The sequence below is a fragment of the Pedobacter hiemivivus genome, assembly GCF_005144565.1.
GTDB classification, from domain to species: domain Bacteria; phylum Bacteroidota; class Bacteroidia; order Sphingobacteriales; family Sphingobacteriaceae; genus Pedobacter; species Pedobacter hiemivivus.
This window is the reverse complement of the sequence record NZ_SWDX01000003.1, coordinates 634,387-737,182: the sequence shown is the minus strand read 5'-3', so window position 1 is coordinate 737,182 and position 102,796 is coordinate 634,387. Positions and strand designations below refer to the sequence as shown.

The 102,796-nt window shown below is 38.8% G+C and carries 87 protein-coding genes and 1 tRNA gene (1 of these 88 cut by a window edge); 51 read left to right on the top strand and 37 right to left on the bottom strand.

Going from position 1 to position 102,796, the window contains the following annotated elements; all coding sequences use genetic code 11:
- The coding region (locus FBD94_RS26115; protein ID WP_205945321.1) for a hypothetical protein at positions 1-193 on the top strand (193 nt) is incomplete at its 5' end.
- Positions 194-336: 143 nt separating this feature from the next.
- Here FBD94_RS26115 and FBD94_RS10335 read toward each other — a convergent pair.
- Complete coding sequence (locus FBD94_RS10335; protein ID WP_131611203.1) at positions 337-666, bottom strand: DUF3276 family protein; 330 nt, start codon at positions 664-666, stop codon at positions 337-339.
- Between the two features lie 68 nt (positions 667-734).
- Complete coding sequence (locus tag FBD94_RS10330; protein WP_136880139.1) at positions 735-2,525, bottom strand: ABC transporter ATP-binding protein; 1,791 nt, start codon at positions 2,523-2,525, stop codon at positions 735-737.
- A gap of 112 nt (positions 2,526-2,637) precedes the next feature.
- On the opposite strand from FBD94_RS10330, the gene FBD94_RS10325 reads away from it, so the two are divergent.
- The 8 genes from FBD94_RS10325 (at position 2,638) to FBD94_RS25930 (ending at position 8,275) form a co-directional block, all read left to right on the top strand.
- Positions 2,638-3,726: a Glu/Leu/Phe/Val family dehydrogenase gene (locus tag FBD94_RS10325; protein ID WP_131611201.1), complete on the top strand. Its 1,089-nt coding sequence runs from the start codon at positions 2,638-2,640 to the stop codon at positions 3,724-3,726.
- Positions 3,727-3,816: 90 nt separating this feature from the next.
- Positions 3,817-4,710: a transcription antitermination factor NusB gene (nusB, locus tag FBD94_RS10320; RefSeq protein ID WP_225874805.1), complete on the top strand. Its 894-nt coding sequence runs from the start codon at positions 3,817-3,819 to the stop codon at positions 4,708-4,710.
- A 6-nt stretch (positions 4,711-4,716) separates the two neighbouring features.
- Positions 4,717-5,184, top strand: a complete 468-nt coding sequence (locus FBD94_RS10315; RefSeq protein ID WP_131611199.1) for a DUF1573 domain-containing protein — start codon at positions 4,717-4,719, stop codon at positions 5,182-5,184.
- 21 nt (positions 5,185-5,205) lie between these two features.
- A complete protein-coding gene (gene yajC / locus FBD94_RS10310) occupies positions 5,206-5,532 on the top strand; it encodes a preprotein translocase subunit YajC (protein WP_131611198.1) in 327 nt (108 codons plus the stop codon).
- Between the two features lie 103 nt (positions 5,533-5,635).
- Positions 5,636-6,583, top strand: a complete 948-nt coding sequence (locus FBD94_RS10305; RefSeq protein WP_136880138.1) for a CdaR family protein — start codon at positions 5,636-5,638, stop codon at positions 6,581-6,583.
- Entirely contained in the window at positions 6,583-7,179 is a 597-nt protein-coding gene (coaE, locus tag FBD94_RS10300) for a dephospho-CoA kinase (protein WP_136880137.1), read from the top strand. Before FBD94_RS10305 ends, coaE begins: the two co-directional genes overlap by 1 nt.
- A complete protein-coding gene (locus tag FBD94_RS10295) occupies positions 7,176-8,117 on the top strand; it encodes an MBL fold metallo-hydrolase (protein WP_131611195.1) in 942 nt (313 codons plus the stop codon). Before coaE ends, FBD94_RS10295 begins: the two co-directional genes overlap by 4 nt.
- Positions 8,117-8,275: a DUF5522 domain-containing protein gene (locus FBD94_RS25930; protein WP_165503683.1), complete on the top strand. Its 159-nt coding sequence runs from the start codon at positions 8,117-8,119 to the stop codon at positions 8,273-8,275. Before FBD94_RS10295 ends, FBD94_RS25930 begins: the two co-directional genes overlap by 1 nt.
- Before the next feature lie 39 nt (positions 8,276-8,314).
- On the opposite strand, the gene FBD94_RS10290 is transcribed toward FBD94_RS25930, so the two are convergent.
- From FBD94_RS10290 to FBD94_RS10280, 3 genes are read right to left on the bottom strand one after another with little or no spacing between them, the layout of a single operon-like run.
- Complete coding sequence (locus FBD94_RS10290; protein WP_131611194.1) at positions 8,315-9,052, bottom strand: ZIP family metal transporter; 738 nt, start codon at positions 9,050-9,052, stop codon at positions 8,315-8,317.
- Positions 9,052-9,615, bottom strand: coding sequence for a phosphatase PAP2 family protein (locus FBD94_RS10285; protein ID WP_131611193.1), 564 nt, complete (start codon positions 9,613-9,615; stop codon positions 9,052-9,054). The genes FBD94_RS10290 and FBD94_RS10285 overlap by 1 nt, the downstream gene beginning before the upstream one ends.
- Positions 9,612-10,343 carry a class I SAM-dependent methyltransferase gene (locus FBD94_RS10280; RefSeq protein ID WP_131611192.1) on the bottom strand — a complete coding sequence of 244 codons (732 nt, stop codon included), beginning with the start codon at positions 10,341-10,343 and terminating at the stop codon, positions 9,612-9,614. The genes FBD94_RS10285 and FBD94_RS10280 overlap by 4 nt, the downstream gene beginning before the upstream one ends.
- A gap of 170 nt (positions 10,344-10,513) precedes the next feature.
- Here FBD94_RS10280 and glmM point away from each other — a divergent pair, with 170 nt between their 5' ends.
- The 3 genes from glmM to FBD94_RS10265 all read left to right on the top strand — a co-directional run bounded on the left by glmM (position 10,514) and on the right by FBD94_RS10265 (position 13,373).
- Positions 10,514-11,902, top strand: a complete 1,389-nt coding sequence (gene glmM / locus FBD94_RS10275) for a phosphoglucosamine mutase (RefSeq protein ID WP_131611191.1) — start codon at positions 10,514-10,516, stop codon at positions 11,900-11,902.
- Between the two features lie 6 nt (positions 11,903-11,908).
- The gene (locus FBD94_RS10270) at positions 11,909-13,057 is read left to right on the top strand and encodes a cysteine desulfurase family protein (RefSeq protein ID WP_131611190.1); all 1,149 of its coding nucleotides are present in this window, start codon (positions 11,909-11,911) and stop codon (positions 13,055-13,057) included.
- 73 nt (positions 13,058-13,130) lie between these two features.
- The gene (locus FBD94_RS10265) at positions 13,131-13,373 is read left to right on the top strand and encodes a hypothetical protein (protein WP_225874804.1); all 243 of its coding nucleotides are present in this window, start codon (positions 13,131-13,133) and stop codon (positions 13,371-13,373) included.
- A gap of 65 nt (positions 13,374-13,438) precedes the next feature.
- Here the strand turns inward: FBD94_RS10265 and accD are convergent, their stop codons facing one another.
- Positions 13,439-14,284, bottom strand: a complete 846-nt coding sequence (gene accD, locus FBD94_RS10260) for an acetyl-CoA carboxylase, carboxyltransferase subunit beta (RefSeq protein WP_131611189.1) — start codon at positions 14,282-14,284, stop codon at positions 13,439-13,441.
- A gap of 178 nt (positions 14,285-14,462) precedes the next feature.
- On the opposite strand from accD, the gene fbaA reads away from it, so the two are divergent.
- The 3 genes from fbaA to FBD94_RS10245 all read left to right on the top strand — a co-directional run bounded on the left by fbaA (position 14,463) and on the right by FBD94_RS10245 (position 16,541).
- Positions 14,463-15,542: a class II fructose-bisphosphate aldolase gene (fbaA, locus tag FBD94_RS10255; protein ID WP_131611188.1), complete on the top strand. Its 1,080-nt coding sequence runs from the start codon at positions 14,463-14,465 to the stop codon at positions 15,540-15,542.
- 107 nt (positions 15,543-15,649) lie between these two features.
- A complete protein-coding gene (locus tag FBD94_RS10250) occupies positions 15,650-16,147 on the top strand; it encodes a low affinity iron permease family protein (RefSeq protein ID WP_131611187.1) in 498 nt (165 codons plus the stop codon).
- Positions 16,113-16,541 (top strand): GNAT family N-acetyltransferase, encoded by a 429-nt coding sequence (locus tag FBD94_RS10245; protein ID WP_131611186.1) that lies wholly within the window; start codon positions 16,113-16,115, stop codon positions 16,539-16,541. The genes FBD94_RS10250 and FBD94_RS10245 overlap by 35 nt, the downstream gene beginning before the upstream one ends.
- On the opposite strand, the gene FBD94_RS10240 is transcribed toward FBD94_RS10245, so the two are convergent.
- The 5 genes from FBD94_RS10240 to FBD94_RS10220 all read right to left on the bottom strand — a co-directional run bounded on the left by FBD94_RS10240 (position 16,536) and on the right by FBD94_RS10220 (position 23,187).
- Entirely contained in the window at positions 16,536-17,417 is an 882-nt protein-coding gene (locus FBD94_RS10240; protein ID WP_131611185.1) for a hydroxymethylglutaryl-CoA lyase, read from the bottom strand. The two genes, FBD94_RS10245 and FBD94_RS10240, sit on opposite strands and share 6 nt — an antisense overlap.
- Positions 17,395-18,720, bottom strand: a complete 1,326-nt coding sequence (locus tag FBD94_RS10235) for an NAD(P)/FAD-dependent oxidoreductase (protein WP_131611184.1) — start codon at positions 18,718-18,720, stop codon at positions 17,395-17,397. Before FBD94_RS10235 ends, FBD94_RS10240 begins: the two co-directional genes overlap by 23 nt.
- 107 nt (positions 18,721-18,827) lie before the next feature.
- Positions 18,828-21,797 (bottom strand): protein translocase subunit SecDF, encoded by a 2,970-nt coding sequence (gene secDF / locus FBD94_RS10230; protein ID WP_131611183.1) that lies wholly within the window; start codon positions 21,795-21,797, stop codon positions 18,828-18,830.
- Between the two features lie 113 nt (positions 21,798-21,910).
- Positions 21,911-22,396, bottom strand: a complete 486-nt coding sequence (locus tag FBD94_RS10225; protein ID WP_136880136.1) for a dihydrofolate reductase — start codon at positions 22,394-22,396, stop codon at positions 21,911-21,913.
- On the bottom strand, positions 22,393-23,187 hold the full coding sequence (locus FBD94_RS10220) for a thymidylate synthase (RefSeq protein WP_131611181.1): 795 nt from the start codon (positions 23,185-23,187) through the stop codon (positions 22,393-22,395). Before FBD94_RS10220 ends, FBD94_RS10225 begins: the two co-directional genes overlap by 4 nt.
- A 191-nt stretch (positions 23,188-23,378) precedes the next feature.
- Here FBD94_RS10220 and FBD94_RS10215 point away from each other — a divergent pair, with 191 nt between their 5' ends.
- Genes FBD94_RS10215 through FBD94_RS10195 form a run of 5 tightly spaced genes read left to right on the top strand, consistent with a single transcriptional unit; the run spans position 23,379 to position 27,171 of the window.
- Positions 23,379-24,029 (top strand): Uma2 family endonuclease, encoded by a 651-nt coding sequence (locus tag FBD94_RS10215; RefSeq protein ID WP_136880135.1) that lies wholly within the window; start codon positions 23,379-23,381, stop codon positions 24,027-24,029.
- Positions 24,030-24,063: 34 nt separating this feature from the next.
- Positions 24,064-24,723: a Uma2 family endonuclease gene (locus tag FBD94_RS10210; protein ID WP_131611179.1), complete on the top strand. Its 660-nt coding sequence runs from the start codon at positions 24,064-24,066 to the stop codon at positions 24,721-24,723.
- 47 nt (positions 24,724-24,770) lie between these two features.
- Positions 24,771-25,574, top strand: coding sequence for a 4-(cytidine 5'-diphospho)-2-C-methyl-D-erythritol kinase (ispE, locus tag FBD94_RS10205; RefSeq protein WP_136880134.1), 804 nt, complete (start codon positions 24,771-24,773; stop codon positions 25,572-25,574).
- 8 nt (positions 25,575-25,582) lie between these two features.
- Positions 25,583-25,999, top strand: coding sequence for an OsmC family protein (locus tag FBD94_RS10200; protein ID WP_131611177.1), 417 nt, complete (start codon positions 25,583-25,585; stop codon positions 25,997-25,999).
- Between the two features lie 5 nt (positions 26,000-26,004).
- A complete protein-coding gene (locus tag FBD94_RS10195; protein ID WP_131611176.1) occupies positions 26,005-27,171 on the top strand; it encodes an O-succinylhomoserine sulfhydrylase in 1,167 nt (388 codons plus the stop codon).
- 115 nt (positions 27,172-27,286) lie between these two features.
- Here the strand turns inward: FBD94_RS10195 and FBD94_RS10190 are convergent, their stop codons facing one another.
- From FBD94_RS10190 to tgt, 5 genes are all read right to left on the bottom strand, one after another.
- On the bottom strand, positions 27,287-27,469 hold the full coding sequence (locus FBD94_RS10190; protein ID WP_225874803.1) for a hypothetical protein: 183 nt from the start codon (positions 27,467-27,469) through the stop codon (positions 27,287-27,289).
- Positions 27,470-27,568: 99 nt separating this feature from the next.
- The gene (locus FBD94_RS10185; protein ID WP_235884435.1) at positions 27,569-30,205 is read right to left on the bottom strand and encodes a hypothetical protein; all 2,637 of its coding nucleotides are present in this window, start codon (positions 30,203-30,205) and stop codon (positions 27,569-27,571) included.
- A gap of 642 nt (positions 30,206-30,847) precedes the next feature.
- Entirely contained in the window at positions 30,848-31,738 is an 891-nt protein-coding gene (locus FBD94_RS10180; protein ID WP_131611173.1) for a DMT family transporter, read from the bottom strand.
- On the bottom strand, positions 31,738-32,841 hold the full coding sequence (locus tag FBD94_RS10175) for an LptF/LptG family permease (protein ID WP_131611172.1): 1,104 nt from the start codon (positions 32,839-32,841) through the stop codon (positions 31,738-31,740). Before FBD94_RS10175 ends, FBD94_RS10180 begins: the two co-directional genes overlap by 1 nt.
- The gene (gene tgt, locus FBD94_RS10170; RefSeq protein ID WP_131611171.1) at positions 32,842-33,972 is read right to left on the bottom strand and encodes a tRNA guanosine(34) transglycosylase Tgt; all 1,131 of its coding nucleotides are present in this window, start codon (positions 33,970-33,972) and stop codon (positions 32,842-32,844) included.
- Between the two features lie 176 nt (positions 33,973-34,148).
- Between tgt and FBD94_RS10165 the strand changes: the two genes are divergently transcribed.
- From FBD94_RS10165 to FBD94_RS10150, 4 genes are all read left to right on the top strand, one after another.
- The gene (locus tag FBD94_RS10165; protein WP_235884434.1) at positions 34,149-35,294 is read left to right on the top strand and encodes a glycosyltransferase; all 1,146 of its coding nucleotides are present in this window, start codon (positions 34,149-34,151) and stop codon (positions 35,292-35,294) included.
- Positions 35,291-35,917 carry a 16S rRNA (guanine(527)-N(7))-methyltransferase RsmG gene (gene rsmG / locus FBD94_RS10160; RefSeq protein ID WP_136880132.1) on the top strand — a complete coding sequence of 209 codons (627 nt, stop codon included), beginning with the start codon at positions 35,291-35,293 and terminating at the stop codon, positions 35,915-35,917. The genes FBD94_RS10165 and rsmG overlap by 4 nt, the downstream gene beginning before the upstream one ends.
- Before the next feature lie 98 nt (positions 35,918-36,015).
- Positions 36,016-37,107 (top strand): DNA-processing protein DprA, encoded by a 1,092-nt coding sequence (gene dprA, locus FBD94_RS10155; RefSeq protein WP_136880131.1) that lies wholly within the window; start codon positions 36,016-36,018, stop codon positions 37,105-37,107.
- Between the two features lie 152 nt (positions 37,108-37,259).
- A complete protein-coding gene (locus FBD94_RS10150; protein WP_131611168.1) occupies positions 37,260-38,621 on the top strand; it encodes a pyridoxal-phosphate dependent enzyme in 1,362 nt (453 codons plus the stop codon).
- Between the two features lie 133 nt (positions 38,622-38,754).
- Here FBD94_RS10150 and murA read toward each other — a convergent pair whose 3' ends face one another.
- From murA to FBD94_RS10135, 3 genes are all read right to left on the bottom strand, one after another.
- Positions 38,755-40,080 (bottom strand): UDP-N-acetylglucosamine 1-carboxyvinyltransferase, encoded by a 1,326-nt coding sequence (gene murA / locus FBD94_RS10145; protein WP_136880130.1) that lies wholly within the window; start codon positions 40,078-40,080, stop codon positions 38,755-38,757.
- 36 nt (positions 40,081-40,116) lie between these two features.
- A complete protein-coding gene (locus tag FBD94_RS10140; RefSeq protein WP_136880129.1) occupies positions 40,117-40,797 on the bottom strand; it encodes a DUF4290 domain-containing protein in 681 nt (226 codons plus the stop codon).
- A 210-nt stretch (positions 40,798-41,007) separates the two neighbouring features.
- Entirely contained in the window at positions 41,008-43,320 is a 2,313-nt protein-coding gene (locus FBD94_RS10135; protein ID WP_131611165.1) for an ATP-dependent helicase, read from the bottom strand.
- A 386-nt stretch (positions 43,321-43,706) separates the two neighbouring features.
- On the opposite strand from FBD94_RS10135, the gene FBD94_RS10130 reads away from it, so the two are divergent.
- From FBD94_RS10130 to FBD94_RS10120, 3 genes are all read left to right on the top strand, one after another.
- Complete coding sequence (locus FBD94_RS10130; RefSeq protein ID WP_136880128.1) at positions 43,707-45,440, top strand: DUF4091 domain-containing protein; 1,734 nt, start codon at positions 43,707-43,709, stop codon at positions 45,438-45,440.
- Positions 45,441-45,470: 30 nt separating this feature from the next.
- Positions 45,471-46,841 (top strand): dipeptidase, encoded by a 1,371-nt coding sequence (locus tag FBD94_RS10125; RefSeq protein ID WP_136880127.1) that lies wholly within the window; start codon positions 45,471-45,473, stop codon positions 46,839-46,841.
- Positions 46,842-47,000: 159 nt separating this feature from the next.
- Positions 47,001-47,918 carry a glycoside hydrolase family 25 protein gene (locus FBD94_RS10120; protein WP_136880126.1) on the top strand — a complete coding sequence of 306 codons (918 nt, stop codon included), beginning with the start codon at positions 47,001-47,003 and terminating at the stop codon, positions 47,916-47,918.
- Between the two features lie 28 nt (positions 47,919-47,946).
- Here the strand turns inward: FBD94_RS10120 and cls are convergent, their stop codons facing one another.
- Complete coding sequence (gene cls / locus FBD94_RS10115; RefSeq protein WP_136880125.1) at positions 47,947-49,401, bottom strand: cardiolipin synthase; 1,455 nt, start codon at positions 49,399-49,401, stop codon at positions 47,947-47,949.
- Positions 49,402-49,559: 158 nt separating this feature from the next.
- Between cls and FBD94_RS10110 the strand changes: the two genes are divergently transcribed.
- From FBD94_RS10110 to FBD94_RS10090, 5 genes are all read left to right on the top strand, one after another.
- A tRNA-Leu gene (locus FBD94_RS10110) sits at positions 49,560-49,646 on the top strand.
- 207 nt (positions 49,647-49,853) lie between these two features.
- Positions 49,854-50,438 carry an RNA polymerase sigma factor gene (locus FBD94_RS10105; RefSeq protein WP_136880124.1) on the top strand — a complete coding sequence of 195 codons (585 nt, stop codon included), beginning with the start codon at positions 49,854-49,856 and terminating at the stop codon, positions 50,436-50,438.
- Positions 50,439-50,547: 109 nt separating this feature from the next.
- Positions 50,548-51,552 (top strand): FecR family protein, encoded by a 1,005-nt coding sequence (locus FBD94_RS10100; RefSeq protein ID WP_136880123.1) that lies wholly within the window; start codon positions 50,548-50,550, stop codon positions 51,550-51,552.
- Positions 51,553-51,827: 275 nt separating this feature from the next.
- Positions 51,828-54,992, top strand: coding sequence for a TonB-dependent receptor (locus tag FBD94_RS10095; RefSeq protein WP_205945867.1), 3,165 nt, complete (start codon positions 51,828-51,830; stop codon positions 54,990-54,992).
- Between the two features lie 10 nt (positions 54,993-55,002).
- Entirely contained in the window at positions 55,003-56,064 is a 1,062-nt protein-coding gene (locus FBD94_RS10090) for a hypothetical protein (protein WP_136880121.1), read from the top strand.
- A 99-nt stretch (positions 56,065-56,163) separates the two neighbouring features.
- Here the strand turns inward: FBD94_RS10090 and FBD94_RS10085 are convergent, their stop codons facing one another.
- The 6 genes from FBD94_RS10085 to FBD94_RS10060 all read right to left on the bottom strand — a co-directional run bounded on the left by FBD94_RS10085 (position 56,164) and on the right by FBD94_RS10060 (position 65,884).
- Positions 56,164-57,483, bottom strand: a complete 1,320-nt coding sequence (locus FBD94_RS10085) for a DUF4302 domain-containing protein (RefSeq protein WP_136880120.1) — start codon at positions 57,481-57,483, stop codon at positions 56,164-56,166.
- Positions 57,484-57,488: 5 nt separating this feature from the next.
- Positions 57,489-58,817 (bottom strand): zinc-binding metallopeptidase, encoded by a 1,329-nt coding sequence (locus FBD94_RS10080; RefSeq protein WP_131611155.1) that lies wholly within the window; start codon positions 58,815-58,817, stop codon positions 57,489-57,491.
- A 43-nt stretch (positions 58,818-58,860) separates the two neighbouring features.
- Entirely contained in the window at positions 58,861-60,336 is a 1,476-nt protein-coding gene (locus FBD94_RS10075; protein ID WP_136880119.1) for a RagB/SusD family nutrient uptake outer membrane protein, read from the bottom strand.
- Between the two features lie 12 nt (positions 60,337-60,348).
- Positions 60,349-63,951, bottom strand: coding sequence for a SusC/RagA family TonB-linked outer membrane protein (locus FBD94_RS10070; protein WP_136880118.1), 3,603 nt, complete (start codon positions 63,949-63,951; stop codon positions 60,349-60,351).
- 92 nt (positions 63,952-64,043) lie between these two features.
- Positions 64,044-65,192 carry a FecR family protein gene (locus tag FBD94_RS10065; protein WP_136880117.1) on the bottom strand — a complete coding sequence of 383 codons (1,149 nt, stop codon included), beginning with the start codon at positions 65,190-65,192 and terminating at the stop codon, positions 64,044-64,046.
- Positions 65,193-65,296: 104 nt separating this feature from the next.
- Complete coding sequence (locus FBD94_RS10060) at positions 65,297-65,884, bottom strand: RNA polymerase sigma-70 factor (protein ID WP_131611151.1); 588 nt, start codon at positions 65,882-65,884, stop codon at positions 65,297-65,299.
- Positions 65,885-66,009: 125 nt separating this feature from the next.
- On the opposite strand from FBD94_RS10060, the gene FBD94_RS10055 reads away from it, so the two are divergent.
- From FBD94_RS10055 to FBD94_RS10025, 7 genes are all read left to right on the top strand, one after another.
- Complete coding sequence (locus FBD94_RS10055; protein ID WP_090780399.1) at positions 66,010-66,192, top strand: hypothetical protein; 183 nt, start codon at positions 66,010-66,012, stop codon at positions 66,190-66,192.
- 91 nt (positions 66,193-66,283) lie between these two features.
- The gene (locus FBD94_RS10050) at positions 66,284-66,892 is read left to right on the top strand and encodes an RNA polymerase sigma factor (protein WP_136880116.1); all 609 of its coding nucleotides are present in this window, start codon (positions 66,284-66,286) and stop codon (positions 66,890-66,892) included.
- Between the two features lie 58 nt (positions 66,893-66,950).
- Entirely contained in the window at positions 66,951-68,147 is a 1,197-nt protein-coding gene (locus FBD94_RS10045; RefSeq protein WP_136880115.1) for a FecR family protein, read from the top strand.
- Positions 68,148-68,455: 308 nt separating this feature from the next.
- Positions 68,456-71,887, top strand: coding sequence for a TonB-dependent receptor (locus FBD94_RS10040; RefSeq protein WP_205945866.1), 3,432 nt, complete (start codon positions 68,456-68,458; stop codon positions 71,885-71,887).
- A 17-nt stretch (positions 71,888-71,904) separates the two neighbouring features.
- Entirely contained in the window at positions 71,905-73,317 is a 1,413-nt protein-coding gene (locus tag FBD94_RS10035; RefSeq protein ID WP_131611147.1) for a RagB/SusD family nutrient uptake outer membrane protein, read from the top strand.
- A gap of 11 nt (positions 73,318-73,328) precedes the next feature.
- Positions 73,329-74,144 carry a DUF4465 domain-containing protein gene (locus tag FBD94_RS10030; RefSeq protein WP_205945865.1) on the top strand — a complete coding sequence of 272 codons (816 nt, stop codon included), beginning with the start codon at positions 73,329-73,331 and terminating at the stop codon, positions 74,142-74,144.
- Between the two features lie 20 nt (positions 74,145-74,164).
- Positions 74,165-75,298, top strand: coding sequence for a TlpA disulfide reductase family protein (locus FBD94_RS10025; RefSeq protein ID WP_131611145.1), 1,134 nt, complete (start codon positions 74,165-74,167; stop codon positions 75,296-75,298).
- Positions 75,299-75,364: 66 nt separating this feature from the next.
- Here FBD94_RS10025 and FBD94_RS10020 read toward each other — a convergent pair whose 3' ends face one another.
- The gene (locus FBD94_RS10020) at positions 75,365-76,462 is read right to left on the bottom strand and encodes a mandelate racemase/muconate lactonizing enzyme family protein (RefSeq protein WP_131611144.1); all 1,098 of its coding nucleotides are present in this window, start codon (positions 76,460-76,462) and stop codon (positions 75,365-75,367) included.
- A gap of 82 nt (positions 76,463-76,544) precedes the next feature.
- Between FBD94_RS10020 and FBD94_RS10015 the strand changes: the two genes are divergently transcribed.
- Both FBD94_RS10015 and FBD94_RS10010 read left to right on the top strand, forming a co-directional pair.
- Positions 76,545-78,566: a thioredoxin domain-containing protein gene (locus FBD94_RS10015; protein ID WP_136880113.1), complete on the top strand. Its 2,022-nt coding sequence runs from the start codon at positions 76,545-76,547 to the stop codon at positions 78,564-78,566.
- A gap of 11 nt (positions 78,567-78,577) precedes the next feature.
- Positions 78,578-79,078, top strand: a complete 501-nt coding sequence (locus FBD94_RS10010) for an FKBP-type peptidyl-prolyl cis-trans isomerase (protein ID WP_131611142.1) — start codon at positions 78,578-78,580, stop codon at positions 79,076-79,078.
- Here the strand turns inward: FBD94_RS10010 and FBD94_RS10005 are convergent.
- The 6 genes from FBD94_RS10005 to FBD94_RS09980 all read right to left on the bottom strand — a co-directional run bounded on the left by FBD94_RS10005 (position 79,075) and on the right by FBD94_RS09980 (position 83,768).
- Positions 79,075-79,494 (bottom strand): Fur family transcriptional regulator, encoded by a 420-nt coding sequence (locus FBD94_RS10005; RefSeq protein ID WP_090780106.1) that lies wholly within the window; start codon positions 79,492-79,494, stop codon positions 79,075-79,077. The two genes, FBD94_RS10010 and FBD94_RS10005, sit on opposite strands and share 4 nt — an antisense overlap.
- 2 nt (positions 79,495-79,496) lie before the next feature.
- Entirely contained in the window at positions 79,497-79,940 is a 444-nt protein-coding gene (locus FBD94_RS10000) for a hypothetical protein (protein WP_136880112.1), read from the bottom strand.
- Between the two features lie 23 nt (positions 79,941-79,963).
- The gene (locus FBD94_RS09995; protein ID WP_136880111.1) at positions 79,964-81,229 is read right to left on the bottom strand and encodes an ABC transporter permease; all 1,266 of its coding nucleotides are present in this window, start codon (positions 81,227-81,229) and stop codon (positions 79,964-79,966) included.
- On the bottom strand, positions 81,226-81,855 hold the full coding sequence (locus FBD94_RS09990; protein ID WP_131611139.1) for an ABC transporter ATP-binding protein: 630 nt from the start codon (positions 81,853-81,855) through the stop codon (positions 81,226-81,228). Before FBD94_RS09990 ends, FBD94_RS09995 begins: the two co-directional genes overlap by 4 nt.
- Before the next feature lie 233 nt (positions 81,856-82,088).
- Positions 82,089-83,105 carry an NAD-dependent epimerase/dehydratase family protein gene (locus FBD94_RS09985; RefSeq protein ID WP_136880110.1) on the bottom strand — a complete coding sequence of 339 codons (1,017 nt, stop codon included), beginning with the start codon at positions 83,103-83,105 and terminating at the stop codon, positions 82,089-82,091.
- 84 nt (positions 83,106-83,189) lie between these two features.
- Positions 83,190-83,768 (bottom strand): Crp/Fnr family transcriptional regulator, encoded by a 579-nt coding sequence (locus tag FBD94_RS09980; RefSeq protein ID WP_225874800.1) that lies wholly within the window; start codon positions 83,766-83,768, stop codon positions 83,190-83,192.
- A gap of 199 nt (positions 83,769-83,967) precedes the next feature.
- Here FBD94_RS09980 and FBD94_RS09975 point away from each other — a divergent pair, with 199 nt between their 5' ends.
- Positions 83,968-84,921 carry an RpnC/YadD family protein gene (locus FBD94_RS09975; protein WP_235884433.1) on the top strand — a complete coding sequence of 318 codons (954 nt, stop codon included), beginning with the start codon at positions 83,968-83,970 and terminating at the stop codon, positions 84,919-84,921.
- A gap of 182 nt (positions 84,922-85,103) precedes the next feature.
- Here FBD94_RS09975 and FBD94_RS09970 read toward each other — a convergent pair whose 3' ends face one another.
- Positions 85,104-86,729, bottom strand: coding sequence for an ABC-F family ATP-binding cassette domain-containing protein (locus FBD94_RS09970; protein ID WP_136880109.1), 1,626 nt, complete (start codon positions 86,727-86,729; stop codon positions 85,104-85,106).
- Between the two features lie 91 nt (positions 86,730-86,820).
- On the opposite strand from FBD94_RS09970, the gene FBD94_RS09965 reads away from it, so the two are divergent.
- Genes FBD94_RS09965 through FBD94_RS09955 form a run of 3 tightly spaced genes read left to right on the top strand, consistent with a single transcriptional unit; the run spans position 86,821 to position 88,467 of the window.
- Entirely contained in the window at positions 86,821-87,387 is a 567-nt protein-coding gene (locus tag FBD94_RS09965; RefSeq protein ID WP_136880108.1) for a hypothetical protein, read from the top strand.
- Between the two features lie 51 nt (positions 87,388-87,438).
- Entirely contained in the window at positions 87,439-88,017 is a 579-nt protein-coding gene (locus tag FBD94_RS09960; RefSeq protein WP_136880107.1) for a nitroreductase family protein, read from the top strand.
- Between the two features lie 3 nt (positions 88,018-88,020).
- Positions 88,021-88,467, top strand: coding sequence for a 3-oxoacyl-ACP synthase (locus FBD94_RS09955; RefSeq protein ID WP_136880106.1), 447 nt, complete (start codon positions 88,021-88,023; stop codon positions 88,465-88,467).
- Positions 88,468-88,528: 61 nt separating this feature from the next.
- Here FBD94_RS09955 and FBD94_RS09950 read toward each other — a convergent pair whose 3' ends face one another.
- Positions 88,529-89,434 (bottom strand): polysaccharide deacetylase family protein, encoded by a 906-nt coding sequence (locus FBD94_RS09950; protein WP_205945360.1) that lies wholly within the window; start codon positions 89,432-89,434, stop codon positions 88,529-88,531.
- A 127-nt stretch (positions 89,435-89,561) separates the two neighbouring features.
- On the opposite strand from FBD94_RS09950, the gene FBD94_RS09945 reads away from it, so the two are divergent.
- The gene (locus tag FBD94_RS09945) at positions 89,562-92,075 is read left to right on the top strand and encodes a S9 family peptidase (RefSeq protein WP_136880105.1); all 2,514 of its coding nucleotides are present in this window, start codon (positions 89,562-89,564) and stop codon (positions 92,073-92,075) included.
- A 69-nt stretch (positions 92,076-92,144) separates the two neighbouring features.
- Here the strand turns inward: FBD94_RS09945 and FBD94_RS09940 are convergent, their stop codons facing one another.
- Positions 92,145-92,747 (bottom strand): outer membrane beta-barrel protein, encoded by a 603-nt coding sequence (locus FBD94_RS09940; RefSeq protein WP_136880104.1) that lies wholly within the window; start codon positions 92,745-92,747, stop codon positions 92,145-92,147.
- A 378-nt stretch (positions 92,748-93,125) separates the two neighbouring features.
- On the opposite strand from FBD94_RS09940, the gene FBD94_RS09935 reads away from it, so the two are divergent.
- Positions 93,126-94,643 (top strand): glycoside hydrolase family 130 protein, encoded by a 1,518-nt coding sequence (locus tag FBD94_RS09935; RefSeq protein WP_136880103.1) that lies wholly within the window; start codon positions 93,126-93,128, stop codon positions 94,641-94,643.
- On the opposite strand, the gene FBD94_RS09930 is transcribed toward FBD94_RS09935, so the two are convergent.
- Entirely contained in the window at positions 94,640-96,919 is a 2,280-nt protein-coding gene (locus FBD94_RS09930; protein ID WP_136880102.1) for a glycosyltransferase family 4 protein, read from the bottom strand. The two genes, FBD94_RS09935 and FBD94_RS09930, sit on opposite strands and share 4 nt — an antisense overlap.
- Before the next feature lie 670 nt (positions 96,920-97,589).
- Here FBD94_RS09930 and FBD94_RS09925 point away from each other — a divergent pair.
- The 4 genes from FBD94_RS09925 to FBD94_RS09910 form a co-directional block, all read left to right on the top strand.
- Positions 97,590-98,150: an RNA polymerase sigma-70 factor gene (locus FBD94_RS09925; protein ID WP_136880101.1), complete on the top strand. Its 561-nt coding sequence runs from the start codon at positions 97,590-97,592 to the stop codon at positions 98,148-98,150.
- A gap of 37 nt (positions 98,151-98,187) precedes the next feature.
- A complete protein-coding gene (locus tag FBD94_RS09920; RefSeq protein WP_136880100.1) occupies positions 98,188-98,763 on the top strand; it encodes an RNA polymerase sigma factor in 576 nt (191 codons plus the stop codon).
- A gap of 93 nt (positions 98,764-98,856) precedes the next feature.
- Positions 98,857-99,981, top strand: a complete 1,125-nt coding sequence (locus tag FBD94_RS09915; protein WP_136880099.1) for a FecR family protein — start codon at positions 98,857-98,859, stop codon at positions 99,979-99,981.
- Between the two features lie 218 nt (positions 99,982-100,199).
- Positions 100,200-102,796 carry the 5' portion of a SusC/RagA family TonB-linked outer membrane protein gene (locus FBD94_RS09910; RefSeq protein ID WP_169472271.1) on the top strand. Its footprint extends 688 nt past the window's final position, so only the first 2,597 of its 3,285 coding nucleotides appear in the window; it begins with the start codon at positions 100,200-100,202; the stop codon falls past the right edge of the window.

The window sequence follows — 102,796 nt, the reverse complement described above, 5'->3', positions numbered from 1 at the left end:
GACGTGCGACTTCCTATGGAATACAGAATATGGAAATGCAGGGGGCTATGGCAATTTTTACCGTAAACTTAAAAAGAATCCTAAAACTGATCTAATATTCAATAAATCTGAGTTAAATCCAGTCAATTGCAACCAAAATGCTTATTTATCCTTCGAAAAAGACAGGTATATATTGATCAAAAAATCAGTATAACGAAATCTCAACTTTGTTCAATAAAAAAAACGATCAAGTAAAAAACATGTTCTACTTGATCGTTCCTTAAGCTGGCTCATAAATGAGGAACTTTTTCAGTGCCCTCGATTTATTCAGCAGGGCTTTTTTAATAGGTTTATATTTTAGAATGAGAAATCGTCGTTTTGACTTTTGCTGCCCACTCCTTCATGATTTTCAGAATATTCATAACGCTTTTCAACTACATCCTGATGGTTCTTGATGTACTCAACAGTTTCGGTTAATCCTTCTGTAAACTTCTCGAAATCTTCTTTGTATAAAAAGATCTTATGTTTTACAAAAACTCCGTCTTCCAGTCTTTTCTTACTTTCTGTTAACGTTAGGTAATAATCACCTGATCTAGTAGCTTTAACGTCGAAAAAATAAGTTCTTTTACCTGCCCTTACTTTCTTCGAAAAAACCTCTTCTCTCTCTTTGTTGTCAAATTCTCCCATGTTTGGTATTGATCTTGGTTTTGGTTCGGGTAAATATAAACTAATAATTATTAAAGTTCAAAATGAAATTAAATAGTTTGACGCTCTTCCTCTAGTAATTGGTTCCTGTACATTTCTGCATAAGCACCATCATGGCGTAATAACTGCGTATGGCTACCTTGTTCAATGATTTTGCCATGATCCAATACGATGATTTTATCAGCATTTTTTATTGTCGAGATCCTATGGGCTATCAAAATACTAGTTTTACCCTTCATAATTCTGCCTAGATTGCCCAAAATTTGTTCTTCCGTTCGGGTGTCAACGGCAGAAAGACAATCGTCGAAAATAAGTAAACGAGGTTCTTTAATTAAAGCCCTTGCAATAGAAACCCGCTGTTTCTGCCCGCCAGAAAGCGTAATGCCTCGTTCACCAAGCATCGTCTCAAACTTCTGATCAAAATCAATAATGTTATGATATACAGCCGCATTTTTAGCTGCGGTATCAATTTCTTCATCGGTAACCTGGTCTAAGCCGAAAGCAATATTGTTTTTAATGGTATCAGAGAACAGAAAAACCTCTTGTGGTACGAAGCCGATCTGCTTGCGGTAATTGTTTAAGTTAAGGCTGTCTATTTTCGTTCCATCTACACTGATTTGTCCATCATTTATATCGTACATGCGCATAATTAAATTGGCCAGCGTAGATTTTCCAGAGCCCGTACGACCAATAATCGCGACAAATTGTCCCTGTTCAATTTCAAAACTTACATCCTTTAAAGCTTGTATCCCAGTGTCAGGATAGGTGAAGTTGACGTTCTCAAACTTAATGTTACCATTAAGTATTGGAGTGGCAGGATTTGTTGAAGTAATATCTGGCTTTAACTGCAGAAACTCATTGATACGTTTTTGAGAGGCGGAAGCACGTTGAATTAAGGTGGTTACCCAACCCAACATAGAAACCGGGAAGGTCAACTGGTTTACATACACGATAAACTCTGCGATGTTGCCTGGTGTAATAGATCCATCGATGACCTGTATGCCGCCTATATAAATGGTAAGGATGGTACTTAAACCAACCAACAAAAGCATCGTGGGATAAAAGAGTGCCTGCACCTTAACCAAACCCATGGCATTGTCTTTATAGCCTTGACTTTCGGCAGCGAAAACTTTTTGAGTATAATCCTCTCTCACATAAGATTTGATCACCCTGATGCCGGAGAACCTTTCCTGTACAAAGCTGGATAGTTTAGACAGCTGCTCCTGTATCTGTTCGCTCTTTTGATTGATGAGTGTATTTACAAAATAAATGATCAGCACAAGGATAGGCAAGGGGAGTAAACACCAGATGGCTAGCGTTGCATTTACCGAGAACATCGCGGAAATAACCAGCAAAAATAACACGACTGTATTAATCGTATACATAATGGCTGGGCCAACGTACATTCTTACCCGGTTAACATCTTCCGTAGCCCGGTTCATCAAATCGCCAGTATTGTTGCGTCTGTAAAAACCAAGGCTGAGTTTTTGGTAATGCGCATAAATCTCATTCTTCATGTCAAACTCAATATGTCTCGACATTAAAATGATGGTCTGTCGCATAAAAAACAAGAATAATCCCCGTAATAAGTACAGTACCAGTACCAATACCCCAAAATAGAAAAGACTGGTACTAAAGATATCATATATAACCGCTGCACGGTCAAAGCCATCAAACAAACGGTAGATCTGTATGTTTTCGGTAATGAGATTAAAGGCATGGCCGATAACCTGTGCAGGAATCACACCAAAAATATTGGAGATGACCACAAAGAAAATCCCTGGGATAATCCACCATTTATATTTATAGAAGTATTTGTTTAAAAAACGCAGGTGTTTCATTATGGTGTAAAGTTATCCAAATGAACCTGTTTTTTTTAAACTCTTTGGTTAAAACAATGTAAATAATGTTTTTTTATGCTAGTTTTGCGACATATCTGATAAACGAAATTATATGTCTGGTAATAGTTCTATTGTGAATTCAGTTTTAGATCAGTTAAGTGCATCGGGGCACAAGAAGGTCATATATTGCAACGATCCCGATACCGGATTAAAAGCAATTATTGCCATTCACGATACAACTTTAGGCCCTGCATTAGGCGGAACTCGTATGTGGAGTTACGCTACCGAAGCCGAAGCATTGCAAGATGTTTTGAGGTTATCGAGTGCAATGACCTATAAAGCTTCTATTACAGGTTTAAATTTAGGTGGTGGTAAAGCTGTAATTATCGGCGATTCCTACAAAGGAAAATCTGAAGCTTTAATGCGTAGCTATGGTCGGTTTATTAAAAACCTAAATGGCGAATTTATTACCGCAGAAGACTTAGGAACTACCACCAAGGATATGGAGTATATTCGCATGGAAACCAGCCATGTAACAGGTGTACCCGAATCATTAGGCGGAACAGGTAATCCGGCACCAACCACAGCAAAAGGCGTTTATCTAGGTATTAAAGCTTGTGTTAAAGAGGTGTTTGGAACGGATATGCTTGCCGGGCGCTCTGTAGTGGTACAGGGGATCGGTAATGTAGGTGAGCATTTGGTAGCTTTATTGAGAGCTGAAAATGTTGAAGTTTACATCAGCGATATCAACGAAGAACGTTTACAACATGTAGCACGTACTTATAAAGCAAAACCGATCAGTGCTGATAAGATCTTCGGACTGGATGCTGATATCTATGCACCATGTGCATTAGGGGCTACAGTTAATGATACAACTATCAATAAAATGAAGTTTGCCATCATTGCAGGATCTGCTAATAACCAGCTTGCGGATGAAAACGTACATGGAAAACTATTGCTAGATAAAGGCATATTATTTGCACCGGATTACTTAATCAATGCCGGAGGTTTGATCAGCTGTTATTCTGAACTGACTGGCTTCGGTAAAAAACGTACGATGCAGCTAACAGAGAATATTTACAATGCTACCAGAGACGTTATTAAAATGTCGAAGGCAGATAATATACCCACAATATGGGCAGCTAACCGTATTGCAGAAAAAAGGATAGTCGATATCAAAAAAATAAAATCATCATTTTAATCACCAGGTAATTTACCACTCGTTCTTACATTCATGTTAAACAGAAGGCACTTAAGAATTAAAGCTCTGCAAAATATTTTTGCATGGCAAATGTCAGACAAAAAAGATCTGGCATCCTCAAAGAAGGCATTAATGCAAAGTATTGATGACGTATATGAAATGTACGTTGGCATGCTGTCGTTGTTAGTAGAAACTACGGAGTATACAGGAGTAGACGCTATTGAGCGCTCTAACAAACACCTGCCTACAGCGGATGACCTTAACCCGAATTTAAAGTTGTTAAACAACACATTTGCGGTTACCCTAAAACAAAATCCAGATTATTTAGCAGCAATCCACAAGTACAGGATTAACTGGATGTCTGATCCGGAATTTGTAAAAGCTATTTTTAATACTTTAAAAGTTACTCCTGAGTACGCTGCATACCTGGCTGACGGGGATAATAGCTTAGAGGGATCAAAAACAATCATCAAATTCATCTTCAGGAAAATTATCCTTAAAAGCCACAACATCATTCAGGCATTTGAAGATAAATTTATCAATTGGTCTGTTGATAAAGAGGTAATGCAAGGAATGGTTGCTAAAACAATCAAAAACTTTACTTCGGAAGATCCGTTTAAAAACAAACTGACGCCAATTAGTCAGGATTGGGAAGAGGATAGTAAATTTGTACAGGATCTATTTGTATATACCCTTAAAAACAACAAGGAATACCAGGAGCTGATTGCCGAAAGAACTAAAAACTGGGAGTCAGAGCGTATCGCATTAATGGATACTATCCTAATGAAAATGGCAATTTGTGAGCTGTTAAATTTCCCTTCAATACCTGTTAAAGTAACTATAAACGAGTACCTTGATCTATCAAAAGATTACAGTACGCCGAAAAGTAATTCATTTATTAACGGTATATTGGACAAAATTTTAGGCGATCTGAAAAGAACAGATAGCATACATAAAATTGGTCGTGGACTAATAGAAGAATAAAGGAATATGAAAAAAATCTTTGTACTGGCATTGGCGGTTATATCATTCGCATCATGCCAAAATGCAGCAAAAACCAATGAAGCAACAGGTACTGGTATCGAATCTGCTGCAGTCACTGGAGCAACTACCGATACAGTCGTTCCGGAAGGAGAAGCTGCTGTAATGGACTTCGAAAAAGGAAATTACGATTTCGGTAAAATTACTCAAGGCGAAAAAGTTTCTTACAGTTACAAATTTAAAAATTCAGGTAAAAGCCCTTTAATTATTCTGAATGCTACTGCTACATGTGGTTGTACTGTACCAGTAGTACCTAAAGATCCGATTAAACCAGGTGAAGAGGGCGAAATCAAAGTAGTATTTGATAGCAATGGTAAATCAGGTATGCAGGATAAAGTAATTACAGTTACTTCTAATGCTCAGCCTCACATTGCCAGCTTGCATTTGACAGGCGAAGTTAAAGAACAATCTAATTAACATACATTTATACAATAGAATATGATATCAACAGTAATTTTGCAAGCCCAGGGTGGTGGCATGTTAAGCACATTAATTCCTATGGTTTTAATCATGGTTGTTTTTTACTTCTTCATGATCAGACCTCAGGTTAAAAAAGCAAAAGACCTTAAGAAAATGGTTGCAGCTTTAAAAAAGGGAGATAAAATAGTTACTACAGCTGGTATTCATGGCCGTATAGCTGATATGAACGAGACAACTTTCTTAATCGAAGTAGAAGGTGGTACGAAAATTCGTTTTGATAAATCTGCAGTATCTTTAGATGCAACTAATGCTGTTGCCCCTAAAACAGAGGAAACAAAAGCGTAATTTTCTTTAAATTTATTTGTAAAGGCCTGTATCATTTCTATGGTACAGGCTTTTGCTTTTATGCATTTCACCAGAGTAGCATATTATTTGTATTTTTACAGCAATGCCGTTTATAAAACTGACTAAAATAGAACGAAAACGAATCCTCGTTTTGCTCACCTGCCTGCTTCTCGCAATTGCAGCCTGGCTATTTATGGCTTTAAATAATAAATATCCTTACACGGTTAAAACGGTTTTAAAGTACAATAGTATCCCTCAAAAGAAAGCTTTTCATCCTTTACAATCTGATACCGTTGATCTGGAGGTTGAAGGAACCGGCTGGCAGTTGCTCTTTTCGCGCTTGCGGATCCAGCCCCAAGCCATTGCCATTAGTCTGGAAAAACTAAATAACAGAAATTTTATACTTTTTTCAGAACAATTAATCAATGTAAATAACCAGCTGGAAACTTCTCAGAGAATTATTTCTGTGAAACCAGATACACTGTACTTTGATTTTTCACAAAAAACAGTAAAAAGAGTTCCTATTAAACTAGTATCTGATATTCGCTTTGCAAGGCAATATGGTGTTTCGAATCCTATTGAGATTAACCCCAACTACGTGACTATTTCCGGGCCTGAGCAGGAATTAGAAAAGATAAAGGAATGGAAAACAGATTCGCTAAAGTTTGAAGATGTTCGGTCTACCGTTAAAAGTGTGGTAGCGATGAACCAAAGTAAAATGAAAAACGTTAGTATTTTCCCCTCAAGTGTAGAAGTTAAGGTGCCTGTGGATGAGTTTACGGAAAAAGTATTGGAAATTCCTTTAAAGATTGTTAACAATAGAGAGTACTATAACGTTAAACTCTACCCAAAGAAGGTGAAAATTACTTTTTTAGTCGCCCTCTCAAAATACCATCAGGTGGATGAAGAGTTTATGGAGGCAGTGGTAGATATGAATGAATGGAAAGATCGTAAGCACAATAAGCTAAGAGTTAAGATAGTGCGTTTCCCTGATTTTTGTAAAATACTTCATGTTGTACCGGGAAAAGTTGACTTTATTATTGAAAAGTAATGTTGAAAATAGGGATTACAGGTGGAATAGGTAGTGGTAAGACCACAATCTGTAAAGTATTTGAAACACTGGGCATACCCGTGTTTTATGCAGATACTGTAGCCAAACAGATTATGGTGAGTGATGAAATCCTGGTAAAAGGGGTAAAGGCCGCTTTTGGCGAAGAAAGCTACACCATTGATGGCGTATTAAACAATAAACACATTGCAGGTATTGTTTTTAACAATGCTGCTGAGCTGGCTAAATTAAACGAATTGGTGCATCCGGCAGTATTTAGAGCATTTGACAATTGGGTAAAGGATATCCCAGCATCAACACCTTATATCCTCAAAGAAGCTGCTTTACTTTTTGAAAGTGAATCGTACAAAATGTGCGATCAAAATATTCTGGTTATCGCCCCCGAGGAAATCAGGTTGCAGCGTGTAATGCAACGCGATGGGGTAACGGCAGCACAGGTTAAGGCGCGTATGGATAAACAATTGTCCGACCAAGAAAAGGCCAAACTGTCCGACTATATTATTAATAACAACGAAACAGAATCATTGATCATTCAAGTTACTCACTTACATCAACTGTTTTTAAATATTCCTGAATGATACTTGATGATTTTATTGTACTGACCAAAACTGGCTTGTTTTGTAGTTATGGGGATTTCTATTTAGACCCCAAAGAAATAGTGAAAAATGCGGTCATCTCTCATGCGCATGGCGATCATGCTATTGGAGGTAACCTAAATGTATATTGTACCGAAGCTACTGCGCTGTTTATGAAACATCGTTATAGAAAGTTTGCAGGTGGAGAATTTCATCTAAAAGCTTACTACCAGGAATTTGACCTCAATGGCGTCAGGATTAGCTTTATACCTGCGGGACACATCTTAGGGTCTGCACAAGTTTTAATGGAGTACAAAGGCGTAAAATACCTTTATACGGGTGATTATAAGCTGCAACCTGATAAGACGTGTGAGCCTATTGAATTTGTAACTGCTGATGTACTGATTACTGAAACTACTTTTGCTGATCCGGGTACCCAACATCCGGTGGCGGAAGGGGAGATATTGAAGTTGAATAGTACTCAGAGCAACATCATGTTGGGCGCTTACGCTTTAGGTAAATGCCAGCGATTGATTAGTTTAATGAATGATCATTGTTCTGAAAAAAGGATATTGGTGCATCACAGTATGTTGCCTTTTGTAAAGATCTACGAACAAATGGGCGTAAACCTTGGTAAATACGAACCTTACGATCGTAAGGTGATGAAAAATAACCTAACCAATATGGTGTATTTGGTGCCACCAATGGTGTTTAAGAGTTATTTTAAGGCTATTAATGTGATTAGGGTATTTGCTTCAGGTTGGAAACATTTACAAAACAGCCACGAAATTCAGTTGTTCATCTCTGATCATGTGGATTGGAACGATATTTTACAGACGATAGAGGAGGTAAAGCCGACGCAAATCTGGACAAATCATGGAAGCGGTACAAAATTAAAGGATCATTTTGCGACCAGTTTAGTTGTTAAATCATTGGACTAATGAAAGAAGGGGAGGACTATTATTTTAACGATGATGGTTTAATGGTGTTTACAGCAGCATACCACCTTAAACGTGGCTATTGTTGTAAAAATAAATGTAAACACTGTCCCTGGGGTTTCGGTAAGAAAAGAGCTAAAAAAACAGAGCGGGACACCTAATGGGTATCCTGCTTGATAAAAGGTCAATAATTGATGGGTTTAGTGTACGTGACCGTGCCCACCACCTGAAGTGTAAAAACCTATCAGGGCTATTCCTACACCGCATAATACAGCGATCATTTTACGTTTACTTACCTTATGGTCAACGCTTGATTCGAATAGGATAGTTGTAGAGATATGTAAAAATATACCAATTACTATACCCATAATTTTATTGAAATAGTCCTCGATACCACCAATACTACCAGTGCTCAGTCCATAACTTACATAAAAACCAAGTGGGGCCATGATGGCAAAGATGCTGATGTAAATGATTATACTCTTTCTGTTGAAATGACTCTGTAGAAGGATACTGGCCAATGCAAAAGCCGCAGGAATATGATGTAGGGCAATGCCATAAATCAGTGCATTGTGCTGATCTTTAGCCACAGGCATTCCTTCAAGGAAAGCATGTAGACATAAGCTGATCATAATGCCATAAGGGAATACCTTATTCTCATTGTGCTTGTGAATGTGACCATGCTCAACACCTTCCGAAAATTGTTCCAGCACGATCTGCAATAAAAAGCCTATTAAGATAAATATGCCTATGTCTGCATGATCCGGACCGCTATAAGCGTCTGGTATTAAATGTAAAACGGTGATAGCAAATAGATATGCACCACTAAAGGAGAGAATTAATTTTAGCAGTTGAGATTTGTCGCTTTTTACTAAAAAGATGGCTGTGCCTCCTAAAAAAGCACTGAAAAATAAAACGACTAGCTTCCAGATTTCCATTATGATTTTGGTTGTATTTTTCTATAAATTGTTGCGGTAAATATGCCGATTGTAGTGCCCAGGACAGCTCCCACCATGGTGTCGATGGGATAATGTACGCCTACATAGATTTGGGAAAAAGAAATGATAAAGGCCCAAAACAAACCTATTGGCAGAATAGGTCTCCATTTGTCGTAAAACACAAAAATAAGAAAGACGGCGATGGCAAAATGATTGGTAGCATGAGCGGATGGAAAACTATATCCACTTCCACAACCTACCCTGTGGATAATTTCGTCGGCAAGACTAGGTTCGTTGCATGGTCTGAGTCGTGCAACAAAGGGTTTAATTAGTCGCGAGGCAACCAAATCGCCAAGGGCAAAAGTAGCCAGTAGCATCCCAACAATATAAGCCCCTTTTTTTTTGTATTCAATAAAACAAAAAATCAGGATAAATAAGTAAAGTGGAGCCCAGAAATACCTGTTGCGCATCAAAGGCAGTAACCAATCAAAGAATGGATTGGCCATTCCTCTATGGATCTTTAAAAATAGCTCAACATCAAATTGTTGTAAGCTTTCTATCATGCCTTTTTGCAGATTAATATCAAACGATCTGATTTGTTTTCATCAAATGCTTCCAGGCCATAGCTGCCAAACTTAGCCGCGATCTGTAAACCGCTCTTCTCAAACATTCTTTCAAAATCTGCTAATTCAAAAGCCTGTACACGTTCTTCAAAAGCATAAGGCTTATCGCGGTGCTCGAAATTGATGTGCTTAATGATCTTACCGTTGGCAACAAACTTATTGAGATGAAATTCAATCCCGTCGACGGTCTTGGTTTCCTGCTGTGTAAGGTTTTTAATAATCTTTAAAGTATTAAAATAATCTATCACCAATGTCCCATCAGCCTTTAATCCTTTTCTGAAAGATTTTAAAGCATTTACATGGTCTTTTTCAGTATCAAAATACCCAAAGCTGGTAAAAAGGTTCATCGCAATGTCGAAGTAATTGATGAAACACAACTTCCGCATGTCATGAACATAAAAATGAAGGCGTTTTTGTTCAAACTGCTGCGCATATTTTATGCTTTGTTCCGAAAGATCTATACCAGTTACATCATAGCCTTTTTTGTTCAGATAAATGGAATGGCGACCGCGACCACAGGCAATATCCAGGATTCTGGAGTCCGCTGCAGGTTTTAAATAAGCCGATAAATTATCAATCAGAAATTCAGCCTCAGCATCATTCCGTTGACTGTAAAGAATGTGATAATAAGGAGAGTTGAACCAATATTGAAACCATTTACGCTGCATATAGCTTTGCTTTTTGATGTTTAGAAAAAGACAAATATAGTGTTTTGCTCTGCAACCGATAGGATTTTTTGTGTAGTAAATGCAATTTAACTGCATTTAGCATAATAATGACCAAAGTTAGATAAGTGGTTACCTGATTTTTTCTTATTTTTGAAGAAAACTGAACAGAATTGACACTAATAAAATCTATCTCCGGCATAAGGGGCACAATTGGCGGCGTGGCCGGCAATGGTTTGACCCCCATTGATATTGTAAAATTTACTGCAGCTTATGGCTCGTGGGTAATTAACAAAACCAACATTAAAAGGATTGTTCTTGGTCGTGATGCCAGGATATCAGGCGAAATGGTCAATAACCTTGTTATAGGAACCTTGCAAGGATTGGGTATTGAAGTCATAGATCTTGGTTTATCAACAACACCCACAGTAGAAATTGCCGTTCCTATGGAAAAGGCAGGTGGTGGGATCATTTTGACCGCAAGTCATAACCCTAAACAATGGAATGCCCTTAAATTGTTAAACGAAAAAGGCGAGTTTATTAGTGATGCAGATGGGAAAGAAGTGTTGGATATCGCTGAAAAATCCGAATTTGAATTCGCTGACGTAGATAGCCTTGGTCAGGTAATTGCCAATGATACTTATTTGCAAAAACATATAGACATTATCCTGGCTTTGCCATTGGTTGATGTTGCCGCGATCAAGAAAGCTAATTTTAAAATAGCTATTGATTGTGTGAATTCTACGGGGGGGATATTTGTTCCAGCCTTATTAAGAGCTTTAGGTGTAGAGACCATTTACGAGTTATATTGTGAACCAAATGGTCATTTCCCACATAATCCTGAGCCATTGCCGGAGAATTTGACTGAAATTGCTAAGGTTGTACAGAGCAAACAGGCTGATTTAGGTATTGTAGTAGATCCGGATGTAGATCGTTTGTGCTTTGTTTGTGAAGATGGAGAGATGTTTGGCGAAGAATATACACTGGTAGCAGTGGCCGATTATATTCTTCAAAATACACCAGGCAATGCAGTCTCTAACCTGTCCTCGACCAGGGCATTACGTGATGTTGCTGAAAAGGCAGGTGGCGAATACCATGCATCAGCAGTAGGTGAGGTGAATGTTGTGAATCAAATGAAAGCAACAAATGCAGTGATTGGTGGTGAGGGTAATGGTGGTATCATTTATCCGGAATTGCATTATGGTCGCGACGCTTTAGTGGGCATTGCATTGTTCTTAACACACCTTGCAAAATTTGGAAAGTCTATTTCCCTAATGCGTAAAAGCTATCCTGAATACTATATTTCTAAAAATAAGATCACTTTAACTCCAGAGATGGATATTGATGCCTTATTGGTAAAAGTACAGGAGAAATATAAAAATCAGCCAAATTCAACGATCGATGGATTGAAGATTGAATTTGATAAGGAATGGGTACACTTGCGTCGCTCTAACACAGAACCAATTATCCGAATTTATAGCGAAGCTGGAACGGAAACTGTAGCGGAAAACCTGGCCACAAAGATCATATCCGATATCAAAGAAATATTAAAACTGAACTAAGGGGAAATGGAAAGGATTTATTTAGATAATGCAGCAACCACTCCTTTAGATAAAGAAGTGATGGCCGAAATGCTGAATGTAATGAGCAATTATTACGGTAACCCTTCTTCTATCCATGCTCAGGGCCGCGAAGTACGTACCTTGATTGAAAAAGCAAGGAAAACGGTGTCTGGATTGTTAAATGCAACACCTGCCGAGGTATTTTTTACTTCGGGTGGTACAGAAGCTGATAATACGGCCATTCGCTGTGGTATAGCTGCTTTTAATATTAAGCATGCTATTACGACTAAAATAGAACATCATGCGGTTGAGCATACCTTAGAAAGCCTTTTAAAGCAAGGGGTGATTGATAAGTTGAGTTTTGTAGATATTGATGAAAAAGGCAATGTAGACTATAATCATCTGGAAGAGTTACTTAAAAACAACGAACGTTCTTTCGTTTCCTTAATGCATGCCAATAATGAATTAGGGACTTTAACGGATATAGAAAAGGTAGGAGACCTTTGCGAAACTTACAATGCCATTTATCATTGCGATACGGTACAAACCATGGGACATTATGTTCATGATGTGAGAAAGCTGAAAGCGCATTTTATTGTTTGTGCAGCTCATAAATTGCATGGACCTAAAGGTGTAGGTTTCTTGTTTGTAAACCATAATGTTAAAATTAGTCCGATGATTTTTGGTGGTGCACAAGAGCGTAACATGCGTGGTGGTACCGAAAACGTATATGGAATTGTTGGATTGGCCAAAGCATTGGAAATTGCCTATGCAGAAATGGAACAACACCAAAACCACATTCAGGAGCTGAAAAGCTATATGAAAGATAAATTGCTTGCAGAAATACCAGGTATTGCCTTTAATGGGGAAACTGATCCTGACAAGAGTTTGTATACCGTATTAAATGTTTCTTTCCCGGAAATGGATATGGCTGATATGTTGTTGTTTAACCTGGATATTAATGGCGTTTCCGCTTCAGGTGGCAGTGCATGTTCATCAGGGTCAAACATTGGCTCTCATGTGCTTACAGGCATTCATGCTGATCCGAACAGACCGTCAGTGCGGTTCTCCTTCAGTAAATACAATACCAAAGCAGAGCTCGATTTTGTAGTAGAGAAAGTTAAGGAGATTGTGGATAAAAACATTACTGTTTAATTAAAACAGAAGAAGCGTCAGAATTGTTTATGGCATAGGAAACAGGATTTTCTTATCATAAATACTTTTGCATATGAAAACTACAAAAAAAGGTGAGGACGAAAAAGTAGTGCCAGAAGAGGATACGCATACAAAACATGCGCATAGAAAAACTGTTTATAAAGAGACAGGAGATCCGATCACTGAGCGGGAGGCAACGAGTGGAGAAACCTCTTCTATAGCGGGAAGGGCCGATTTCATCATAAGACCAAAAAGAAAGACTAGACCACTTGGACCTGGGCATGAACCTGGAACTACACCAGGAAGAGATATATAATCAGATTAAAAAAGAAGGGTTTGTGTATGCACACAAACCCTTCTTTTTTATATGAATTAAAACCCTTAGTGCTTCATCATTTTAAGGAATGTCGCCAGCTTTGCTTTCATTTCCCTACGATCAACGATAAAATCTAAAAAGCCATGTTCCAAAACAAACTCAGCAGTTTGGAAACCCTTAGGCAAATCTTTTTTAATCGTTTCTTTAATTACCCTTGGACCGGCAAAACCGATCAATGAGCCTGGTTCAGCAATATTAATATCGCCAAGCATAGCATATGATGCAGTAACACCACCTGTAGTTGGGTCGGTTAATAAAGAGATGTATGGAACTTTAGCCTGACTTAATAAAGCCAGTTTAGCTGAAGTCTTAGCCATTTGCATTAATGAAAATGCAGCTTCCATCATCCTTGCACCACCTGATTTTGAAATCATCAGGAAAGGGATTTTGTGTTTAATGCTGTAATCAATAGAACGGGCAATCTTTTCGCCGACTACCGATCCCATAGATCCACCAATGAAATTAAAGTCCATACAGGCAACCATCAGGTCTTCACCTTCGACTTTACCGTGAGCAGCCCTAATCGCGTCTTTTAAGCCGGTTTTAGCCATGCTTTCTACCAAACGATCTTTATATGGTTTACTGTCCGTGAACTCCAATGGATCCCCTGATGTCAGGTCTGCAAATAGTTCTGTAAATTGATTATTATCAAATAATACTTCAAAATATTCTTTAGAACCAACCCGCAAATGATAGCTGCAGTATTGGCAAACATATTTATTTTCTACAAGGTCTGCACTGTGTAACGCTTTCTTGCAATTTGGGCACTTGTTCCATAAACCATCTGGTGCCTCTTTCTTTTCTTCCGTTAATGTACTGATACCTTTTTTTTCTCTCTTAAACCAAGCCATGTTATTTGTTGAAAAATGCGAGTACAAAGAAACAAAAAAAAATTAGAACAGTTTAAGGTAGTTTTCATAAGAAGAATTTGTGATTGGTGGTGTAGTATGGTTTAGTTAAAAAATAATAAGGATAAACTTGGCCTCTTTGATATTTTTCATAACTTCGGCATATCTAAAATTAAAAATAATGAGTTTAAAAGGCTATAAAGGCGTAATTTACGGAGATGCTGTTCAGGAATTATTTGAGCAGGCTAAGAAACATCAGTTTGCTTTACCGGCAGTTAACGTGACAGGAACCAACACCATTAATGCGGTAATGGAAACAGCGAAAGCAGTTAATTCACCTGTTATGATCCAGTTGTCTAATGGTGGAGCGCAGTTTTATGCAGGAAAAACATTAAATAATGACAATTTGAACGCATGTGTATTAGGTGCAGTATCTGCAGCTAAGCATGTTCATTTATTGGCAGAACATTATGGAGTAGCAGTAGTATTACATACAGATCATGCTGCTAAGAAGTTATTACCATGGATTGATGGATTGTTAGACCACGGCGAGAAATTCTTCGCTGAGCATGGTAAACCACTATTCTCATCACATATGTTAGATCTTTCGGAGGAATCAATCGAAGAAAACATGGAGATCTCTGCTAAATATTTAGCGCGTATGGCTAAAATGGGCATGACCATCGAAATCGAACTAGGAGTTACTGGTGGCGAGGAAGACGGTGTAGACAACAGTGATGTAGATAGTTCTAAATTATATACACAACCTTCTGAAGTAGCTTATGCTTACGAAGAGTTGAGTAAAGTAAGTGACAAATTTACGGTTGCAGCAGCATTTGGTAATGTTCACGGTGTGTACAAACCAGGTAATGTTAAGTTACAACCAGTAATTCTTAAAAATTCTCAAGATTTCATCAAAGAGAAATTCAATCTTACTGCTGAAAAACCAATCAACTTTGTATTCCATGGTGGATCAGGTTCTTCACAAGAAGAAATTAGAGAAGCAATTTCTTATGGAGCCATTAAAATGAATATCGATACTGATATGCAATGGGCAATGTGGGAAGGTATTTTGGACTATTATAAAGCTAATGAGGCTTATCTTCAAGCACAAATCGGTAACCCGGATGGCGAAGATAAACCAAATAAGAAATATTATGATCCACGTGTTTGGTTGCGTAAAGGCGAAGAGCAATTTGTTAAACGCTTAACACAGGCATTCGAAGATTTAAACTGCAGAAACGCTAGCGATAAATTATAATATCACCATATAAAATATAAAAGCGCTGCAAGATCAATCTTGTGGCGCTTTTTTTGTGTTAGTATATTTGGTTAATAGGATTAATCTAATCGTATTTATTCTCTTAGATGAAAAAAAGTAACAATAGCTTGTTCGAGCGTTTTGCGAATGCTGCAACTAACTTTACAGGTAGTTCAGCTGCTTTTATTTCCGCTACCGCTATAGTGGTGATATGGGCACTAACCGGACCTGTATTTAATTATTCAGAAACCTGGCAGTTGGTCATCAATACAGGAACGACCATTATTACCTTTCTGATGGTTTTTTTAATTCAAAAAGCGCAGAATAAGGATGGAAAGGCGATTCAGCTAAAATTGAATGAATTAATCGCCGCTCATGAACGTGCTAGCAACAGGATGGTTGATATTGAAGACCTGACAGAACGAGAGTTGGATCAGTTGCATAAATTTTATGTAACCTTGGCGGAACTGGCTAAAGAGGAAAGTGATATCCATAGCTCACACTCCATAGATGCGGCAGAAGAACTCCACGAAATAAAAAGTGAAATAATAAAGATATCAAGAAAACGCCATGGAAGCACTGCTCGTAAACAAGATAAAAAATAAGGAAGAATTAGAAAAGGCTTTTGCCATTAGGAAAAAAGTATTTGTTGAAGAACAGAACTGTCCGCCTGAATTGGAATGGGAAAATGAGGATGTGTCAACCCATTTTCTTGCCGAGATAAACGGTATACCCTGTGGTGCCTGTCGCTGGCGTAAAACCGATGCCGGTTATAAATTGGAACGGTTTGCTGTGCTTAAAGAATTTAGAGGTAAAAGGATAGGACAGGCCTTGGTTGCAGCAGCACTTGCTGATTTGCCAGAAAGTGCCCGGTACATTTACCTGAATGCCCAGCTGGATGCCGTGCGTTTATACTCCCGTTTTGGTTTTGTGGCCGAAGGTGAACAGTTTGAAGAAGCCGGAATCCAGCACTTTAAAATGGTAAAGAAAGTGCTATAAAAATACCTTGCCAGAGAAGCGCAAAGCTTCCTGCCATTTATCCATATTCAAGTTTAATAGCTCCCCTTTACTGTTTAGGTAACTGATCAGATCTTCTGTAGCCATATTGCCAGTTAAATCGTCTGTAGCCATTGGACAGCCGCCAAAACCTTTTAAAGCGCTGTCAAAACGCTTACAGCCACTTTCATAAGCAGCCTGTATTTTTTCAAAGCGGGTATAAGGGGTACTGTGTAAATGGAGGCCTATTTCAATATTTTTAGCTGGGTCAGTATGCTCAAAACGCTTAACCAATGAAGGGAGGATTTCTTTTATCTTTTCAGGAGTTGATACTCCGGTGGTATCAGATAAGGCCAGTATCTTTGCTCCATTTTGCACCAGTTCATCCGCCCATCTTTCTACAATTTCCACATTCCATTCATCCCCATAAGGATTTCCAAAGCCCATAGACAAATAGATCACAGCTGTTTTATCACGTTTGCTGCACAATTCTAACAGCTGCTTTACCGTTTCCAGCGATTGAGCAATGCTGGAATTCGTATTGCGTTGTTGGAACGTTTCAGAGATCGAAAAAGGAAAACCGAGGTAGCTGATCTCCGGATGTGCAGCAGCCTCTTCAGCGCCTCTTAAATTAGCTATAATGGCCAGTAGCTTTGATGAAGTGTTTCCTAAATCCAGTTTCGACAGTACTTCAGCAGTATCCCGCAACTGTGGAATGGCCTTTGGCGAAACAAAACTCCCAAAATCTATGGTGTCAAATCCTACCTGTAGCAGTAAATTAATATAAGCAGCTTTTAGATCGGTATCTATAAAATCGTGAATGCCCTGCATCGCATCACGCGGACATTCAATTAGTTTAATGGTTTGTTGTTGAGTCATGAGGGGTAGATATTTCTTCTAAGTCTTTGGGGCGGATAAATGGGCGAATAATCAATCTTGTACCTCTGTCGTAGCTAAAATAGCTCCATACCCAGTTTACAAATACCACCAGTTTATTTCTAAACCCTACTAACGTCATCAAATGTACGAACATCCAGGTAAACCAGGCAAATACCCCCTGGAATCTGATTTTATGTAGGTCCACCACTGCTCTGTTCCTTCCAACAGTGGCCATTGTGCCTTTGTCGATATATTCAAAAGGCTCTAGCGGTCTTTTCTGAATGATGTTTAATAGGTTTTTAGCCAGTAATTTGCCTTGTTGTATGGCAGCAGGGGCTACACCGGGGTGGCCATTTGGAAATTCTTCAGTGATCATAGCAGCAACGTCACCAATGGCATAAATGTTTCTATAACCATCAACCAGGTTTACTTCATTTACCTTCAATCGGTTTCCTCTGACTATGATTTCGGGGTTCAGTCCGTCAAGCACTACACCTTTTACGCCGGCCGACCAGATTACTGTTGAGGAGGGGATATGTTGACCGTCAAGCAAGCTTAAGACCTTACCATCATAAGCTTGAACTCTGGAATTGTTCATGATGATTACACCCAGCTCCGCTAAAAATTCAGCAGATTTTTGCTGAGATTGAACAGACATGTTGCCTAACAATTCTGGCGATCCCTCAATCAAATATATATTTACATCGTTAATGTTCAGATCAGGATAATCACTTCTTAGTACGTGTTTCTTCAACTCGGCCAATGCCCCAGCAGTCTCCACGCCGGTAGGTCCACCGCCAACGACTACAAAGTTCATCAACTGTTTCTTTAATTCTGGATTTCCAGGAATTTGGGCAGCTTCCAGATTTTGCAAAATTAAGCTTCTCAGGTTTAAGGCTTCGGGAATAGATTTCATGGGCATGGCATTGCGCTCAATCTCGTCTTGCCCAAAAAAGTTGCTTGTAGATCCGGTAGCCAATACGAGGTAATCATATTCAATTGCACCAATAGTTGTCTCAATGGTGTTTTTGCCGGCATCTACCTTTTTTACTTCAGTTACTCTAAAGGACAAGTTTTTATGCCCCTTAAAGATCTTTCTTAATGGAAAAGCGATAGAATCAGCCTCTAGACCTCCGGTAGCCACCTGGTAAAGCAAAGGCTGAAAAGTATGGTAATTGTGTTTGTCAAGCATGATCACTTCGACCGGTTTACTACACAGTTTTTTGGCTAATTCGATGCCGCCAAATCCGCCTCCTATAATAACAATTCTTGGTTTGCTGCCTTTTGGGAAATGTTGCTCCATAGTCTTGGGTTTCAGTAAATATACATAACAACAATTAGACCTAAAATCACAAAAGGCATCCTTTTGGGGATGCCTTTTGTGATGATAAGCAGATTAACTACTTAATCTTATTTTTTACCTTTTACTTTGGCTTCACCTAAGTCTAATACAATCGGAGTAGAGATACACAATGATGAGTAGGTACCAATGATACGACCAATTAACAAGGCAAATATAAATCCGCGAATACTTGCTCCACCGAAGATAAAGATTACTAACAATACAAAGAATACAGTTAATGAAGTCAAGATAGTACGACTTAATGTACTGTTTAATGCGAAGTTGATTAATGTTTCTCTTTCTTTTCCATGAAGATCTTCTTTACCTTGTTCTGCTAATTTCTCACGGATCCTGTCAAATACAACAACCGTTTCAGTCATGGTATAACCCATTACCGTTAGAATAGCAGCGATGAAATCCTGACCAATCTCTAAAGAGAATGGAAGCACACCATCTAATATCGTATAGAAAGATAGTACCAATAACACGTCGTGGAACAAAGCGATAACCGCACCTAAACCATAGTTTAGTTTCTTAAACCTTACCACGATGTAGATAAACATCACTAAGCAAGAGAATAAGATGGCACCGTAAGCACTGTAAAGAATGTCGTTTGCAATGATCGGACCCACTTTCTCGTTACTTACAATGTTATATTTCACATCTGTTTTAGCTAAACCTGCTCTTAATGCAGTTTCAACAGTTTTATCAGCGTTAATATCAGAGTCAGTGATGTGGTAAGTAGTGGTGATTTTTAACTCATTATCCGCACCAGCAGTTTTTACGATAGTTTCTGATTCAGGGAAAACATCAGCTAACTTAGCTTTTACATCTTCAGTGTGCATTCCTTTATCGAAATGTACGATGTAAGTTCTACCACCTTTAAAGTCAATACCAAGGTTTAAACCACCATTTTTGAACCAGAAGATAACACCTAAAAGGATGATGATTCCAGAGATAGAATAATAAAGCTTTCTGTGTCCAACGAAGTTGAAAGCAATGTTTTTAAATGCGTGGATGGTGAATTTGTTACCGAAAGTAATGTCTACTTTTTTGTCTAACAAAGTTTCGAATACCAAACGAGAGATCAATACCGCACAGAATAGTGAAGATAAGATACCGATACATAAGGTAGTTGCAAAACCTTGAACAGGACCGCTACCAAATACATAAAGGATAATACCCAACACCAATACAGTAACGTTTGAATCGATGATAGAAGACATCGCATGCTTGAAACCTTCTTTTATTGCTACTGGAGTAGATTTACCTAAAGTAAGCTCTTCCCTTACACGTTCAAAGATCAGGATGTTCGCATCAACCGATAAACCGATTACCAATACGATACCAGCAATACCAGGTAAAGTAAGTACAGCACCTAGTGATACCAATATACCCATGATGAAGAATAAGTTGATCACCAATGCAAGGTTAGCAACCCATCCAGCTTTATTGTAATACATGGCCATGAAGATCAAGATCACAATAAACGCAAGCACAAATGATAATAAACCATTGTGAATAGCCGCCTCACCTAAAGATGGACCAACTACGAACTCACCAACGATTCTTGCAGGAGCAGGTAATTTACCAGCCTTTAAGATGTTCGCTAAATCTTGTGTATCGTTTACTGTGAAGTTACCAGTGATTTGTGAAATACCGTTAGGGATTTCGCCTTGTACTGTAGGAGCAGAGTAAACTGTGTTATCTAAAACAATCGCAATTGCTTTTTTATTGTTTGCATCAGCAGAAGCTTCAGCTGTAATTTTTTTCCATTTAGCAGCACCATCGCCAGTCATATACATGGTAACCTCAGGTTTGCCATGTTGATCGTAATCATGACGGGCATCGCTGATCGCTTCACCACCTAAATCTGGTTTGCCATCTAAAGAAGTAACTTTGATTGCATACAATTCAAAAATCTTACTTGGAGTTTGTGCACCTAAATCAGCAGGCTTAAGTCCCCACATGAATTTGTAAGTCTGAGGAATGATAGACGCGATCTCTGGTCTTTTAAAGAAAGCATTTACTTTAGCAGTATCTTTTTGAGCAACCCAACCAACAACTGGTCCTGGACGTAATGAAGGCTGACCGTTTTCACCTTGATAAGTAGGGATGTTTAATACTGCGAATAATGGATTAGATTTTGCAGCCTCGTTATTTTTTAAACTTGTTGAATCTTTAGCATCTGTCTTTTTAGCTAATCCTGCCAATTTACTTCCGCCTTTAGCAGTAGTATCTTTTACAGCACTAGTAGATGTAGTATCTTTTAAAGTTAAAGCAAGTGTTTTGTTGATGTTTTCCAAAACAGGATATACTTCCTCATTTTGGTATACTTGCCAGAATTGCAATTCAGCAGAACCTTGTAATAATTTATGAACACGCTCTTTGTCTTGCACACCCGGCATCTCAATTAGGATACGGTTAGTACCTTCTTGTTTTTGCATATTCGGGCTCACTACACCGAAACCATCAATACGGCTTCTGATGATAATGAATGAACGATCAATAGCGCTAGTTGCTTCTTTTGATAAAAAGGCTTTAACTTCAGAATTGCTAGCATCTGGTTTTAGCAATTTTGCATTGTCCTGAGTAGAGAAAAAATCTACAAGCTTTTTGTTTGGTTCTAATTTTTCAAATTCGTTAACAAACAAATTGATGTAATCTTTACCACCTGCGTTTAACTGTTGTTGCGCAGTAGCCAATGCTTTGTTAAAATTAGGATCATCGGTGTTTCCAGCTAAAGACTTAACTAGTTCAGATAACGAAATTTCCATCGTTACGTTCATACCACCTTTAAGGTCTAACCCAAGGTTGATTTCTTTTCCTTTACAGAACTGATAATTAAAACCGAAAAGCGGATAAACCGGCACGGTGGCCATTGAGTCTAAATAAGCCTTTTCTTTTTCGACGTCTCCTTTAGCATAAGCTTTTGCGTCTTTTTCAACCTTAGAGGTAACAAAGTTGAATGAGAGAGAATACACACAGACAATACCTAATAGTATTGCCATAAATTTAATAAAACCTTTACCCTGCATTTGTTTGTAATTATTAGTCTATATATGCTATATATTTTTTTAACAAGTCGGCAAATCTAATTATTTTTTTAATTAATAGGCCACCTTATTGATTTTTTATTAAAGAGGCTCAACTATTTGCGTAGAAGTGTTGAAAAAGTGTAAGCTACAGGATTTTTTTCATCTGGGAGATGTTTTTCTACACTTGTTTCTTCCCACACGTTGAAATCAATTTCAGGGAAAAAGGCATCGGCCTCGTAGCTTTGATGAACTCTGGTTAGATAGATGCGATCAGTGATCGGCATGGTCACTTTATAGATTTCGGCACCCCCAACGATAAATACTTCCTCCTCTGTTGTACAAAGGGCAATTGCATCTTCAATATTGCTGGTCACCTCGGCACCTGGTATTTGCAAACCAGTCTTTCTGGTCACTACAATATTGCGTCTGTTTGGCAATGGTTTTCCAATAGAATCAAAGGTTTTACGCCCCATTATAATGGTATGACCGGAAGTGATTTCTTTAAAATGCTTTAAATCGGCTGGCAAGCGCCAAAGCAACTGATTGTCTTTTCCTATGGCATTGTCTTCGGCAATGGCTACAACTGCAGATATGATCATATGGCTACTGCTCCTTTAATATGTGGGTGGGCATCATAATCCGTCAACGTAAAATCTTCATATTTAAAATTGAAAATATCTTTTACTTCAGGATTGATGTGCATTACCGGTAATTTTTTAGCATCACGGCTCAATTGTAGTTTAGCCTGTTCAATGTGGTTGTTGTACAAATGCGCATCGCCAAGGGTATGTATAAAGTCTCCGTATTGTAAGCCACATACCTGAGCAACCATCATGGTAAGCAAAGCATAGGATGCAATATTGAATGGAACACCTAAAAATATATCTGCACTGCGCTGATATAGCTGACAACTTAATTTTCCATCGGCTACATAAAATTGGAAGAAAGCATGACAGGGTGGAAGCGCCATGTTTTCAACTTCAGCTACATTCCATGCGGAAACAATAATCCTTCTTGAATCAGGGTTGTTTTTAATGGTGTTTATGATCTGCGCAATCTGATCAATGTGGCCACCATCAGGTTTAGGCCAGGAGCGCCATTGCGAGCCATAAACAGGACCTAGGTCGCCATTTTCATCTGCCCACTCGTCCCATATCTTTACACCATTGTCTTTTAAATATTTGATGTTGGTGTCGCCGCTCAAAAACCAGATCAGCTCATGTATGATGGATTTTAGATGCAGTTTTTTTGTAGTCACCATAGGGAAACCGTCCTGCAGGTTAAACCGCATTTGATAGCCAAATACGCTAATTGTTCCGGTTCCAGTACGGTCATGTTTTTGCGTGCCATGATCTAGCACATGCTGCATTAAATCTAAATATTGCTTCATAATTGTTTAAAATGGGCGTAAAACCCAGACAAAAGTACATAATATATGGAATGTTTTGAAGTGTCATCTTGATTCGTGTCTTATACCATGATTTTTAGCTTAAAATTAACTATTGGTTATTTTTATAAATCTTAATTGAATATTTTTATTATTAAATTAAGGTTTGTATTTTTGTTTTAGGTTATATTTTTATGAATAGTGATAAAATAGGTGATTTGGATGAGGTTAAAAAGAAGGTGTACCCAATACGGGAGCCGATTGTAAGTAAGGTTAGTGATATTGATTTTTCAGGTAATTATTCTTATGCGAACTATTTGCGCTGGCAGTTTGAAGAGCGGCTGGAACTTATCAAGGGGAAGGTGTTTGAGATGTCTGCACCAGCTCCTTTTCATCAATTGGTTTCATGGAGAATTTCAGGTGAGCTGCATGCTTATTTAAAAAAGAAGCCATGTCGGGCTTATCCTGCGCCTTTTGATGTGCGTTTTCCTGATGCTTCTAAGCGGAATAAGGATGTTTACACGGTTTTACAGCCCGATATTTCTATAGTTTGTGATATGACCAAAATAGATAAAAGGGGATGTGTGGGGCCGCCAGATATCGTTGTCGAGATTTTGTCCCCAAGCAATAATAAAAAAGATTTGGAATATAAGTTTGCCATTTATGAAGAGTATGGCGTGCGTGAGTATTGGATCGTGTTTCCAGATGAGCGGTATTTTTTGAAATATGTACGGAATGCGGATGGGGTTTTTATTGGTGACAAGCCTTATAATGGGGATGTAGATTTTGTCTCAGCTCTTTTGCCTGGCTTTCGGTTAAATATGAATGAGGTGTTTGAAGATTAATAACTTGTTTTGATGGACTTTTAATGATTTAATTATGAACGATGATAAAGTGAAAGGTGCGAAGCGCGCTAAAAAAACAAAGTCTTATATCCAAAAAGAACCTGTAGTACGCAAGGTTAGTGATATTGATATTTCTGGTACTTATTCCTACGCGAATTATCTGAAATGGGAGATTGCCGAGCGGTTGGAGTTGATTAAAGGGAAGATATTTGAAATGTCTGCGCCATCGGTAAACCATCAGCGGTTGTTGGGTGAGATATATACAGATTTGCATACGTTTTTAAAAAGTAAGTCTTGTGAGGCGTTTGTTGCACCGTTTGATGTACGTTTTCCAGATCAATCTAAAAAGGATAAAGATGTGTATACTGTTTTGCAGCCTGATATTTGCGTGATTTGTGATGAGACTAAGTTAGATAAACGAGGCTGTATTGGTGCGCCGGATATTGTAGTCGAAGTATTGTCGCCAAGTAACAATAGAACGGAGTTAAAGAATAAATACGATATTTACGAAGCGTACGGAGTGCGGGAGTATTGGGTTATCCACCCTAAAAAACGGACTTTCTTAAAGTATGTGTTAAATAGTGAAGGGGTATTTGTGGTTGGTGAATTGTATGAAGGAGGGAGTGACTTTGTTTCTGATATTTTGCCGGGCTTTCGATTAAATATTGATGAGGTGTTTGGTTTGATGAAGTAAGTTGAGTTTTTTGTAAGTTTGCCTCTCTAATATTAAACGCAACATACATGCTTGCTTTTGCAAATGCTAAAATAAACCTTGGCTTAAACGTCACTCAAAAAAGAGCTGATGGTTATCATAACATCGAAACGGTTTTTTACCCTGTAAAGTTATATGATGTTATTGAACTTACGGATGCGGACGAGACGACTTGCATAGTTAAGGGAATTGACGTGCCGGGTAATGCGGAAGATAATCTCTGTCTGAAAGCATTCGAAGTATTGAAGAGAGATTTCGATTTGCCTGCTCAACAAATTACGTTACTTAAAAATATTCCGATTGGTGCGGGCTTAGGTGGTGGATCTTCGGATGCTGCTCATCTGATTAAACTCGTGAATGATAAATTCAAGTTGGAACTGTCTGTTGAGGTGATGCAGGATTATGTGCGACCTTTAGGTGCTGATTGTGCTTTTTTTATAGATAACCAACCTGCTTATGCTTTTGGTAAAGGTGATGAGTTCAGCTCAATAGCAATAGATTTGTCAAAATATTACCTCGTTCTGGTAAAACCGCCCATTCATGTAGCTACAGGAGATGCTTATGCCGGAATAAAGCCTATAATTCCTAGTAGATCGGTAAAAGATTTAATACATTTGCCTATAGCAGAATGGAAGTCTAATTTGAAAAATGATTTTGAGCCTTCTGTGTTTTCAAAATATCCGGAGATTGAACAGATCAAAACAAGTTTATACCAATCTGGTGCGTTATTCTCACTCATGAGTGGCAGCGGTTCTTGTGTTTATGCAATTTTTGATCGCCAGGTCAGTTTGCCGGAACTTGAAAGAGAGAACAGGGTGTTTTATAATGTTTGATACTTAAAATGGAGATTAATTTAGTACGTAAAAGCGGTAGGTTTAATTTTGAAGCAGAAAATTCTGCAGGATTTAAAGTGGAGCTGGATGCTAAACCCGCAATTGGGGGTGAAGGCAAAGGTTTCAGACCAATGGAGATGCTTTTGGTTGGTTTAGGCGGATGCAGTGGTATTGATGTAGTGAATGTGCTGACCAAACAAAAGGAGCCTTTGGAAGATATAAAAATTGCGATTAAGGCAACTAGAAAAGACGAAGAAATGCCGCCAATATTTGATGTGATTAATATTCATTTTGATCTTTACGGCGCATTAGGCGTACAAAAAGTGGAACGTGCTTTAGCGATGACCTTCGATAAATATTGTTCTGTATCAAATATTTTAGGTCGCTCTGCTACTATTAATTTTACCTATACCATTCATCAATAAATAAAATGCAAGAAGAGAATTTCGAAACCATTGCTATACGCTTACAGGCAGAAAGAACACAGTTTAAAGAACACTCAGTGCCGTTGTACTTAACTTCAAGTTATAAGTTTGACGATGCAGAAGATATGCGTGCGCTTTTTGCTAACGAAAAAGAAGGGAATGTTTACAGTCGTTATGCTAACCCAAATACGACAGAGTTAATTGATAAAATGGTTGCGCTTGAAGGTTCGGAAGCTGGTTGGGCTACTGCTTCGGGGATGGCTGCAATATTTACCACTTTTGCTGCTTTTCTAAAATCGGGTGATCATGTGTTGTCTAGTCGCTCAGTGTTTGGTTCAACGCATCAGTTGTTGAGTAATGTTTTTTCGAAATGGGGTATTACCTACACTTACGCAGATCTGGATAAAACAGAGCAATGGGAGAATGGCATACAGCCGAATACAAAAATGATTTTTGTAGAGACGCCTTCTAATCCTGGAATTGATATTATCGATTTGGAATGGTTGGGTAAGTTAGCCAAAAAACACAATGTATTGTTGGTAGTGGACAATTGTTTTGCTACGCCATATTTGCAGCAGCCTATAAAATTAGGTGCTGATATTTCTATTCATTCGGCAACTAAATTTATCGATGGACAAGGTCGTACTTTAGGTGGGATCATTTTGGGATCGGCTGCGTTGATTAAAGAAATTGAAGGTTTCGCGAGGCATAGTGGGCCGTCGATGTCACCATTTAATGCATGGTTGTTGTCTAAAAGTTTAGAGACACTTGCGGTGCGCATGGACAGACATTGTGAAAATGCGTTAAAAGTTGCTGAGTTTTTGGAAAGTCATGCAAGCATTAAACGGGTGATGTATCCTTTCTTGCCTTCACATCCGCAATATGAAATTGCTAAAAAGCAAATGAAACAGGGTGGAGGTATTGTAACATTGGTAATTGATGGCGGTGTTGAAGCCGCAAGTCGTTTTATGAACAAATTGAAAATGTTCTCTATTTCTGCTAATCTGGGTGATACCCGGTCTATTGCTACCCATCCAGCAACCAGTACGCATTCAAAACTAACTGAGGAGGAGCGTTTGCAGGTTGGAATTGAGCAAGGGACAATTCGCTTGTCAATCGGCTTAGAGCATATCAACGATATTCTTGGAGATATCAAACAAGCCTTGGCTTAAGTTATCTCTATAAAAAAAAAGCGTGGTGCTGTTTCTAAATTGAAACGATACCACGCTTTTTTTTATGCAATGTTTTTTAGGTAATCTTATTTCGTTCTCCGAATGTTTATCTGGACTAATTGATGTAATCGCGATCCTCGTCGCTCAGGGTGCTTTTGTTAACAGTGTTGCTGTGCTGTTCAATCTCTTTGTCGTATGAGGTTACCGTTGTTTTAGGTCGACCTACCCAAAAACCAAGTACAAAACCTATAAAAGTACAAACGCCTACCACCACAAGCTTCGATATGTCTTTTTTCATGAATATGAAATCAAATTGTACAGCATCGGTATTGATCATTAAAAAAATGGTAAAGAGAGCTGTGAGAATGATAATTAAGATGGTTTTTGTACGCATGATCTAAAAGCTGTAGTTTAAAATTAATTCTAATATAGGATTTTGGTTGTAAATTTTGTTTACGAAGACAAATCTTGTGCCCAAATCAATAAGGGGTTGGTAGCGCAGTAAATTCATGCTGCTGCGCAATTCAAAGCCATAAGTTTTGGGTTCTCCGATATTTGTGTCCACCCCCAGGTTTTCATAATGGCAAAATAAACCACCGCGCACATTTCTGATGTAAGCAAGTGGGCCTAGTTCAGCATCAGGAAAAGCAAATGGGAATCTGTAATTGAGCAATAGTGTGTTTCTTAGGAGGCTTATGGCTCTGATGTTGTTGTAGCCGTAAACTCCGCTTATTTCGTTGTCGAATCTTCTTACTCCACTGGCGTTTTGGTAGTTGAAGCTAGCTATGAAGGAATGGTTTTTTAACAATCCTGGGAAATAGAAAGAGGTGCCTAAGGCAAAGAGGTGACCGTCGAGTTTTTTGTCGAATGGCTGGTGAAGGTAAGTTAAGCTGAAGGTTTGTGCCCATTTTGGTGCAATGTCGCGGTCGGCCTGACGCATGGAGTGTACAAAGGAGAAGCCGTATTCCATTGGGAAGTTAAGGGTAGTGATGTAATTCAGTGGCATATTTTCACCCATGTAGCGTTTGGTGTAGCTGGTTGCTGTTCTTAACGAAAAGCTGTAGGTATCTCCGAGCGTGTTTAAGCTAATCGGGATCATGGCTTGGACTTGGATATTGTTCTCTCTCCAATCGCCTTGCATAACGCCTTGATTGCTGTTATAGAAAGTTCTTCTGGGTCTGTTCCGGTAAGTGGCACTAATCACCGGGTAAAAACTTTTAAGCACAATGCCTGCGTTGTATTCAAACCGGTTCAGGTCTCTGTAGTATTCGGCGCCTGCAAAAGCGTTGAGTGTATTGAGTAGGTTGTCTGAATCGAATTGTAATCCGCCGCGGTATTCATCTTCAATTACAGGACTGATGCTATGTATGTTGATCATATCTCCAAATGTGCGGTACGGTTTGGAGATGTAGGTGCTGTCGGGGATTTTGGAAAATACATTTCCGGTGTGTTCCTGTTTTTCCGCTGCAGCACCAAAGTAGACAAAATTGTTTTTGCCGGGCTCCTCTGGATTTATCGGAGTTTCGGTAATGTCGTACCCTGTTTGTTTGAAATTGTTGAAAAGAAGAGTATTGCTTCCTTTAGGAAAAGATGCATTGAAAGCGCCGTATTTTGCTTCGCTCAGAGCGCTTATTTTTTTCGTTTTGATATCTATGTTGTAAATGTTGTCAAGTCCGCTGTAGTGCGCGTTAAATGCGATCTGTTGATTAATGAATATCGGTCTTGATATTTGCTGTTGCGTAGGAGCGATGAGTTCTTCGGTTTGTCCGGTTCTGTTAGTTATGTTTAGCGTTTTTCCTTTTTCACTAACGGCGATGTAGGCTACTGTATTTCCGCTGGCATCAAAAGATGGTGTTTGCAGAATTAGGTTTTGCGGGTTAGGGTAAGTGAAAAGGACATCCCCGTTTTGGGCATTTAGCTCAACCAGGTTGCATCGATTACTCAAATCGAACTTTACTACTATAATTTTTTTTCCGTCAGCCGAAAGTGATGGTGCAAAGAGTTTGCTTTTTGAACTGAGCTTTTTTACTTTTTTAGTTTCCAGGTTGTAGCTGCAAATTACGTTATAGCTGCGCTGACGATAGCGTGGGTCGTATCTAACCTCGTCCCAAACGATAAGTCCGTTGGCGTAACTGAACCATGGTTGTTCCTGATAGCCGATGTCGAGTAGGTGAGTTTCCTTGCGATTGCTATCGATCAAAGTGAGGTGTGGGACTTCGGCTTTACTTTGCTTTAAAGTTAATATGCTGTTGTCGCTTAATTTGACCGGTAAAAAATAGTTGGTGGCATAATTGGCAGGTTTCGTTAATGAGTTGTAATTTCTACTCGGTGTTGCCGACGCCTGCGCTGTCCAATTTTTTTTGAGTGTCGCTGTGGTTTGTTCAAACCATTTGTGACTTCCCTTGTTGCTGAATTTTTTTAGTGAGTTCGAAAAAGGGTAGAGGCGGACCGGGCGTTTGCGTATGTCTGTCAGCACTTCGTCGAAGATGTCTTTTCCTTCTTCGGTTCTGATGATGGATGACATCAGGTAGCCGAGTTGATAGTAGCCGGGAGTGATGTCTTTGTTTGAGCCAAAACTGGCTTTGCTATAGGATATGTTTTTCCCTTCGAGTAGGCTTGTTCGGTAAGGCATGATCCATGAAGGTTGTCTTCCGCGACCGGCCCTGGTTAGGGCAGTTTCTGTAGTTACGGCATCGCCTTCAAAAAACCAGATCGGTAAGCTTACACCGAACCAGCCGAAGTAGATTAATTCTGGAAAAGGCTTGGCCTTGCCACCGGTCAGTTTGTCGAACTGAGCGACGTGTCTAAGTTCATGAACGGCGAGGTTGTTTAGCCAGTCCTGACTGTCAAATTGCTGAGGTGGGGTAGTGTAGAATTCTGACTTTTTTGGACCGAGCTGAACGAAGCCATTTGCAGTCACACCTTGGTTTTGAAGTAGCACTGGAATGCTCGTTTTTTTTACGCCTAAACTGCCGCCTACATAAGGGTAAATGTAAGGTAGTGTGTTGGCCATTCTTTGTGCTTCTTTTTCCATCTCCGTAGGGTAGATGACTTTAAAGCCGGAAGCATTTATTTGACGCCATTTTACACTAAGTGGGTTTTGTTCTTCGCTGAATATTTGTGAAAAAACTGAATGTGAAATTAAACTTAATATTGCTGTTGTTTTAATTTTGATTATCAGTGATTTATATAGTTTATTTTGCGTCATATTTTGCTTTTGCTAAAATAATTAGTATTTTAAAATTTTTAAGCTTGATTTTATGTTATGTTTTATTTTAAATGATTTGGTTTTGTTTGTTGGTAATCAGGTTTTTAATTTGTTTTGTTATTTTGTCTTGTTGACTGGTTTTGCTGGTTATTTTTGTTGTTTTTAAAGGTTTTGTAGTGTTTTCGCTATTGCGTTTGTATGATGCAAAAACCTGAGGTTAAGGTACACTATTTAGCCGGTAAATAAAATTAAATTTACGCAGCATGTTTTGATTATGTATACAAGAGTCGCGTTTTTTTGGCTTATAATAACTGGGAAGATGAGACCTATTTCTGCCTTAAAACCGATCGGTTTATGGACTGTGATAGCTGCTTTTCTGAGGTGTTGTTGATTCGTTTTATAGGAGTCGGAATGCTGTCTTTTGAGGGCGGTATTTCTCCCCTACCCTATGGGGCAAGGCGGAAGGATTTAGTGTTGATTTTTGTATTTTCTGTAAACCGGATACAAGAATACTGCCCCTAAAATAATGATGGCGCCAAGGTAAAATCCGATCGACATGGTCTCTTTTGTACCAAAGAAAAGGAAGGCTAAAAGGATGCCATATACGGGCTCAAGATTGGTGATGAGGGCGACATTGAAAGCGGATATAGTTCGCATCACAGAGACCCCTGCAACGTATGCAAGCGCTGTGCAAATGGTGCCCAATAAGCTGAGGTAAATCCAATCGTTGACACTTAAATCGAACTGCTCTGTGAAGAGGCTTTGGTCGAATACACGGTACAAACTGATCCAGAAAAACGCCCCGATGATCTCATAAAAACTGATGACAAGTGGATTGCTTTTTTGTACTAGCGTAGAGTTTATAGTGCCAAAAAGGCTAGAGGCCAGGGCTGCAGAAAGGCCGAAAATGATCCCTTCTGTATACTTGGATTCGAATTTAAAGATGAGATAAATGCCCAGGATGATGATTAATCCGATGATGATATCGGCTACCTGCATCCTTTGTTTCTTGATCAGTGGCTCTAATATGGCCGTAAAAAGGGTAAAGGAAGAGAGGCATACAAGGGTAACGGAAACGGTTGAAACCTTAATGGCATGGAAGAAAAGAATCCAGTGGAGAGCAACGATACTTCCTGTGAAAAAGAACTGTAAAAACTGCTTTTTCGTAACTATAAGGCTTGTTTTGCTCAGTTTGAAGTAAATGAAAAGAGAGATGCTGGCAATCAAAACCCTATACCATACCATTTGTACAGCATTAACGGAGATTAATGCGCCGAGGATGCCTGTAAAGCCCCATATAAATACTGTGAAGTGTAAAATCAGCAGGTTTTTGTTGGGCGTTACAGGTAGCTTTGTCATTATTTTGGTGCTTTTCGAAGTAGATAATAGCCCAATAAACCGAAGCATATGGTGGGCATTAATACTGCCAGGAGCGGCGGAACGCCTCCTTTTAGTGAAAACATTTTTGCGAATTGGTTAAATACAATATAGCCAAAGCTTAGTATTATTCCTATTCCGAGTGGTAGTCCAACGCCCCCACGTACCTTTCTAGAGGATAGTGCAACACCAATAAGGGTCAAAACAAAGGCTGATAGGGGGTGTAGATAGCGTTTATATTGCTCAAATAACAGGTCGTTCCATATCCCTGATCCTCTGATTTTCTCTTTTCTAATCTTCTCTGAAAGCTCTTTGTTGGTGAGGTTTTCAAAGATGTTATCATAAGCTGAGAAGTCGTCAGGACGCATATCTAGTACTGTGTCTTTAGTTAAAGATGCGCCGCTCACAAACGTTTCTTTTAGCCCATTGATGTATCGTATAGAGTAGTTAGTTAGCTTCCAGGAGCGTTTTAAAGAGTCCCATTTGATTTCGTCAGCAATCAGCTTCTTAGTTAACACGTCTCCTTTAAAGTTATCCAGAGAGAAGCGAGTGCCTGTTTTACTCTTGCTATCGAAATTGTCCATGAAGATGTAGGTGTTGTTATCCAGTTTCATGTGGATATTACTCTTACTGGATGGATCGTTTTTCTTTACGTAAGTGTTTTCAAAGCTGTTTTTAAGCTGATTGGTATAAGGTAGGATGTATAAATTGGAAGCTAGATTGAATGCAAAGATGATGAATGCCGATACGAAATAGGGCATTAGGAAGCGATTAAAGCTCACTCCTCCGCTTAAAATGGGTACAATCTCGGTCTGGTCAGCCATCTTTGCTGTGAAAAATATTACAGCGATGAAGTTGATCAGTGGTGAGAGCATATTGACATAATATGGGATAGAACCCGCATAATACAGCGATATGACCTGCCAGAAGCTAAGATTGGAGCTTAAAAAGTCGTCCAGTTTCTCAGATAAATCAAAAATAACGATGATCACAACAAATAAGGTTAGGGTATATAGAAATGTACCCAGGTATTTGCTGATGATGTACCAGTCAAGAATTTTGATTCTGTCTTTGATGAAGTTCATTTATAATTTATTACCTAAGATAGTAACCATTTTGTTTTTCCATGCGTAAAATTCGCCGCTTATGATCTTCTCACGGGCTGTTTTAACCAGCCATAGGTAAAAATGCAGGTTGTGTAAGGTAGCTATTTGAGCACCAAGCATCTCTTTTGAGTGCATTAAGTGCCTTAAATAGGCTTTAGAATATACTTTATCGGCAATTAGGTCACTATCAGCTTCAATTGGAGAGAAGTCATCAGCCCACTTTTTATTACCGATATTGATGATACCATTTTTTGTAAATAGCATCCCATTTCTGGCATTTCTGGTTGGCATTACACAATCAAACATGTCTACACCTAATGCAATGTTCTCTAGTATGTTAATTGGTGTACCAACGCCCATTAAATAACGTGGTTTTTCTTCTGGAAGTATATTACATACTACCTCAGTCATACCGTACATCTCTTCTGCAGGTTCACCTACTGATAGTCCGCCAATGGCATTACCTTCGCGGTCCATTGAAGCGATAAACTCCGCAGATTTCATCCTTAGGTCTTTATATACGGAACCTTGTACGATAGGGAACAGGGTTTGATTGAAGCCGTATTTTGGTTCGGTAGTATCAAAACGGTTGCAGCAGCGCTTTAACCAGCGGTGCGTCATGTTAATAGAGTTTGCTGCGTATTTATAATCACATGGATATGGCGTACATTCATCAAAGGCCATAATGATGTCGGCCCCAATAGTACGTTGAATATCCATTGCGTATTCTGGTGTAAAAAGGTGTTTTGATCCGTCAATATGGGAGCGAAACGTTACACCTTCCTCTTTAATTTTACGAACTTTACTTAAAGAATACACTTGATAGCCACCACTATCGGTAAGAATTGGTCTTTCCCAGCCAATAAATTTATGTAAACCACCGCCTTTTTCAATGATGTCAAGTCCCGGTCTTAAATATAAATGGTAGGTATTGCCTAAGATGATTTGCGCATTGATGTCATTCTCTAGCTGCTGCTGATTAATTGATTTAACCGTTCCAGCAGTACCCACAGGCATAAAAATAGGCGTTTGTATGTCGCCGTGGTCTGTAGTAACTGTTCCTGCTCTTGCCTTCGAATGTATATCTTTCGCTTCTAAATTAAATTTCATCTTTATGTGTTTATTGTTTTTTTGAGCCTCACCAGTAATAAATGATGATTTTAATGCATTCAAAAAATCTGCGCAAAAATAGCAAAAAACAAGCTATTTATGGGTTAAATTTTTTATCAACATAAAGGAACATTACAGATTAAAAATCAGAAATTTGGCTGCATCAAAATTACGTCGTGGAATTAACCTTTATAGAGGGCGCTTTAGCTGAGCGCTTAGCATATTGCCTGCTCGGCATCTTAGTTTTTTGTTTTCTGATACAGCTGTATTTTAGCTTGTTTGTGCACCTTAAATTGGCGCGTTTAAAAGTTGTACCTATTCCTGAAACCGGTAAAAAACCTTTAAGTGTGGTGATCTGCGCCCGCAATGAGGCAGAGAATCTGGTTAAATATTTACCTACAGTGCTTGAACAGGATTATCCTGATTTCGAGGTTATTGTGGTGAATGACAGGTCTTGGGATGGGACAAAGGATATCCTGGAAGCCTTTGCAAAGGAATACAAGCATCTTAAAGTTGTAACAGTTAATGATGGTAGTAAGTTTATTGCTGGTAAGAAGTTTGCCGTAACAATGGGTATAAAAGCTGCTGCTCATGAATGGCTGGTTTTTACGGATGCAGACTGTATGCCTGCTTCTTCGAAATGGTTATATGGTATGCAGCACCCCGATCAGGATGATGTAGAAATTGTCCTGGGCTATTCTCCTTATATAAAGAAAAGAGGGATTTTAAATGCCCTGATTCGTTTTGAAACCTTCTTTACAGCTGTAAATTACCTATCGTATGCTATAAAAGGTATGCCTTATATGGGAGTAGGACGGAATATGGCTTACAAAAAATCACTGTTTTTTAACAATAAAGGTTTTGCAGCGCATATGCACATTCCATCGGGTGATGATGATCTTTTTGTAAATGCGCATGCTCATAATGGCAATACAGCTATATGTATACATAAGGATGCACAGGTTTGGTCTGAGCCAAATATCAGCTTTGGGGCTTATTTGAAGCAAAAGAAACGTCATTTTGGTGCAGGTAAATTGTATAAGCCAAAGCATAAGTTCATTTTGTCAGCACAGATTATCATACAATTCTTATTTTATGTTACCTTAGTGTTATCGATGTGTTTTAAAGCAACGCTTTATCCGGCCTTAGGGGTGCTGGGACTGAGTATTATCATCAGATGTTTTGTTTATCCACGAATTTTAAAGCGACTAAATTATGCCGATTTAAGGTGGTGGTTCCCGATTTTAGACATGCTATTATTCATTTTTTTAGTCTTTAATGGCATTCTATCTATATTTGTTAAAAAAGTTCAGTGGAAATGAAATCAACGCTAATACAGAAATACTTTAAAGACTTAACTGATCAACAGATTGCTCAGTTTGATCAGTTGTATGATTTATACAGCTTTTGGAATGCACAAATCAATGTGATTTCGAGGAAGGATATTGATGAACTTTACGAACGCCATATTTTACATTCATTAGGAATTGCTAAGTTCTGTACTTTTAAACCCGGGGAAACGGTTTTAGATGTGGGTACCGGTGGTGGGTTTCCTGGAATTCCATTGGCTATTTTGTTCCCGGAAACGGAGTTTCACCTGGTTGATTCTATTGGAAAGAAGATTAAGGTTGTTGCTGAGGTAGCTTGGTCTTTAGGTTTAAAGAATGTTACAGCGAGCCATTTAAGGGCTGAGCAGGTGGTTGATAAGTACGACTTTGTGGTTTCAAGAGCCGTAACGAGACTTATTGACTTCTATCCATGGATACAAGGTAAATTTAATAAGGAGTCTAAAAATTCCATTCAAAATGGGATTCTTTACCTAAAAGGAGGTGATTTAGCTGAGGAAATTGCTGAATCAAAACTAAAAGCAGAACTATACCCGCTTTCGGTTTATTTTGAGGAAGAGTTTTTTGAAACTAAATACGTGGTTTATATCCCTCAGTAAGCGCTTTTTTCTGATATCATTAATGAATTAATACCTGTTTTAAAAATAAACAGGATCTAAATTGTGGATGCTTTAGGGCTAATTGCATAAGTTAGCCCATGAGTCTAATCCATAAAATTGCCCTCACGCTAATTAAAAGTGTAGGGCATATACACGCTAAGAAATTACTTGATCATTTTGGTACTGCCGAGGCTGTCTTTAAAGCCAGTAAGGAGCAATTGATAGAAATTAATGGTATAGGTGAGGTTATTGCAAACCTAATCTTGCAAAGCGATGCGCTATCTGAAGCTGAAAGGGAAATTACTTTCATTAAAAAACATCGTATAAAAGTACTTTTTTACTCAGACGATGATTATCCTCAGCGATTAAAAAACTGCCATGATGCGCCTATTTTGTTGTATTATAAAGGTAGTGCGGATTTAAATCACCCTCGAATTATTAGTGTTGTCGGTACAAGAAAGGCAACCGCTTATGGAAGGCAGCTGTGTCAGCAGCTAGCAGAAACACTGGCGCCCTATAACGTGATTATCGTGAGTGGACTGGCTTATGGAATAGATGTGGCCTCGCATAAGGAAAGCTTAGTACATAACATTCCTACAGTAGGTGTAATGGCACATGGTTTAGATCGTATTTATCCTGCTTTGCATAAGCAGGTAGCTCGAAAAATGGTTCTAAATGGTGGTTTGCTGACAGAGTTTTTGCCAAATACCAATCCAGATAAGGAGAATTTCCCCAAGAGAAACCGCATCATTGCAGGGCTTTCCGATGCTACGATTGTGGTAGAAGCTACCGGAAAGGGTGGAGCCTTGATTACAGCAGATATTGCTAATTCTTATAACAGAGATGTGTATGCCTTTCCTGGCCGAACAACTGATCCATTTTCTGAAGGCTGTAACTTTCTAATAAAAACCAATAGGGCAGCCTTAATCAATCACGCAAAGGACTTGGTTTATTACCTGGGTTGGGATGATGTATTGCCAGAAAAGGAAGAGATACAGGTGCAATTACCTATAAAACTCTCTAAAGATGAGCAGAAGGTCGTCTTGCTTTTGAAAGATGCATCCTTGCGGATTGATGAATTGGCTATCTGTTTAAATGTGAATCAGAGTAAGCTGGCGATGCTTTTATTGAACCTCGAAATGCAGGGGATTTTGATTTCTTTACCAGGTAAAGTATATAAACTGAATTAACATATTTTTTGTTCTGCATTATTAACGTTGGTTTGTAAGTCTATTGGAATACTAGATTAAAATGTTATTTTGTTTATTTTAATAATGTAATATTATATATCGAATGTTTGTTTGTATGTAAAATTCTAATCTTCAATACGTATTTTTGCATCATGTGGTACAATAATATTTTAGAAACCATTGGCAATACGCCACTGGTAAAATTGAATAACATTACTAAAGAGATTTCCGCTACAGTACTTGCTAAAATCGAAACAACCAACCCTGGAAATTCAATAAAAGACAGGATGGCTTTGAAGATGATAGAAGAGGCCGAGAAGAATGGAAAGCTTAAACCTGGTGGTACAATTATAGAAGGAACATCTGGAAATACAGGTATGGGACTAGCTATGGTGGCCATAATTAAGGGCTATAAATGTATTTTTACAACTACGGATAAGCAATCCAAAGAGAAAGTAGATGCATTGCGTGCTTTTGGTGCTGAAGTAATTGTGTGTCCTACTAACGTAGAGCCAGAAGATCCACGGTCTTATTACTCGGTATCTTCGCGTTTGGAGCGTGAAGTTCCAAACTCATGGAAGCCTAATCAGTATGATAATCTAGACAATTCATTGGCGCATTACGAGCAGACAGGACCGGAGATTTGGAAACAAACTGAAGGAAAAATCACCCATCTTGTTGTTGGTGTAGGTACTGGTGGTACTATTTCTGGAACAGGAAAATATTTGAAGGAGCAGAATCCGAATATAAAAGTTTGGGGTATTGATACTTACGGATCAGTTTTTAAGAAATATAAGGAGACTGGTATTATGGATAAAAACGAGATTTATCCATACATCACTGAGGGCATTGGTGAGGATTTCCTTCCTAAAAACGTTGATTTCGATATTATAGACCTGTTTGAAAAGGTTACGGATAAGGATGCGGCTTTGATGACTCGTGATATTGCGCGTAAGGAGGGGATCTTTGTAGGTAACTCCGCAGGTTCTGCTATTGCCGGATTGTTGCAGTTGAAAGATAAGTTAAAACCTGAAGATGTGGTTGTTGTGATATTTCACGATCATGGAAGTCGCTATATGGGTAAAATGTACAACGAAGACTGGTTAAGAGAACGCGGTTTCCTTAAAGATGAGAAGCTTACAGCTCGTTCTATTATTGCAAAGAAGGAAGATACGGAGATCGTTACAATTGATTGTGAGAAATCGATTCACGATGCATTTAACAGCATGAGTACGTTGAAGATCTCACAAATACCTGTTACCCAAAAGGGCATGGTGATAGGGAAATTGGCTGAAAGTGACATCTTGAAAGCCTTGTTGGAAAATCCGTCCTTAAGATCTGCCCCTGTTCAGCAAATCATGTCGGCCGGATTTCCATTTGTAGATCTGAATACTTCGATAGATAGGATTTCTTCTTTGATAAATAAAGAGAATAGCGCGGTTTTGGTTGAAGATGAGCAAGGAAAAATTGAAATTATCACCCAGTACGATATTATTAACGCGATTTCTGGCTAAAGTATTGAATGCAAGCTGAGAGATGATGAAATAAATTCAGCATGACGATAGCATATAAAAAAAGCCCCAATTGGGGCTTTTTTTATATGCTAAATTAAGAGCAGTAGCTTTTGCTAACAATGTATTTTTCTTATTAATGCGTTGGAGCTGATGCTTCTACACGCTTAATGTCTGCGCCAAGGGCACGTAATCGAGTGTCAATATCCTGATAACCACGCTCAATCTGTTCGATGTTGAAAATGGTTGATTTCCCTTCAGCAGATAATGCTGCAATAAGCAAGGAAACTCCTGCACGGATATCTGGAGAGGTCATACTGATACCTCTTAGTTTATATTTCTTATCAATACCATTCACAGAAGCGCGGTGCGGATCGCAAAGAATGATCTGTGCACCCATATCGATCAGCTTATCCACAAAGAATAACCTGCTTTCGAACATTTTCTGGTGGATCAATACATTTCCTCTAGCTTGAGTAGCTACCACAAGAACAATACTCAAAAGATCTGGAGTAAAGCCCGGCCAAGGTGAATCGGCAATGGTAAGCATTGAACCATCTATAAATGATTCAATTACGTAGTGCTTTTGAGAAGGGATGAAGATGTCATCACCTCTTAATTCAAACTTGATACCTAGTTTTTTAAATACATCAGGAATTACACCAAGCTCTGCATAACAAACATTTTTAATGGTGATTTCAGACTCTGTCATAGCCGCTAAGCCAATAAATGAGCCAATTTCGATCATGTCTGGAAGCATTCTGTGCTCAGTTCCACCTAGTTTTTTAACACCTTCAATGGTTAGTAAGTTAGAGCCAACACCAGATATTTTAGCCCCCATTCGGTTCAGCATCTTACATAATTGTTGCAGATAAGGCTCGCAGGCAGCATTATAAATAGTAGTAGTTCCTTTGGCTAATACGGCGGCCATTACAATGTTAGCTGTACCGGTTACTGAAGCCTCATCCAATAGGATATATGCACCAGTTAAGTTCGTTGCATCTACATTAAAGAACTCTTTTTTACTGTCGTACACAAATTTGGCACCCAGTTTTTCAAAGCCAATGAAGTGTGTATCTAATCTTCTGCGGCCAATTTTATCACCACCTGGTTTAGGGATGGCGGCCTTTCCAAAACGTCCTAATAGTGGGCCAACGATCATAATTGATCCTCTTAAACCACCACCTTTAGCCTTAAATACATCCGATTGGAAAAATTCAAGGTTGATGTTTTTAGCTTCAAAAGTATAAGTATCTTTGTTCAGGCGCTCAATGGTAACGCCCATATCTCCCAGTAGTTCAATAAGTTTGTTTACATCCTTAATGTCTGGGATGTTGCTGATGGTAATCTTCTGATCGGTTAATAAAACAGCAGCTATGATTTGTAATGCTTCATTCTTTGCCCCTTGAGGTTGAATTTCGCCTTTTAATTTCTTACCGCCAATTATTTCAAATGCGTTCATGTTATTCGTAAGATGTATGGATAAAAACTGGTAAGATTAGTGTCGTTGTTTAGGATTGTTATTGTTGCGGGCAGGACGATTGTTGTTGTTATTTTGTCTGCCTTTATTATTGTTGTTGTTTTGTCTACCGCGATTGTTGTTATTTGAAGGTCTTACCACTGGCGGTTTAAACTCAACTTTATTTAAATTGACATTCTCATCTAGCTCCAATTGGCCACCAGATAGTTCGCGAAGGTTTTTTAAAATAGTTTCATCCGCTACACTGTCTTTGTTCCAGGTTACATAGGCCATTTTCATGAAATTGGCTATCCCCTGTACCATTGCAGCTCTACGCTCCGGTTCATCAACAGCTTTGGCTTTTTCTATCATCATTTCAACCGTTTTACCATAGTGTTTATAGGTAATTCTTTGTTGAGGATAGCCAATATGCTGAGGTTTTACCAATGCATCTTCAGGAGTAGGCTTAGGGTAAGGGCAGTCTACATCAATTTTATAACCCGAAATGATGTGTAAGTGATCCCAAAGTTTATGTTTGAAATCTGCTACATCACGTAAATGTGGGTTTAAAAAGCCCATTAGGTCGATTACTGCCTGGGCGTATCTATTACGTTCTTCAAGATCGGGAAGTTCGATAATGTACTTTACCATGTTTTGTACATTACGGCCATATTCGGCTAAAATCAACTCGTTTCTTGTGGTGTTATATTCGAAATTCATTTATATGTTTTCGTTAATATTTTAATTTCTATAATAGTTCTGATTCATCGGGAGTGCTTAGTATGCGTCTCAGTTTTATGTTTCAGACGCATTTATAACCGACAAGTTATTTAAAGAAATAACGGCAAAAGGCCGGTTTTTATATATTATAATCAGTTTTTTATTTATTACGGAGCCCATAAGGCTCCGTAAGTCCTGTAAATATAAGGGTTATTTAACAATTCGCAACTTAGCAAATTTTAATAACAATTGCTTGTTACCCAGACCTTGGAAAAATACGGTCGCTTTTACATCTGGTAAAGTGCCTTCCAGACTGATGATTTTCCCAAAACCAAACTTTTCATGTTCTACCTCCATGCCATTTTGGAAAGCATTTGCTGCATCGGGCGCAAAGCCTGGTGTAGGTACGTGTGCCTTTGGTAGCATTGAGGTTGTTTTTGGACGCTGAGCTGGTGTAGTTGCTGTTCCAGAGGGGGATGACATACTTGGTTTTGGTTTAGTGAAAGTATCACGTTGTTGTGTCCAGGTGCGTCTTTCTTCGTTAAATGAACCTTCGCCCAGTGTACTTTTGGCAGGTTTTACAACTTCAATTTCAAGGAAACGTGCATCGATTTCGTCAATAAAACGACTAGGCTCACAGTTGGTAAGCGTACCCCATCTATAACGTGAAGTAGAGTAGGTGAGGGTAAGTTTCTTTTCTGCACGGGTTACCGCTACATAAAACAGCCTGCGTTCTTCTTCCAGATCGGTTCTTGAATTGAGCGACATTTGTGATGGGAAAAGGTTTTCTTCCAATCCTACTACATAAACATTCTTGAATTCCAGACCTTTAGAGGAGTGTATTGTCATTAATGAAACTGTATCCTTCTCCTTATCGTCTTTTTTATCGTCATTGGTTAATAAGGCAATATCTTGCATGAAAACAGCTAGACTACGGTCTTCAATGTCCTCACGTTCACCAAATTCCTTAATACCATTTAATAACTCTTGTATGTTTTCGTGTCTACCACGACCTTCTTCAGATTGATCGGCGTGTAATTCCTTTAAAATACCAGAATGTTGTGCAATATATAAGGCTGTTTCATAGGCATCCTGTTTTTTTGATTCTGCTGCAAAGCTCTGAATCATTACTGCAAAGTCATTCAATTGGTTGGCAATTCTACCCGGTATATATTGCTGTGGATTACAGATTACCTGCCACATAGTGATGTTGTGCTGGTCGGCTGCTACACTAATTTTCTCAACTGTAGTATCACCAAGCCCTCTTTTTGGGTAATTGATGACCCTTTTGATGGCCTCCTCATCTGCAGGATTAAAGGTTAACCTGAAATAGGCAATTAAGTCTTTTATCTCTTTACGTTGGTAGAAGGATAATCCACCATATATCTTATAAGGAACATTCAGTTTCCTTAAAGCCTCCTCCATAGCCCTTGATTGGGCGTTTGTTCTGTAAAGGATGGCAAAATCATTGTAGTTATAACCTTTGGTGGTACGGTCTTGAACAATAGAATCAGCTACAATCTTACCTTCTTCGTTATCGGTAAAGGCACGCTGAACCTTGATCCTGTCGCCAGACTCGTTATCGGAGAATACGTTCTTTTCTAATTGGTTTTTGTTGTTGGCAATAATACTATTGGCCACCTTAACTATGTTTTGCGTTGAACGGTAATTCTGCTCCAGTTTGTATACTTTCAAATCTGGATAATCGCGTTCAAAGTTTAATATATTCTGGATGTTTGCACCCCTAAAGGCATAGATACTTTGTGCATCATCACCCACTACACAGATGTTCTGATAAGCGGCAGCGAGTTTTTTTACAATCGTATACTGTGAAAAGTTAGTATCCTGGTACTCATCCACCATCAGGTATTTAAATTTCTGCTGGTATTTATTTAGTACATCGGGATGCGTTTTTAGCAAGATATTGGTTTTAAACAACAAATCATCAAAGTCCATAGCACCAGCTTTGAAGCAGCGTTTGGCATATGTTTCGTAGATCACACCAATTAAAGGTCTTTTATTACTGATATCCTCGGCCTGAATTTCAGCATTTTCCATATATTCTGTATAGGAAACAAGGTTGTTCTTTGCTGATGAAATCCGGTTGTAGACGAAGTTTGCATTGTACAGTTTATCATCCAGCTGCAGTTCGCGTAGGATGGTTCTAATCAGGCTTTTACTATCGTCTGTATCGTATATAGTAAAATTAGAAGGATAACCGATTTTTTCAGCCTCAACTCTTAATATTTTAGAAAATACAGAGTGAAATGTACCCATCCAGATGTTTTTAGCTTCAGCTCCCACCACTTTCATGATACGCTCACGCATATCTTTCGAAGCTTTGTTGGTAAAGGTAAGTACAAGGATATTGAAAGGATCTACTCCTTTTTCAATCAAATATGCCACCCTATAGGTGATTACTCTTGTTTTTCCCGAGCCTGCACCTGCAACGATCATTGCTGGGCCTTGTGTGTTTTCTACTGCTGCGCGTTGTTGGGGGTTTAAACCTGCTAAATAATCCAAAATCCGTTCCTGATATTTAAAGTATGCTGTTTATAGATACATTCTTATACAATTGCAAATTTAAGAAATTATGTGCGTTTAATAGAATGTGTTGGTAAATTAGAAAGAAACTGTTCATCTAAAGTGTTGAAATCGCTAAGGTAGCTTATAAAGATAATTTATTTTACTCATAATTAATGGATGTTAAGCGGACATTGGACGGGCCAGTCCGTTCAGTGTTCGTTCAATATCCGTTCAAATGCCGTTCAATGTAAGTTGCCTATAAGGAAACTTATAGGTAATAAACGCTTCTTTTTTATGATAGAGAAAAAATGAAATAGTAGAAAGAAATCTCATTGGGGTGTTTTCATTCTGCCCCTTATATTCCAAATGGTTAACTTAGAGTTATGAAACATCTCTTTTTTATTTGCCTATCCTTTTTATATTTAACTGTTAAGGCACAAGACGCAAGCATAGCCTTGCAAAGAAAGCCCTTATTAAACGCACAAATTATCGATAATGAATGGCGCAAAGTATCCAATGGATTAAATGTCAGTTTTGCATCCAGCAATACGCGCTTTGCAAGAGAATTACCGCCCAAAGTGAATTTAGAAAAGGTGTGGGAAGCAAAAGCCTGGAAAGGCGAAAAAATACATACACAACTGCTGATCTGGGCCAACAAGAGTTTAAATAGTATCAGTTTACAGGTCTACGATCTGCAAGCTGAACAAGGTCAGTTGATTAAAAAAGAGAATATTACGATTGGTTTTTTAAAATATGTAATTACCGATGAATTTAGAGATGGTTGTGGCAACCGAAAAGCAAAGGATTTTGATTCTTCGTATGTGGCAGATATCATTGATACAAAAACTAAATCTGTATCAGTAAGAAAGAATAGTACGCAACCCATCTGGCTAAGTATCAAGGTGCCAGCTAATGCAAACGCTGGACGTTATAAAGGCATAATTAAAATAAAAGCAGATAAGGATTATACCGTACCTATAGTTATACAAGTATTAGATAAAACGTTGTCTAGCCCTCAAAAATGGCAATACGATTTAGATTTATGGCAACATCCGGCGGCCGTATCTCGGCTGCACAATGTACCGATGTGGGGGGCGGAACATTTTTTATTGATGAGAAAGTACTACGAGATGCTGGCAAATGCAGGTCAGAAAACCATTACCGCAAGCATAGTTAATGAGCCTTGGGGGCATCAAACTTATGACGATTATCCGAGTTTGATTAAATGGACCAGGAAAAAGGATGGAAACTGGACATACGATTACAGTTTATTTGATAAATATATAGCCTTTGTAATGGATTGTGGCATTACCGAGCGCATCAACTGTTACAGTATGGTGCCTTGGAAAATCGCTTTTACTTATTATGACGAAAATTCACGAAAAGAAGCCGTTTTTAAAGACGCTATTGGTACGCCAGCTTATAACGCTTTCTGGAAAACCATGCTTGTCGACTTTACTCAGCATCTGAAACAAAAAGGATGGTTTAGTAAAACTTATATTGCAATGGACGAAAGGCCAATGGAGGCCATGAAAGCGGTTATTAAATTGTTGAAAGAGACGGATAAAGACTGGAAAATAGCATTAGCTGGCGAATATCATTCAGAAATAGAACAAGATATAGATACCTACTGCATCGCTTCTAAATGGGATTTTCCAGCGGCTACTTTGCAAAAACGTCAGCAAGAAGGTAAAATTAGTACCTGGTATACCTGCTGTGTCGAGCCTTATCCTAATGCGTTTACTTTTTCATCTCCAGCAGAGGGAGTATGGATAGGCTGGTATACGGCAAGTAAAAATATGGACGGTTATTTACGGTGGGCTTATAATAGCTGGACAAAAACGCCATTAGCAGATAGTCGTTTTACCTCATGGCCAGCTGGCGATACTTATCTCGTTTACCCTGGTCCGCTTAGTTCTATCAGGTTTGAAAAATTAATTGAAGGCGCCCAGGATTTTGAAAAAATCAAGCAATTAAGAGCGTTTTACTCAAAAAACAAGCAGATTAAGGAGTTAAATGAGTTAAATCAGGCTTTGCAAATTTTCGACATAAAATCATTGGCTAGTACCACAGCTGATGAAATGCTAAAAGGAGTAAAACCCCTTCTTAATCGATAAATAAATTATATTTGCCCAAACTAATTTGTTATGCAAGAAATTAAAAAATATGTTGAAGAAAACAAGCAGCGCTTTTTAGATGAGCTGTTTGAATTGTTGCGCTTTCCGTCGGTTAGTGCAGACCCAAAATATAAAGCAGATGTACTTAAAACTGCTGACTTTGTAGCTCAAAAACTGAAAGATGCTGGTGCTGATAATGTAGAGATCTGCGAAACTGCAGGTTATCCTATTGTCTATGGCGAAAAAATCGTTGATGCGAGTTTACCAACCGTTTTAATTTACGGACACTATGATGTACAGCCTGCTGATCCATTGGAGTTATGGAAAACACCTCCATTTGAGCCAACCGTGCGTGATGGAAAGATTTATGCACGTGGTGCATGCGACGATAAAGGGCAATTTTACATGCATGTAAAAGCTTTTGAGTTGATGATGAAGACCAATACACTTGCTTGTAACGTGAAATTTATGATCGAAGGTGAAGAGGAAGTGGGTTCTGCAAATCTTGGCATTTTTGTGAATGCAAATGTTGATCGTTTGAAAGCTGATGTAGTTTTAATCTCTGATACTTCAATGATCAGCATGGAAAATCCGTCTATTGAGACTGGTTTACGTGGATTAGCTTATATGGAAGTTGAGGTTGTTGGCCCGAACCGCGATTTACACTCAGGTGTATATGGTGGTGCTGTAGCTAACCCTGCAACTATCTTATGTAAAATGATTGCTTCGTTGCATGATGAGAACAATCACATCACCATTCCTGCTTTTTATGATAAGGTTGTCGAATTGACTGATGCAGAGAAAAAGGCTTTAAATTCTGCTCCATTTGATTTAAACGAGTATAAAGAAGATTTGGATATCAATGCGGAGTGGGGAGAAAAAGGCTATTCAACATTAGAACGTACAGGAACCAGACCTACATTAGAGGTTAACGGTATCTGGAGTGGTTATATTGGTGAAGGTGCTAAGACTGTCCTTCCTTCTAAAGCTAATGCTAAGATTTCTATGCGTTTGGTGCCTAACCAGACTTCTGATGAGATTTCTGAGATCTTTACCAAGCATTTCGAGCGTATTGCTCCTGATTATGTAAAGGTTAAAGTTACTGCTCATCATGGTGGTGAGCCGGTAGTAACGCCTACAGATAGTATTGCTTATCGTGCTGCTGAAAAAGCTATTGTAGATTCTTTTGGTAAATCGCCAATTCCTACACGTGGCGGAGGAAGTATTCCTATTGTTGCTTTATTTGAAAGCGCATTGGGTATTAAATCTGTGCTTTTTGGCTTTGGCCTGGATAGCGATGCTTTACATTCGCCAAATGAGAAATACGATATTTTTAACTATTATAAAGGAATAGAGACTTTGCCTTTGTTCCACAAGTATTTTGCTGAATTGAGCAAATAGATTAATGAGCAAGTTGATTATTAGCAGCTTGCTTAATTTTATAAAAACACCAATATTCCTTCTCTCCTCGCAGCCTTGAAGAAATGCTGCGCATGTCGATCAGGAACATTGGTGTTTTTATTTTGGATGCCTACTTGAAAGGTGTATTTTTGCGACATCATGCCGCCAGCACCTAAGAAAACATCCACTCCCAGAAGACCCACTTTCCGCCAAACTTACGAATCAGATGCGTCTGGTCGTCCACGCAGAAAAGCTACCCCAAGAAAGAAAGTTGTAAAGAAAAAGCCATGGCCATTAGCCCTTAAATTTTTAATTGCTGCTGTAGTGTTGGTGCTACTTTCTCCATTTTATTACGGCTACGTCATTAAGGGTTTCAGTTCAACCTGGAGCTGGATTAGGGATATTGGTGAAGACCCAAATTACCGCACTTATAGTAGCTTTAATATCCGCATCCCTAAAGGATATAATATTCATGGTATTGATGTTTCTTATTACCAGGGTAAGATAGACTGGAAGAAAGTGAAGTCTATGAAGGAAGATGATGTAAGAATAGATTTCGCTTTTATAAAGGCTACAGAGGGGTTATTTCAGGTAGATCCGTATTTTCAACGGAACTGGCGTGAAGCTCCAAAAGCCGGTGTGATTTGTGGCGCCTACCATTTCTTTCGTCCGCAAAAACCGGGAGAATGGCAAGCTAAGTTCTTTCTGCAGACCGTTAGTTTTGAAACAGGGGATTTACCGCCTGTTGTCGATATAGAGGAATTGAACGATGTCCCAGCCTCAAAAATGCGTATAGAGCTTGCGGCATTTGTAAAGTATATAGAAAAGAAGACAGGAGTGAAGCCTATTATATATACTGGTCTTTCTTTTTATAAGGACTATTTGCGGGGGCATTTTGATGAATATCCGTTATGGATTGCCCATTATCATCAGTCTAAGCTAAAAGTAAATAAGGCTACGAATTGGCATTTCTGGCAACACTCTGATAAAGCTAAAATATCGGGCATCAATCATGTAGTAGATTTTAATGCTTTTAATGGAGATAGTCTTGCTTTTGATCGGTTGTTGATTAAGTAAATGGTTTGTGCTTTTACCTGCGTTTTTATTAAAGTAAAGGGGATAGTAACCTTGCTGCTTTTTCAAGTAATTGCTTGTATAAAGGACGATCAGCCCATTGTTCGGGATCAATTCTTACGGCGTTTTTAACATCGTTATAAAAATTAGCACTCAATTCAGTGGCAATTTGAGCGTCGTAAATAATTGCATTTACCTCAAAGTTTAGATCGAAGCTTCTGAAATCCATATTTGCAGTGCCCACCATCGCTACTTTTTTATCCGTTACCATTGTTTTTGCATGTATAAAGCCTTTTTGGTATTGATAAATTTGAACCCCAGCTTTTAGGAGATCATTGTAATATGACCTGGCCGCAGAGTTTACTAAAATAGAATCTGATTTGCCAGGTACGAGCAGTTTTACTGAAATTCCGCTCAGCGATGATATGATGAGTGCATCAAGCAAACTTTCACCAGGAATGAAATAGGGGCTGGTAATCAGGATTTCAGTGGTAGCCAGGTTAATGGCTTGCAGGATGGAAAATAAAATAGTTGGGGACTCTGAATCGGGCCCACTGGCAGCAATTTGTACTATTTTGTTTTCTTCAGCGATTTTTGGAATTTTAGTTGGGAAAAAGTTGGTGTTAGGTTCCAGTATGGTCTCAGCGCAGAAGTTCCAATCGCACAGAAAAAGATATTGAAGGTATTGTGTACCGGGGCCATCAATGCGTAAATGGGTATCACGCCAGTACAATTGCTTAGTATTGCCATTGTTAATGTACCTGTCACTCACATTAATTCCGCCTACAAAAGAGATGTAGCCATCAATTACAATTATTTTGCGGTGATTTCGATAATTGAGGCGATTGGCTAGTAAAATGAAGTGGACTTTTAGGAAAGGGTAGGCCTCTACTCCGTTTTCGATAAGCCATGGTACTATTTTTTTACGAATGTCTCTACTGCCAAAATCATCGTAAATAAAGCGGACTTTAACACCTTCTTTGGCTTTTGCGATCATAGCTTCAGCAAGTGCCTGGCCAATTTCATCATCCTCAAATATGTAATATTCTATATGGATATGGTATTTGGCTTCCTGAATTGCTGTTAATACTTCTGGGAACTTTTGTTCTCCATTTATTAATAGTTTTACTGCATTTTTAGCCGTTAATGGACTCATTGAGTCATTTAAAAGCATAAAGGCCAGCTCTTTATTACTAAGGACTTCGGCATTGCTTTGTTTAAAGGTTTTTGCCGATGAATGAAGGAGGTCGCGTTTAAATTTTGCCGCGAGATCGTCGTTTTCAAATAGTTTCTTGGTATACATTTTTCGGTGCCGATAATTGATTCCAAAAAAGAAATAAAAGATCATTCCAAAAAAAGGGACAAATATGGCGAAAAGTAGGTAAGCAAGGGTTTTTGTCGTGCTACGGGTATCGTAAATGATGCGCAGGCAAACTAAAATTAAGATGAGCACGTAGGCGATTTCAGCAATCAGCAGCCAGTTCATATTTCTAAGGTTACACGAGTAGATGTGCTGTAAGTTAAGAAATTCAGCTTAATGTTTCCAAATAGAAAAGAGATGAATTAATTATACGAAGGTTATTCGTAAAAATGGCCAATAATACTATATTTGCGGCATTAAAGGATATTCTGAACTTTATTAATGCCCGGATGGCGAAATTGGTAAACGTTGCGGTCTCAGAAGCCGTTGGAGTACAATCCTTGAGAGTTCGAGTCTCTCTTCGGGCACCAGGAGAGACAAATCTATTTTTTTAGAATTTGTCTCTCTTTTTCTTTGATCTAACTCTTTTGTTAATCTGAACCCTTTCCTAGGTGCCTGCGGACTGGTCACCTTTAGCCGACTCAATAATTAAAGATATTAATCTAAATTGTACAGTCACATAAACTTAACCTTAACGTAATATTAGCTGCCTTACTTTGCCATGAGAATTCGTTCAAATGACATTTAAAGAGCTACCCGATCATATACTGATGAAACAATGCAAAGAAGGCAATGAAACGGCCTTCAATGTATTATTTCGTCGTCATTTTGATGACCTGCTCCAATACGCGGGAAGGCAGCTTAAGGATCGTGAGTTGGCTGAAGAGCTGGTGATGGATCTGATGTTAAAACTCTGGCGGCAGACAGAATTTGCAGAAATACAGCATTTGAATCAATACCTCTACAGATCGTTAAAAAATGCGATCATCAGTCATTGGCGTAAAAAAGCATTGTCATTTGTACCTCTTGAAAACATGTCGGCTTCCAATGAACCCTTAAGCCGTTCGGCAGATTACGCTATAATTGATGCTGAAGTGCAGACGTTGTATCAGGATAAACTGGCGGAACTTAGTCCTCAGCGTCGTTTGGTTTATACGATGAGCAGGGAGCTCGAAATGTCTCATGCTGAAATCGCAGCGGAAACAAACCTCTCGGTTAATACAGTGAAAAATCATATAAAAGCTGCACTCAATTATTTCAGAGAAGATCTGAAAGCCTATACCGAAGCAACTTTAATCCTTCTTTTATTATTTCTTTTTTAATTTATTCTGATTGTATATCAGTTGTTTACGTGTTTTGTTGAAGAAATAACATTTCCAATTAGCCCTTGTCATCACTTTCTGCGTGTGTATGTATGAAGGGCAATAATAAATGGAACAGGAAACAGATAAAATACTGATCAGGAAATTCATAGCAGGCAACTGCACACCGCAGGAGCAGGAGTATATAAAAAGACTGATGCTACAAACCGGTGGTCAGGAACTTTTTGAGCAGGTGATGGACGAAGACTGGCAGGAGTTTAAAAATGAAACACCAGCAACAGATCAGTACATTCAAGACTTTCAGCATAGGTTAAACAGTCGGCTGGATGATATAAAACCAGATTTGGTAATCAAAAGGAACCATTTTTATAAATACGCAGCGATATGGACAGTATTGATTCTTGGGATAGCAACTTATGGTGCATTACAGCTCAATAGCACACAGACGGCTGCCAGCATAGCCATGCTTTCGAGCCATAATCCAAACGGACAGCGTTCAAAAATTACTTTATCCGATGGTTCGGTAGTTACCCTGGGCGCAGGTAGTCACTTAACTTATCCTGAACATTTTGGCAACAGTACCCGTGAAATTTCATTGGAAGGAGAAGGCTTTTTTGAGATCACTAAAAATCCTGAGAAACCCTTTATTATCCATACCGGAGAGGTGCAAACACAAGTATTAGGTACCTCCTTTAAGGTCGATGCTTTTAAGGGAGAAGATGTGCAAGTCGCAGTAGCTACAGGGAAAGTAAGGGTAGACCGTAAGACCGAAAATACGGGCAGGCTGGAATCAATTGCGGTATTGTTGCCCGGAGATGCGGTAGACTGGAACCCCGCCACAGGCGCAGCAATTAAAACGAAGCGGACAATAGAAGAGCTGACCGCTTGGCAAAAAGGAAAACTCAGCTTTACCAGTATGCCTTTAAAAAATGTTGTCAATATACTTGAACGCTGGTACAACGTAACTATCGAAATCCGTAATAGAGAAGCCGGCGAGTATAAAATGAACATCATATTGGATGGTACACAGCCGCTAAAACAATTGATGGAGGTACTAAAGGTGACGACCAAAACACACTATAAGATGAACGGTAAAACGATAACCATTTGGTAGAAATTAACAATCACACAAAGAACAGGAACCCATAAAAACAGGAGGAACATGATATAATCCACTAACTCATAAAAAAACCGCTCCCGAACCGGGAACGGCCTTACAGTTTTACTAAGCCATTGGTTTGACCGCCTGGCGGCTTAGCAGAATAACAGTACAGCAATAAAGCCGTACTGATTAACAGATCTTTCGTAAGAAATAACCCGATAACGCACAAAATTATGCAAAATGTAGTAATAAGCTACGATGACACACTAAATAAACTGATATTCCTGATGAAGCTATCTTTTATCATTCTCGCGCTACAACTCACCTTTGCCGGGATGCTGGTAGCGGCACCGGCCAGTAGTCAGGATTTAAGCAAAGTAAAGGTAAACCTGGAGCTGAAAAATGCAGGAATAGCGGAAAGCCTGCTGATCCTGCAAAAGAAAAGTGGCATTAAATTTTCCTTTTATGAGCAACTGCTGGATAAGGAGACAAAAAAAGTAACCCTTCATTCCGCTGATATTTCGGTAAGTGAGGCACTGAAAAGTATATTGAACAATACCAATCTCCGCTACAAGCCATTTAATGATTTCGTAGTCATTGAAGCCAAACCTGTTCCTCAGCAGCCGGGACGGATCTCCGGTAAGATTGTTGACGATAAAGGCGACAACCTGCCCGGAGCTTCCGTTAAGGTGCTCGAGACCGGCCAGTCTGTACAGAGTACCGTAGATGGTGGCTACAACATCAGTTTAAAGCCAGGAAATTATACCCTGGAAATCAGCTATATCTCCTTTCAAACCCAGCGCATTACCGGTGTAACGGTTACTGCAGGTAAAAATACCGCATTAAACGTGGCGATGAAAATAGATGCCAAAGGGCTGAAAGAGGTAACCGTTACCTCGGGCTATAAAAAAGCCTCTGCTGCAGGACTACTGACCAGGCAGAAGAATGCTTCGGAGATGACCAACGGGATTAGTGCGGAACAGATTGGGCGCACGCCTGATAAAAATATTGGAGAGAGCTTAAAACGCATCAGCGGCGTAAGTACTATGGATAACAAGTTTGTTGTGGTCCGCGGTATTTCAGACCGTTATAATGCTGCTGTTCTGGATGGTACAGCCCTGCCCAGTACTGAGGCACAAGGCCGCAACTTCTCCTTCGACATGATTCCCTCAAATCTGGTGGACAATGTTGTAGTGAGTAAAACCGTAACTCCGGATATGAACACCGGCTTTGGTGGTGGCCTGATCCAGATCAATACGAGGGATATGCCTACCGAAAATTTTATGAGTTTTTCTGTCGGCACATCTTATAATGACCAGACTACCGGCAAGCCCTTTTTTACGCACAAACGTGGTAAATATGATTATCTGGGTTTTGACGACGGTGGAAGGAGTGCTCCGGATAACCTATTGGTTACTAATCCCGCTGTTTCCGGTCCGGGAACGATCAAAGGAAATGAAACTTTATCCGCTACAGAATTTCAGGATCGCATAGATGCGCAAAGCCGACGTTTTAAGAACGATCATTTTACACTTTACAAGGTTCCGGCTGCCGCTGGCCAGAATTACCAGTTTAGTTTAGGAAGACTGTTAAATCTAGACACTGCCAAAGCTAACAACATGGGCTTCACAGCAGCCTTAAGTTACCGGAATACACAAAATAATACCATTTTTAAAGATTATCACCGGGGTAAATGGGCCAATGAATACAACAATAATGGTAATTCCTATAGTTTTAATACCACCTGGGGTGCCATATTAAATGTGGGCGTGAAACTGGGGAAACACCGATTTAGTTCGCGTAATACGTATACCCGGATGTTTGATAATGACCTGGTAAGAACAAAAGGTTTCACGAGTGATTTTACCGATGAGATTGCCGTTCGTCCGCCAAATATACGGGAGAACGACAATCCCATATTCACAAGTTTGATGCAAAACAAGCTAATTGGCCAGCACCAATTGGGTAAAGTAAAATTGGAATGGGATGCCGCAAGAACAGGGATCAACCGTGAAGAAAAGGCGATAAGCACGGCTGAACAGGGGCCGGAGTTAATAGATGGGCAATTTGTATACCTCTACGCTCCAGGTAGATATTCTGAACCCAGAGTAGCCCCGATGTCTAACCAATATTATGAAAATGATGAGCGTCATTATAGTTGGGGTATGGCAGGGACTTTACCTTTTAATATTGCTGGTTTACGCAATACGCTTAAAATGGGCTTCTATGGTAACCGTAAAAAAGGAGGGTTTAGCTGGCAAATTGTACCTTTTGTTCAGAGCTCGAATGCAATTAATCCCGACATCAGATATATTCCAGTAAGAGAGATGCAGAAGCCAGAAAATCTGCGCCTGGATGGTTATGGATATCAGATGTGGTTTAATGACCGTTATGCTGGCAAAAGCCGGAATGATGCAGCTTATTTAATGCTCGATAACCGTCTGGGTGAAAAATTACGTATGGTATGGGGAGTACGTGCAGATTATTATAAGTATACTGAAATCAGTAATCCAAAACTTGGAGGTTCAATGACGACTTTTGTTCCAAAGCCGGATCCTGCATGGCGATGGTTGCCATCGGCCAATTTAACGTATAGCATTACACCTGAGATCAATTTCAGGACTTCATGGTCTATTTCCGTGGTTCGCCCGGAGTTGAATGACAACAGTAGCTTTTACCGATATAGTCCATATCTGGATGGCATGATTGAAAATGCCGGATTAACCAGTGTAAAGATTAACAATTATGATGTTCGTGCCGAATGGTTTCCTTCACTAGGAGAAACATTTTCGATAACCGGATTTTATAAACATTTCGATAGACCTATAGAATTAACTCAGTATGCGAATGCAAATACGTTTTACCTGATCTCGAACTCAGAATGGGCGAAAGTATATGGTCTGGAATTTGAACTCCGCAAGAGCTTAAATTTTATTGCGCAAAAGGAATGGTTAAACAATTTAACCTTGTTTGGAAATGCGACTTTACAAAAGTCGGAAGTAGAAGCTAAGTATAGGCCACTGGATCAGGCTGCCGAAGAGATTATTTCGAGAATAAAAAGGCCTATGACTGGTCAAGCTCCATATTTAATAAATGTAGGTCTGCAATACCAGGCATCACGTTTCGGTTTTAACGTGGTTTATAACAAAGCCGGAAGAAAAACTTATATCGTCGCACCTGAAGCAAGATTAATTGACTATGAAATGCCCCGGAGCCAGACCGATCTTCAATTGAGCTATAAATGGTTAAAAAACAAGATGCTGGTTAAATTAAATGCGGGGAATATTTTTAATAAGGCCGCGGCGTTTTATAAAAATTCTCCTGATCCATTGGAATTTAAAAAAGAAGGCTATAAAGAAGGTACTTCTGATAAGTACGAAGCAGGAGAGCAAAAAACTTTTACCCGTAATTATGGACGAACTTTTAGTCTGCAGTTAAACTATAATTTTTAATTAAAAACACATGAAACTCAATATAAAATTCATCTTTTATTCATGCCTGGGGCTGCTTTGGCTATCGATATTTAGTTGTAAAAAGTTAGAATTGGCAGAGTCAGATCCTCCCAATGTAATTGATTTGTTTGTGAAGGGAACCACTTTAACAGATACGCTGGAATTCCTGAAAGATGGAAAAGTAATCGGGCAAACCTATTCAGAACATGGAGAATTTAATGTTAAAGTGGTAATGGAAGATGTAAGTGCAGAATTAAAAATACGCCGTAAAGGACAACAGGAAATTTTGAGTAAAAGAACAATTTCAGCCGAACAAAAGCAGCAAAATATAATCTATTATTTTGATGGTGAGAAAATGTATGCGGACTTCGTCACGGTAAATGTGAAGGGCTTTGCGCAAGGAGAAGTGGAGTTTACTGTTGATGATAGGGTAGTAGGTTCCGGTAGCGGCAAAGATTTCCCGGTCATCAATATAGGTGTTGACGCTGGTCAGACCCGGCTGCTGCAGGTTCGTAAAAAGGGAACGACGGAATCCTTAATGAACAAAGAAGTTAAAGCCGGGTCCTCTGCAATACCTTGGGTATTCTATTTCGACGGGGAAAAAATTTTTGATAAAATAGATGCGGGCCTTCCCGCAAATCCCGTGAATATGTTGCTGACCGCTTCGTTTACATCTAAGCTAAATATATTCCGTGGCCCGGCAGATCTGGTAATTTATGAAGGGAGACGATCGGGGCTGCCTTATCAATCAACAGCAACCACCTTCAGAATTGAATTACCTGAAGATGGTACATTCAGTAAAAGTATAGAGATTCCTCCGTTCCCGGAAGGTGCGTTTAAAGCCTATGTTTTTAGGATCGTTAAAAGAGGGACCCTGACTGAACTGCCCTATGATGTGACAAACGAGATTCTACCTATGCTGCCGTCAACTGGTTTTTCTGGAGGTAGCTTATCATTTACACCCGGAGGGGCCGCTATTTTAACGATTAGTGACGTCAAAGAATATGATGATTGGGACGGCGGTACTTGGATATACTTCAGACATATCGACATTGCATCTTACTTTAAATAATCTAGATAAGGGGCTGTTCAAAAAGGTACTTAGACAGCATACAAAAAAGGGCAGGCATTTTAATAATGCCCGCCCTTTTAATGAATTACTGTATGTATATTATTTCAATTCTCCTGACAAGTAATAATTAGGATCATCAACGCTGGTAATACTACCAACCTGACCTTGAACCGGATCTAATTTATAATCCAATGTAAATTTATGATCGGCAAAGATTTTAGTTAAAGGCAGAACTGCATTCAATATTACAGCTGTTCTTTCTTCGGTATTCACAAATTCAAAATCATAGGTTCCATCTACAGTCTTAGTGTAGTTGTAAACAAATTCCGAAACTGTAGGAAGGATACTTCTGAAAGTAGTAACCGTTATCTTCATCTGTTTAATTTCGTCATTGAAAATGAAATTAATATTGCCCAGTCTTCTCGTGTTAAGTGTTAATGATGTAGACATGGTAGCACGCATGGCTGTAAAGCTTGTCGACCAAGTCTGGAATGGGGTAGAGAACACTGTAATAGTTTTAAAGCGATCAGTTCCCATTAAAATATGCAATGGAATGATTGGAAGATCACCTCTTAAAATATCAATTTGCTTACCAGTGGTCGTTGTTGCGGTAAGCAGGTTCTTACTTTTATCCCATGTGATTGTTTTAAACGCAATGTTGTTAAAAACAAGTGGTTTATTGAAGAACATACCATTGGTGGTATAGGCAAAAGGCGCTTCTGCAGTTTTTACCACGCCATTTTCTACCCAGGTGAAAAAGGCTTTTTTCACATTTAGCGCCATATTCACAGAAAACTGAACTTTGCTTACCTCAGCGTTACCTGTGATGTAAAGGTTTTTGTTGGCATTGAAATAGGTTGTTAGATCAGATACTAACGTTTTAAGTCCACCTTTTAAGTAAAAATCTTGCTGTTCTGCATTCAGTTTCACTAGAAATAAATCGCTCCTTCTCTTTTTTCCGACAAGTTTAACTGTGTCTCCCTTTAGGCTAGAAAATTCGAATTCAAAATCAGATTTAAAACCTACGCCCGCAGTTCCACCAACAACATCCGAATTTGGATCTGCAAGTAAATGCAGGTAGTTATAAGTGTCGAATATTAATGACGGTCCCATAACTGCCTTAAGTCTATAAGTGCTTTCCATGATGTCTGTGGCCGTGCCAGCATCAATTTCAGCAAGCATTTTTACGCGATCCTGGTCATTAAAGTCCATATAAAAGCCGTAGCCGCCACCACCTTCAGTAAATAGGTAGCCTGCCCAGCCGTTTGAGGCAGAAGTAAGTGCCTTGCCGTAGGTTTCTAAACTTTCTTGTGATCTTAATTCTGGCAGTTTTCCGTCGATCATTAAATCTTCTGATCCTTTTTTACAGCTGCTTAGTGCCAGTGCTAAACAGAATATGCTTAATATTTTGATTTTCATAGTAATTATCTGATTAGTGATCCGTAAAAATAGTTTGCAGTATTAACCTCACCTTTAAATCCACCCTTTGTTAGATTTTCTGGGGATAAAAATGATGCTATTGAAGCTTGTTCAATGATATCCAGCAATGGTTTTAATTGAGGTCTATATTTGGTTCCTTTATCTGTTTCTACTCCGGTAATCGTATTATCCGGTACAAAAGTCACTTTATCACCTACAACAGTTACTTTATAATTGAAAAACCATTCTTCATTTGTACTGCCATTTTTAACCGTCATAACCAGGGTTGCAATCGGTTTTCCAACCAACATACCAAACCTCAACTCAAACTGATCTGCTACAGTAAGCGCGGCGCTTGCTGCTTTTACCGCTACAGCTGCAGCAGTATACGCGGTAGTAAATGTAGCGGATTGACTTATATCGCTTTTTGCTACGGTCATCTTACTATAAGTATTTCTGGCTAAGTTAGAAGCAAACGTTGTGGTACGACCAGTCTCTCTATCAAAAGAAGCCTTAACTTCGGCTTGTAGCTTTCTGAAATTGATGTTGTAAGCCATTTTAAAGTAGTTTACAATCATTTGTTCCTTTTGTCTTAATCTAGGTTTTCCTAAGTCACCTGCGGTATTTACATAAGCATCAAACCAATCCTGACCTTCTACCAACAGAAATGCAATCATTTCTACAAAATCCTCGTTGTCATTGCTTCTTGAGTATCTGGAAACAAAACCAAGTCTTTTCGCTTCATTGGCAGTATTTACGTTAGCGGTCCAGTTTGCTGCATATTCCGGAGATATTCTTGGGAAATCTTCAGGTATAGGTGAGTTTTGGTGAAGTATATGGCCAAACTCATGATGAATCGTATGCATCATTTGTTCTACATTGGCTGTATTTGACTTCTGAAAACTATTAATGATAAATAGATTAATTCTTCTACCTGCATCAGCAGTTCCAAGTGTAATGGTACCATCGTTATTGTACTCGGCACTTCCAATTAAAACAATTTGCTTAGGTACATAAGGCTTAATAAATTCTTTGCCGGCAACGGTTAAATAGGGGCTAAGCCAGATGGATTTTACGGTTTCCATGGCAGGGATAACTTTGCTCTCCAGTGGCGGGACTAAGTCCTTAGCCAGAGACACCTGATAGCGGTCCCAGCGATATAAAACTTCAATATTGAATGGATCAAGATATTCCCTTTTCAACCAGTCATCGGTTGGTCCACTTTTAAAAGAATCTATGTTGAAGTTGTCCATATTGGCGTTAAGTGGGCCATCTTTTTTACAAGATGCCAGCGCCAGACACAGAATAGCTATATAGTTTATCAATCTTTTCATTTGAAAATATATTTTTTTAATGTTTATTTTAGGTCTGGCTGGTTTAACGTGGATTTTGTGTTACTCCCGAAAGGACAACTTCTTTAGGTAACTGGAACAGTCTACGAGGATCAGTAGGAGTCAGCTCAACAGTTTTCTCTTTTCCGTTAATATCCAATATGTTGTGTTTCACCGTCATTTTATGTCTTAAAATGTCAAACCAACGCATACCTTCGGTAATGAATTCCATTTTCTTAAAATCAAGAATCCCTTTGATCAATACCTCTTTTTCATTGGTACTTCTGTAAAAACCTTTAAGTTTATCCAATGTTAAAGCATCAGTTGCAGGATTAAAATTCACAATTCTGGTACTGATAAAACTGTTAAGGTCTTTTAAAGCCAGTTCTGTACTTCCTAGCTCCACATAAGCTTCAGCTCTGTTTAATAAAGCCTCATCAGTAGTAAAGGCGGGTAGAATGGTATAACCAATACCCGAGCTTGAATTTACACTCGTAAGCGAGAAGTGTTCTTTCCATTTAGCCATGGTATAATGTGGTGCACCACCAAACGAGTATAGCTTATGTGCCCATACTCTGCCGGTAGCATTACTGCGGTTAAAGATCTCATCCGCCAATTTCTGACCGAAACCAAATCTTTGTGAGCCTCTTCTTGCCCACCATGAAACTGTTTCTATTAGTAGTAGGTTAGATTTTTCGGTAGTTTGTGAAAACCTGGCGCGCAAATCCTGTGGGGTTAATGCAAAATATTCTGTACTCCATGGGCGTAAGCTTGTCTCTACAGTTTCACCGGTAAAAACATTCTCTGCATGGTCTACAACTTTATTGTAATCGCCCTTGAAAAGATAGAAACGGGTAGCGAATGCATTTGCTGCGGCAATGTTAAAGTGGTATTTCTGCACTTTGTAAGCTGTGTTTTTGATCAATGGCAAGCCTTCTTCTAAATCACGTTGTATTTGCTCATAAACAGATTTTACCGTTCCTCTGTCGTATTTCTGAAAAACCACGGTTTCTGGAGCAGTAACATAAGGTACACCTGGAGCATCGTTTGCGCCATTGATGTCATATGCCGTTGCATATAGGGTTACCAACATAAAATGTGCATAAGCGCGGGCAACTAAAGCTTCTCCTCTATAAGGACGAATCTTAGGATCGTTCATGTTTTTGTCGACATAACTTAATGCCTCATTTGCTGCTGCAATAGCCGTATAGCATGCATTCCAGTAAAAGTCTGTAGAACCCTGCGCTCGGTCTCTTACTTCCTGCCACATATAAGGATCTGTATTGGTCGGGTCTTCTGTACCTTCACTCGGACCTTTGTCTTCTGCTGCATCAGAAGCTGGTTCTGTAAAACTGATGTATTCTGCTTTAGGGTAGGCAGAGGTTAATAGTTCGGCTACTTTTTCAACGGAGTTCAATTCCGAACGCATATCAGGAACTGTGTCCAGGTATTTCTCGCAACCTGTGGTAGAAAGCGCAAGTGTTGCAAGCAGTATATATTTTAAGTTTTTGTTTAAATTCATGTTAATCTGTGTTTAGAAACCTAATTTTAATGAAACCGTAAATTGACGCGGAACAGGAAGCGATACTCCACCTGAAGTATAGAACTCAGGATCTTGTCCATTTAAGCGTTTATCAGCATATAATAAGGCGATGTTGTTTCCTACAACACTAACTGAAGCGTTGTTTGCGCCAATTTTTCCAGAGATAAGCTTTGGTAGATTGTAGCTAAGCATAATTTGCTTAAGGCGGATAAAACCTCCATCAGCTACTCTTACATCAGTGTAATTGTATACATTATAAGGATAATCAGACCCCAGATTACTGTTTACAAATTTATCCGCAATACTTGGGATGTTGGTTTTAAGCTCATCTCCCGGTTGCATCCATCTGCCAACAAAATCGTTAGACATAGAAGAAAGGTCGTTATAGCCTGCAGAGAAGGCGGGGTTTAACCTGATTTTATTTCCTGCACTAAAGGTTAATAAAGCGCTTAAAGAGAAACTCTTGTAAGAAAAGGTGTTGAAAAAACCACCATTCATCAGGGGATCTGTTGGGCCTTCATATTTCAGGTGAGAAATATTATCATCCTGCAAATAAACATTGCTTACATGACGTTCGCCATTTACACCAACAAATGTAGGGGTACCTGTTTGTGGATTTAATCCATCAAATTGAACAGAGAACAATCCTCTTTGTGGATAACCTTCCAATGCATCACCACCTGCAGCGATGAGGTTCCAAACCAATGGAACACTTTCCAGTTTGGTTATTTTACCTTTATGATAACCGAAATTCAATTGAGAACGCCATTTTAATCCGGTTCCGTTCAAAATCTGACCTGCTGTTGTTACCTCAATACCTCTAGATTTCATGTCGGCATAGTTGGCATATTTTATAAACTGACCACCGATACCTGATGTTCTTACTGCACCAATCAGATCGTAACCATTTCTTTTGTAAAGGTCTACCGTAAGACTTAAACGGTCTTTCAAAAAGCCCATATCAAATCCGATATTGGTTTCCAATTGTTTTTCCCAGGTAAGCTCTGAATTTTTAAGTCCTCCAATAACCAATGCAGTTTCAATATCACTTAAAAACGGTCTTTTTGTGCTTTGGTTATTCAGGATCAAACTTGCATTTGTTGCAGGGCCCATGCTGGCTGTTAAACCGTAAGTTCCCCTTATTGTAGCTCTACTCAGTACATCTTGTTTTTCAAAGAAACTTTCCTGATCCATGTTCCATGCACCACTGATGTTCCATGTTGGTAACCATCTGGCTGTAGTTGTACCACCCAGTAAGTTCGAGCCATCATACCTCATGGTACCGTTGATGCTATACTTGCCTTTATAAGAGTAAGCCACTCTACCCAGATAAGAAAGGTATCTTTCTTTCATCGTATTCATGTTGTAATAGAAAAAGTTACTTTCTACACTTTTCTTAAAATAGTCTGGGTCGATAAACGGTACACCACCACGATCGTATTGATAACCTACTCCATCAAATGCGCGACGTTGTCTGTCTGTAAAGCGCATTTCTGTTGATAAGAATGCATTTAGCAAATGGTCACCATTGTATTCTTTATTCCATTCCAAAGAGTTTCTCATGTAATAGTTTTCCATATTGTCGCTGTTTACATTGTAAAAGCCACCTGCAGGTAATATTACTCTTGGCAAAGCATTTGGATTATCCGGATCCTTATAAAGGAATTTATTGTTATTGATTACGTAAGAATCACCAGCCGCTCTATAGGCCATTGGCATATTAGAATTGTCATTAATTCGGTGCTCATTATCGCTTTTTACATAGCGGTAAGCTGCATCAAATGAATACTTTAAGCCATTGATAATTTTGTACTTTAAACCACCCTGAATTTTAAAATCTATCATTTTAAGCTGCATGGTGTTGTTTTCAAGCTCATGCAAGATATTGAAAGGAGCAAAGTTTTGTACAAAGAACTCTTTATTCCCCTGTTCGTCGAAAGCAGCAAGCGTACGACTGGTATTTAGGGCATAAGTGAATGGATTGATGTCAAATTCTCTGGTAAACTGACCGCTAACGGCACTGCTTCTTCTTCCTAGTGAACCCGGTGTAAATTGGTTACGGATTGATCCTTGGGTAATTAACTCAATGCTTAGTTTATTAGATAAGTCAAAGTTACCCCTTACATTTCCTGTAAATCTTTCTACGCTGTTTCCAATGGTCCAGCCATTATCACCTAGGTAACTGGTAGATATATAGAATTTAGATTTATCCGTTCCACTGATTACGCTTAGTGCATGTTCCTGCATAAATGAATTTTTAAACAACAGGTCAAACCAATCTGTATTACCGTTGGCATATCTCGTTAAAAACTCTTTTCTGCTAGGCGCATCATTTCTTAAATTGAATTGATCAGTCGCCCCATCATACTGGTACATTTCATTGTACATTTTGTAAAATACACCACCACTTGCACCTCTCGAAACCTCTGAGTGGTTTAACCAGCCTTTGTTCATCATTTCTGCAAACACCGACATCTGATCAGCTGAGTTCATGATGTCATACTCATTATAAGAAGGTTTTAAGTAGGTCGTAAAGTTTCCTGTATAAGAAAGCACAGGCTTACCATCTGTCTTTTTACCTTTTTTAGTCGTCACAACAATTACCCCATTCATTGCACGGGCACCATACATTGCTGTCGCCGAGGCATCTTTTAATATTTCAAAGCTTTCGATGTCATCGGGATTTAGTCCGGCTACAGAAGATCCGACTAATGTACTTGGATCACCGGTAGAAAGTTGTTCATTGGAAATGTTCACCACGTCTTCTAATATGATACCATCTACCACCCATAATGGTTTATTTTCTCCATTGATGGAAGTTGCACCTCTTACCCTGATTTTTGGTGCGGCTCCGAAAGTACCAGAAACATTTTGTACAGAAACACCAGCAACACGCCCCTCCAACATCCTACTTACATCGGGAACACCGGCACGCTCAGCCTCTGATGCTTTAATTTTTGCAGATGCTCCTGTAAAAAGTCTTTTATTCAGATCCTGGTATCCTGTCATTACAATGTTCACCTCGTTCAGACTGCTGGTTTGTAAAGTCAATCGAATGACTTTCAAATCCCTTGCAGCCTTGATTTCCTGATTTTCAAAACCGATATAAGAGACTACTAAAGTAGCGTTCTCATCTACACTGGCTAATACGAAATCACCGTTGGCATTTGTTTTTGTTACTTGAGACGAACCTTTTACGGCAATTGTAGCGCCGGGTAAACCTTCATTATTTTCATTTACTACTTTTCCTTTTACATCAATTGTAGCGAAACGATTAATCACGCGATCAATAAAAGAGCTCTCCTTCTCTTTTATGACCACTGTTTTTTTCTCTATCGTGTAGTTTAGGTTTTTTCCTTTCAACAATTCATCCATTACTTTTTCAAGCGGGGTATTGTTGAATTTTACATCTATACGCTCTGTGCTTTTGATCTTTTTTGAAATCAACAATACATCATAGCCAGTTTGTTTTCTGATTTCTCTAAATACCTCATCAAAAGATACTTTGTTTTGGTTCATGGTTAGCTTTTGGGCGAAGGAGGCCGCGCTAACCTGCAGTAGGGTAGTAATTAATAAGAAGGCGGTTAACCTCATTATTAATAGTGATTTGTGTATGCAGCGCAATTGCCTGCATAAAATTTTGGCATAAATTTTATACATGGGTTTCTATTAGGGTGTTGTTTGTTTTATTTTTTCAATACAATGATTTTATTCCCTTCAACTTCAAAGTTTACGGCTTCTGTAAGTTCTAAAAGGTTTAATACATCGCCTATGTTGCTGAAACGGCTCAATGAACCATAAACATTTCTATTCTTAATGTTCGGGTCTTTATAGTCAATAGTTACGTTGTACCAACGGGCAATTTTATTCATCGCTTGTTCTAATGTCTCATTGTTGAATCTGAAATAGCCATTTTTCCAGGCTATAGCATCTTCAGTGTTTACCTGGTCCACATAGATTTTATTTGCTTTTATATAAGCTTGCTCGCCCGGCTTAATGATTACCCCGGTTTCATTTTTGTTTGATGAAAAGCCAATTGCAACAGATCCTTCTAATAAAGTTGTTTTGGTGTTTCCATCTTCTTTATAAGAATTGACATTAAAATGGGTACCCAGAACTTTGATTTCCTGGTCGGCTGTACGGACTATAAAAGGATGTGAACTGTCCTTTGATACTTCAAAGTATGCTTCTCCATTAAGCTCAACTTTTCGTTCATTAAGTGAGGCAAAAGAAGCCGGATAGCTAAGAGAAGAAGCTGCGTTAAGATATACCTTAGTTTGATCGGGTAGGGTAATGGTATAGGTTTCACCTTTAGCGGTAGCGAGTGTATTTATTTTATCCTTTGCTGAAGCCGTACCCTTTGTTTCATATAGAATCTGGCCATCTTTAGTTTTGGTAATTCGAACGCCCTCTTCATTGGCTAATTCTCCTTTGGTAGCGGCATCTAGTCTGATTTTACGACCGTCAGCTAAGGTTAGTACAGCCCCATTCCCGCCTGGTTTTATATTTTCCAAATAAGCAGTTTGTCTCATTTCATCAGCTTGTTTGGCGGAGTAATAGAATACACCCATTCCAATAACCAAAGCAAATGAAGCGGCAACAGCAATGCGAGGCCACATTTTAATGCTGTGAGGTTTTGAAATCTGCAGGTTAGCTTCAGTTGTTATATTTTTAAATATGCGCTCCGCTAAGTCTTCCTGGTTTTTGTCAGTAGCTACGTTTTGCTCCAAACTTTCGTAAGTAGCATACCAATCGTTAAATTCTTCCATTTCCTGTTCGGAGATGGTTCCCTTAACGATTTTATCGGAAAGCATATTTATTTTATGTTCGTCCATTTTTAGGGCAGTTTAGAACATAGTCCCACGAGTACTGCTATACCCTACCTTTTATTTTAAAATATTTTGATTTTTTTGAACAGGAGTTCCGGACAAGGCAGCTTTCAATTGAGGAAGAGTATAAATATCAGGGATAAACCCAGTTTGGTTTTTAAAACTTTTAGGGCTTGTGTGACATGCTTTTCTACCGCTTTTTCAGAGATACCCAATTCAGCAGCGATCTTTTTATTGGTGTAATTCTCATCTCTACTCATGTTAAAAACCAATTTACATTTTGGAGGTAAAGTGTCTATAATTTTACTTAAACGGCCTTGAAGTTCTTCTAAGTCGTATTGGTTCCAATCGTAATTTTGGTTTTGAAAGTTCTCCAATTCAGCTTCAGTTCCAAGTTGTTGTTCAATAATAGATCTTTTAAAACGTTTAGCTCTTCTTTTAATCACCTGGAATTTTATAGCTACGGCCAGATAGTTCTCGAAATTAACTTTAAGCTGAAAGGATTCTCTATTTTTCCAGAGATTCAAAAAGATATCCTGAACGGCTTCTTCTGCTTCAGCCGGATCATTTAATCGCTTCGAGGCGACAAAATAAAGTTTACTCCAAAAGCGGTCGTAGATAATTTTAAACACGGTTTCATTGCCATGCCTTAAAAGGTCTGCCAGTTCCTGATCAGAAAGTGAAGCATAGCTTGCCATTTTTTATCCCTAAAGCTGCAAGTTTACAGAAATTTAATAGTTTTTTAAAACGGAGGATCGATCTTATACTCAACATTTTGCTGTGGTAAGACCAATAAGTTGTATCATTGCCAAAAAAACAGACCATGATTAGATTGAATAGTGAAACACCATCAGAAGTACTTCAGGAAGTTAAGAAGGGAGACCTGGTAACGGATACTTTTAGCAAGACTGGCCTGGTTGAAAGTATTGAGACTTCTGATGATGGTTTATACCGGATTTATACCTTTCATTTGGTTACCGGCCGAACCATTGTCATTAAGCGATAGGCATAAGGATAAGCTTAAGGGCTAAGCCATAGCAACTGGATAATTTTTGATAGCTATCTAATTATAAAAGATATGTAGATATATTTGGCGGATGAAAGATGGGGCAGATCTGATATGGTTAAAATTTAAGGAAGGTGATGAGGAAGCTTTTTTGGAGCTCTATCGCATGCATTATCTAGGCCTTATCAATTACGGAATAAAACTTACCGGAGATAGAGAAATTGCCAACGAATGCTTAACCAATATGTTAATGCAGTTGTGGGACAGTCGATTAAAGCTGCCAGAAGTAACCAATGTTCGTGCCTATCTGATTACCTGTCTTAAGCGTGTTGCATTCTCCCATTTTAAATCTGTACAAACAAGGAGAATCAAGGAAGGGAAAGCTGTTGATCTGATGGAAGAGGGGCTTAGTCAGGCTGATTATTTTGATGCCATCCAAAATAATTCGATACTTCGTTCGGCCTTGCTCAAAGCTATGGAGGTGTTAACTGAAAGGGAAAAGGAATTGATTAAACTCAAGTTTTTTGATGATCTGGACTATGATGAAATCGCCGAAAAATGCGGTATCACCAAAAGGACTGCTTATAATATCACTCACGATGCCATAAAAAAACTTCGGGAGAGTTTAAAGGAAAAAAATGGTGAAGATTATTACAGTCTACTCTGCATTGTGATCTTTTTAACACTTTATTTGAAATAATTTTAATTTTTGTAGTAAAAAGGAAATGGTTTATTCCTCTATAGCTAAATTTTAATAAATGGACCATTTAGCTTACGACATAGAGGACTTTTTATGTGATGTCTCTTTCCAGCGTTATTGTTTGGGGAATGACGATGCCGATGTTGTTTATTGGAGCAGATGGATTGCAGCTCATCCAGAAAAAAGGCCTCAATTAGAAAAGGCCAAAAAGTTGTATTTCGAATTAAATGGGGATATTACTGATCAACACTTTAGTGCGGATTATGCTGTATTTAAGGAAGCCTTCTCAAAGAGACAGGTTGGTTACATAGAGGAGGAGGATAGCCATGAACCAGCAAAAGTAAAGCTGTGGTCGAAGATCATTGTTGCGGCTTCAATCGTATTTGCAATTGGTGCCGGACTTTGGTTTTATCAAACTGCTCTTCATAAGGGAGGGGAAGCCACAATCGCGTTTTCGACCAATGATATTAAGCCCGGAAAAAATATAGCGATAATGACACTGGGTAATGGGCAAGCCATTAATCTAAGTGAGGCAAAGCGGGGAGTAGTGATTGATGCCGCTAAGCTGAGTTACAGTGATGGAAGTAGTCTGGAGCATTTATCTGAAGGAAATACAATAAACAATCTTGAGAAAATTATGATATCCACTCCACGTGGAGGGCAATACCAGGTGGAACTACCCGACGGAACTAAGGTTTGGCTCAATGCGGCTTCTTCTATTAGTTTTCCGGCTTCTTTTTCTGGGTTAAGCCGACGAATGGTTGAATTGAGTGGCGAGGCTTATTTCGAAGTGACTAAAACAAAGATAAAACATATACCTTTTGTGGTAACTAGTAATGGACAGGAAGTAGAGGTTTTAGGTACGCATTTTAATATCAATGCTTATGCAGATGAAGGTAGCGTAAAGACAACCTTATTAGAAGGTTTAGTGCGTGTAAGTAAGAAAGTTGTAATTCATCCTGGCGAACAGGCACAGTTTGCTAATGGGCAGATTAGTACCAGTAAAGTTGATGTAGGGGAGGTGATGTCCTGGAAAGAAGGCTATTTTCAATTTAATAATGCAGATATAAAGGCCATCATGCGACAAATTTCAAGATGGTATGATGTGGATGTGCGTTATGAAGGGCTTACACCTGAACTGGCATTTTCGGGGGAAATTCAAAAGGACCTTAGCATAGCTCGGGTGCTTAAAATACTAAACAAAAGTGGAGTTCATTTTAGAATAGCAGGAAGGGAGGTGATTGTTATGCCATAAAATCTACTTTCTTATTACAAGTAAATACCCTAAAAAAAAACCAGAAGTGCTCGATACACTCCTGGTTCCGTTTCCTGATTAATCAGTAAAGGTATCTGGGTCTACTGTACAATTTTCGTCAACCATATTATCAACCCAAACTAAACAAATGTATGATTTTTTTTAAGTCTGGCGTATGCTGTGAAAACAGTCGCCATAAGGAGGCGTATTATACCTCTCCGAATCTAAATACTGATAATCAGAACCAGTTTTGGAGTGTTCTGCTCCGATTTCCAAAACAAGTATTATCAGCTAAACTAGTACTGATTATGAAATTGACTTTTTTCTTAACCGCATTGATGGTGATGAATGTTTCTGCGAGCAGTTATTCACAAACGGTTACTTTTACAGGGAAAAATGTGCCTCTGGAAAAGGTTTTTACAGCCATAAAAAAACAAACAGGATACGTCTTCTTTTACAATTTTAAATTGCTCGACCAGGCAAAACCGGTAACACTCGATGTATCCGTTGTACAGTTATCTGAAGTGTTGAAGACCTGTTTTAAAAATCAATCGCTGGATTATAGTATAGAAGATAAGACTATTGTAATTACGCAAAGAATTTCTTCTGCCGGAGCGGGTTTAAATACCCAGATTAAAGTAGCACCTCCAAAAACTATTAAGGGTAGGGTTGTGGATACTAAAGGGAAACCATTGCCAGGTGCCACTGTGAAAATCAAGAATACGAATAAGGTGGTGCAGACGAATGCACAGGGCGAATTCGAACTGAAAGATACGGAAGATAAGGTGCTCCTTTATGTTTCATTTATTGGTTATAAACCTCAGGAAGTTATAGGGAGGAGTTCTGACGCAGTTACGATTATCCTTGAAGATGTTGAAGGATCCTTAAATCAGGTTGTTGTAGTTGCTTATGGTACTTCTAAAGTAAAAGACGTAACCGGATCTGTATCACATCTTGGTACTGCTGAGATTGCAAATGCACCAATGGGGGCGAGTGTTCAGAGCCTGTTACAAGGTAAGGCTGCGGGGGTAAATGTAATGATCCAATCGGCATCACCATCATCACCTGTTTCTGTAATTATCCGTGGTGCATCTTCACTGTCTGGCAATAATCAACCCCTTTGGGTAATTGATGGTGTTCCGGATTATTCAAATACATCCTTTGAAAAAGATGGAAGAATTAATAGTTCTATATCTGGAAATATTGCAAACAAGTTGTATAACCTTAATTTAAATGATGTTGAATCTATCGACATATTAAAGGATGCCTCAGCTACCGCTATTTATGGTTCACGTGGTGCTGCAGGTGTGGTACTCGTTACCACCAAGCATGGCCGTGAAGGAATGAAACCTACCATTGAATTCTCCACCCGCTATGGTAAACAGTTTATCGATAAAAGTAAAATAGGGGTATTGGTTGCTGATGAATACATTAACCTATCTAAAGCTTCTGTTAGAGAGGCTGTAATGACGGTAGGTGGTTTAGACTACTTTACCAGACAATTTATTGATGAAGCTAAATTCAATAATAAGTTTAAGAATACCAGTCATTTAACTAAAGGCTGGATTACCGATGACTTGTTTAGATCGGATGCTTATTTGAGTGGGAATACCGATTGGTGGGACTTAATGACGAGAAATGAAGCAACTCAAGATTATTCATTGTCTTTAAGAGGTGGAACCAAGCAGTCCAGTTATTACACCTCTGTATTTATGAAAGATCAGGATGGAGTAGTAATTGGGGGGAATAGTAAGACTTACGGTATGCGTTTTAATTTTGAATCTTCAGTCAGAGATATACTTAAGCTAGGCATAAATATCAATGCAAATGCGAGAAGTATAAATAATAAGGATGCGATGTTGGGTGTAATTCTGAAAATGCGCCCAGATTTTCCTGCTTATAATCCTGATGGTAGTATCAATAAGATCTCTACTTATACGAAGAATCCTTTGTTAGAGCTTCAAGATAGAAATGAGGGGAAAGGGAAATCTGGCGCAGTGTCGATGTTTCTTGAGTATGATATTAGGAAGGGGCTAAAATTAAGAACAACCGGTACTGCAGACTACTCGACCAACAAAACCGATGTTTTTAGAAAAACTGCATACGATGGTAATTTGAACTCCAGAACTATTGATCAAAGTGAAAATACGGTATTGGTTTGGGAGAATACGCTGAATTATTTTAAAACCTTCGGTAAGCATGATATCAATGCTTTAGCGGGTTTCTCCATGGAACAAAATGATAGCGAGGGTTTCTCCGCTATAGGTACTAATTTCCCAGATGAGGAGGTGCTTATTGATTTAGGTAGTGCTGCCATAAAATCGAGTATCAGAAGTTCGCTTTATTCAAACTCATTGGTGTCTGGATTTGCTCGCCTAAACTATAAGTTTAACAATAGATATTTGATTACCGGAACGGTGCGTAAAGATGGCTCATCGCGTTTCGGGCTAGACAGACGGTGGGGGTTTTTCCCATCAGCGGCGCTAGGATGGATCATTACTGAGGAAGCTTTTGCTAAGCCTTACAGCCATATATTTTCTTATTTAAAGCTACGTGGTTCGATAGGTAAAACAGGTTCTCAGAATTTGGGTAATTACGCCTGGCAAACATTGATGGGCGCTAGAATTTACAATGGATTGCCAGGGATAGTCCCTTCTACACTGGGGAATGACATCCTTCAGTGGGAATCACAAAATCAAATAGATCTCGGCCTTGATTATGGATTGCTAAATGATCGGATCAGAGGTTCGTTCGGTTGGTACCAGAAAAAAGTAAGTAACCTATTGTATTCGGATCCAGTACCTACATCTTCAGCATTTAGTACGGTTACACAAAATATTGGAAGTCTTAAAAATCAAGGGTTGGAATTTGATGTAAAGGGGGATGTACTGAGTTCGGCGAATCTTACCTGGACGCTTGATTTAAACGTTGGCCATAATGTAGGTCGTTTGGAAAAATTAAACAGTAGTGCTAAATTTTATGGTGGTACTGCTAATGAATATTTTAGGGTAGATGTTGGTGGTAAATTAGGAGACTTCTATGGCTATAAATATGCTGGTAAATTATTCCGTACGCAGGAAGAAATTATTGCCTTAAAACCATTATTGCCAACCGGTTATCAGGATGTTTATCGTGATGCTTACGAAAATCCGGGTGATTTATATCTAATGGATTTGAATAAAGACGGTAAAGTTACGGTAGATGACAGGACTAATTTAGGAAATGCTAACCCTGATATCTATGGTGGCTTTGGTTCTACAGTGATCTGGAAAGATTTCTATTTCAACGCAACTTTTTCTTACGCTTTGGGTGGGAAAAGAATATTTGATTTAGAAAAATCCACTTCCGGCGATATGAATGTTTATAATGTACCTAGTATGGCACTAGATTCCTGGACCATGAAGGGGGAAGACGGTACTTTGCCGCGTCTAACTTATTACGGTAGAGGTGCTAATAACATTATGAGCGATAGGTATTTGCATGATGCCTCATATTTGCGCTTAAGTGCATTGAATGTTTCTTATCGATTGCCGAAAAAATTAATGAATGACAGGATGTTTAAAACGGTTGAGTTTTCATTCCAGGCGGCTAATCTATTTACAATTACGAAATACCCAGGTTTTGATCCGCAGGGAAACTTTAGCGCTTCTAGTACCGCTTTTATGAGTATGGGAGTTGATTATAGCACTTATCCACAGGCCAGAACATTTACGTTTGGTTTGAAATTTATCCTTAACTAAAATTTAATATTATACTGATGAAGAAAGTTAAATTGTATACGCTTTTAGCAGGATTAATCCTTTTTGCTTCGTGTAAAAAGTTCCTGGATAAGCAGCCTCCACATAATCTTACGCTGGACAATGCCGTGACTGATTATGCTGGTGCCAAAAATGTATTGAATGGCATGTACGGTACAGTGCAGAATCAAAATTTAGGGGGGAATTTGATGGTTCCGCTATCGGCAATGGCCGGATTTTATACCGGAGACTTCGCGATAAACTATAACATGGCGACAAGACAAGGGGACAAGGACTATGGTGATCGCTGGATAGGCATGTATGCGGCAATAAACGCAGCCAATGCTGCTATTATTGCCATTTCGGCACTTAGTGATGATCAGTTTCCTGCTGGATTGCCCAGCAAAAAGAATATGGTTGCCGAAGCGCGCTTATACCGAGCCTGGAACTATAGCTGGTTGTTGTGGACCAGATGCCATTGGTGGTCGGCACCGGAGAATCCGAATGGATTGATTTACCGGGATAAAATGGCCAACCTTTCTAATCTTCAGGTTGCCCGACTTACGGTAGGAGCGTCTTATGATAAAATATTTGAGGATATTGACGATGCGATAGCTAATGCTCCGAGCTATACGAGTTCCAAGTACTTATCAAAGGAAATGGCAATGGTGTTGAAAGCTAAGCTCCTATTGTATCGCGGTAAGGGAAACGACTACACAGAGGCCTTAAAATTGGTGCAGGCTCTAAAACCAAAAGCTTTTATAGAACCGAATGTAAAGAAGTTGTATGAGGATGCCTGGGATTCAAAAGAAGTCCTTTGGAGCAGGTATCTGGAGTCGCCAGGAAGAACGCTATCTGAATTTGCTTATTCTTATGGGATCGTCTATAACCATAAATTCAATCTCGAATTTGCCACCGGCTGGTTAGTATTTGATCCAAGGTACCCTGAGGTAACAGGTATTGTCAGGTCGCCAGAATCCTGGGATGATCGAACCTTTCCTGCATTCACCAAATTGGCACACCGCGGCAGGGTAACTGGACCGGAGGATAAATACGCTACCTATTATTTCCGTTGGTCTGAGCTATACTTAATGGAAGCAGAATTGATTGCCAGAACCGGTGGCACAGTAACAGATGCTTTAAAACCAATAAATGCCATGCGTGCGGCTAAAACAAGTGTGGTGTTGCCGGCACTTACAGCTTCTTCTTTAAATGAGTTTTACGATGTGTTATTCAAAGAAATCTGGGTGGAGCTGGCTTTAGAAAATGGTAGTGAGTGGTTTGCTTCTTTAAGGTTTATGAAGGATGGAAAGCCTTGGGTTTACAGCCTAAAAAAGGATGTAAACTTTGATGAGAATAAATACATCTGGCCAATACCAGATGCAGAGATCATCAGTAACAAATTAGCCACTCAAAATCCAGACTTAAAATAATTTTAATGAATATGAAAAAATCTATTTATACGTTAATGGGCGGATTGCTCTTGTTAGCTGCATCCTGCGCTGATAAACATGACTTGCTGGTACCTGAAACAAATGACATCACATTCAATGAGCTAAAACTGAATGATTTTTCATTCGTTGTCCCTGATGCTGGATTCAAGTCTGGAATAGTAAACTTTAATACTAAAAAAAATACTGATGGCTCATTTTCAGGTTTTGCCTATTCCAATAGGAATAATCGGTCCTTTACCTGGACAAATACCCAGGCGGCCATAGATACCAATAGATTTAGCGTGTTCACGGCAAAGTATAACCGTACGGAAGCATTTGCTGTGGCCTCTGTGAAGGATGATGATGCTTTCTTTACTTTAAATACGCCATCTGTGATCGAACATATTCTGGTTGCCAACACTACCTATGGTTATTTACCTATGAAATATGGTGATGTTTATGGGACTGTTGCTGTACCTGAGGTTAATCCGAACATAAAGGGAGCACCTAAGGGCATATGGTATGCCAATGTACCTGGGGGAGTCAAGAAGATGGTTGATGCAAATAAGGACTATTTTAAAATTATTGCTATAGGTTATAAAGGCGGAGTTCAAACCGGGACTAAGGAATTTTTCCTTTGCTCCATGACCTATGATCCGCTTCATCCAACGCAAAGCTATCTGTTAAACGATTGGTATAAATGCGATTTAACTTCATTGGGACAGGTAGATAAGGTGGTCTTTCATTTAGCCTCATCTGATAACGTAGCGGGTGTAATGAGAACGCCATCCTACTTTTGTATGGACGGTATAAGAATTAAAAATTAATCAATAAATTATATAAAACAATGAAAAGAATAATTGTATCCCTGTTGTTATCAGCTCCATTTATGGTGTTGGCACAGGAAACTCCTTACCAGATTAAGGGACAAGTTGGTAAACTAAGTGCTCCGGCAAAGGTTTTTTTAACCTATCGCTTTGATGGCAATACGGTAACAGATTCTGCGGCGCTAAAGAATGGTATGTTTGAGTTTAAAGGTGCTGTACAAGGGCCATTGCAAGTTCGGTTATTGCTTGATCGCGAAGGAAAAGGCTTACGTTCAGCATTCAAAAGTAATGATGTTTTGCCGATTTATTCAGATAAATTGGTGATGGTGAATGCATCAGATTCTCTTAAAAATGGAAAGATCAGCGGATCTAAAATTAATGAGGAAAATGCTGCTTATGTAAAAATGTTAGCAGCTCCACAAGCTATAATGACCGGATTGGATGCCCAATGGGCGGCGGCATCTGCTGATAAAAAACAAGACCTAGCTTTTAGGAAAAGCTTGCAGGATCAAAATAAGCCTGCTCAAGAGGAAAAAGTGAAACTGCAAAAAGCATATATTAAAGCTAATCCGAACTCTTACTTTAGTCTTCAGGCTTTAAAGGAAATCGCTGGAAGTAAAATGGACTTAGCTGTAATCGAGCCAATGTTTAATGGACTTGCACCGGCAGTAAGGAATTCGGCTTCTGGGAAAGCTTTAGCAAAACAGATGGAAACGACTAAGTTAACTACTGTGGGCTCCATGTCACTGGATTTTACACAGAATGATGTAAATGATAAGCCGGTTAAACTTTCTGATTTCCGTGGGAAATATGTATTGCTTGATTTCTGGGCTTCATGGTGTGGTCCTTGTCGTGCCGAAAACCCGAATGTAGTATCGGCTTTTCATAAATTTAAAGATAAAAACTTCACTGTACTAGGTGTTTCTTTAGATAACCCAGGCAGAAAAGCAGATTGGCTGAAAGCAATTGAAACTGATAAGTTAGAATGGACTCAACTGAGTGATTTGCAAGGATGGAAAAATGCTGCATCAGTCCTTTATGGTGTTAGAGGGATTCCTCAGAATTATTTAATCGGCCCAGATGGGAAGATTGTTGCGAGTAACTTGAGAGGGGAAGAACTTCATAAAAAATTAGAAGCATTACTTTCTAAATAAACGGTAATCATACCTATGAATAACATCAAAACGGGACATTCTGCTCAACAGCATGTCCCGTTTTGTTTATATCACCCATTTTTCACAGTCTTTCAAAAACATAGGATCGGCATCGGCGCCAATTCCAGGCGTATCCGGCACATCAAGGATGTAGCCGTTATAGGTTAGACCGCCAACGATGGGATCTATAAGGTGCCCCAAAAGGCAGCTGTCAAGATCGTGAAAAACCACATTTGGACTGGCCAGCGCAAAATGTAGATTGGCTGTTACGGCAAGCCTACTTTCCAGCATACCACCTATCATACACTTAATGCCAGTTTGTAGTGCAACCTCATGAATTTTTTGCGCTCCTAAAATCCCCCCTGATTTGCAAAATTTAATATTGAGGTAATCGCATGATTTGCTGTTGATCAGTTTTCTGGCATCATGGTGGTTATAGCAGCTCTCATCGGCCATGATTTTAATGGGCGAATTTAGACTGAGTTCTGGCAGTCGATCATCATACCAGGTCCGCATGGGTTGTTCACAAAATTGAATGTTTAGCGGAGCCATTTCACCTAATGCAAAAAGCGCATCATCAAAATCCCAGCCCTGGTTGGCATCTAGTCTTAAGATCATGTGCTCACCTACTGCCTTTCTGATTTGTTTTACACGGTCAATGTCGTCATGTACATTTTTTCCGAGTTTTATTTTTATCATCCTACAACCTTGCTGCTGATATTTTAAGGCTAAAATTGCCATGTTTTCAGGACTGCCAATGCCAATGGTCATATCGGTTTCGATGCTGTGTTTTTGTCCGCCTAAAAACTGATATAAGGGTAGGTTTTTATTTTTTGCAGAAATATCAAACAAAGCCATATCAAAAGCACTTTTAATGGTATTGTTATGATCAATATAGCCCAACAAGTCATTCATCCTTTCGGGGATATCAAGCGGATCTTTACCGAGAAGGATCTTCGCAAGGTCTTTGGCTACAGCCAGACAGGTTTCCTGGGTTTCGCCAACAATCATTGGAAATGCCGAACATTCCCCTACACCATAAATACCCGCATCAGTATATATTCTGATGAACACATTTTGTGCAAAGTGCATGGTCCCTGTTGCAATCACAAATGGCTCAATAGGGATGCTAAAACGGTAAATTTCGGTGTGGGTAATCTTCATTTTTATGGCTTTGTTGGATTAATTGATAGCTTTATGGTTTCAAATTCGGTACTATTTATCTCATAATACATAATTCAATCTCATGTCTAATATAAATAAAGAATCCAATAATTTAATCCATGCATCATCGCCATATTTACTGCAACATGCTTATAATCCGGTAAATTGGTATGAATGGGGAACTGAAGCTTTGCAAAAAGCAAAGGATGAAAACAAATTGATATTGGTGAGCATCGGTTATTCGGCTTGCCATTGGTGCCATGTAATGGAACATGAGAGTTTTGAAAATCATGAAGTCGCAGAGGTGATGAATCGCGATTATGTTTGCATCAAAGTGGATAGGGAAGAACGGCCTGATATTGATCAGATTTATATGTTGGCCATACAATTGATGACAGGAAGTGGTGGCTGGCCTTTAAACTGTATTTGCTTGCCTGATCAGCAACCTATATATGGTGGTACTTATTTTAAAAAGGAAGACTGGATAAATGTATTGTCGAGTGTGGCAAATATGTGGGCCAATGAACCGGATAAAGCCATACAATATGCCGATAGGTTAACTGATGGCATTAAAAATGCAGAGAAAATTATTCCAAATATCAAAGTTGATGACTATACCACAACGCATCTAACGGAGATTATAGAACCTTGGAAAAGGTATTTTGATATTGCAGAGGGTGGATATAATCGTGCACCAAAATTCCCGCTGCCTAATAACTGGCAGTTTATGTTGCGCTACAGCCACCTGATGGAAGATGATGGTACCCATGTTTTGGCCTTGCTTACCCTCGAGAAAATGGCGATGGGTGGTATTTATGATCATATAGGTGGGGGCTTTGCTCGCTATTCTGTTGATGGTGCATGGCATGTTCCTCATTTTGAGAAAATGTTATATGACAATGGTCAATTGATCAGCTTATACGCGGAGGCGCATCAGTATTCGAAATCCATGCTGTTTAAAGAGATCGCCGAAGAAACGATTGTCTGGCTGGAAAGAGAAATGACATCGCCGGAAGGGCTCTTCTATTCTGCGCTGGATGCCGATAGTGAAGGAGTAGAAGGCAAGTTCTATGTATGGGATAAAGCAGAATTTGATGCTGTGCTTGGCGCTGATGCCGTTTTACTTGCTGATTATTTTAATGTGACTGAGGAAGGGAATTGGGAAGAAGAGCAGACAAATATTTTACTCAGGAAATTTACGGTAGAGGATTATGCTGAGGTTAAAGGCGTTTCGATTATCATCTTGATAGAGAAAATAAAAGAGGCGAAGCTAAAGTTGCTTCAGGAACGTAGCAAAAGGGTAAGACCAGGATTGGATGATAAGTGTTTAACGGCCTGGAATGCGATGGCGATTAAAGGTCTGGCAGAGAGTGCCGGAATATTCGGTAATCCTCATTATTATGGACTTGCAAAAAGAGCGGCTTCATTCATCCTCGCAAATTTAAGGAAGCTTGATGGCGGTTTGTACCGCAATTATAAAAACGGTAAGGCAACTATTGCAGGTTTCTTAGATGATTATGCATTCTTTATAGAAGCCTTAATCACGTTGTACCAATATGATTTTGATGCAGGTTGGTTATTGGAGGCAAAGCGCTTAACGGATTATGTATTGGCAAATTTTGAAGATGTCGACAGTCCGATGTTGTTTTATACATCTGGAACAGGGGAGGTTTTAATCGCCCGTAAACACGAGATTATGGACAATGTAATTCCTGCTTCTAACTCAGTAATGGCGCAAAACCTGCACAAGCTGGGCTTATTTTTTGATCATGATATCTATACGCTTAAGGCAGAAGGTATGCTGGCTGCGGTTCTCCCTCAAATTAAGACTTATGGCTCTGCTTACTCCAACTGGGCCATCCAGGTTTTGGAAGAAGTATTTGGTATAAATGAAATCGCGTTGACGGGTAAGGATTTCGAAAAAGTAAAAATGGAGCTGGATAAACATTACATTCCTAATAAAATTACATTAGGGGGAACAAATTCTGAACTTCCTTTGTTAAAAGATAAGGAAAGCAACGAAACAAAAATCTATATTTGCCGAAATAAAGTATGCCAGTTGCCAGTAGCTACTGTTGATGAAGCATTAAAATTGATAAATTAAAAAACATCACAATGAGTATTAAACCCAATACAGTAGTATCATTAACGTACGAATTGCATACGACTAATGAAGAAGGACAACAAGTTTTTGTAGAAAAAACGGATAAAGAAAATCCATTAGTTTTTTTATATGGTACAGGAATGATGCTTCCAAAATTTGAAGAGCATTTGGCTGGTTTAAATGTTGGCGATTCTTATGGTTTCGAACTTTCTGCAGCTGATGGCTACGGAGAAATTGATCCGGGAGCATTTGCTGACTTGCCAATCGATATGTTTAAAGAAGCTGGTTTACCTGCTGTTGGTGATGTAATTCCTTTACAAGATAACCAAGGAAATCATTTCAGAGCTGGTGTTACAGCTATCCATGAAACTGTGGTTAACGTTGATTTGAATCACCCTATGGCTGGTAAAGACCTGATTTTTGCAGGTGAGATATTGGCAGTACGTGAAGCTACTCAAGATGAATTAGCTCACGGTCATGCACATGGCGCTGACGGCCATTCTGGTCACTAAATAGCATTACATTTTTCGCAAATGCCGTAAGCAATAGAGCTTACGGTTTTTGCGGTAAATCCTTTCGGCATCTTAATTCTTGGCGCCTCTACTTCTAAGCAGTAAATCTTATTGCAATTTGTACAGTTGAAATGTACGTGTTCATCATGGTGGTGATCTTCTGAGCAGGAAGAGGTACAGACCGCATAATTGGCGGTTCCATTCATATCCATAATCCTGTGTAGGATTCCCTTCTCCTGATAAGTATTTAATATCCGGTACAACGTTACCCGATCAATCTCCTTACCTAGTTTTTTCTCCAGGTCGGGTTGTGAAATGGCTACTGAATCTAAAGCAATCTCTTCTAAAACGCGCACTCTTTGTTTGGTGTGTTTTAAATCATGCTCTTTTAATATGCTTACCGGATTGATATTCATGGTTATATTATTTTAGCGGCAATCAATGCAATAGGCGGATTGTCCATCGCATTGCCTGAGTTTAACTTTAACGTCCCCTTGATCGTTACCGTTTTGTACGTAAACTTGATAGGCTCTGTCATTTCTACCAGCACCATAATAGGTACACCATTTTTTCCGCAATAAAAACACTGATTGATAGGAAGGGTAGATAGCATAAACTTAGTTTGCTTCATTCCATCTTTAATCGGTACAATGTAGCCTTCTAGTTCAAATGGTTTATTGGCGTACTTTTTTATTTCAGGTGAAAAAATGGCCTGCATTTCGGTGTCCTTAACAATTTTAAAGTCTACGCCGCCTACAACATCCCAGTTATCCGAGTTAATCTGATCGTTAGGATTGTGTTGTGCTTTAACGGCAAAGCCTGTAAAAAGTAAAACCACCAATATCATTCTCTTCATCATCATTGTATCTATTTTATAATAAATTTCTAGTTCTTAGCTAATATCTTCGAAATGTTAGACCTGTAAGCCTGTATCGCAGGGATTATAGCAGCAAATATACCAATAGCAAGCCCGGCAACAAATAGGTATATTTCATTGTAAAGTAAAACAAAGCCACTTAGCTGGGCCTGACTGCTCTCTTGATTGCTGCCAATAAACTCTAATACCAAATGTCCCAGTAATATCCCAATGATGGTACCTGCTAAAGTGAGCATAATACCTTCGGCAATAACGATGAGGAATAATTTTGTTCTTGAAGCACCTAGCGTACGCATAATGGCCAGGTCATAATTGCGCTCTTTTAAAGAGTTATAAAGGTTTACGAATACACTGATGGCTGCAATGAACATAATGAGTATAGCGAACCACTGAAGCGTGTCTACCCCCACGCCAATTAGCGAGAAAAGGCGTGTGCTTTCTTGTGCAGGAGAAGCAGCTTGCATATTTGTGGTTTCGTTTACAAGCCTTGGGAACATGGCTACTGACATGGGCGACCGATATTGAATCAATAGGGAAGTCAACTCGCGCGATTGATCATTTGAGTGATCGTCGGCCTCATGGTCATGTCCTTCGTGTGCTTTGTGATCATGTGCTTCGTGTTCATGCGCCTCTTTTGCATCATGGTCATGGTCTTCATGTTCATCATGCATTTTCCAAACACTGGCTACATTGGTCAGGATCAGGTTATCGGTTACATTTCCCTGTGGGGTCAGAATGCCGGATACAACATAAGGATGGCTCTTGTGTACATCACTGCTACTTGATAAACCATGTGCACCATAAAAAGTATCTCCAATTTTCAAGTTTTGGTTTTTAGCAACTGTAGCACCAATAGCCGCTTCAAAATCTTTTTGCCAGAACTTTCCCTGAGCCGTTTTTAATTGATAAAGACTTACAAAATTGCTGTCGGTACCAACGATGCGTGTACCGTTGTAATTGTCGCCTAAAGCTAAGGGTACAGCGCGCTTTACAAAAGGACTACGGGCCAGCTCCATCGCTTCTTTTAATGGGATGTTTCCAGTTGGAAAATCTATATAGTAAATACTGCTTAAAATTAATTGCAGCGGACTGCCCTTGGCACCTACCACCAAATCGATATCTTTTGAGTTGTTGTCTAATTTTTCACTAATCTGAGTAGATGCCAGTAGTAGAATGGTTAAAATTCCCGTTCCAAAGGCAATCAGCATAATGTTTAATGCCGAAGAAAGGGGCTTAGACCATAAGCTTTTCCAGCTGATTTTTAATGGGCTCATGCTAATTCGTAAGTATTTGTAAATGCATCTTTAACTCTTTTGTCGTGGGTAGCAACGACCAATGTGGCCTGGTTAATACCTGATTGCTGAAGTAAAAGCTCCAATACCGCTGCCGCATTTTTATCGTCCAGACTGGATGTAGGCTCATCTGCGATCAGCAGTTCAGGTTTATTAATTACCGCTCGTGCAATAGAAACACGTTGTAGTTGCCCCTGACTAAGCTCATTTGGGTAAGCTTTTTTCTTGTTTGCAATACCCAATGAGGTTAAAACCTCATTTACCCGGTCTAAATCAGTTGGTAGTCCTGCGAAACTTTGTGCAAGTACCAGGTTGTCTGTAATACTTAAACTTTTGATCAAATGAGGACGCTGAAATATAATCCCAATATTTCGCCCTCTAAACTGATCTAGCGCTTTAGAAGATAATCCATAAATGGAAGTTTCATTAATCCGGACTTCTCCAGCCGAAGGTTTAAGTATACCCGTTAGTACGTGTAGGAGGGTAGTCTTTCCACTGCCCGACTCACCTAACAACAACCATTGGTCGCCATGGTTGATCTGCCAGTCTTTAAACGCAATGCGATGCCCACCAGGATACTCGTGGGAAACGGATTTTAATGAAATCATAATGTTATTTATTGATATGGCTACTTGTACATTTTACAGCATGTTTTGTGCTGTCTACCTTACCGTGCTTGCAACCTGGGTTGATCATGCTTACAAATACTAATAGCGCGCCTAATAATAATTTCTTGTTCATACGATGTGTGTTCTACACAAAAATAGTATATGCAATTTAATTGCATATACTATTCATGTAAAGTATTTGCTACTGCCATCAAAATTATCTTATGACCGCTTTATTTTCCAAGCAATTGTTTGTTTTCCATCAAATATTTTAATGCTTCTTCAACTGCCAGTTCTGGTTTTTTCGGATTAAAGCCTAATTCGGTTCGGGCCTTTGAAATGTCGAAATTTTGCTGCAGACCAGAGAACATCGCAATATCCTTTCTTGTCAATAAAGGAGCTTTTCCATTTAATTTCGCTATAAATTCCATTAGTCCCGCAATAGCGAATAGTAAAGGTTTGGGAACAGCTGCTGGCACTTTCAATTTCAGTTCTGGATATAGCTTGTTGGCAAGTAAACTCGTATCGGTAATAGTCATACATTGTTCATTAGCGAGAATATAACGTTCCCCGTCCCGTCCTTTGATTGCTGCAAGATAACAACCTTCTGCCACGTCTTTTACGTCTATCCAGTTCAGAGCGATCTTGGTGTCAACCGGAATTTCCTTGTTCAATATTAGTTTTAGGATACCATAGGAAACATTCAAGGGTAGAAAAGCTTCACTGCCAATCATTGCGGAGGGCATAATTGACACCAATTCAATTCCAAGTGATTTTGCCAGATGGAATGCCATTATTTCGCCATCGTTTTTTGAATTGTAGTACATGTCCCTACGATCGTTATTATAGCCGTAACTTTCTTTTGTTGGCAGCTTAGTATAATCCAAGGCGGCAATGGAGCTGACATACACAATACGTTTTACACCTGCTTCAGCTGCGGCTTCAATGGTGTTTCTTGTACCCTGAATATTGACATCGTAGATTTCCTTTTTGGGATCTTTTGCCCAAAGTTTGAATGAGGCACCCACAGCATAAAAGGTTTCGACTCCCCGTAATGCGCTTATAAATGATGCTTTATCTGTAATATCGGCCTGGATCACTTCACAATCCAGCCCTGTAAAAGGCGCTTTGTTTTTTATATTTCTTACAGTCGCCCTTACAGGTATCCCTTTTTTGATCAAGAAGCGAATTAAATTGTTGCCCAAATGTCCATTTGCTCCGGATACTAAGGCTAAACCTTTTTGTGTCATAATATATTCTTTTAATATCAGACAAAGTTCAGGAGCCTGTATTCGAATCTACTTGACTTTTGTTAGTTAATGGGGTTTTGAAAATCAGCTAGTCATTTTCCGGCGTATGCGACTCAGGCTTTCAGCTTTCATACCCAGGAAGGAGGCTATATATGAAATTGGTACATTATATAAAATATCTGGATGTTCTTCCATTAGTTTTCGGTAGCGTTGTTCAGCGGATAAGGTTCCAAGCTCTCTTGATCTCTTTTCGTTATAAGTAAGAGATTGCTGAAAGACAAAAATACTGAAATCCTTTATTGAGGAACTTTTAGAAGTGATTTCATCGAGATCATTTTTAGTAATCCGGAGCAACTCGCATTCCGTGATGCACTCCACATTTTCATCGGATTTTGTCTCGTTGATGAAGTTGGAGTAGGATGTGAAGAATCCCGGAGGGCAGTTGATATGCGTAGTTACCTCATCTCCATTTTTATTATAATGAAATAAGCGTAAGTATCCAGATACAATGTAGTAGAGATATTTCGGAACTTTGCCTTCTTCTTCAAGAATCCTGTTTTTAGGAAGCAATACCGGTTCAAAATATTTTTTACAAAGGGCTATATCAGTATCCGTTAATGCAATTCTTGTGGCAATAAAATTTAAAAACTTATCGATCATCATAACAAATGTAAAACATTCTTCGCCGAGGCTGGGAAATAATAGAAAGGATTATTTTGATCCTAGGATTTAACACAGTGATATATTCAGTAGTTTAATAATTACAATTTTTATTTAACTTAATTGGTGGTTAATTTTCAATTAAAGTGTGTGGTTTGTTTTTTTAATTGAATTATTCCTGCGAAGTTTACAACTGAATATAATGCAGGAAAATTTAACCCAAATCACAGCCCAGCCACAAGACTCACCTCGAAAAAGGATCAGACGAAAGGATGATCTACTTTGGAAAGGGATACTAGAGGATGTTTTCGAGGATTTTTTGTGTTTCATGCACCCTGATGCAAATAAAATTTTCGACTTTAATAAAGGCTTTGAATTTCTTGATAAAGAACTTGAACAAGTTTCTCCTTTAGGAGAAGATTTATTCTCTTCCAAAGTAGTCGATAAGTTGGTGAAATTATACACTATTGATGGAAAGGAAGAGTGGATCTTGCTTCATGTTGAAGTGCAAGGCAAATACCAGAAAAATTTTAGCGAGCGGATGTATACCTACAATTACAGAATTTGGGACAAGCACCATAAACCAATAACAGCTTACGCAATTTTTACTGACCCATTTAAAGTAGAAAGGTCAAATCGCTACGAAAGAAAATTTTTAGGTACCAGACTGCTTTATGAATTTAATACTTACAAAATCTCCAATCAAAATGATGAACAACTACTAAGTAGCAATAATCCATTCGCCTTAGTGGTATTGATTGCTAAAGCAGCTTTCAAAATCAGTCGTATTGTGAACAAAGGGGAAAGAGATCGGTCACTGCTTACCATAAAACAGGCCATACTTAAGGCTCTACACAACAAGGGCTTTAAAATGGATAAAATAAAGCACGTAATGAACTTTTTGAGACATTATGTGCGTTTTGAAACAGAGGAATTTAACAATATATTTGAACAAGAGGTTGAACAAATCACAGGAAGAACTGAAACAATGGGAATAGAAGAATTATTATTGGATAGAGCGACAAAGCAAGGAGTTGAACAAGGGATTACTCAAGGCCGGATTGAAGTTGCAAGAGAGCTTAAAAAGGAAGGGCTTAGCGTTGACTTTATAGCCAAAACAACCAAAATCGCCGTCAAGAAGATTAAAACACTCTAACTCCTTCTAAAAGACATTACAAAAAAACAGCCTGCGTCATATCTTGATTAACGATGCAGACTGTTTTTTTTAGCACCCCATACTTGGTGCAGTATTAAAACAAAATATTCCTTCTGTGAACAGGCCTAGGAAAATTTTGTCCCTCTTCAGGGCAAAAGATTCCAGACTGTGAATAGAACGGATTATTTTGAATACATTTTGGCTCTCAACTCCGCAACATCAGGACTAGTGATATACTCATCATACGTCATCATCTTATCAATCGCACCTTTAGGTGTCAATTCAATAACGCGTGTAGCAACAGATTCAGTTAACGCGTGATCTCGTGAAGTAAACAATGCGGTTCCTCTAAAATCTTTCATTCCGTTGTTTAAAGCGGTGATTGACTCTAGATCCAAGTGATTCGTTGGCTCATCAAACATTAACAAGTTCGCATGTTTCAACATCATTTGTGAGAACATACAACGCATCTTTTCACCACCTGATAATACCTTTACATTTTTCAATACCTCTTCACCAGAGAAAAGCATTCTACCTAAAAAGCTCCTTACAAATTGCTCGTCCTGATCCGTACCAGAATACTCGCGCAACCAGTTCACAAGATTCTCATCTTTACCTTCAAAATAAGGAGAGTTGTCATTTGGGATGTCGGCCGTATTAATGGTTACACCAAACTTAAATTCACCAGTATAATTCTTTTCGCGCCCGGTAAGTACATTGTAAAATGCAGTGGTAGCTAAACTATTTTGAGAAAGGATCGCAATCTTATCACCTTTATTAACCATGAAGTTGACATCCTTAAACATCACGTCACCATTTAAAGTACAAGATAAATTCTCTACCTGTAAAATCTGGTCACCAGCTTCTCTACCTAAATTGTTGAATAGGATAGCAGGGTATTTACGGCTTGAAGCTTTAATCTCCGAAATATCGATTTTATCCAAAGCCTTTTTACGGGAAGTAGCCTGTTTAGATTTAGAAGCATTGGCACTAAAGCGCTGAATAAACTCCTGCAATTCTTTAACTTTCTCTTCCAGTTTTTTATTCTGGTCGCCACGTTGTTTTAAAGCCAGTTGACTCGACTCATACCAGAAGCTGTAGTTACCAGAGTAAATACTCATTTTGCTAAAGTCGATGTCTACAATATGCGTACAAACCGCATCTAAAAAGTGCCTATCGTGAGATACAACCAATACGATGCTTTGATAATCGGCAAGGAAATTCTCTAACCATGCGATGGTATCAATGTCCAAATCGTTGGTTGGCTCATCCAGTAATAATATATCAGGATTACCAAATAGGGCCTGTGCCAATAACACACGTACTTTTTGGTTACCATCTAATTCTTTTAGTTGCTTATAATGATGTTCTTCTTTTATACCAAGGTTGCTCAGCATGGTAGCAGCGTTGCTTTCCATGTTCCAACCATCCATTTCAGCAAATCTGTTTTCCAGTTCACCTGCACGCTCACCATCTTTATCAGAAAAATCTTCCTTTAGATAAATGGCATCTTTCTCTTTCATGATGTCGTACAATTCCTTGTGGCCCATCATTACACATTCGATTACGCTAAATTCATCAAATTCATAGTGGTTTTGTTTTAAAACCGCCATGCGTTCTCCGGGGGTAAAAGCTACGCTACCAGAAGTTTGGTTCACTTCACCAGATAAAATTTTAAGGAAAGTAGATTTACCTGCGCCGTTAGCTCCAATTACCCCATAGCAGTTGCCCTGGTTAAATTTTAAGTTAACATCTTCAAATAAAGTTCTCTTTCCGTAACGGAGTGATAAATTAGAAACTGAAATCATATTGTTGAAAAATAAGTCGCAAAGGTAGGTATAATTTATAAAATGGTTTTCATGAGCGTATATTTGTTTTGATATTTAGAATTTTACAATTGTGGATAAGGAAGAATTAATTGCAAGGTTAGACGAGTCAATGAAGCTTCAAATGGTGATCAATTTAACAGCTATGATTGAAGATCATGACCTGGATATTGGCGATTTGTTTGACGCTAGCTTTCATAAAAAGAAGGAGATTGCCTTTAGGGCTGCATGGATGTTGGAATACATCATGAGCAATAAACCTGTTAGTTTTAGTGAGTACGTAGGCAGGCTACTTGAGCTGTTGCCTACGCAGAAAAATCCTTCTGCTATGCGCCATTATGCTAAGATTGTATCGCTTATGACCGATAGGAAAGCAAATCAAATTTATCAGGATATCGCAAAGCAGACCGATTTTGAACCAGTAATTGAGGTTCTGTTTATCTGGTTGGTCGACCCAGAGACGCTTGTTGCCACTAAAGTACATTGTATGCAAGCACTGGCAAATCTGGTGCCGCAGTACGACTGGATTAAAGAAGATCTTATGGAGACGATTGATTACTTAATGGGCGTAGAGAGCATTGCCTTTTTTGCAAGGGCTAAAATGGTCAAAAAGCAACTGAAAAAGGGAGCAGGGAAATAATAAGAAAGAAATTCTATTTTTGCAATAAAGAGGCGCTCGATAAGATGAATTATGGAAGAAGAAATAACGGTTTTAACCAACATTATACAACGCAGGAGAAGTATATTTCCTATTAGCTATACGGAACAGGAAGTGCCTGTAGCAGTAATTAAACAAATCCTGGAAAGTGCCAATTATGCACCAACACATAAACTTACTGAGCCTTGGCGTTTCATTGTATTCAGAAATGAGGGGAAAATAAAACTAGGAAAGGAACTGGCACGTCTTTATAAAGAAACAACTCCTGCACATCAGTTTCTGCAGAAAAAACAGGATAGCATCGTAGAAAAAGCCGAGCAATCCAGTTGTATCATCACTTTAAATGCGAAATTAAATTCGGATAAAGTTCCTGAATGGGAAGAGTTAGCCGCTTTGGCCTGTGCTGTACAAAATATGGCGCTTACTGCCGAAGCGTTGAAGGTTGGCGCTTATTGGAGTTCGCCAGGCATGATTGCAGATTTGAAAGAATATCTTAACTTAGGTACAACGGAAAAATGTTTTGGCCTCTTTTATATGGGTTATCATAACGAAGAACCTAGAGCCGCTAAGCGTACGCCAATAGAAGAGAAAATTAAATGGGTAGAGTCGTAGTTTATGAATAAGGAAAATTTGTACCAGCTTTGTTTAAAGTTTATTGAACAAAGAATTGAAACTGCTGAAACAGCGCTCAAACAGGCACGTGAGGCCAGTAATGACGATACCAAGAGTAGTGCGGGCGATAAATATGAGACCAGCCGGGAAATGATGCAACAGGATATTGACCGCAACAAGCGACTGTTGATTGATGCGGAAGACAATAGAAAAGTGCTGGAATCTATTGGACATACATCCGTAACTGATAGTATTAGAGGTGGAAGTTTGGTTTATACCAATCAAGGTATCTTTTACATTAGTATCAGTGCCGGTCAGCTCCTGTCCGAAGGCAAAACTGTCTTCGCTATTTCGGCAGCTTCACCAATCGGTAAACTGATGCTGGGTAAGAAAAAGAAAGACAGCTTTGATTTTAACGGTAAAACTTACTTAATTGAGGATATAGCTTAATGCAACAGCGCCTGTATCATGATTTCTTGTGATACAGGCGCTTTTTGTATTTTCGTAATTTTTAAAAGCTCTTAACGATGCTGTTATGTAATGTTCTAGGGCTCCAGTATCCGCTTGCGATGATTCTTCTAACCGTAAATAAGGGATCATTCTGATCGCGTTTGTCAGCCAATGAGAAAGCCATTCTGAAACCACGTTTTTTAAGCTCAGGGATACCTTCAGCATTCCACAATCCAAAAGGATATGCGAATTCTGTCATTTTCTTACCTGTAATTTCTTCTAATTTCTTGGTTGGCTTATCTAATTGCTCTTCCCAGTCCTTACCTTGATATTTTTTAAAGTTTTTATGGTCGTAAGTATGACTACCGATCACGTTACCTTCATCAGAAAGTTGTTTGATCTGTTCTTTGGTCATGTAATCTACAAACTTCCCTTTTTTGCCAATAGAAACTGTCATGATAAAATATACAGCTTTATAGCCGTACTTTTTAAGTGTTGGTGCGGCAACGGTAAACTGATCCATATCTGTATCATCAAAAGTAAACATGATCGGTTTAGAAGGTAATGGAGCACCAGTATTTAGATAAGCATATAGTTGATCTGGTAAAATAGAATGATACCCGCTATCGGCTAGCATTTTAACCTGATTCTTGAAGTTCTGAACTTCTACAATATAATCCTTACCTACTTTTCCATCTCTAGGCTTCCAGTCACGCACCTGGTGGTAACATAATATTGGAACTTGCTTACGGGCCAGAATAGTCTTTGCATCCGCAACTTTTATTTTCGAAACGTCAACAGCAGGTGCTTGCTCAGTTTCTGAACTTGTTGCCGTACTATCTGCTGATGTTTCCCCTGCAGCAAGGGCTACTTTATCAGTTGCACCTGCACTGGATTGCGACTTAGACTGGCAGCCGGCAGTAAGAATTACCGCTGCGGCGATAAAGGGTAAGAAATGCTTATTCATAGGTTCATTATTTGATACAAAACTAAAAAATCAAACTTAATAAAAGATAGCTATCGCATTTATTACAAAGAATTTTAGCCCTTGCAATAGATTAATCAATATTTTTATCGGCATAACTTTATTTATAATGAACAAACTTTATCTGCCACTGGCTGCAGTACTTACTGTGCTCTCTGTTGATTTGAGTGTAAAGGCACAAACCAAAACATTTACCATTACAGAAACGCTGCAATCTGGCCCAAAGGCGAATTACCAACTGGCTTCCAGATATTCACCCAATAAGCTAAAAAAATTGATCTATACCACCGCCGTGGATCCACATTGGCTTAAGCTAAGTAAGCGTTTCTGGTATGAGTATGAAACACCAGCGGGTAAAGAATGGTACCTGGTGGACCCTACAAGTAAAAACAAACGTAAAATATTCGACAATGCAGTGCTAGCTGCCGCAATCACTAACATCGTCAGAGATCCTTTTGATGCGCAGCACCTGCCATTAGAAAATTTAAAGTTCTCTGCCGATGAGCAGCACATCACTTTTGAAGTGAAGAGTACGATAGAGGAATTAAAGAAGGACCGTAAGGATAAGAAAGCGGCGGATTCTATGCAAAAGAAGATCTTTTATTTTAACTATGAGATCAGCAAATCTAAAGTAACTGAAATTCCGAACTACACAAAACCTAAGGCCAAGCCAAGCTGGGGATCTGTAGCACCTGATTCTTCAGCAATTGTTTTTTCGAGAAACTTTAACCTGTACTGGATGGATAAGGAGAACTACAAAAAGGCAGTTAAGAATGAGGAGGATAGTACCATTGTCGAGCATCAGCTGACTAAGGATGGTGTTAAATTCTATCCTTATGGTGCCAATGGGGATGGAGAAAATAACGAGGAAAACGAAAAGAACAATAAGAAAAGAAGAGCTGCTAATGTGATGTGGTCGCCAGATTCAAAGCATTTTGTGCTGAACAGAAGTGATTCCCGTAAGGTAAAAGACCTTTGGGTAATTAACAATGTGGCAGCGGGCAGACCAACGCTAGAGACTTATAAATACCAGATGCCGGGTGAAAAGGAAGCGCCTAACACTGAAATCCTGCTTTTCGATTTTGCAGCAAAAAGCTACAAAAAACTGAACACTGCAGCTTTTAAAGATCAAACAGTATCGGTGTGGGGAGCGCCTTTATTGAATAAGGATCGCGATAATGAATTTAGGCCGTCTATTTGGCTTGGTAACAACACTAAGGTATACTTTCAACGTACCAGCAGAGACTTAAAACGCATCGATGTGTGTATGGTTGATATTCATACAGGTATAGTTACGCCATTGGTTGACGAACGTTTTAATACGTATGTAGAGGTGAACCGACCAGGTTTGGTCAATGATGGTAAGGAATTGATTCATTGGTCGGAACGTGATGGTTGGGCACATTTTTACTTGTTTGATGGCAATGGTAAACTGAAAAACCAGATCACAAAAGGTGCTTTCCACTGCGAGGAAATTATCAACGTAGATGCAAAAAATAGAGTGCTTTACTTTACTGCCAATGGCAGGGAGGTTAAAGAAGATCCTTATTATGTACATCTGTACCGCATTAATTTTGATGGGTCGGGACTGAAATTGTTAAATGCTGGGGATTTTGATCATGCCATCAGCATGAATGATGAAGCTAAATTCTTTGTCGATAATTTTTCAAGAGTCAATACTGTCCCTAAATCCGTATTGATGGATAATAATGGCCGGGTGGTGATGAATCTGGAGACTGCCGATTTGTCTTTACTAATGGCTTCTGGTTATAAATTCCCTGAACCTTTTAAGGTAAAAGCCGATGATGGGATTACGGATATTTACGGAGTGATGTATAAGCCTTTTGATTTTGATCCCAATAAGAAATATCCCGTGATTGAGTATGTTTATCCAGGACCACAGACAGAGGCTGTGAACAAAGCATTTACCAAGAGTATGGATCGGACTGATAGATTGGCTCAGTTTGGATATATTGTGGTTACTGTGGGCAACCGTGGCGGAAATCCTGCACGTTCAAAATGGTACCATACCTATGGTTATGGGAATTTAAGGGATTATGGTTTGGCAGATAAAAAAGCTGCGGTAGAGCAGCTTGCTGACAGGTATTCATTTATTGATGCCAATAAAGTTGGGATTACAGGACACTCTGGTGGTGGTTTTATGTCTACCGCTGCCATGCTTGTTTATCCTGATTTCTTTAAAGCGGCGGTATCTAATGCTGGGAATCACGACAATAGTATTTATAACCGGTGGTGGAGTGAAAAGCATCACGGTGTGAAAGAAGTTGTATCAGCAAAAGGGGACACTACATTTACTTATAGCATTGATAAGAATCCTGATTTGGCTAAAAACCTAAAAGGGAATTTGCTGTTGATGACTGGAGATGTTGATAATAATGTACATCCGGCAAATACCATTAGGGTTGCCAATGCGCTGATGAAGGCAGGGAAAAGATTTGAATTGGTGATCGTTCCGGGTCAGCGACATGGTTTTGGCGACCTGACAGAATATACTTTCTGGAAGCTTGCCGATCACTTTAATAAATACCTGATCGGAGATTTTTCACAAGTCGGTCAGGCAAATATTGTAGAGATGGATAGAGAGGTTGAGCAGAAACGATAAACGAAAAGGCCCTTGCAATTGCAAAGGGCCTTTTTCTTAACCAAAATAATCTGTTTGTAACTAGCTTTCTTAGAAATGGAACTGCACACCCAATTTAGGGGCAAAAGTGTCGGCTTCTAAACCAAATGAATTGGTTTTAGTTTTAATACCTGTTAATTCATTTTTAAACTGTGCGTTGTTGTAACCTAGTCCGTTAACTGAGAATTCGATACCAATTCTTTTAGTTGGGAAGAACGCAAATCCCGGAGCAATATTTACACCTATATCAGTTGTAGTACCTGTTTTAGCACCTGTATTGCCATCAGCATCTAATGCTTTATCGTTACCAAATGACATAGGAACTGATAACTGACCAAAGAATTTAAATTGATCAGATAAACCTACATAGTAACGACCGAAAGGCGCAACTTTAAAAGCCTGGTTTAATTTTAAATCACTTACTTCTTTATTATATGTATAACCTACACCTGTACCAATTGCAAAATTGTCGCTGATAAAATATGCTGCACTTGGAACAACATTAAAGCTGAAATCAGATTTGTTGGCACCATCAACTTTTTCTGAGCTGAATCCAACACTACCACCTACCATAATTTTTCCTTTTTCAGTTTGAGCCTGAGTGCTAAATGCGAATGCAGAAACTGCAACTAATGATAATAATAATTTTTTCATCTTCTTATTTTTTAATTTATAATCTGGTCGTTTTCTATTTTTATATCCTGACCATTTACGTTATATAGTCAATGTGTATGCCAAACTAAATGTCCGCTCTCTTGTCTAATAAATAGGGTTTTATGTAACTTGTTAATTTGTAGAAGGATAAGTTTTTCCGTTCTAATGTTTATTATTTTGCAATGACAATTCAACTTAAATTATGACAAATCTGGACTCTGTAAAATAATTCATTCTGACTTTTTGTATTATAATGTCAGTTGTTTCGTTGTCTCTTTTAGCGTACATGTTGACAAAAACAGGCAGTGCGAATTGATTTGTTTTAAAAAAAACATTAAATTCATAAATCATTGTGTTCCTTTAAAGCGTTATAGGGTTATGAGATTGCTAATAGAAAGAAAACCGATAAAAGTATACCCAGATCCTAAGCGGGTTATAGCCCGATTCTTTTTTAACGGAGAGGAGCGGGCGATGGAAGTGGTTAAGCAAGTGATGGGGCTTTCCTCCAAAGAAGTGTTTAACTTGATTTCTCCTTTATTACAGGAATATTCTAAACGGCATCGTAACATCACTAAAATCCTGACTCGCCATTGTAAAAGGATAAAGGGCTGTATAGAAAAGGCCGGTTACGAGTTCGACTCCCTTGATAAATACGAAAAGTTATTGTTGGGTTCTTATTTCACACATGAGTATTCTATAGAGTCAGCAGCTTTTTTTAACCCTTCTGTGGTCGAAGATCCGGATCAGTCTGATCTGGTAGAGGGCGAAAAGCGCTTGATCATCAGTTTCAGGGCGGTAGGCGAAGGTCATATCTCTTCAGTGGTGTTTAGAAGGGCCCTGATAGATGGCGATCACAATATCACTGTGATGCCAGCGGGGAATTATATTGATGAAGCAGAGATCATTAAAAACGCCATTTACAACAAGAAGCTATTTCTTAAAAAGGCTGCAGATTCCAGGATCGATATAGAGATTTTAGATGAGATGGGTAATAAGCTGAATGAGAAGTTTGATTATTCAACATTAAGGAAAGTGATTTTAGATGGGAAGGGCTTGCAGGAAGATAATTTGAAGAAACTGGAGTATGATAAGATTCTCTGGTTATCTGATACTTATCACGAGATTAGTTTTTCCAGAGACACCGACATCTCCGACCGGGTTATCTTTCCTATTTCAGAGTTTGAACGTAAAGGGATTGAGGATGCGAGGTTTGTACGTTTTGTGAAGGATGATGGCAGTGTGATCTTTTACGCTACTTATACAGCCTTTGATGGCGCTATGATCATGCCTAAATTGCTACAGACCACTGATTTTTATGATTTTAAAATCAGTCCATTGCATGGTGTAGGTGCTCAAAATAAAAACCTGGCCTTGTTTCCGCGTAAAATCAATGGTCAGTATGCAATGATGTCGCGGATAGATGGATGGAACAATTATTTAATGTATTCGGATAAATTAACCGTGTGGGACAATCCGGTGAAGCTACAATCGCCGGTATTTCCCTGGGAGTTTATACAGATTGGCAATTGTGGTTCGCCCATTGAGACGGAAGCTGGATGGTTATTGATTACACATGGAGTAGGGCCCATGCGCCGCTATGTTTTAGGTGCCAGTTTATTTGATTTAAATGATCCATCTATTGAAATAGGTCGTTTAAATGAGCCGCTCGTGATTCCAAATACCGACGAACGCGAAGGGTACGTTCCTAATGTGCTTTATTCTTGCGGGTCAATTATTCATAATGGCGAACTCATTATCCCATATGGCCTTTCAGATTATTGTTCTTCTTTTGCGACGGTTAAGCTTGATCTTTTATTGAATAAATTAAAAAGTTCAAACTGTGCCATCCCACGTGAGGTGATTGTTGAGGCGGAAGAAGAACTTTCTGCTGATTAATTTAACACCTGTTTCTGTGGAGAAACCAAATCGCTGATCTGAATGTATTCGAATTCTAGTGCTTTTAATACCACTAAATGTGAGATCCAGTAGGCAAGGGTACTCTCTGCACCTTGGTTACGGTTTACACCATTTGGTTGTAAGCCGTCGCCACAACCTTTGGTTTCATGATCAAATAGTGGTAGGTGTAAACTGTTTTCTCCTAAAAACCATTGGTAACACAAGTACATCTTTTTAATGTAAGTGATGTCATGGGTAATTTCGTAGGCTTTGAAGTACATCAACACCATCGCCATAGTTTCAATAGCCTGTTGATCGTATACGGCCATTTCCGGACCGCCCTTGTACAGCCAGCCATCGTTACCTACTGGATTTAAATAGCCATGAGAAAGGGTTTTTTGACTCAAAAACTTCATGCTTTCCAATGCAATGCCAAGCGATTCAGCATCCTTGCTGGTTTGATAATAGCAAAGTAAAGCTAGTGGTAGTATGGCATTGTCATAGGTCATTTTTTCCTCAAACCACTGCCAGTGTCCGTGTCCATTTTCCCTATAGGCTTCTTTAAGTTGTTCTGCGAGCTGGTCAAACTGGTGTCTGATCTGTTCATCACCAGGATGCGCTTTCAAGTAGTCGGAAAGGCCGATCATGGTATTGGCAATGCCTCTTAGATGCTTCAGGTTTTTAAAATGAGGGACAGATTTGTTAAATAACTCTCGTGCAAATTCACGGTACGAGTTATTGGGCGTATTATTGATCAGGTAGCCTAGGGACCAAATGGTGCGTCCGAAAGAATCTTCTGAGCCCAGTTCATCCAGGTATTCTCTGGTAAAGCTTAAGAAATTTCTGAAACTGCCATCGTCACATTGCATGTATTGAATGTAACTTAAGTAAACGGGCAGGAGTTCTAAAGCGACTTTACTTTTATTTTGTTGATGGGCCATGGTCGCCATAATTAGCGCTCTGGCATTGTCATCCAGACAATACCCTTCTTTAAGGTTCGGAATGCCGTATTTGGCATGTTGTACAATGCCGGTGTCATCTGTTAATCGCTGCACATGTGCCAAATTAAAAGAAGGCATAGTATCCGGATCTATGATTTGTCTTTCGGTATCTTCTTTTTCAGAAAGTGATTTTAGGATGGCTTCGTCCAATAACTCAACAAATATTTTTCCGATAGCTGGCCAGCGCAAGTTAAGGCCATATTTGTAGGCATTTGCTTTAAGTTGTTTGAGCATGGTTTCATCCTCAAATAATTCATTTACAATTGTAGCAAGGGTTTCAGCGTCTTTAAAATCAAATAACCGGCCTCTGTTTTCTGCCAGTAGTTCTTGGGCGTGCCAGTACGGGGTAGATATTACAGCGGCACCTGCACCAATTGCATACGATAAAGTTCCGCTTGTAATTTGGGCTTCGTTTAAGTAAGGGGTGATGTACATATCACAGGCTGTTAGATAATCGAACAACTGCTTTTCTGATACAAATTTATTGATAAAAGTAAGGTTGTCTTCAACGCCTAACTTTCGGGCTAGTTTTTTTAGACTGTCCCGATATTCTTCTCCCGAATTCCGGATTACCCCAGGGTGTGTAGTGCCGAGCACCACATACATCACATTGGGGTTTTTGGCAACTATTTGCGGCAAGGCCTCAATTACGGTCTCTAACCCTTTGTTTCTACTAATCAGTCCGAAAGTAAACAGTACTTTTTTATTTTTAAAAGGTAAGGAGTTTTTTACTGGATTATCTATTTCTGCTTCCAGATCAGGAACACCGTGTTCAATCAGCTGAATTTTGTTGAATGAAATTCCATATATACTTGTTAAAAAACCAACCGCCCTGTGGCTCATTACTACTATGCGTGAGGAGTGTTTTGCTATTTCTCTGATAATTGTCAGTTGCATATAGCTCGGGTCTTTTAAAACCGTATGTAAAATGGTAACCAAAGGTTTTTGTAATTTTGCAATTAATGGAAGGATATAGACTCCATCTTTACCGCCATAAATGCCAAATTCATGTTCCATAATGCAGGCATCCACCAAACTGGTATTGATGTAATCGGCTGCACGGCTATAGTCTTTTTGGTCTTCTTGTCGGATCTTATATTTAACTTCTGCTGGATACTCGTAGGTGTCCAGATGCTCTGAATCATTCAATGCAACTACATAGCTATCATCAGAAACCGTAGTTCTGTCATAGCCAATTGCCCGGAGTAGGTTGTGATTAAACGTAGCAATTCCACATTCACGTGGTGGATAAGTGGTTATATAAGCAATTTTCATATGGATTGTTGACTCTTTTGTATCGTGTACAACAGTCCTCCCGTCGAATTGTTCTGAATTTTGTATTATTTACATAATCTTGACTGTACACTTAGGCTAAAATTCAACGAGTTTGTAATTAATGATGTTAAAAATTGAATCTAGAAACAACTATTATTTGGAGAAACAGAGTATATGAATAAAATGAATGATGAGTTGACGATTTGTTAAATTTATTTTGACGATGCAGGGCTGAATTGTTAAGTTTGCATCATGTTCATTTCTATCTCACAATCGTGAGGTCCAGGTGCTAACCTGATAACTCCATAAAGCCTATTGTTAAACCCTCATCTATAAGCTGGTATTTTAGCTGTCTTATAGGACTATTTGTATCATAAAACTAACGTCTTTTTTTTAAGTAAGTCTATTTAAATCGTAGATTTTTTAATTAAAAAGAGCGTCAGATAGGGATTGGAAAAAAATACGACTATTAACAAAATACCTAATCTGAAAAATATGAAATCGAATCGAACAAAATCGAACAAGCGTGAAGCTTGTGAAGCTGAAAATAAGCCGATAAACTGTGAACAGACAGGAAAAAACAGCTTTGAACAAAATGAACAAAATGAACAGGTTACTGTTTTTTCAATTTTGGGTAGGTTAAATCCTACTAGATTTAATCGAGGGATATATGATTAATTATAGCGAATTTTCAGATGTAGAGCTCGTAGAGTTGCTACAGTCAGAGTATGAAGATATTGCTGCATATACAGCAATCTATGATCGTTACAGGAAATTATTGGTTTTACATGCTAATCGAATGTTAGGTGATGTGGAACTAGCTAAGGATGTGGTACAGGAACTTTTCACCACGTTCTATCAGCAGCGAAAAACCTTAAATATTAATACTTCTCTTTCTGCTTATTTATACAAGATGGTGCGCAATAAGGTATTTAATAATCTTAAGCACGCGAAAGTTAAATTGAATTATGCGGAAGATTTTTTCAACTATACACAAAATTCAGGAGAGCTTGCTGATGAACAAGTTTGTCTAAAGGAGCTTGCGGATGCTATTGAATCAGAGATTGAAAAATTGCCGATTAAAATGCGCGAAATTTTCGAACTCAGCCGTAAACAGTTCCTTTCTCATCAGGAAATTGCCACACGGCTCAATCTGTCCAAAAAGACAGTCAATAATCAAATCAACTTAGCAATCAAAAAAATAAGCGGCAACAACCTTTTACATACATGACTATTCATGTATTGATTTATTTAATCATTGGGGAATTATGTGTGATTATAGCAGATTTTCAGACGTAGAACTGATAGCGTTGCTACAGTCAGACGGCGATTTTAATGGTGCATTTACAGTAATTTATGATCATTATTTTCCCCCCTTAGTGTTACATGCTGGCAAAATGTTAGGTGATATGGATCTCGCAAAGGATGTAGTCCAGGAGATTTTTACTAAGCTGTTTTACCAACGAGCAGAAACAGATATTAATACTTCTCTTAAATCATATTTACATACTGCCGTACGCCATGTTGTATTTGATCATCTAAAGCAAGCAAAAGTAGAAATGAACTACGCAGAGGATTTTTTTATCTACGCAAAAGATTCGGGAGAGCTTGCTGATGAACAAGTGTGTTTAAAAGAATTGACTAAGGTGATTGAGTCGGAAATTGAAAAAATGCCGTTTAAAATGCGCGAGATTTTCAAGCTCAGCCGTAAGCAATACTTTTCTCAGAAGAAGATTGCCAAATTGCTCGGTCTGTCCCAAAGTAATGTCAGTAATCAAATCCAAAGGGCCATCAAGATATTACGCAACAACCCTATCATTTTACGCACGCAGAGTACTATTTGATTGAAATATTAACAAAATGATAACTTTATTTTAATACGATATGGGGTCTAGGCACCTTTGAGTTGTCTTAAGGTTATAAGTCCTAAAAAGTTTATGATAACTCAAGAAGATTTTCAAGCCTTAACGAAAAAATACCAAGATGGTAACTGCAGTCCACAGGAATTGCAGCAATTAGAGAATTGGTACAATAATAAAGGGAAAAATAACCCTAATGGAGAATTACCTGATGATGTTTGGGAGGACGATGTAGAACGTTTTTTGCGAACTTTTGATTCTGAATCAGGGGAAAAACAAAAAGGAGCAAGGATTAACTGGCCGTTGAACATCCTGCTTGTTGCGGCGGCAATAGCAATTATAGGTACCTTTTCGACACTGTTATTTAAAAGAACTGCTATTACACCTACGAAATATTCAGCAGATATCACTCCAGGTGGAAACAAGGCAACTTTAACCTTGCAAAACGGGAAAATAATTCAACTAAGTGATGCGAAAGCTGGTATCGTAGTTGATGCATCGAAATTAACTTACACTGATGGTACATTAATAAATAATGAGCGAGCTCAGAGCTTTACCATCTCTACTCCGCGTGGCGGCACCTATCAAGTGCGCCTACCAGATGGTTCAACGGCATGGCTTAATGCTGCATCCAGCTTAACCTATAACCCTTCTTTAAAAGGAGAAGAACAGTATCGAAATGTTAAACTGTCAGGAGAAGCATATTTTGAGGTAGCTAAAGATAAAGAACATCCTTTCGTCGTTACCACGGATAAACAAAGAATTGAGGTGCTGGGTACCCATTTTAACGTATCTGCCTACAACGATGAACTCTCAGTTAAAACAACCTTGTTAGAGGGCAGCGTTAAGGTTGCCTCTCTTACATCAACTGGTAGTGAAACAAAGGGAGTCATATTAAGACCTAGCCAGCAATCTGTACTTAATTCGAATGGCATTAGTGTACATCAAATTGATCCAACAACAGCTATTGCCTGGAAAAATGGAGAGTTTATTTTTATGGATGAAAGACTTGAAAGTATCATGCAGAAAATTGCACGTTGGTACAATGTCGAGGTGATATACGCCGATAAAGAAATTGCAAATAGGCCATTTAGTGGCTTTATATCTAAGTATGAAAAAGTCTCTCAGGTTTTATGTTTATTAGAAGCAACAGGGGACGTTAAATTTAAAATTGAGGGAAGGAGGATTATGGTAAAACCTTGACTAGAGATCCTCCCTAAATAATCTTAATGCGAGCATAAAAAAGTCGCTTATGTTTTATCAGAACATAAACGACCAGGGCCTGTATTACTTAACCTATCAAACGATCAATTTAACAGACAAGCAAACTTAGCCAATTTTACTTACTTAAGCAAAATTAAAGTAGCGTCGGAACCGCTAAGCCTTGTCATAAAACCGATGAAATGTATAAAATCAATTTCATGAAACGGGATGTTCTTCAGAAGTATATCCATAAAATATTACTTATAATGCGGTTAACCATTATTATAATTTTAATAGCCGTAATCCAGTTAAGTGCAAAAGACACACGCGGACAAAAGCTAACTTATAATAAAAAAGACATTACGCTTTTTGATCTTTTCATGGAGATTGGAAAGCAAACAGGCTATAGATTCGTTTGGTCTGATAGCCAATTCCATTCTCGTGAGCTTATAGATGCTGATTTTTACAACACCCCCATTGAAAAAGTGATGGATAAGCTTTTATTTGGACGCTCTGTGACTTACCAAATTGTAGGGAAGTCCATTGTAATTAAAGTAGACAATCGTTCCCTTATTGAAAAGGGGATTGGTGTGGTTGTTGGAATTGATGTCCGTGGCCGGGTGATGGACGAGAATAATCAGCCACTTCAGGGTGCCACCGTAAAGATTAAAGGGAGTACTAATAGTACAGTTACAAATGCCAACGGCGAATTTAGTTTACAAAATGTAAATGCGAATGATATTTTGGTGATATCTTATATCGGATACGATAGTAAAGAAATCAATGCATCTGAGAGGTTAGGAAATATACGGCTTGTCCTAAGCACTGATAAATTAGAAGAAGTAGAGATAAATGCGGGGTATTATACGGTGACTGATAGGAAGAGGACGGGATCGATATCAAGTGTAGACTCAAAGGTAATAGCCGATCAACCTATAAGTAATCCATTGCAAGCCTTGCAAGGAAGGATTCCTGGAGTACAGATACAGCAAACCAGTGGCTTTTCTGGAGCGCGTTTTAATATTATTATTAGGGGATTAAACAGTCTTAGACCTAACGGCAACGCCCCGTTATACATAATCAATGGGGTGCCATTCATATCTACATCAATTGCATCAGGGCTCGTAAGTAGTATTATAGGTATTGATCCATTAAGTGCATTTAATCCGGATGACATTGAAAGCATAGAAATTCTAAAAGATGCAGATGCGACAGCTATATATGGATCGAGAGGTGCAAATGGAGTTGTGTTAATAACAACAAAATTTGGAAAAGCTCGCCAGACAACTTTTGATATTAATATTTATAAAGGAATGGCTGAGGTGCCCAAATTTATGGAAGTATTGAATACAGAGGAATACTTAGAAATGAGAAAGGAAGCCTTTGTAAATGACAAGAAGACCGCTGCGGCAGTGTCAGACTATGATATGAATGGCGCTTGGGATCAAAATAGATACACAGATTGGCAAGAAAAACTTATCGGGGGGACTGCTCAAACTCATGATATTCAATTAGGTATTTCGGGAGGTAATGATCAAACAAGCTTCTTAATAAAGGCTGGTCAGCATCGAGAATCCACTGTCCTTCCTGTAGATAATGTTGCAGATAATAAATATTCTTTGCTTTTAAACTTGAATCATAATTCATCAAATAGAAAGTTTAAAGCAAATATGTCATTATCATACCTAAAAGATGAAAATGATCTTGTTGCCTATGACCCAACTACACAGGCTGTAACTCTATCCCCAAATGCACCAGAAGTATTTGATGAAAAAGGAAAAATAAACTGGCAAAATGGAACTTGGAGAAATCCATTCGCAAATTTTGAATCCAGATATTTTACTGAAAACAGAAACATCATTATAAACAGCGAGCTTAGTTATGCTATAATAAAAGGCCTAAATTTAAAAACTAGTTTGGGATACACCCAAATCGACCTCGCTGAAAGAAACACATTACCAAGCACGTATTACAACCCAACTACTGGACCAGTAAACGGATCTGCGATGTTTTCAAAAAGCAATCTAGAAACTTGGATTATAGAGCCTCAACTTTCATTCGAAAAAAAATTAGGAGATGGACACTTGACCATTTTGGTAGGTAGCACATTTCAAAAGAATAATTTTGCAGGTGAGACCCTAAGCGCTTCTGGATATACCAATGATTCCATGTTGGGTGTAATTAAAGGTGCTGCTACTATTGCAGTTTCTTCGGCAACCCAAAGTCTTTATAAGTATAATGCCTTATTTGGGAGGATTAATTATGATTGGAAAGACAAATATATTCTAAACGTCACCGGAAGAAGGGATGGAAGTAGTCGCTTCGGGCCCGGTAAGCAATTTGCAAACTTTGGTGCCATAGGTGCAGCATGGATATTTAGTCAAGAAAATTTCATCAAGAAGAATATTCCTTTTCTAAGCTTTGGGAAGTTAAGATCAAGCTATGGAATTACTGGAAGCGATCAAATTGGTGATTATGGTTATTATGACCTGTGGAGTTCTACTTTATATAATTACGGAACCACAACAGGACTGGCTCCGGTAAATTTATTCAATCCTGACTTTGCATGGGAAGAAAATCAAAAATTTGAGATTGAATTAAGCTTAGGATTTTTAAGAGACAGAATTAATACTTCATTTTCCTATTATAGGAACAGATCTGGAAATCAACTTGTAGGTTTTCCAGTACCATCAACAACTGGATTTAACATAATACAATCAAACTTAAATGCTATAGTTCAAAATACTGGTTTGGAGGTAGTAGTTAGTTCAAGAAATGTTGATTCAAAGTATTTTAAATGGACGAGTTCATTTAA

Coding starts and splice junctions, on each gene's coding strand:
- FBD94_RS09920 (WP_136880100.1), top strand. CDS start 98,188: ATGTGTGATTATAGCAGATTTTCAGACGTAGAACTGATAGCGTTGCTA.
- FBD94_RS09960 (WP_136880107.1), top strand. CDS start 87,439: ATGGAAGAAGAAATAACGGTTTTAACCAACATTATACAACGCAGGAGA.
- FBD94_RS10290 (WP_131611194.1), bottom strand. CDS start 9,052: ATGGAAATCTGGAAGCTAGTCGTTTTATTTTTCAGTGCTTTTTTAGGA.
- FBD94_RS10075 (WP_136880119.1), bottom strand. CDS start 60,336: ATGAATTTAAACAAAAACTTAAAATATATACTGCTTGCAACACTTGCG.
- FBD94_RS10195 (WP_131611176.1), top strand. CDS start 26,005: ATGCAAGAAGAGAATTTCGAAACCATTGCTATACGCTTACAGGCAGAA.
- FBD94_RS10050 (WP_136880116.1), top strand. CDS start 66,284: ATGAAAGATGGGGCAGATCTGATATGGTTAAAATTTAAGGAAGGTGAT.
- FBD94_RS10085 (WP_136880120.1), bottom strand. CDS start 57,483: ATGAAAATCAAAATATTAAGCATATTCTGTTTAGCACTGGCACTAAGC.
- FBD94_RS10125 (WP_136880127.1), top strand. CDS start 45,471: ATGCAAGAAATTAAAAAATATGTTGAAGAAAACAAGCAGCGCTTTTTA.
- FBD94_RS10285 (WP_131611193.1), bottom strand. CDS start 9,615: ATGATAGAAAGCTTACAACAATTTGATGTTGAGCTATTTTTAAAGATC.
- rsmG (WP_136880132.1), top strand. CDS start 35,291: ATGAAATCAACGCTAATACAGAAATACTTTAAAGACTTAACTGATCAA.
- FBD94_RS09975 (WP_235884433.1), top strand. CDS start 83,968: ATGCAGGAAAATTTAACCCAAATCACAGCCCAGCCACAAGACTCACCT.
- FBD94_RS10305 (WP_136880138.1), top strand. CDS start 5,636: ATGCCGTTTATAAAACTGACTAAAATAGAACGAAAACGAATCCTCGTT.
- FBD94_RS09950 (WP_205945360.1), bottom strand. CDS start 89,434: ATGAATAAGCATTTCTTACCCTTTATCGCCGCAGCGGTAATTCTTACT.
- FBD94_RS10200 (WP_131611177.1), top strand. CDS start 25,583: ATGGAGATTAATTTAGTACGTAAAAGCGGTAGGTTTAATTTTGAAGCA.
- FBD94_RS10070 (WP_136880118.1), bottom strand. CDS start 63,951: ATGAGGTTAACCGCCTTCTTATTAATTACTACCCTACTGCAGGTTAGC.
- FBD94_RS10325 (WP_131611201.1), top strand. CDS start 2,638: ATGTCTGGTAATAGTTCTATTGTGAATTCAGTTTTAGATCAGTTAAGT.
- dprA (WP_136880131.1), top strand. CDS start 36,016: ATGAGTCTAATCCATAAAATTGCCCTCACGCTAATTAAAAGTGTAGGG.
- nusB (WP_225874805.1), top strand. CDS start 3,817: ATGTCAGACAAAAAAGATCTGGCATCCTCAAAGAAGGCATTAATGCAA.
- FBD94_RS09980 (WP_225874800.1), bottom strand. CDS start 83,768: ATGATGATCGATAAGTTTTTAAATTTTATTGCCACAAGAATTGCATTA.
- FBD94_RS10225 (WP_136880136.1), bottom strand. CDS start 22,396: ATGATCATATCTGCAGTTGTAGCCATTGCCGAAGACAATGCCATAGGA.
- FBD94_RS10270 (WP_131611190.1), top strand. CDS start 11,909: ATGGAAAGGATTTATTTAGATAATGCAGCAACCACTCCTTTAGATAAA.
- FBD94_RS10330 (WP_136880139.1), bottom strand. CDS start 2,525: ATGAAACACCTGCGTTTTTTAAACAAATACTTCTATAAATATAAATGG.
- FBD94_RS09955 (WP_136880106.1), top strand. CDS start 88,021: ATGAATAAGGAAAATTTGTACCAGCTTTGTTTAAAGTTTATTGAACAA.
- FBD94_RS10210 (WP_131611179.1), top strand. CDS start 24,064: ATGAACGATGATAAAGTGAAAGGTGCGAAGCGCGCTAAAAAAACAAAG.
- FBD94_RS09925 (WP_136880101.1), top strand. CDS start 97,590: ATGATTAATTATAGCGAATTTTCAGATGTAGAGCTCGTAGAGTTGCTA.
- FBD94_RS09940 (WP_136880104.1), bottom strand. CDS start 92,747: ATGAAAAAATTATTATTATCATTAGTTGCAGTTTCTGCATTCGCATTT.
- FBD94_RS10060 (WP_131611151.1), bottom strand. CDS start 65,884: ATGGCAAGCTATGCTTCACTTTCTGATCAGGAACTGGCAGACCTTTTA.
- FBD94_RS10095 (WP_205945867.1), top strand. CDS start 51,828: ATGAAGCTATCTTTTATCATTCTCGCGCTACAACTCACCTTTGCCGGG.
- FBD94_RS10045 (WP_136880115.1), top strand. CDS start 66,951: ATGGACCATTTAGCTTACGACATAGAGGACTTTTTATGTGATGTCTCT.
- secDF (WP_131611183.1), bottom strand. CDS start 21,797: ATGCAGGGTAAAGGTTTTATTAAATTTATGGCAATACTATTAGGTATT.
- FBD94_RS10035 (WP_131611147.1), top strand. CDS start 71,905: ATGAAGAAAGTTAAATTGTATACGCTTTTAGCAGGATTAATCCTTTTT.
- FBD94_RS10015 (WP_136880113.1), top strand. CDS start 76,545: ATGTCTAATATAAATAAAGAATCCAATAATTTAATCCATGCATCATCG.
- murA (WP_136880130.1), bottom strand. CDS start 40,080: ATGAACGCATTTGAAATAATTGGCGGTAAGAAATTAAAAGGCGAAATT.
- FBD94_RS10030 (WP_205945865.1), top strand. CDS start 73,329: ATGAAAAAATCTATTTATACGTTAATGGGCGGATTGCTCTTGTTAGCT.
- FBD94_RS10280 (WP_131611192.1), bottom strand. CDS start 10,343: ATGCAGCGTAAATGGTTTCAATATTGGTTCAACTCTCCTTATTATCAC.
- FBD94_RS10020 (WP_131611144.1), bottom strand. CDS start 76,462: ATGAAGATTACCCACACCGAAATTTACCGTTTTAGCATCCCTATTGAG.
- FBD94_RS10175 (WP_131611172.1), bottom strand. CDS start 32,841: ATGAACTTCATCAAAGACAGAATCAAAATTCTTGACTGGTACATCATC.
- FBD94_RS10295 (WP_131611195.1), top strand. CDS start 7,176: ATGATACTTGATGATTTTATTGTACTGACCAAAACTGGCTTGTTTTGT.
- yajC (WP_131611198.1), top strand. CDS start 5,206: ATGATATCAACAGTAATTTTGCAAGCCCAGGGTGGTGGCATGTTAAGC.
- FBD94_RS10245 (WP_131611186.1), top strand. CDS start 16,113: ATGGAAGCACTGCTCGTAAACAAGATAAAAAATAAGGAAGAATTAGAA.
- FBD94_RS10080 (WP_131611155.1), bottom strand. CDS start 58,817: ATGAAAAGATTGATAAACTATATAGCTATTCTGTGTCTGGCGCTGGCA.
- FBD94_RS10000 (WP_136880112.1), bottom strand. CDS start 79,940: ATGATGATGAAGAGAATGATATTGGTGGTTTTACTTTTTACAGGCTTT.
- FBD94_RS10215 (WP_136880135.1), top strand. CDS start 23,379: ATGAATAGTGATAAAATAGGTGATTTGGATGAGGTTAAAAAGAAGGTG.
- FBD94_RS10315 (WP_131611199.1), top strand. CDS start 4,717: ATGAAAAAAATCTTTGTACTGGCATTGGCGGTTATATCATTCGCATCA.
- FBD94_RS10025 (WP_131611145.1), top strand. CDS start 74,165: ATGAAAAGAATAATTGTATCCCTGTTGTTATCAGCTCCATTTATGGTG.
- FBD94_RS09985 (WP_136880110.1), bottom strand. CDS start 83,105: ATGACACAAAAAGGTTTAGCCTTAGTATCCGGAGCAAATGGACATTTG.
- coaE (WP_136880137.1), top strand. CDS start 6,583: ATGTTGAAAATAGGGATTACAGGTGGAATAGGTAGTGGTAAGACCACA.
- FBD94_RS09930 (WP_136880102.1), bottom strand. CDS start 96,919: ATGAAAATTGCTTATATAACCACTTATCCACCACGTGAATGTGGAATT.
- tgt (WP_131611171.1), bottom strand. CDS start 33,972: ATGAAATTTAATTTAGAAGCGAAAGATATACATTCGAAGGCAAGAGCA.
- accD (WP_131611189.1), bottom strand. CDS start 14,284: ATGGCTTGGTTTAAGAGAGAAAAAAAAGGTATCAGTACATTAACGGAA.
- FBD94_RS09935 (WP_136880103.1), top strand. CDS start 93,126: ATGAGATTGCTAATAGAAAGAAAACCGATAAAAGTATACCCAGATCCT.
- FBD94_RS10265 (WP_225874804.1), top strand. CDS start 13,131: ATGAAAACTACAAAAAAAGGTGAGGACGAAAAAGTAGTGCCAGAAGAG.
- FBD94_RS10130 (WP_136880128.1), top strand. CDS start 43,707: ATGAAACATCTCTTTTTTATTTGCCTATCCTTTTTATATTTAACTGTT.
- FBD94_RS09995 (WP_136880111.1), bottom strand. CDS start 81,229: ATGAGCCCATTAAAAATCAGCTGGAAAAGCTTATGGTCTAAGCCCCTT.
- FBD94_RS25930 (WP_165503683.1), top strand. CDS start 8,117: ATGAAAGAAGGGGAGGACTATTATTTTAACGATGATGGTTTAATGGTG.
- FBD94_RS10065 (WP_136880117.1), bottom strand. CDS start 65,192: ATGGACGAACATAAAATAAATATGCTTTCCGATAAAATCGTTAAGGGA.
- FBD94_RS10120 (WP_136880126.1), top strand. CDS start 47,001: ATGCCGCCAGCACCTAAGAAAACATCCACTCCCAGAAGACCCACTTTC.
- FBD94_RS10010 (WP_131611142.1), top strand. CDS start 78,578: ATGAGTATTAAACCCAATACAGTAGTATCATTAACGTACGAATTGCAT.
- FBD94_RS10190 (WP_225874803.1), bottom strand. CDS start 27,469: ATGAAAAAAGACATATCGAAGCTTGTGGTGGTAGGCGTTTGTACTTTT.
- FBD94_RS10335 (WP_131611203.1), bottom strand. CDS start 666: ATGGGAGAATTTGACAACAAAGAGAGAGAAGAGGTTTTTTCGAAGAAA.
- FBD94_RS10040 (WP_205945866.1), top strand. CDS start 68,456: ATGAAATTGACTTTTTTCTTAACCGCATTGATGGTGATGAATGTTTCT.
- cls (WP_136880125.1), bottom strand. CDS start 49,401: ATGAACTGGCTGCTGATTGCTGAAATCGCCTACGTGCTCATCTTAATT.
- FBD94_RS10140 (WP_136880129.1), bottom strand. CDS start 40,797: ATGAATTTCGAATATAACACCACAAGAAACGAGTTGATTTTAGCCGAA.
- ispE (WP_136880134.1), top strand. CDS start 24,771: ATGCTTGCTTTTGCAAATGCTAAAATAAACCTTGGCTTAAACGTCACT.
- FBD94_RS09970 (WP_136880109.1), bottom strand. CDS start 86,729: ATGATTTCAGTTTCTAATTTATCACTCCGTTACGGAAAGAGAACTTTA.
- FBD94_RS10100 (WP_136880123.1), top strand. CDS start 50,548: ATGGAACAGGAAACAGATAAAATACTGATCAGGAAATTCATAGCAGGC.
- fbaA (WP_131611188.1), top strand. CDS start 14,463: ATGAGTTTAAAAGGCTATAAAGGCGTAATTTACGGAGATGCTGTTCAG.
- FBD94_RS10005 (WP_090780106.1), bottom strand. CDS start 79,494: ATGAATATCAATCCGGTAAGCATATTAAAAGAGCATGATTTAAAACAC.
- FBD94_RS10090 (WP_136880121.1), top strand. CDS start 55,003: ATGAAACTCAATATAAAATTCATCTTTTATTCATGCCTGGGGCTGCTT.
- FBD94_RS10105 (WP_136880124.1), top strand. CDS start 49,854: ATGACATTTAAAGAGCTACCCGATCATATACTGATGAAACAATGCAAA.
- FBD94_RS09915 (WP_136880099.1), top strand. CDS start 98,857: ATGATAACTCAAGAAGATTTTCAAGCCTTAACGAAAAAATACCAAGAT.
- FBD94_RS10180 (WP_131611173.1), bottom strand. CDS start 31,738: ATGACAAAGCTACCTGTAACGCCCAACAAAAACCTGCTGATTTTACAC.
- FBD94_RS10235 (WP_131611184.1), bottom strand. CDS start 18,720: ATGGAGCAACATTTCCCAAAAGGCAGCAAACCAAGAATTGTTATTATA.
- FBD94_RS10055 (WP_090780399.1), top strand. CDS start 66,010: ATGATTAGATTGAATAGTGAAACACCATCAGAAGTACTTCAGGAAGTT.
- FBD94_RS10150 (WP_131611168.1), top strand. CDS start 37,260: ATGTGGTACAATAATATTTTAGAAACCATTGGCAATACGCCACTGGTA.
- FBD94_RS10240 (WP_131611185.1), bottom strand. CDS start 17,417: ATGACTCAACAACAAACCATTAAACTAATTGAATGTCCGCGTGATGCG.
- FBD94_RS10220 (WP_131611181.1), bottom strand. CDS start 23,187: ATGAAGCAATATTTAGATTTAATGCAGCATGTGCTAGATCATGGCACG.
- FBD94_RS10250 (WP_131611187.1), top strand. CDS start 15,650: ATGAAAAAAAGTAACAATAGCTTGTTCGAGCGTTTTGCGAATGCTGCA.
- FBD94_RS09990 (WP_131611139.1), bottom strand. CDS start 81,855: ATGATTTCATTAAAATCCGTTTCCCACGAGTATCCTGGTGGGCATCGC.
- FBD94_RS10185 (WP_235884435.1), bottom strand. CDS start 30,205: ATGGAAAAAGAAGCACAAAGAATGGCCAACACACTACCTTACATTTAC.
- FBD94_RS09945 (WP_136880105.1), top strand. CDS start 89,562: ATGAACAAACTTTATCTGCCACTGGCTGCAGTACTTACTGTGCTCTCT.